Origin of the sequence: Photorhabdus sp. S10-54 (genome assembly GCF_963878145.1) — a bacterium.
GTDB classification, from domain to species: Bacteria; Pseudomonadota; Gammaproteobacteria; order Enterobacterales; family Enterobacteriaceae; genus Photorhabdus; species Photorhabdus kayaii.
Genome location: NZ_CAWNXG010000011.1, coordinates 57,672 through 142,806 on the forward strand (window position 1 = coordinate 57,672; position 85,135 = coordinate 142,806).

The following is an 85,135-nucleotide window of genomic DNA, read 5'->3' on the forward strand; positions in this document are numbered from 1 at the left end:
CCCTGCCGGACATGATGCTCAATAAGGTGGACAGCAGTCAGCGCAGCCCGCTGTTCAGCTTCACCCGCCAGATACAGGGGCTGCACAGCGCTCTGGCGCCGCTGCTGGAGGGGATCCTCTACAACGGCGGTCCGGCACAGCCCGGCCTGCGCGGGGTTTATCTCACCTCGTCTCAACAAATCGGCCAGATGGATGACCTGTTTACCCAGTCTGCCGCGGCGCAGTATCACCTCGGGCCGCAGGCTTTTCCCACCTGGCCGGTGGCGGACACCGTGCCCTACTTCACCCGCGCGCTGTTTGAAGAGGTCCTGCTGGCCGAGCCGAATCTGGCGGCTGAAAACCGCCTGTGGCTAAGCCGCCACCGCCACAAACTGCTGACCTTCTCCACCGCGGGTGCCGTGGTGGTGCTGGCCCTGTGGACCGGCTGGCACTACTACTATCAGAAGAACTACCGGGCCGGTGACGAGGTGCTGGCGCAGGCCAGAACCTTCCTGTCGGTGCCGCCCCCCAAAGGCGAAGACCGTCACGGCAATTTACAGCTGCCCCTGCTCAATCCTCTCCGTGAGGCCACGCTGGCCTACGGGGATTACCATCACAAAGGGCTGCTGGCGGATATGGGACTTTATCAGGGCGCGGAGGTCGGCCCGTATGTGGAAAACACCTACCTGCAACTGCTGTCTCAGCGCTTCCTGCCCGCCTTAATGAACGGCCTGCTGGATGACCTGAACCGCGCGCCTAAAGGCAGCGAAGAAAAACTGGCCGTCCTGCGCATCATGCGGATGCTGGAAGACGGCAGCGGCCGCAATAAATCGCTGGTAGAAAACTATATGCGGGCGCGCTGGAGTCAGGCCTTTAATGGCCGGCGGCCGTTACAGGATCAGTTACTGACCCACCTGGACTATGCCCTGGATCACACCGACTGGCGGGCCGCGCGGGAGGCGGGCGATCAGGCCGCGATCAGCCGCTTTGCGCCTTACCAACTGCCGATCATAAATGCCGAGAAAGAGCTGAGTCAGCTCTCTATTTATCAGCGGGTCTATCAGAACCTGCGCATTAAAGCCCGGGATTCACTGCCGCCGCCCCTCAACCTGCGCGACCAGATTGGCCCGGGCTTTGACAGCCTCTTTATTGCCAATAATGACAGGCAACTGATTATCCCGCAGTTCCTGACGATAAACGGCCTGAACAACTACTTCGTCAAACAGGACGACCAGCTGATCGACCTCACCGTCATGGACAGCTGGGTCCTGAACCTGTCGCATAACGTGCAGTACAGCGACACCGACCGCAAAGAAATCCAGCGACAAATCACCGAGCAGTACCTGGGGGACTACACCGCCACCTGGCGCGCGGCGATGAACAACCTGGACATTCGTGATTTTACCGATATCCCGCAGGCCATCAGCGCCATTGAACAGGTCATCAGCGGCGAGCAGCCCATCAGCCGCGCCCTGCAAATCCTCAGCGACAACACCCGCCTGCCGGTGATTGACGAGACGCTGCCGGCCAAAGCACAGCAGCCGTTACGTGATACCCCGGATTACCGCCTGCGGGTGCGTATTAACCGGGAATTCGCGCCGGAAACCGCGGTGCTGGTGGAGTACGGGGACAAAAACAGCACCCTGCAGGGGGTTTACCAGAAACTGGTGGAACTGCACCGTTACCTGCTGGCGATTCAGAACGCCCCGGTCCCGGGTAAAGCCGCCCTGAGCGCCGTTCAGCAGCGGCTGGAACAGCATAACGGCGACCCGATTTTCGAAGTCCGGCAGCTGGCGAAAAACCTGCCGGCACCGCTCAACCGCTGGGTCGGCGAACTGGCCGAACAGGCCTGGCGGGTGGTGATGCGGGAAGCGATAAGTTCGCTGGAAATCGAATGGCACGACACCGTGGTCAGACAGTACCAGACCTACCTGGCCGGCCGCTATCCGTTCAACCCGGACGCGACTGAGGATGTGCCGCTCAGTGAGTTCGAGCGCTTCTTCCGGCCCGGCGGCACGCTGGATGCCTTCTATCAGCAGAACCTGAAACCGTTTGTGGAAAACAACCTGACCCACAGCGCGGACGGCCAGCAGCTTATCCGTCAGGATGTGCTGGCACAGCTGAAACGGGCCGACCGTATCCGCGACACCTTCTTCTCGCCGCAAAACGGTCTGGGGGTCCAGTATGCCATTGAACCCCTCAGCCTGACCGGCAATAAACGTCGCAGCCTGCTCAATCTCGACGGCCAGCTGCTCGATTATGCCCACGGGCGCAGCAACATTGCGCGCCTAATCTGGCCCAACTCGATGCGGGCCGGAGTGGAAAGCCAGCTCACGCTGATACCGGATGCCCGCGGCAAATCCCCGCGCGCCATCAGCTTCACCGGCCCGTGGGCCCAGCTGCGCCTGATTAACAGCGGCAAACTGACCAGCGTGCGTCAGGACTCGTTTGATGTGCGGTTCACGGTGGACGGGGGCGACATGACCTACCGTATCTACGTGGATGAGTCCGACAACCCGTTTGCCGGCGGCCTGTTCAGTCAGTTCAGACTGCCTGACACGCTCTATTAACTGCAAAATAAACACAAACCCTGTTCTCCGCGCCGGCGGAGACAGGTGAAAGGATGAACGGCCATGAGTGAACACCCTGAAAACCTGATTATCCGTGCCGGCGGTAACCCGATGAATCTGCCGGCGTTTACGGCCATCCGCGAAGAAATCAACAAAATCAACCACCCGTCTCAGCCGGCCGTGAACTGGCCGCTGATTGAATCACTGGCCCTGACGCTGTTTCGCACCCACGGCGTCGATTTGCAGAGCGCGATTTACTACACCCTGGCCCGGATGCAGCTCAGCGGCCTGGCCGGGTTCACGGAAGGCTGTGAACTGCTGGCCGGGGTGATGGTCAGCCAGTGGGATGCACTGTGGCCCCCGCAGCCGGCGGTCCGCGCCGAGATGCTGGACTGGTTTAACACCCGCAGCGGCAACGCCTTACGCCAGCACGATTACACTCCCCGCGACCTGCGGATGATTTACCGGGCCGAGCGGGCCTTACAGCTCATCGTCGACCGGCTCCAGCAGTCCGACCTGAAACGCCTGCCGAAGGTCGAAAACCTGCTGTGGTTTTTCCAGAACACCGCCAAAAAACTGGAACAGGCCCGACTCCTGCCTAAACCGGCCGCTAAACCCGTACAGATGCCGCCGCTGGTTTATCTCGCCAGCACCGAGCCGGTGCCGCCGGAAACGGACGATGACGTGAGTGACGACCGCCGTCAGCCCAAAGTCCAGGTCCGTTTCCCTGCTCCCCCGCCGCGACCGATGAGCGCCTTACAGGGGTTCGGACTCGGCGTATTACTGGGGGGATTTGTCCTGACCGGGACCTGGCTGGGCCTTTACCGGCCCCTGCAACAGCAGTTAACTGCCCTGACTGACACGCCGGACGGAGCAAGACTGGCCTGGTTATATCATCCCGACCGGCAAACCTATGCGCAGCAGTTAACCCGGTTAGCCGACACCTCCCCGCTGGTCGTCCTGCAACAGGCTGAGCAGCTGACCGCCACGGCACAAAAAACCTGGCCGCAGGACAGCCAACAGCAGCGTGAGACCGGCCGCTGGCAGCAGCTACAGGCTATCCGGCTGGAGAATGCGCCGGCTCCCGGCCGCTGGCGCCAGACCCGGCATCAGCTCCAGCTGCTGGCGGACAAAATCCTGGAACAGGAGCGCAACCGGGGCAGTTTCACCCTCTCTTACCTGAAAACCGCGATTTATCAGATTCAGCACAGCCACAACCGTGACGTTCCGCTGGAAGAGCTGCTGCGCCAGCTTGCCGACACCGTCGAACAGGGGCAGGCCGTCTCACCGGCGCTGATAAAAAAGACCGACGACCGTTTTAACGCCCTGCTCAGCCGGTACTACGCGTTGCAGAACGCCGCCGGCCTGACCGCGGCCCCTGAACACCCCCGCCCGTCAATACAGCCAAGGAACCCTTAATATGTCATTCCAGAAAAAAACCGCCGGCCCGGCCGGCAACCTCGCACAGCAAATCGCCGGCCGCCTCCGTCCCCAAAGCGCCGGCGGCTTACAGTTCACCCTCACCGCCGGCGGACTGCCGCCGCGCACCTTTGTGGTGGCCGCCTTCACCCTGAACGAAGCGTTCTCCACCCCGTTCACCCTGGAGGTTAGTTTAGCCAGTGCCGACCCGGCCATCGATTTCGCGGCGGTGCTCGACAAAAGCGCCACCCTCTCCATCCTGCGCGAAGGGAAAACCGAGCGCACTGTTACCGGCATGGTCGCCCACTTTGAACAGGGTACTACCGGCAAACATCAGACCGGCTATAAGATGACGGTCCGGCCCGATATGTGGCGCACCACCCTGCGCCAGAATTCCCGCATTTTTCAGCAGCAGGATATCCAGACCATTATCACCACCCTGCTCAAAGAAAACGGCGTCCGGGATGTGGTATTCAGCCTGCGCAACCCGCACCCGGAACGGGAGTTCTGCGTCCAGTACCGCGAAACCGATTTTGACTTTCTGCAACGGCTGGCCGCCGAAGAGGGCCTCTTTTATTTCTTCGAATTCAGCGGGAACAAAAACACCCTGGTGTTTGCCGACGATGCCGGCTCCGTGGTTAAAGGCCCGGCGCTGCCCTATCACCCCGGCGACGCCGGGCAGGCTCAGCAGCTGTGCATTACCCGGCTGACCCGCCAGGCTCAGGTGCGGCCGGCGGTAGTGGAACTCAAAGATTACACCTTCAAAAACCCGGCCTGGGCGGCGGAGTTCCGTCATCAGATGCGGGAACAGGACCTCCAGCATACCGGCTATGAACACTTCGATTTTCCCGGCGGCTTCAAAGATGAACAGCACGGCGCCGATTTCACCCGCTACCGGCTGGAAGCCCTGCGCAATAATGCCCTGACCGGTGACGGCGAAAGTAATGCCGCCACCCTGCAGCCCGGAGTGCTGTTCACCCTGGTCAGCCATCCCCGGGATGACCTGAACCGGCTCTGGCAACTGGTCAGCGTCGCCCATCAGGGCAGCCAGCCGCAGGCGCTGGAACAGGCCGCCGGCGAGAGCGGCACGGTGATGAGCAACCGCTTCACCTTCATTCCCTATAACCAGCACTGGCGCCCGGCCCCGTTAGCCAAACCGGTGATGGAGGGGCCGCAGATAGCGAAAGTGGCCGGCCCGGCCGGGGAAGAAATCTACTGCGACCAGTACGGCCGTATCCGCCTGCAATTCCTGTGGGACCGCTACGGCCGGAGTAACGACAACAGCTCCTGCTGGATACGGGTGACCCAGCCCTGGGCCGGCCAGGGGTGGGGCATGCTGGCTATCCCGCGGATTGGGCAGGAAGTGGTGGTGGACTTTCTTAACGGCGACCCGGACCAGCCGATAGTCACCGGCCGCACCTATCATGCCAGCAATATTCCGCCGGGGACCCTGCCGGGCAGCAAAACCCAGATGGCCCTGCGTTCCAAAACCCATAAAGGGGAAGGCTACAACGAACTGCGCTTCGAGGATGCCAAAGGCAGTGAAGAGCTGGCTTTGCACGCGCAGCGGGACATGAACATCGTGGTGCTTAATAACCGCGAAACCCGGGTCATGAACGACCACACCGAAAGCATCGGCCATAATCAGGTGCTGTCGGTCAGAAATGACCGCCATAAAGAAGTGACAGGCAACGAAGTCAGTGCCATCACCGGCCTGCGTCAAATCACCGTCGAAAAAGACAGCCTGCTGAACGTAAAAAATAACATTCAGATACATTCTCAGGCGGGGGGTATCGAAATTGCGACTTCCGGGGGCAGCATCACCATCGACAATGCCGGCAATATCAGCATTCAGGGCGCCAATATCACTATCAATGGCAAACAGGTCAATGTGAACTGACCGGGACTGACTATCAACTTATTTCAATCAACAACGGAAAAAACATGGAAAACACAACATATCAGATGAATGAAGGCACACTGGCTATCCCAGGCAACTGGCGGGATGAATCCATGAACGTATTCGTGCTGCCGGACGACAGCGGCATTAATCTGGTGGTCAGCCGCACACCGGTTCCTGCCGGCATGGATAACAACGCTTACTATGAACAGACCCTGGAACAGTTCTGCACTCATCTGCCCGGTTACCAGGAGCATCAGCGCAGCGAAATCACCCTGAGCCAGCAACCTGCCCGCCGTCTGGATTACCAGTGGAAAAGCCCGGAAGGCGACATGTACCAGACCGTGGTGCTGCAAATCCGGGGCACGCTGCTGCTGACCTTCAACCTGACCTCCCCCGCGCCTTTTGAAGAACGTCAGCGTGATACATTGCTGGCGGTTATCAACAGTTTTCAGGCGGCCTGATGACCTGACAGGAGGAACACCATGTCATTTGGTGATGAAATCGTCACCCGGATAGCACGGGTTGGCGCACAACATGCCGTGCGCGTTTCCCCGCCACAAGGCAGCCCCGGTCCGGCCGCTGCCCGCGAAGGCGACCCGATAAAACATGCCAGCTTTCTGGGCGCACTGGCCGGGGCGATTGCCGGCGCCCTGATAGGGGCTGCCGTATTTGCTGCGGCATCGGCACTGGTGGGGCTGACGGTCCTCACCGGGGGACTGGCCACCGTCGCCGTCATTGCTCTGGGGGCAACCGCAACATTTGCACTGGGTGACGTCATCAGTGCCGCCAGCTCGGCGGTCACAAAAATGGTGAACAGCGTCGGCCCGCCGAGCGGCGCACTGGCCAGTGGCTCCCCCAATGTCTTTATCGAAGGCAAACCCGCTGCCAGGGCCACAGCCGATATCGCTGCCTGTAGCAAACACCCTGCGCCGCCCCTGATTGCCCAGGGCAGTGAAACCGTATTTATTAACGGTTCTCCCGCAGCCCGGGTGGATGACAAACTGGTGTGTGGCGCCACCATTAAATCCGGCGCCAAAACGGTATTTATCGGCTCCGGTCAGGGCACTTACCTGGAGGTCGCCGAAGAGTTCTCGGCCTGGGAACGGGCGATACTGATAGCCGTTGAATTTCTGGTGCCGCCCTCCCGGGGGGCGATTAAAGGGCTCGGTAAACTGTTCACCAGACAGGCCGGCGCAAAGGTGGTCAGCGGGGCCATTGCCGGTGTCCGGCATGCCGGAAAGATACTATCGGGTAAAACTCTCTGCTGTGCCAAAACCGCTTTCAGAGAAACCCGGGGGGCAAAACGTTACCGGGAAGCGACTAAAAAATTCTTTACCGGCGACCCGATTGACGTCACCACCGGCCAGCTGTTTGACCAGCGGACCGATATCGCTCTCGGTCAGACCCTGCCGCTGGTGTTTTTGCGCAGCTGGGCGCCGGGGGAACAGGGCTTACTGGGGCCGGGCTGGACGGACAGCTTCTCCGAATGCGCCCTGACGACCGGTGACCGGGTAGAAATCCGCACCACCGAAGGAGCATCGCTTTACTTTGCCTTACCCCCTGCCTATACACACAGCACCAACCCGGACCACCCGGACTTTACCCTGAGCCGGGGCGAGCAGGGTTACATCCTCCGCCACCGTGACTCACCGGTCAGCAAATACTTTGCCCGGCCCCATCCGTCATCCGCCTCAGAAGAGGCGTCCCGGCGCTGGCTGCTGACGGAACACCGGGATGTGTATGACAACCGGCTGCGCTTTATCTATAACGAGGGCGGTCAGCTGACGCAGGTTATCCACAGTGACGGACCGGTATTGATGCTGCGTTACAACCGGCGCGGACAACTGACAGAGATTCTCCGCGCCGATGAAGGGTTACAGGCAGTGATGGCCCGTTATCACTACCATGATGATGGCCGGCTGGCAGAAGCAGACAGCGCCCAGAATTTCCACCTGTACTATGAATATAACGCACAGGGCCTGATAAGCCGCTGGTCTGACGGCGACCAGACCTGGGTGGATTACCGCTACGACAGTGAAGGACGCTGTACTGACAGCATCGGCGCCGGCGGCTTCTATCCGGTCCGCCTGGACTATGCGCCCGGCATAACCCGTTCCACCACCCCGCAGGGGCATACCACCACCTGGCATTACAACGACCAGCAGTTAATAACAGAAATCCACACCCCGCGCGGCAGTGCGACCCGCTATGAATATGATCGCCGGGGCAATCTGGTCAGACAGATATTACCTATGGGGGAAACCCTGACGCTGACCTGGCTGGCCGATACCGGCCGGGTGACCTCACTGACCGACGCCACCGGCGCCGTGTGGCAATACAGCTATGATGCTGACAGCCTGCAACTGACCGGCATGACCGACCCGCTGCAACGTACCTGGCTGCCTTTATATGATGAGCAGGGCCAGCCCGCCGGATTTATTGCGCCGGACGGCCGGAAAACCACGCTCACCCGCAATGCTTTCGGGCTGGTAACGTCAGAAACCGACACCGACGGCAACTGCCGCACACAGGAATATGATAAGCATCAGCGGCTGGTGAGAGTGCTGGATGAGGAAAACCGGACTGTCAGGCTGGGTTATGACAGTCAGGACCGGTTACGAAGCCTGACGGCAGCGGGAGCGCTGTGGCGCTGGCGTTACGACCGCCATCACCGGGTTGCGGTCAGCGACCGGCCGGATAACCATCCGGAGCACTTCACCCACGACCGCCACGGGAACTTAACCTGCTGGACCGATGCCCGCGGCGTGAAATGGCAGGTGGAGTATGGCCCGTTTGACCTGCCGGTCGCCCGGCGGGATGGCGAGGGACATCGCTGGCAGTATCGTTACGACGCGGACACGCTGCAACTGACGCAGGTGATTAACCCGCAGGGGGAAACCTACAGCTACACACTGGATGCGGATGGCCGGGTTATCGCCGAGCAGGATTATGCCGGCACGCAGTGGCACTACCGTTATGACCTGTCGGGGAACTGCATTGAGAAACGGGATGGAGAAGAGAACCTCACCCGCTATGACTATGACGCGGCCCGCCGGCTGACAGCCCTGCACACCCCGGAAGGAGAGACCCGTTACCACTACGATATCCTGGGACGACTGTTAACGGTGGAATCGCCGGACAGCGCCCTGCATTTTGAATACGACGACCAGGACCGGATAGTGCGGGAAATCCAGCCGCACGGTGAAATTCAGCGTCACTACCCGGATAACCGCGCCGCAGAGCGGCAGTTGTTCACCGGAGAAACGGCACAGCCGACCGGCCCCGCCCGGTTTAGCGGGCAGACCCGCCTCAGCCACTGGCAGAGCCGGCTGGAAGTTAACCGGGTGGGCGAATTAATCAGGCTGACGCTGGACAATCAGACGCCCCTGACCATAGAGCGGGATGACGCCGGCAGGGATACGGGACGTTATGTGGAAGGGGGATTTATTCTGCGTCAGCAGTATAACCTGATGGGGCAACTGACCGCGCAGCGGGCGGGCCGCAACCCGCATTTCTTCCGGCCGGCTGAACTGGAAGAAATTACCGGGCCCGCTTATGCGGGGGTGGCGCGCCGGTATGAATATGATGCGACGCTGAACCTGACGGCAGCCAGTGATGACGGGCAGCAGCTGGACTATCTTCTCAACGGCAACGGCCAGGTGATGTCGGTGGGGGAAGGTCGGACACTGCGGGAGCATTATCAGTATGACGCCGCCGGTTACCCGTCGAGGCGGTTTGACGGGGCGCAGGAGATTATGGGGGAAACCCTCTATCAGGAGGGCCACCGCCTGAACTGGGTGGGCTCGCACCGGTTTGTCTACGACCGGGCCGGACGTGTGCGGGAGAAACAGTTTTTAGCCGAAGGTTACCGGCCGGCGCTGACGACATACCGGTGGAACAGCCAGAACCAGCTGACGGGGCTTGTCACGCCGGATGACATCCGGTGGGAATATCGCTATGATGCCTTCGGACGGCGGACGGAAAAGCGGTGTATCCAGACCGGTAAGCTGACCACGTATTTATGGGACGGCGATGTGCCGGCGGAAATCCGCGAGTATCAGCACGGCCGGCTGAAAATGATACGCCATCTGGTGTTTGACGGCTGGGAGCTGATAGCGCAGCAGACGCAGCAGTTTACGCTCAATCTGGACAACCGGGTCGAACTGGTGGCCGGGGCGGTACAGACCCGGTATGCGGTCAGCGCGCCGACCGGGGAACCGCTGGCGCTGTTTGACCCGGCAGGGAAACGGGTCTGGCGGCGGCCGAAGCAGTCCCTGTACGGGCTGCGGCTGAGCGGACCGGGCGAGAACCCGCAACTCGATCCGGGCCTCCGGTTTGCCGGGCAGTTATGGGATGAAGAGTCGGGGCTTTGTTACAATCGGTACCGCTTTTACTCACCGGAAGCCGCGTGTTATCTCAGTCCTGATCCAACGGGCCTCTGGGGTGGCGAGAATCCGTATGCATATGTCAAAAATCCCACAGGATGGGTTGATCCTCATGGATTGGCTGGATGTAGTGCATATTTGAGAAGTTGGGGAAGAGGTAAAAAAGGCTTTGAAAAGTTCTGGAATAACTCAACCCAAGAGCAATTTATGAAGGCTTGGGATAATCCTAAATTTAGAGACAATATAAAAGATCGCCTCCGCAAAAATGGAGGCTCTAAAGATGGCGGATTCCATGAGTGGTTACCAGTATCCCGAGCTGATAAATTCAAGGAAATGGGGGTAACATTTAATGAATATATGAAATGGAGAACTCCTACAGGTAAAGTTAAATTCTTGGATGATAAGGGCGTTATGGGAACGCATACGATCCCTCATACTGGTGGTGTGTCACCTCAATCTTCACTAGCTCACCGTGAACTGATAGCAATAGCCGATAATGCAAAAGACATCAATGGATATTTAGAAGCCGTAAGGAAATGGTCTAGCAAACGACTTCCTTTTGGCCAATTTGATTTGCCTTTTTACAGCAGGTGGATATAACTATGAAAGAGCAATACGCTGTTTGGTGTTCAACTTCAACTGACTATACATCCATTTTAAATAGTTTTGTTGATATGGATAAAGGATGCAAATTTGAGCATGATTTTAATTTGAAAAACAGTTTCATAGATTATGATCATGCAATTGTTATCTGGTATGGAAAAGAACAAGGTGAATTAGGCGAAATATCTAGAGAAGATAATTCTGCCCTAGATCCAAGTTTTGATTTTATAATCCAACCAGTTTCAATAAAATTGAAAGAAAACAAGATAGATAAAATAAGTTATCTTTTTGCCATCCCTAATTTTAAATATGATTTAGATATAAAAAACAATAATCTATTTTTCTTTGTCGGCAATATAAAGTGTGAAAGGAAAAATAGTAGTTGGCTAGATGAAATATTAAATGGTATGTAACAAATAAACTCGCTTACATATTACAAGCCTGAATTATTTGGCTTGTCCATTTTAAAAAGCCGGAAAGCTCCACGTGATCTTTCCGGCTTTGTTATTTTTATGCTTAAAATAAATATTTTACAGGTTAATGTTATATATTAAATATATAAATTAAAAACACAAAAATATAAAATAAATAAGAAGACAAACAAAGAAATAATACAGAAAAATATAAGACTCATAGCAAATAAATAAGGTTTCATAATTCCGCTACACGTGGTTTTCTTCAATCCATTGTTATACATAGGGTTGTTAGTAGATAAGGTGTAGCACCATTTTGGAAAGTTATTTATATACATAGGCTATATTTTAGCTATTTTACTCTGTTTTCTCCCTGAAACAGTAAAAAGCCGGGATCGCTTCCGGCTGGCTTCTTTCTTACCGTGGTGAATACCCGTGGCACGCCAGTGCCGACTGGAGCCGCCCTATCGCGGCCTTGATAACCCAGGCCTCCGTGTCATCAACCGCACAGGCGCGTATCTCAGACCAGTTCAGCCGCTTAGCCAGTTGGGCCAGGGCCAGTGCTTCAATGTGGGTTAACTGAATGTCCTGTAAATGTTCAATCGCTATCGTCATCTCATGCTCTCCCCTTACCCCACAAAACCGGTTATCAACGCCCGCATCTGCTGCTTAATCTCCCGCAGTTGGGCCTGTTGCCGCTGGTACTGCTGATGCTGTTGTTGCGTGGCCTCACTCTCTGGAATCAGCACCAGACAGCCATCCATCACCTTCACCGTAATCTGGCCGCCCGTATTAAACCCCGCCTGTCTCAGCCACTGCCCCTTCAGATGTATCGCCGGTATGGCGTTGTTGACCTTGTTCCCGTTCAGCACATAACCCACCGTGTAATAACGTTCTGTTTTCACGGCTTTATTTACAACCGTTTCTGCTTTAGAATGCGCCTTAGCCATAGTAACTACCCTTTTAGTTGCTTGTGGTGAGCGGCAGGCGTGAGGTGCAAACTCACTGTCTGCCGCGCTATCTCAACGCTTAGTGCCGTTAAATCCCATTACCTGTTCGACCATTGCTTTCTTGACAAAGCTGTCAAGTACCACGATCAACGCTTGTTGATCGGTATCTGGCAACAGGTCCGCTTTTTGCCACAAGGAATGTAATGTGTGGTTGCGGATCTTCACTTCATCCGATATAGCCTTGCGGCCAACCAGTTCATCTATCGTGACCTGGAGCACATCCGCGATCTTAATAACCGTCTCCAGATGCGGCGCACTCGCGCCTTTCTCCCAACGATTATAAGCACGCGGATCAACTCCCAACAGTTCAGCCAGCCGAACCTGACTTAAATTACGTGCCTCACGCAACAAACGAAGACGTTCTGCAAATGCTGACATATCCAACCCTGCACACAATGAATCAATAGGGTTCATTGTACCGTCTCCTTTTTTAGCTGCCTGTTGCAAACCCCATAATATATAGATAATATAATCTACATATATGTCTATTGACAAGGGTTTGAAAGGAACATTTTTATGGCCCGCATTCCCGAAGCCGAATTACAGCACCTGAAAGCTGCGGTCTCCTTAGTCGCCGTGGTGGAGCAACAGGGGCGACAGCTCTTTAAACGCGGCAAAGATTACGTGCTGCTGTGCCCGTTCCATCAGGAGAAAACCCCGTCAATGGTTATCTCACCGGCAAAAAACCTCTATCACTGTTTTGGCTGTGACGCCGGCGGCTCCGTGCTCGACTGGGTGATGAAAACGGAGGGCTTAAGTCTGCGCCGGGCCGTGGAACGGTTACGCGGGGAACTGGGGGATAACCCGTCGGTGGTGCCATTGGTGCAACCGGATGAACCCGCCATGCTGGCCGATAATGACGCCGGACGGCAGGCGCTGCTCAGTCGGGTCGTCGGGTTCTACCATCATACGCTGCTGAATGCCCCCGAAGCCCTGGCTTATCTGGAAAAACGGCGGCTCAACCACCCGGAATTAGTCGCCCAGTTTAAACTGGGCTTTGCCAACCGCACGTTAGCCTATCGCCTGCCCATCAAGGCCGTGCAGGCCGGCGCACAGATCCGCGCCCGTCTTCGGGCCGTGGGGATTATGCGCGACAGCGGGCACGAGCACTTTACCGGTTCGCTGGTGATACCGGTTATCGACCCGAACGATCAGATCCGCGAGATCTACGGGCGCAAAATCACCGACCGCTTACGCAGCGGAACGCCGCTGCATCTGTACCTTCCCGGCGCACATGGCGGGATATGGAATGAGCCGGCGCTGATCAGTTCAGGGGCGGTCATCCTCTGTGAATCCTTGATCGACGCCCTGTCGTTCTGGGTAGCCGGTCACCGCCATGTCACCGCCGCCTATGGGGTGAACGGCTTCACCGATGAGATGCGGCAGGCGTTTCAGCGGCATAACGTTAAACAGGTCTTGATCGCCTACGACAACGATCCGGCAGGCAATGAGGCCGCAGTGAAACTGGCGGCAGAACTGACCGCCGACGGCATTACCGTGTTCCGGGTGGTGTTCCCCGAGGGCATGGATGCCAACGGCTATCTGTGTCAGGTCGCCGAGCCGGAACGGGCCTTCGGGTTGTTGCTGGACAGTGCCGTGCCGATGCAGGCGGCGGCAGGGATACAGGCCACCACCGCAACAGAGCGGGCCGCACTGGCTGAACATCAGCCGGTTCCGGTGCCGGAAACGGTCAGCACCTTAGCCGCCGGTATAGCCGCGTTGCCGTCAATGCCGAATGTGGTCTGGGAAACCGGCGCTAACGGCGAGATATCCCTCACCCTCGGCACTCAACAGTGGGGTATCCGGGGCCTGTCACAGGTGAAAGCCGGAGCGGCAGTGATGAAGGTCAATGTTCAGGTCGTTGATACCGACAGCGGCGTGATGTTCGCGGACAGCGTGGACATGATGAGCGCCCGCAGCCGGGGCGGGTATGCGCGGCTGGCCGCCACCGAACTGGGGCTGGCCGAAGGCGACCTGCGCCGGGCGCTGGGGCAGGTGTTGCTGGTACTGGAACAGTGTCAACAGGCCGGTGTCGGTGAACAAACCGAAACCCAGCCGGTTCCCGAACTGAGCGAAGCCCAGCGGGCAGCGGCGCTGGCGCTGCTGCAAGACCCGAAACTGAGTGAACGCATCACCGCTGACTTAGCCGCCTGTGGCGTCGTGGGGGAAAGCACCAACCTGCTGGCCGGTTACTTAGCGGCGGTCAGTCGCAAGCTGGACCGTCCGCTGGCCGTGCTGATACAGAGCAGTAGCGCCGCCGGGAAAAGTTCACTGATGGATGCCGTACTCAATCTGATACCGGAAGAAGAACGGCTGCAATACAGCGCCATGACCGGCCAGAGCCTGTTCTATCTGGGCGAAACCAATCTCCAGCATAAAATCTTAGCCATTGCCGAAGAGGAAGGGGTACGGCAGGCCGCCTATGCGCTCAAACTGTTGCAAAGCGACGGCGAACTGACCATTGCCAGCACCGGTAAAGACGACGCCAGCGGGAATCTGGTGACCAAACAGTACACGGTGAAAGGGCCGGTGATGCTGATGCTCACCACCACGGCGATTGATGTCGATGAAGAGCTGTTAAACCGCTGTCTGGTGCTGACCGTGAACGAATCGCGGGAACAAACCGAAGCTATCCACGCGTTGCAGCGCCATAAGCAGACCCTCGAAGGCTTACTGGCGGAGAATGAAAAGACCTATATCACCGACCTGCATCAGAACGCCCAGCGGCTGTTACGTCCGCTGAATGTGGTGAATCCGTTCGCCAGTCAATTAACGTTCATGAGCGATAAAACCCGCACCCGACGCGACCACATGAAATATCTCACCCTGATACAAAGTATCGCCCTGCTGCATCAGTATCAGCGGGCAGTGAAAACCGTCGAGCACCGGGGAAAACGGCTGGACTATATCGAGGTGACCAAAGAAGATATTAGCTTAGCCAACCGGCTGGCCCACGAGATATTAGGCCGCACGCTGGATGAGATGCCGCCACAGACCCGTAAGCTGCTGTTGCTGATACAGGCAATGGTGAAAGAGACGGCGGCAATGCAGCAACGCCCGGTGAACGCAGTCCGTTTTACCCGCCGGGATATCCGCAGTTATACCCACTGGAGTGACAGCCAGCTTAAACTCCACTGTCAGCGCTTAAGCGACATGGAATATCTGTTGATACATGGCGGCAGCCGCGGCCATCTGTTGCAATATGAACTGTTATGGGATGGCGATAAAACGGAGGAAGCCCACCTGTGCGGTCTGATTGAACCGGAAAATCAGGATGCCAATAGTGTGTATGACTCGTGCAAGTCTGGCTCGGATGAAAGCAAGTCGGGGTCAAGTCTGCCCCAGGTCAGGGCCAAGTCTGGTTCGCCAAAACCGGCTGCAAGCCGCAGTGACAAAGGGCTGAATGGTTCACAAGTCGGGCGAGCCTGAAAAGGACTGTTCCGGCCTCCTAAAAATCAGGCCGTCGTACCGTACTCCCCCTTCATCAACGAACCCGAAAGCCGGATACAGGAAAGTGTGAATATGACTTGTGCAAGTCTGGCTCAAATGAAGGCAAGTCAGGGTCAAGTCTGCCCCAAGTCGGGGTCAAGTCTGGTTCGCCAAAACCGGCTGCAAGCCGCAGTAGCAAAGGGTTGAATAACTCGCAAGTCTGGGCAGACAGAAAAGGACTGTTTCGGCCACTTAAAAATCAAGCCATCGTACCGGAGTGACGTATCACACACCGATAACAATAACCGCTGTTCCCTACAGGAAATCCCATCATGTCATCACCCGTTAAACGTCAATCTGAACCTGCCCGGCTGACCCTGCGCCAGCATCTGGACGCGTATCTGGATAACCTGCTGTTGCAGGGAGCGAGTCAAAAGAGCCAGTCCGCCCGTCATGAACGGCTGTCACCGTTCGTCAACTGGTGTCAGGAACAGGGCGTAATATCTGCGGCTCAGGTAACCGAGCCGTTACTGCAAAACTGGCAGCAATATCTGACCCGGTACCGCAAAGCCAACGGTCAGTCCTATACGCCGGACAGTCAGCGCCGACGCCTGCGCGCCTTACGCCTGTGGTTCGACTGGTTGCAGCAACAGCACGCTATCCCGACCAGCCCGGCGGCAACACTGGCCGCGCCAGACAGAAAAAAACGCCCCTCGGTGACGGAGACCCACGGTCAACCCGACGCCATACCGGCCCGCTTCGCCACTTTACGCCAGCATCTGGCGGCCTGGCTGGAAGCCGTGCAGGGACAGGGCTTAAGCGAACGGACACAGGAAGCCTACGAAGAGCGGCTGTTGCCGTTCATCAGCTGGTGTGAAGCACGCGGGGTCATGACCGCACCGCAGGTCAGCCTGCCGTTGCTGGAAAGTTACCAGCGCTGGCTGAGAAGCCACCGTAAAGCGGACGGCCAGCCCTACAGCCCGGGCAGTCAGCGGGACCGCCTGAGTGTCTTACGTCAGTGGTTCCGCTGGCTGCTGCAACGTCACCATATCCTGTATAACCCGACGGATAACATGGTATTGCCAAGAGAAGAAAAACGGCTGCCGGCGCAGGTGATGAATGAAGACGAAACCCACACGGTATTAGCCGCCGCCAGTATCGACACACTCACGGGCCTGAGAAACCGGGCTATCCTTGAAGTGCTGTGGAGTACCGGTATCCGGCGGATGGAAGTGGCGAACCTGCTGTTAAGCGAAGTGGACTTCGGGCGCGGCGTGGTGATGGTCAGACAGGGTAAAGGCGGTAAAGACCGGGTGGTGCCCATCGGCGAACAGGCGCTGCACTGGTTAAGTCGCTGGCTCAGTGTCCGGCCCCAGTTAACGCGCCGGGGAGACAGCGGTCACCTGTTTATCACCAGGAAAGGCCGGGGGCTGGCCAGAGGCACATTAACCCAGATAGCCGCCGACAGCATCCGTAAACAGGCGCAGCTGACTAAACCGGGGGCCTGTCATCTGTTCCGGCACTCAATGGCGACGCAGATGTTAGAGAACGGCGCAGACACCCGACACATCCAGGCGATACTGGGGCATGAGAAGCTGGAAACCACCCAAATCTATACGCGGGTGGCTATCGGTCACTTAAAGAAAGTGCATGAGCAGACCCACCCGGCAGAACGGCAGTCAAAGCAGGCAACGCCGCCAGACGATAAGCAGGCAAATAGCGACCAGCCGGACAGCCCGAAGCCGGTCTGAAACCTCAGTGCGGCTGGACAGTCCGAAAGTTAGCAAGCTCTCTGTTAATCGAGTGGAAAAGGTGAAAGGCAGACTGTGCGCGTCCCTGCGCACAGACTGCCTCCCTACCTTCGGCGTGCCCGGCAGTAAATGCCGGCCGCCCGGCGCTGAACCCCGGCGTTCTCGGTGACAGTCGTTGCCGGTCAGCCGCCATTCAACATAATGTGGCATTAAGCGCAATGGGCCTGAACGGCCCGCCACGCTTAACGAAACATTATGTCGGCGCCGCCCACCCAAGGGCGCTGCGCGGTTACCTCAACAACGGTGCGCGGCTGGCCGCCGGGGTGAGCTTCTCAGCCCCAGAGGCGCACCGGGTTCGCTCGCTCACCCGCTGCTGTCAGTATCAGTGCTAAAATCCACCGCCGCAGTCGCCGCCGTCCGTGGCGGCTCCGGCACCCAAATCTACCTGAAACTGTTGCCGGTCAGCCTGTTAAGGTCAACAGCCCTGAAAGCAGGCCAGCGAGCTGGCCGCGGTTTATTGCCCCCGCCCCAACCCCGCTGCACTGGCTGCGCCCGGCTCGCAGTCGCAGGCTCCTTGCTCGTTCCCGTGCTCGCCATCTCCGCCCCGTGCAGCCCCCAGGGGCTTCCCCGCAGAAAAGCTTCACCTGCGGGCCTCGCCGGCCCGCACCCGGCCAACCCGCGTCAGCGGCGCAGACAAGCTGCCCCGCCGTCGCGGGTTCCCGATAAAACCCGGTTCCGGCAGGAAAACGGGGCCTCAACCCGGTGCTGACGTCGGGGAAAAAATGCGCTAACATCGGCAAAATGCCCGTCGGGGCGAGTTGGCATGCTCTTTAACAGGGTGGGAAAAAGCGGCGGAGAAAAAGGCTGCTAAATCAAAGGGAAAAGTGGCCTAAAGAGTATGATGGCGTCGGGATAGTGCCGAAGACCCGATTGGGCTGGCAGGGGGTCCGAATCCCTATGCGTATGTGCCTAACCCGGCAAACTGGATTGACCCTCTGGGGCTAAGTGGTTTCTTTACACCATCTATTTTTAACGCGCCTTCTGGAAGTACCCATACTGTTTACCAGCAAGCTATTGATTGGGATCTGCCTGTTAATACAAGAAATGGAATAAAAACAAATATTGATTTAGCATTAGAAGGTAAAAGTCCTTTTGTTGTTAAGAATGGTAAATATTCACAGATAAATTTACATCACTCCAAACAAAACGGATTAGGATCATTATTTGAACTTTCGGCTGATACTCATCAGAAATATTATGGAACTAAAGCGCTTCATCCACATTTGCCGAATGCACATCCAATTAACCCTGTTAATCGAGATCAATTTAATATAGATCGTGATGCATATTGGCGAAACAGAGCCGAAGCTGAATTGAAGATTAGAAAACCTAGAAAATGTGGGATATAAACATGTTATCTGACAAAGTAAGAGAGCATCTTAAGAATCAAGGATGGTGGTACGAAGAGGTTACCGAAGAATATCATAATACTTTGATTAACCTAGATATTAATCTGGAATCTGATTTTTCTCAGTTCTATTTACACGCCGAAGATGGACCAACATTTTACAGTAGAAATCGTGAAATTTATCAAATCTGTTGGTTCATAATTAACTCTAACTATATGTTAGATGTAAAAAGAATGCATAAGTCTCTTAATCTACCTGAGGAATATATTCCTTTAGATAGTTTCGAGGGAGAGTATGGTTTTTTTTATAATAGGAAAACAGGTGAAATATTAGAATTGAGTTTAGGACAAGCAATGAAAGATTTTTCTGATGGGAAATTAAAACCACAATGGAAAGACTTTAATTCTTTTATTGAATGGTTCTTTGAATTAACTAACTAATCACAACTATAAAAACAGGCCGGAAAGATCTTCCGGCCTTCTTTATGATCTAGCGGGGCGCATACCCACGGTAAGCCAGAGCGGATTGAAGCTTAACGATCGCATCCTTAATCTGATACGCTTCCTCGTCATTCACCGCGCAGGCGCGTATCTCAGACCAGCACAGCCGCTTAACCAGTTGGGCCAAGGCCAGTGCTTCAATGTGGGTTAACTGAATGTCCTGTAAATGTTCAATGGCTATCGTCATCTCATGCGCTCCCCTTAACCCACAAAACCGGTTATCAACGCCCGCATCTGCTGCTTAATTTCCCGCAGTTGAGCCTGTTGTCGCTGGTACTGCTGATGCTGTTGTTGGGTGGCTTCACTGTCAGGAATGAGCACCAGACAACCGTCCATCACCTTCACCGTAATCTGGCCGCCCGTATTAAACCCCGCCTGCCTAAGCCATTGCCCCTTAAGATGTATCGCCGGTGTGGCATTGTTGACCTTATTCCCGTTCGGCACATAACCCACCGTGTAATAACGTTCTGTTTTCACGGCTTTATTTACCGCCGCTTCTGCTTTAGAATGCGCCTTAGCCATAGTAACTACCCTTTTAGTTGCTTGTGGTGAGCGGCAGGCGTGAGGTGCGAACTCACCCTGCCGCGCTATCTCAACGCTTAGTACTGTTAAATCCCATTGCCTGTTCAACCATTGCTTTCTTGACAAAGCTGTCAAGTACCACGATCAACGCTTGTTGATCGGTATCTGGCAACAGGTCCGCTTTTTGCCACAAGGAATGTAATGTGTGGTTGCGGATCTTCACTTCATCCGATATAGCCTTGCGGCCAACCAGTTCATCTATCGTGACCTGGAGCACATCCGCGATCTTAATAACCGTCTCCAGATGCGGCGCACTCGCGCCTTTCTCCCAACGATTATAAGCGCGCGGATCAACTCTCAATAGTTCAGCCAGCCGAACCTGACTTAAATTACGTGCCTCACGCAACAAACGAAGACGCTCTGCAAATGCTGACATATCCAACCCTGCACACAATGAATCAATAGGGTTCATTGTACCGTCTCCTTTTTTAGCTGCCTGTTGCAAATCCCATAATATATAGATAATATAATCTACATATATGTCTATTGACAAGGATTTAAAAGGAACATTTTTATGGCCCGCATTCCCGAAGCCGAATTACAGCACCTGAAAGCTGCGGTCTCCTTAGTCGCCGTGGTGGAGCAACAGGGGCGACAGCTCTTTAAACGCGGCAAAGATTACGTGCTGCTGTGCCCGTTCCATCAGGAGAAAACCCCGTCAATGGTTATCTCACCGGCAAAAAACCTCTATCACTGTTTTGGCTGTGACGCCGGCGGCTCCGTGCTCGACTGGGTGATGAAAACGGAGGGCTTAAGTCTGCGCCGGGCCGTGGAACGGTTACGCGGGGAACTGGGGGATAACCCGTCGGTGGTGCCATTGGTGCAACCGGATGAACCCGCCATGCTGGCCGATAATGACGCCGGACGGCAGGCGCTGCTCAGTCGGGTCGTCGGGTTCTACCATCATACGCTGCTGAATGCCCCCGAAGCCCTGGCTTATCTGGAAAAACGGCGGCTCAACCACCCGGAATTAGTCGCCCAGTTTAAACTGGGCTTTGCCAACCGCACGTTAGCCTATCGCCTGCCCATCAAGGCCGTGCAGGCCGGCGCACAGATCCGCGCCCGTCTTCGGGCCGTGGGGATTATGCGCGACAGCGGGCACGAGCACTTTACCGGTTCGCTGGTGATACCGGTTATCGACCCGAACGATCAGATCCGCGAGATCTACGGGCGCAAAATCACCGACCGCTTACGCAGCGGAACGCCGCTGCATCTGTACCTTCCCGGCGCACATGGCGGGATATGGAATGAGCCGGCGCTGATCAGTTCAGGGGCGGTCATCCTCTGTGAATCCTTGATCGACGCCCTGTCGTTCTGGGTAGCCGGTCACCGCCATGTCACCGCCGCCTATGGGGTGAACGGCTTCACCGATGAGATGCGGCAGGCGTTTCAGCGGCATAACGTTAAACAGGTCTTGATCGCCTACGACAACGATCCGGCAGGCAATGAGGCCGCAGTGAAACTGGCGGCAGAACTGACCGCCGACGGCATTACCGTGTTCCGGGTGGTGTTCCCCGAGGGCATGGATGCCAACGGCTATCTGTGTCAGGTCGCCGAGCCGGAACGGGCCTTCGGGTTGTTGCTGGACAGTGCCGTGCCGATGCAGGCGGCGGCAGGGATACAGGCCACCACCGCAACAGAGCGGGCCGCACTGGCTGAACATCAGCCGGTTCCGGTGCCGGAAACGGTCAGCACCTTAGCCGCCGGTATAGCCGCGTTGCCGTCAATGCCGAATGTGGTCTGGGAAACCGGCGCTAACGGCGAGATATCCCTCACCCTCGGCACTCAACAGTGGGGTATCCGGGGCCTGTCACAGGTGAAAGCCGGAGCGGCAGTGATGAAGGTCAATGTTCAGGTCGTTGATACCGACAGCGGCGTGATGTTCGCGGACAGCGTGGACATGATGAGCGCCCGCAGCCGGGGCGGGTATGCGCGGCTGGCCGCCACCGAACTGGGGCTGGCCGAAGGCGACCTGCGCCGGGCGCTGGGGCAGGTGTTGCTGGTACTGGAACAGTGTCAACAGGCCGGTGTCGGTGAACAAACCGAAACCCAGCCGGTTCCCGAACTGAGCGAAGCCCAGCGGGCAGCGGCGCTGGCGCTGCTGCAAGACCCGAAACTGAGTGAACGCATCACCGCTGACTTAGCCGCCTGTGGCGTCGTGGGGGAAAGCACCAACCTGCTGGCCGGTTACTTAGCGGCGGTCAGTCGCAAGCTGGACCGTCCGCTGGCCGTGCTGATACAGAGCAGTAGCGCCGCCGGGAAAAGTTCACTGATGGATGCCGTACTCAATCTGATACCGGAAGAAGAACGGCTGCAATACAGCGCCATGACCGGCCAGAGCCTGTTCTATCTGGGCGAAACCAATCTCCAGCATAAAATCTTAGCCATTGCCGAAGAGGAAGGGGTACGGCAGGCCGCCTATGCGCTCAAACTGTTGCAAAGCGACGGCGAACTGACCATTGCCAGCACCGGTAAAGACGACGCCAGCGGGAATCTGGTGACCAAACAGTACACGGTGAAAGGGCCGGTGATGCTGATGCTCACCACCACGGCGATTGATGTCGATGAAGAGCTGTTAAACCGCTGTCTGGTGCTGACCGTGAACGAATCGCGGGAACAAACCGAAGCTATCCACGCGTTGCAGCGCCATAAGCAGACCCTCGAAGGCTTACTGGCGGAGAATGAAAAGACCTATATCACCGACCTGCATCAGAACGCCCAGCGGCTGTTACGTCCGCTGAATGTGGTGAATCCGTTCGCCAGTCAATTAACGTTCATGAGCGATAAAACCCGCACCCGACGCGACCACATGAAATATCTCACCCTGATACAAAGTATCGCCCTGCTGCATCAGTATCAGCGGGCAGTGAAAACCGTCGAGCACCGGGGAAAACGGCTGGACTATATCGAGGTGACCAAAGAAGATATTAGCTTAGCCAACCGGCTGGCCCACGAGATATTAGGCCGCACGCTGGATGAGATGCCGCCACAGACCCGTAAGCTGCTGTTGCTGATACAGGCAATGGTGAAAGAGACGGCGGCAATGCAGCAACGCCCGGTGAACGCAGTCCGTTTTACCCGCCGGGATATCCGCAGTTATACCCACTGGAGTGACAGCCAGCTTAAACTCCACTGTCAGCGCTTAAGCGACATGGAATATCTGTTGATACATGGCGGCAGCCGCGGCCATCTGTTGCAATATGAACTGTTATGGGATGGCGATAAAACGGAGGAAGCCCACCTGTGCGGTCTGATTGAACCGGAAAATCAGGATGCCAATAGTGTGTATGACTCGTGCAAGTCTGGCTCGGATGAAAGCAAGTCGGGGTCAAGTCTGCCCCAGGTCAGGGCCAAGTCTGGTTCGCCAAAACCGGCTGCAAGCCGCAGTGACAAAGGGCTGAATGGTTCACAAGTCGGGCGAGCCTGAAAAGGACTGTTCCGGCCTCCTAAAAATCAGGCCGTCGTACCGTACTCCCCCTTCATCAACGAACCCGAAAGCCGGATACAGGAAAGTGTGAATATGACTTGTGCAAGTCTGGCTCAAATGAAGGCAAGTCAGGGTCAAGTCTGCCCCAAGTCGGGGTCAAGTCTGGTTCGCCAAAACCGGCTGCAAGCCGCAGTAGCAAAGGGTTGAATAACTCGCAAGTCTGGGCAGACAGAAAAGGACTGTTTCGGCCACTTAAAAATCAAGCCATCGTACCGGAGTGACGTATCACACACCGATAACAATAACCGCTGTTCCCTACAGGAAATCCCATCATGTCATCACCCGTTAAACGTCAATCTGAACCTGCCCGGCTGACCCTGCGCCAGCATCTGGACGCGTATCTGGATAACCTGCTGTTGCAGGGAGCGAGTCAAAAGAGCCAGTCCGCCCGTCATGAACGGCTGTCACCGTTCGTCAACTGGTGTCAGGAACAGGGCGTAATATCTGCGGCTCAGGTAACCGAGCCGTTACTGCAAAACTGGCAGCAATATCTGACCCGGTACCGCAAAGCCAACGGTCAGTCCTATACGCCGGACAGTCAGCGCCGACGCCTGCGCGCCTTACGCCTGTGGTTCGACTGGTTGCAGCAACAGCACGCTATCCCGACCAGCCCGGCGGCAACACTGGCCGCGCCAGACAGAAAAAAACGCCCCTCGGTGACGGAGACCCACGGTCAACCCGACGCCATACCGGCCCGCTTCGCCACTTTACGCCAGCATCTGGCGGCCTGGCTGGAAGCCGTGCAGGGACAGGGCTTAAGCGAACGGACACAGGAAGCCTACGAAGAGCGGCTGTTGCCGTTCATCAGCTGGTGTGAAGCACGCGGGGTCATGACCGCACCGCAGGTCAGCCTGCCGTTGCTGGAAAGTTACCAGCGCTGGCTGAGAAGCCACCGTAAAGCGGACGGCCAGCCCTACAGCCCGGGCAGTCAGCGGGACCGCCTGAGTGTCTTACGTCAGTGGTTCCGCTGGCTGCTGCAACGTCACCATATCCTGTATAACCCGACGGATAACATGGTATTGCCAAGAGAAGAAAAACGGCTGCCGGCGCAGGTGATGAATGAAGACGAAACCCACACGGTATTAGCCGCCGCCAGTATCGACACACTCACGGGCCTGAGAAACCGGGCTATCCTTGAAGTGCTGTGGAGTACCGGTATCCGGCGGATGGAAGTGGCGAACCTGCTGTTAAGCGAAGTGGACTTCGGGCGCGGCGTGGTGATGGTCAGACAGGGTAAAGGCGGTAAAGACCGGGTGGTGCCCATCGGCGAACAGGCGCTGCACTGGTTAAGTCGCTGGCTCAGTGTCCGGCCCCAGTTAACGCGCCGGGGAGACAGCGGTCACCTGTTTATCACCAGGAAAGGCCGGGGGCTGGCCAGAGGCACATTAACCCAGATAGCCGCCGACAGCATCCGTAAACAGGCGCAGCTGACTAAACCGGGGGCCTGTCATCTGTTCCGGCACTCAATGGCGACGCAGATGTTAGAGAACGGCGCAGACACCCGACACATCCAGGCGATACTGGGGCATGAGAAGCTGGAAACCACCCAAATCTATACGCGGGTGGCTATCGGTCACTTAAAGAAAGTGCATGAGCAGACCCACCCGGCAGAACGGCAGTCAAAGCAGGCAACGCCGCCAGACGATAAGCAGGCAAATAGCGACCAGCCGGACAGCCCGAAGCCGGTCTGAAACCTCAGTGCGGCTGGACAGTCCGAAAGTTAGCAAGCTCTCTGTTAATCGAGTGGAAAAGGTGAAAGGCAGACTGTGCGCGTCCCTGCGCACAGACTGCCTCCCTACCTTCGGCGTGCCCGGCAGTAAATGCCGGCCGCCCGGCGCTGAACCCCGGCGTTCTCGGTGACAGTCGTTGCCGGTCAGCCGCCATTCAACATAATGTGGCATTAAGCGCAATGGGCCTGAACGGCCCGCCACGCTTAACGAAACATTATGTCGGCGCCGCCCACCCAAGGGCGCTGCGCGGTTACCTCAACAACGGTGCGCGGCTGGCCGCCGGGGTGAGCTTCTCAGCCCCAGAGGCGCACCGGGTTCGCTCGCTCACCCGCTGCTGTCAGTATCAGTGCTAAAATCCACCGCCGCAGTCGCCGCCGTCCGTGGCGGCTCCGGTGCCCAAACCCGCCTGAAACCGTGGCCGGTCAGCCCGTCAAGGTCAACAGCCCTGAAGGCAGGCCAGCAAGCTGGCGAGGTTTATGGCCCCCGCCCAACCCCGCTGCACTGGCTGCGTCCGGCTCGCAGTCGCAGGCTCCTCGCTCGTTCCCGTACTCGCCATCTCCGCCCCGTCCGCCCCCGCAGGCAGGGGCTCCCCGCTTAACGGCTTCACCTGCGGGCCTCGCCGGCCCGCACCCGGCCAACCCGCGTCAGCGGCGCAGACAAGCTGCCCCGCCGTCGCGGGTTCCCGATAACACCCGATTCCGGCAGGAAAAGGGAGCTGACACCCGAATATGACATCGGGGAAAAAGTGAGCTAAAATCGGCAAAATGCCCGTCGGGGCGAGTTGGCATGCTCTTTAACAGGGTGGGAAAAAACGGCGGAGAAAAAGGCTGTTAAATCAGGGGGAAAAGTCGGCTAAACCGTATGATGGCGTCGGGATAGTGCCGAAGATCCGCTCGGGCTGAACGGGGGCCTGAATCCCTATTCGTACGTCCATAATCCCACCGGATGGGTTGATCCTCTGGGGCTGGCAACATGCCCAGTAATCAAACAACGTGTTCTGGACAATATCGCAGCAAGTAAAGCCGCCAGAGAATCACCTAATTTCAGTAAACCTAATACAAAAACGGGTTTTGGTTATGGAGTGAATGATAAGCCCGTCAGAATATCTGGAGACTGGAGTAAACAAGACATATTTAATGGATTGCATGGAAGAACACCTAAAGGTTTAGGCTCGCCAGATCTACATCATGCTCATCAAATGCCAGGTTCTGCCATCCATGAAGTTTTACCAAACGTTCATAGAGGCAATACTGCATTACATCCAAATAAATTTAATCAGGGTGTCACACCGGCCATGCGAGATGCGGATAGGAAATTACATTGGTGGTATAGAGCAAGAGAACAAGGTGCAGAGCAAATATATCCTCATCTAATTTACGATTAATATTTTGGTACTAACATGAATACACATGAATTCTCACGAGTTGTTAATTATGTAAAAAGCATCAAACCAAATTGGTTTTTATCAGGAGATGAATATTTGGCAAGTAAGGAGGATATAGAACAAGTAGAGTTGCTTGTAGGAGGAACTTTACCAGATGAATATGTTTATTTTTCAAATAATTATAATGCCGGATATTTTGCATTCGTGAATATTTACTCTCTTAATCCTAATAGTGAGTGGTATTTACCTGTTAAGAATAAAGAATATGAAATGGTCTCAATGCCACAAGGTTTTATTGCTTTTAGTGATGATGAAACTGGTGGTTATTACGGTTTTTTAAAAGAGAAGACTCAATATAAAAATGAAGTATATTTTTTTGATTCATCAGGGGATGGAAGCATTGAATCAATAAAAGAGGATTTTTTTGAATTTGTTGTTAGCAGAGGTTTCCAACCAGAACATTTTGATTTAGATGTTTTAACTCAATAATGATTCGAATCAAAACCGGAAGACCCTTCGAGATCTTCCGGTCTTCTCATGATCTATCTTGGTGAATACCCACGGTAAGCCAATGCCGATTGGAGCTTAGAGATCGCATCCTTAATCTGATACGCTTCCTCTGATGATGCTAGTAATGGAATATTTTTGAGGCTGCCAGACCCCATCAAAGATAAAAAGGTTGCTACTACAGTTAGCACAATGGCAAGACATCGAGGTAGCCATAATGGATATTCCTCCGCAGTTGAAAAAGCTCTAAATAAAATTGATTTAAACCAGCCTACTAATGTCATAGCAAAACAAGTTGCTAACATACAAAATAAGGTGAAGAAAGCAATGATGAATGGCATGCCAATTAGGTCGAAAGATATTGCTAAGAATCCTGATATAGGCAAGCAAAGGGCTTTTGAATTGTGGGATAATATATTTAATAAATAGAGGTGATATATGATTGATACAAAAAAGAATTTATTATTGAACCAATGGCTTTTCTTTTGTCTGAAAAATTATTTTCAGGGGTTCTTAGCAATCAATCTGGTCGTTATTTAGAAATTCATGATCCTGAATTAGCACTGACTTTATCTTTTGAACAATTATTACCCGACGGGTATTTAGTATGGTTAGATCTCATTGAGAATTCTATAAGTAAATTTAGGTTAAGAAGTGAATTTCATGAAGCTGACGAATGCTTAAATGATATAAGTAAAGAGTTTTCTGTTCATTATGACAAAATTTCAATTGCCTATAGAAAGAAAAAAATAAAAAAAGAAAATTCTGACTATGATGATTTTTATTTTGAAGTCTTAGATAAAGTATATTCTCAATTAAACATGTTATCTATTCAAAGGTATATATTAGGTGAACAAAAAGAATCAATTTTGGAAAAAATCTTTGAGATATATAAAGAAGGTCTTTATCCATGCGGAATGACCAAGGATAAAAAGATAGTTGCTTTTAATCCAATGGTATTAAAAAACAGTTGATATAGAAGACATATCATCATGAAAAAGCCGGAAAGATCCCCGTGATCTTCCGGCTTTGTTATCCTTATCCTTATGCTTATGCTTAAAATAAATATTCCACAGGGTTGATGTTATATATTAAATATATAAATTAAAATCACAAAAATATAAAACTCATGGTAAATATATACATAAGCTATATTTTGGATATTTTATTCTGTTTTCTCCCTGAAACAGTAAAAAACCGGGATCGCTTCCGGCTGGAGTTACAATAAAAGCTGAAGGTTCAGGTAGTTTCTTTACACATGTAACTGTCCTTAATCCCCCAGGAATGTAAACTATGAGCATATTTAATTTAAAGACTATATTACCTCCTCCTGTATCTCCGAATGAAGCAGGTCAAAAGGAGAAATGGCCATTGACAGATAATAACTACCATTTTCCTAATGATTTCATTGAGTTCATAAATTGCTATGGGACAGGACGAATAGCTAACTTTATTAATATATTTAATCCATTTAGTGAAAATGATGATCTAAATTTCTTCAATCAGAAGGATTTAATTATTGAGGATGATAAAGATTATTATCGGTTTTCTCTTTATCCTAATAAAGATGGATTACTTCCAATAGGAGTGACTGATAATGGTGATTATATATTCTGGGTTATATCACCAACAGATAACAGTGATTCATGGAAAATAGCAATTATTGCCTCAAGATCTCCAGAAGTCGAATACAGGCAAGAAGATCTGACATCTTTTTTAGAAGGTGTTTTATCCAAGAAAATAAAATGCATGTCATTCCCTGATAATTTCCCACCTAATAATATAGCATTTAAAAAATAAGCCGGAAAGATCCCCGTGATCTTTCCGGCTTTGTTATTTTTATGCTTAAAATAAATATTCTACAGGATTGATGCTATATATTAACTATATAAATTAAAAACGAAAGAAGATAAACAAAGAAATAATACAGAAAAATATAAAATTCATGGCAAATATATACATAGGCTATATTTTAACTATTTTATTCTGTTTTCTCCCTGANGTTTTCTCTTTATCCTAATAAAGATGGATTACTTCCAATAGGAGTGACTGATAATGGTGATTCATGGAAAATAGCAATTATTGCCTCAAGATCTCCAGAAGTCGAATACAGGCAAGAAGATCTGACATCTTTTTTAGAAGGTGTTTTATCCAAGAAAATAAAATGCATGTCATTCCCTGATAATTTCCCACCTAATAATATAGCATTTAAAAAATAAGCCGGAAAGATCCCCGTGATCTTTCCGGCTTTGTTATTTTTATGCTTAAAATAAATATTCTACAGGATTGATGCTATATATTAACTATATAAATTAAAAACGAAAGAATATAAAATAAATAAGAAGATAAACAAAGAAATAATACAGAAAAATATAAGATTCATGGCAAATATATACATAGGCTATATTTTAACTATTTTATTCTGTTTTCTCCCTGAAACAAAGCCGGAATCGCTTCCGGCTGGAGTTACAATAAAAGCTGAAGGTTCAGGTGGTTTCTTTATACATGTAATTGTCCTTAATCCCCCAGGAATGCAAACTATGAGCATATTTAATTTAAAAACTATATTACCTCCTCCTGTATCTCCGAATGAAGCAGGTCAAAAGGAGAAATGGCCATTGATAGATAATAACTACCATTTTCCTAATGATTTCATTGAGTTCATAAATTGCTATGGAACAGGAAGAATAGCTAACTTTATTAATATATTTAATCCATTTAGTGAAAATGATAATCTAAATTTCTTCAATCAGAAGGATTTGATTATTGAGGATTTTAATTATTTAATTGAGGATGATAAAGATTATTATCAGTTTTCTCTTTATCCTAATAAAGATGGATTACTTCCAATAGGAGTGACTGATAATGGTGATTCATGGAAAATAGCAATTATTGCCTCAAGATCTCCAGAAGTCGAATACAGGCAAGAAAATCTAACATCTTTTTTAGAAGGTGTTTTATCCAAGAAAATAAAATGCATGTCATTCCCTGATAATTTCCCACCTAATAATATAGCATTTAAAAAATAAGCCGGAAAGATCCCCGTGATCTTTCCGGCTTTGTTATTTTTATGCTTAAAATAAATATTCTACAGGATTGATGCTATATATTAACTATATAAATTAAAAACGAAAGAAGATAAACAAAGAAATAATACAGAAAAATATAAAATTCATGGCAAATATATACATAGGCTATATTTTAACTATTTTATTCTGTTTTCTCCCTGAGTAAAAAGCCGGAATCGCTTCCGGCTGGCTTCTTTCTTACCGTGGTGAATACCCATGCCACGCCAACGCCGACTGATTAGTGCAATGGCAAGGCATCAAGGTAATCATCACGGGTATACTGATGCAATGCTCTGAATAAAATAAATTTAAATCAATCAATCGATACCATATCGAAACAAGTGACTCACACACAAAATATAGCTAAAAAAGATATGAAAAACGGCAATATTATTATATCCAAAGATATATATAATATTAATGTCCTGGAGAAAGACATACATTAAAAAGTAAGACAACGCATCTTTAATCTATGGAGTAAAACTTTAGGATAATTCAATATGGGTGAGATAATAAGTTTTTATATGTAATCCGTTGAATTTTTTAAAAGTTCGGATTTTTTATCCGGTTCTATTGAAGAATTTAATGAATATGAAATTATTGATAATAAATATATGGCATTAAAGCTTCTTTTCGATCAAGATATACCAGATAACTATATGGTTTGGAGTAATTTTTTTCTGATCTGGTATCTGAATTTTATCTTCATGAGGATTATAAAAAAGCAACAAAATATATCCTTGATAAGAGTAAAAATATCTACCCAGGATCAAATTAAAGAAAATATGAGAAAAAGAAAATAATATCTTATAAGAAAGAAACAAGGGTTGGTTGATAACATAGAATACGATAATTCTCCAAATGAAGTAAATGACGAATGTAATGACATGTTAAATATGATAAGCATTTATCGATATTTATTTTCTTTTAATCAAGATGCTAAATTAGAAGCAATATTTTCTATGTTTAAAAAAGGAGTTATGCAGTGTGGTATAAAGAAAGACAAAAAGGCATGAGTTATTTTCAACCCCAAATCCGCCGCCAGACCGGAGCCTTCACCACAACATTATAAGGCAGTGATATACCAGCTTTCAGAGCGCTTTCGAGTACCGTTTCAACTGTTGCCAAGGTAAACGTCTGCCCCTCTAACGTGCCGGTGAAGGTCGAGCGGCGGGAGAACTATTTTTTCAACATGCTAGTTTCCCCTACACATCAACAACCCATTATCAAAAACACTGCCCATCACCACTTGGCCAGCCAACGGTGCCGCGACGCTGATTGCCGCCAACATCTGGCCATGGCTTTGGTGAATCACCTGAGCGCGTTCTGCTTCCCCATTTGGGGCAATCGCCAACTGCCAGACCAGAGATGGTGAACGCACTTGCGCATCCTTTTGGTACGCCGCCAGTTTCAGCAGTTGTGGGTGTGCGGCCACCAATAACCTGTCCCTTTTTCCATCAGGCATAATATTGTCTACCCCGCGCAAGCCGGTTACCCGACTCAGTAATATAGGTACCGTCCCACCTGGTTGCCATGCCCAACTGCTTAGGGCACCGCTTGTGGTTTCCGCCACATATAGCCGTTCCCGTTGTCGGTCATAATAAATACCGTTCGCAAAGTGCAACCCATCGAGCAATGTGTGCACCCCAGAATCATCGATCAGTAATACGCGCGCGAGTGGCAAACGCAGGTAATCTTCAATGCGGCCGAGCAGACCGGAATACGCGTGATCCCGTGTGAGCAACCAGTGGGTTTTATCAATAATACTGATATCATTGATATTTTTTCCAACACTGCGTGACAACGCAGGTTGATAAATCAGCCGCATTGCTGCACGTTCAAAACGGAAAACGTCAATACGGTCCCCTTGATGACGATGGTTCACCACGTAAATCTAGGTGTTTCCCTCCTGTTGCCATACGTCTATACCATGCGGGAAAAATTCCGCTGGATAATCGCCTGACAGCAGCAAAGGAGCCTGTCCCAGTTGTAAGTAATAGAGGGCACCTGACGCATTACCATGGCGGTTAAGACTGCTAATTAACACACCGCCATCTTGCAACGGCACGATATCTTCAGCTCCGTTGACACCCTCTATTTTTCTACACTGCTGCATGTGAATATCTTGAACGCTGTAGAAAACGCCCGCATCAAACAGCAGATTGATCGTATACGCCAATGCAGCAATAACCAGTACAATACCCATCAGCTTTTTCATCAGGCTTCCACTTCAGCAGGTGAATAAAATTGCTGATTCACTGCGTCCACGCCCTGCTCTGCCAAGACATTGATCACAGCCAGGTAATGTTCCAGCAGCTCAGCAGCTATATGCGCAGAGAAGTAACGCTCCTGATAGTCCAGCTCGATTGACAACCCTTCAGCCATTTCCACTACGTTCACCATTAGCGGGAACTCAACTGCACTGACGGGCAGCATTGACAGGCTAGCTTGCCACTGGCGCATTTCGGTCAGCGGTGCATGAGGTTCAATATTGAACGTGGCCAGCACAGGGAATTGCGCGCCTTCGCCATGGAAACAATGAGCTGGTAATGCTGGCGCATCATGCTGAGCCAACACAGCTTGATGTATCGCAGCAACAAATTCAGACAGTGACGAGCTGGCGGCGCTGTCAAAACAAAACGGCATCAAACTGACACATTGCCCCACAAGCCCTTCACTCCGTTCAAAATCCCGACCGGAATTCGGTACGGCGACAGGCAGCAAAGAGTGGCCAATAAACCTCTCTAAGGCCAGCACAAACAAGGCGCTCAACATCACAAAACGAGTTACCCGTAGCTTTGCGGCAGCTTTCCGTAACTGAGACGGTAATCCTGGGTAATCCACTCCCCCTTTTAAGCGCTTACCTTGATATGGTGCTACTTGCTGAATAACCAGTAACGCACGCGCAGGATTCAAACGCTGTGCTGGTAGTTTAGCCAAGCACTGGGCAATGAGGGCAGTATTTGCCGTCTTTTCCGCATGTATAAAGCGCAAATAGCTTGGTGCTGCTGCCAGTTCAGGCAACTGCCCTGCCATGATGGAATTATATATATGGAGTAGTTCGCGTAGCATCACCATAAATGACCAACCATCTGCAACTGTATGGTGCGCAGCCAAAGCCAGCGTTGAGCCGCCGACATGCCGTAACAGTAATACACGAGCCAATGGAGCAGTTAACAAGGTGAACGATTGAGCCGCAAACGCCGCCAATCGGGCATTATTTTCTGCCTGTTCACTGCATTCTTCGGTAAAATCTACGCCACTTACGCAAGATGCCATGACCTGCAACTCGCCGGTGCCGTTGAACTGCATACGCAGTGCTTCATGGCGTTCACTCAATAAAGTCCAGGCTTGGCGCATCATGGAACTATCGATCTGACGAGCCGTTTCGATGACGCAACCAATGTTACCCGCACGTAGCCCCAACTCCCCCTCAGCGGCCAGCAGTGTAAAACGCTGTTGGCGGTCAGTGGCAGGGTAAGACGTATTAGGTTGCAAACCATCCTCACCGAAGAAGCCATCGGCACGCATGGCATTGAGGCTTTCTTTAACCGCAGTGATAAACAGCTTAATATCCTGTGTGGTGTGCGCAGTGGACACAAAGCAGTTACGGCCTTCCCAAATAAAGATGCCGCGCAACATGAGATGATAGAACAAGATGTCGTAGTTACCGCTAAATTTGAAACGGAACAAACTGCCAGCGGAAACAATTTCGATCGGAGTTCCCGTCGTCGCAAACCAAGTGTTGAGCGTTTGCGCGAGGTCGTTCGTTTTCTGGTTGATATCGTCATAGAGTCCAGGGTGGTTCTTGATATATTCGAGTACCGCTTTGCTCGCAGCCATGGTCAGCGGGTGTTTGGAGAACGTCCCCGCAAAGAAAATCAGCTCGGCCTGTGGCCAAGACTCATCGCCATATTGCCAGAAGCCACCATCGATACTGTCCATAAAGCGTGCAGAGCCAGCAATAACACCAATTGGCATACCGCCACCGACAATTTTCCCATAGGTAGCAATATCTGCTTTCACGCCGTAATACGCCTGTGCACCACCGGCAGCCAAACGGAAACCGGTAATCACCTCGTCGAACATCAAGGCGATATCGTGTTCAGCCGTCAACTTACGCAGCGTATGCAAATATTCGCGCGGTTGATGGTTGGGATACCGGCTTTGCACCGGCTCAACGATGACCGCTGCTAATTGATCGGCGTATTTAGCAATCAGTACCAGGCTCTCTTCACTGCCATACTCAAGTACTAGCAGATCCTCTACCAGTGACGCGGGTGTACCGGCAGCAATAGGTATCGCGTGCTCTGGTGTCACCCCTCCCTGTTGGCGCCCCAAAATGCCGTCAAACACACCGTGATAAGAACCGCTAAACAGCGCCACTTTATTTTTGCCTGTCACAGCGCGCGCCAAGCGTACGGCGCTCATTACCGCTTCAGAACCAGAATTACAGAAAGCCACGCGCTGCTGACCCGTCAGCTCTGCGATCAGCGTTGCCACCTCACCAGCAAGGGAGCTCTGTGGCCCAATTTGCATACCTTGGGACAACTGCGCGGCAACGGCTTGCTGCACGCATTCCGGCGCATGCCCTAACAGGTTGGCACCAAATCCCATAGTGAAGTCAATGTATTCATTGCCATCCGCATCCCAGATACGGGCGCCTTGCGAACGCACTCCGACCAAAGTATAGAGCATTTCTTTTGTGGATAAACGGAAGCCCGCAGATGCTCGGTTATCGGCCAAGACGGCGCGGAATTGTTGGGCATTATGTTTCGAACTTGCCGTTTTCCTGACAAATTGCTCAGTCAGTTGCTGAATATGTCTGTCACGTTCGGCCCCCAGCGAAGCCTTTTGGGTTTCCTTTTTAAACCAACTGTTGTGCGCACCGGCTTTAGTCGGTGTTGCATTGGTCTGTGCCTTATCCGTAACCGTAGGTTTAGCCACCAGTGGCTGCGGGAGTGCCGCCACTGGTGCACTGGCCTCTACAGCGGGCAGGGCTGGAGCGGGTTGAACTATGCCGCCATTGAGTAAGCGAAGCTGTTGTGACATGATCTCTAACTGCCGTGCAATCAAGCCTTGCAGTGCTTCAGGAGCCGCAACCGATACCGCCCCTCCGAGTTCGCCCGCATGAACCGATGCAGGTACTACCGTGGGTTCTGCACATGGCATAACGGGTATAGCACCGCGATTTTCATTGACCAGAGCAACGGGTTCCGTCACCTGGGCATGCTCCACGACATAGTGGAGCACCGCATCCAACGTATTTAACTCTTCAAACAGTGAGCGCATAGGGATCGCGACCCCGTAACGATCTTTAATGGTATTGATTGCATCCAACAGAACCAACGAATCCGCGCCCATTTCCAGAAAAGGCAGATCGTCATCCAAATCCTCAGGCAGTGCCCCAAGATACCCGGCTATAATCGCTTTTATTTCGCTCCGTAATTGGTGGTGTTGTGACATAACGTCCTCATGTGAAGATGATGGCTGCATTAACTTTTCATCCGCCAACCAGTAGGTTTTTTTACAAAATTGGATGGCTGGCAGCGTCAACGCCTCACGGCCCATTGCGAGGTACAGCTTGTACCACTCGATGTCATGCCCGTGTTGCCACAATGAGCCAAGCAGCGTCAGCAGTGATTGATATTCATGTCGATGGTCAGCCGCGACCAATACGTGTTGCCCACGGTCTGTCACAACAACAAATTTGCCCAGCGAACTGTCTGCACTCAGATCCACAAACGTATATTTCTCTTCTTCAAACAGTGCCCAAATTCCTTGCAAAAAGTGAACCGGTTGCCGAATTTGCTGGGCCCAGTAGTCAGCCGTCGTATATTGGCGTACCTTGCCGTCAAGGTTGCTGTAGAAAGGCAGATTCCCTTTTTTAAAATCAACGTGTTGCGTTAGCCAGAGTTGATACTCTGACAAGATGGGGTCCATCAGGTGAGAATGGAATGCGTTGGCGGTTTTAATGCGCCGGGCATGACCGCCCAGCCCAGAAATGTCTTTCAGACAGGCTTCAATCGCCGCAGTACTCCCTGTAATGGTTGTCAGCGTCGGCGTATTAAACGCAGCAATGGCAACCTCTCCTGCCCATGGGGCAATGTAGCGACGAACCTCATCTTCACCGCTGAACACCGCGGCCATCGCGCCATGTTGGGTCAGACTGGCCATCAAGTGGGCGCGTTGGTGAACCATTGCCAGCCCGTGCTCCAACGATATTTGACCGGCAACAACCGCGGCGCAATATTCACCCAGGCTATGACCAATCACGGCCGCTGGGCGTAACCCGAGCTGCATCAAACTCTCTGCTATGGCATAGCTGTACACAAACAGGGACAACTGACAAGTTTTAGCACAGCGCTGCCAGCTGTCGTCTTGGGCATGTAGCGCCTGGCGGATATCGATTTGATAACGTTGTAAAACCGTATCAGCCAGTTGGTCAAAGCACTTGCGGTAATATGGCAGATGCTGATACAAGGCTGCCCCCATGCCAATTTGTTGCGTTCCCTGCCCAGGGAATAACCAGACCTGAGGCTGCGCTTTGCCCGCTTTGCTACCGCTGATTTGCATCAGGTTCTCGGCCAATTGCTGGCGGTTGGCCCCAAAGGCAAACCCACGGTAGAGTGGGTGGTCATAACGGGTATTGACCAGACGGCACCACGCCGAGACGTCAGCATCACGTTGCAACTGCAAGCTGCGGTATACACCGTCACGCTGGGCGTTAAAACCCTGTTCTTCATGCGAGGCCACCAGCAGTAACGTTAACGGTAACGCTTCCTCTTCACCTTTTGCCGCCTGCGGACAGTCACGCAGGATCACGTGACCATTGGTTCCCCCAAAGCCAAAACTACTAACGCCTGCATAGCGTTGGCCCTCAGCCGACTCCCATGTACAACTGCGGTTCCCCGCTACCGAAACTCGGCGGCTAATGGCGGCAATATGAGGATTGATTTGTTTGAAATTTAAATGAGGTACACGCTGTTGGTAGTGCAGCATCAAGGCCACTTTTACAACCCCAAGCACGCCCGCGGCTACTTCCAGATGACCAATGTTCGTCTTGATCGACCCCACCTGTACCGCTGCGGGTTGATGGCGTTGCGCGAACACCGCCTCCAGCGCTTGAAATTCAATCAGGTCGCCCAATGCCGTACCGGTACCGTGTGCTTCCACATAATCGATATGGTTGCTATTGATGCCCGCCTCGGCCTGCGCCCGTGCGATAACCGCCTGTTGTGATAGGCCATTCGGTGCAGTGATCCCATTGCTACGACCATCCTGATTGATGGCACTCGCTACCAGAGTGGCATAAACCCGGTCACCATCGGTCAGTGCTTGTGCCAGTGGTTTTAAAATGACGATGCCACATCCTTCACCGCGCACATATCCGTCGGCCCGTGCGTCGAAGGTTTTACACTGACCATCTGGTGCCAACATATGCGCCTGCGTAAAGACGGTCTGTAAATGCGGTGTCAGAGCCAAGTTCACGCCGCCAGCGATAGCCAGCGTACTACGCCCCGAACGCAGGCTTTGTATCGCCGCGTCAATCGCGACCAGAGAAGAGGAACAGGCCGTATCAATTGCGACACTTGGCCCTTTGAAATCATAAATATAGGAAATGCGGTTAGCCGCAATGCTGTGCGCATTACCCAACCCACTATAGGCAGAAACCCGATCGCCCGAGAGCAAAGCATAATCACTGGCGCTGATACCGATAAACACCCCGGTATCACTTCCCCGCAAGGCGGAAGCCTTTAACCCCGCATCAGTTAATGCCTGCTGCACGGTTTCTAACAACAAGCGATGTTGCGGATCAATATACTCAGCCTCACGCGGCGAAATCCCAAAATAGCCAGCGTCAAACTCACTTACGGTGTCAAAGAAACTGCCTTTACAATTAAAACCGCTTAACGCCGAACCCTCCCAACGGTGAGCGGGAATATCTCCGGTCGTACTTTGTCCTTGTTGTAGCAACGACCATAACGCCTGAACGCCGCTGTGCCCCGGCAATTCAACCCCGATTCCTATCACCGCGATAGCATCGTCAGTGATAACCACCGTAGCCGCGGCTTTTTGCTCCGCAGGCTGCAACAGTGCCATGGCCAGTTTATTGATGGTCGGATAATCGTAAATCAACGATGGAGAAAGCTCACGGCCCAGATGCTGTTCCAATTCACCTATCACACCAACGGCCTGCAACGAGTTCAGCCCAAATGTCGTGAACGCATCATCCCAATGCTGTTGGTTAACGGTCCTGTTAACCGCAGTACTGATAATACCTGCAATAAATGACGCTAGCGCTGGCACACTGTGAAACATACCACCATCTGTACAGGCCGGTTGTGGTTGAACCGCTCGGCTGCTCCATTGCACAACTAATGCATCCTGTTGGTACATTGCCTTGGCACGAGTTCGTTGCAGTTTGCCACTGGTCGTGCGTGGAATCGCCCGTCGACCAACCCATACCCACTCACCCAGTGTTATGCCATGCCGGTCTGCCACTGCTGCATTCAGGCGGTCGTTTAACGCTGCTGTATCAACAGACTCTTTGGCGCGTTCCGGGATTTCCAGCAAGGCAACGGCCTGCTCTGTCTGCGCAATGTCACTGGCAAAAACACAGACAGTGGCATCGGTCAGCAGAGCATCAGCGTTCCGGATCGTTTCCTCAATATCCGTTGGGTAATGATTCTGACCATTGACAATCAAGAGTTCTTTCACACGCCCAGTAACGTACAGCGATCCTCGCTGTTGGAACCCCAAATCACCACTGCGCAACCAGTGTGCCGATTCATTCTCGATCTGAGCATGGAAAGTAGCTTCTGTCGCAGCAGCATTATTCCAGTAACCGCTCGCAATGCTGGGCCCACGCAACCAGATTTCTCCCGTTTGTCCAGCCTCAAGCGTACGCAGGCTAACGGGGTTGACAATGCGCACCTCGGTATTTGGCAACGCCTGACCACAGCTGACAACACCAGGATCTTTTTCATCTTCATTGGTCACGACCATTCCCTGGCCTTTATCCATGCCGGTAACGATCAACGTGGTTTCCGCCATGCCATAGCAGGGTAAAAATGCCTTAGCGCGAAAGCCAGTATGGGCAAAATGCTCACCAAACTGGCGCAATGTAGCAGGACGAATAGGCTCAGCCCCGCAAAACGCCACATCCCAGAGGGAGAGATCTAAACCTTCAGCCTGTTGCTGGCTAATTTTACGCACGCAAAGATCGTACGCGAAATTGGGACCCCCCGATGTAGTCGCACGATATTCTGAGATCTGTTTTAACCAGTTAAGCGGGTTTTTCATCAGCATCATCGGTGACATCACCCGGCATGGAAACGCCCCATACACGGGCTGTAACAGTCCACCGATAAGCCCCATGTCGTGGAAATGCGGCAGCCATATCATGCCGCGGCTTTCACTGTGATGACCAAAATAGTGGTGAATAGCCTGTGAGTTTGCCCACAGATTGCCGTGGGTAACCATCACTCCCTTTGGCGTACCCGTGGAGCCTGAGGTGTATTGTAAAAATGCCAGATCGGTGTCAGTCATCTGCGCAGGATTAAATACCCCAGCAAAATGGCGTTCAAGACAATGAAGGCGATATCCCGCAGGCAGTGATATCGCTTCCAGTTTATCAAAAGTAAAAATAAGTGGAGGTGACGGTAAAGTCAGTTGTATTAACGTTTCGGTTCCTTTCCCGGTTGTTACAATAAATTCTGTTTTCGCATTGCGTAAAACGCCAATAAAACGCTCCCACGCATTTCCTGAGGATTTCGCTGGCATAGGGACCGGGACAGCAATCATCCCTGCATAAAGGCAGCCAAAAAACGCCCCAATAAAATCTTCACCGTCCGGATAAAGTAAAATAACCCTATCACCGCGCTGACCATATTGCTGAAGTGCACTCGCTAATGATGCTGCGCACTGGTGCAATTGCCCATAGCTTTGATTTTGTATCTCCCTAGAACTTCGTAAAAACTCAAATGCCGTCTTGTCGGTATGTTGAACAGCAAGTTCTGGCAATAGTTGGTTGAAGGAGTTAAACCCCCTGTTAAACAACTGGTGGGACGGCATAATGATTAGCTCTTTATTCTTTATATATGAAAAGTTAAATTAGCCTGAAATTATTTTGCAGCACGACCCGCCAGCAGATCGTTGCAGAAGTCATTCCATACTTTCAGCCACAGGTCTACTCGCTGTTCCATTTCATCAAAGCGATCTTCGGTAATCGCCTGACAGAATAAGATCCAAGCATCCTCAGAATGACCGTCTTCAATTGATTCACCGGTTTCGGTCTCTACGTGAATACTGTGATAACCGGTAGACACATCAATATCTGTCGCTACACCCACGCTTTTCGCCCAAGGAGTAGCAAAGTCGTGGAACACTGTTTCAGCAACGGCTAATAGTGCCACCAACTGAGGGTAGTCACCGTAGGCATTTTCAAATGTCGCGCGGCATGCCACTGAACTGGACATCGGAAACCAGGTTTTCACCTCATTCTCACTCATCCCCAATTGCTCGATGGTGTTGAAGAACTGCACATAGTGAGCCAGTTCTGGTTGCCCGTTATAGCCACTGTCAGAGCCTGTTCCTGGGTGGAAACCTAACTCATCTAACAGGTTAATTTGCAGCAAAAAACGAGCTGCCATTTTTGCCCGCGCACCCAAACGCCCTTCCAGCTGTTTTGCTGAGCTCAACGCTTCGATCACCGCATCGGTAAATACTTGGGCGAAGGCGTGATAAAACTCCAGATGGAATATCCTCATCTGGCTGATGTCGAACTCACCTCTATTCATCTTTAACAAAATTGGGTTTCTCATCAACGGGTGCGCTTCAATGCGATCGATTAATCGCTTTGCAAACTGATGATTACGCTGATATTGGTTATTTTCGACGGTTGCAACAATAGCATCCCTGCCGAGTTGACGCGCACTCAGTAATTTTTCCATGATTAAAATCTCAATATAAAGACTACGATTAATAGATTACAAGGCTGACACCCTGCCCACAGCCATTACAACTAATGCAAACATCCCACAGCTAAAAGGAATAACCTGAACATACTTGAACGGTAAATAAAAACACGAGGCAATCAATAATACAGGGATCCCGATAGAAAGAATCATCATGCAGATTGTTGCATAATACTTGTAAATATAAGGAACCTGTAAATCGTCAATGTTCATACCGTATAACATAGAAATCAACGGCAACATGATAAAAGCAATATGAGCTAGCCTGAGCATCCTACGATTTAAGTCTGTATAGCTCTCATGACCTTTAGGTGCACGGAATGGCCCTTTAAAAGCATACATTCCTATTAACCCACCCATCATAATCCCGACAACAATACCACCCCAACCAAAGGCAATCAGTATTTCTCTGAGATTAGCCACTGTATTTCTCCTGATTATTATTAATACATAAAGAAGATACTTATGATATAATAAGCACCTTTATAAAAATCCGTCTTGAAAAAATAATTATATAATCTTGGAGATATATAATTAGAAATCTGCAAATTGTTTTAGAATAATGAATCGGTTGTTCGAATCGTGGCATAGTAATACCGTTCATGTCAATCTTAACCTCATTTACATCGTGTTACCCAATAAAGATATACCCTATGGATTTCAAGATGCATCGCGACGGCAAGGGAGTGAATCCCCGGGAGCATAGATAACGATGTGACCGGGGTGAGCGAGTGCAGCCAACAAAGAGGCAGCTTGAAAGATAACGGGTATAGATGACGTTCAATTCCCCGCGTGACGTTGCCGAATCATAGGCTGCGACCTTTCTTTAATTTGTTGGTTGCGCTGCTGGTAATCGGCAACGACTTGATCTCCAGGCCGAAACCCCTGCGGCAATTGCCCCGCAGCCTGCGCTTCCATATGTGACGTGGCGTCAATTTTGCAATCCATTTCCCTTGCACGGTAATACGCACCTGCATCTGCCGCCATCGATAATTTGGCATGGCTGGCCATTGCATCAACATCAAAATAGTCTTGGGTGATTTTTCTGATTAACGAACCTTCCAACACCGCCTCTTTTATCTCTGCGGCGGCCTGCGCGGCCGACAAGGAGTATCTCAGTCAGGAGCTCGCTGACGATTTAGCCAAACCGGTATCGCTTTCATCACGAAAAAGCGCCGAAACATGAAAGCGTGTATGCAAGCTGAGTGGAATAAGATAATGTTATCAAAGCGTTTTATCATCGAAACAATTAATGGACAATTAAAAACCATTTCTCAAATAGAGCATTCGCGCCACCGAAGTATAAAAGGATTTATGTTGACCATTTTAGGCGGTTTGATTGCTTACTGCCTTAAATGGAAGAAACCATCACTGAAAGTTTTCTACTCAGAAGACGATTTTTCAGTGACGGTTTAAACAGAATTCGGGTTATTTACAATGGTACCAATAAAGATACGAAGGTAAAAATTCAATTTTTTTTTAAATTCTCCTAATAATCCATTTGAGCAATAGAATTAATCATTGAGTTAATTTATAAGATAAAAAATATAATCATCTGATAATTGCAAATTTATATTAGTTATATATAGCCAAGCAATGCAGCTTTAGCTATTGCCTGGAATTTATTCTTACAATCCAGTTTTTTAACGATATTCATTAGGTGAAAATCAACTGTACTTTTAGTGACACAAATGGTTGATGCAATTTCAATTGATGTCATCCCATCTGCGGTATACCTTAATACTTCTAATTCTCTATGTGAAAATGAGGTATTATCGATATAGAACGATTGTAAATACTTTGTGTGTGATGTTAAGTATCTTATTATCCTAATATATACTCCTAAAATTTCTCCACTACATTTATACATTGTCTCGTTATCAATAGGCCCATCTTTTCCCGCAACAGAAAATATTCCATAACTTCCTGAAAATGCAGGAAGACCAAAGGTGATCCCAGAACGAAATCCATATTTCTGATTCACATACCAAAGCTCTTGCCCATTAGATTTGGAAAAAAAATCCAAGTCCCATATTTTTGAAAAAGAAGGCGGCACAGGTCGAAAATTTAGAACTGGATCAATCATCCAATACTTTTTTTCTATGTAAACGGCTCTCCAAGATTCATGATAATTATTAAAGAAATACACGTCTCGGTTAGAGATAGGAAAGCGCGCTTTTAATAAAAGGGAGAACAAACTAAACCCCGAAATTTTGTTAATAAGCTCACAAATTTCAGCCACAAAATGTGCATCTACGTCTAATTTATGAAAATTATAGGGTAAGGTATATGGTCGATAAATATTCATTCAACGTCCTCTTAAAAATTAAGAATATTGATAGTGAACCCTAATATTTATTATAGTATCAAAATTTACACTTAATAAAGAAAATAATTATTTACTGTTATACAGAAGCAAGATTTGATAAGCCACAATGTATTTTTCGTAAACAAAAGAAATTATATCAATAAGATTGAAATTTTAATAATCAGGTAAAGTAATATATATAAAAATATATTATAGCCACATTAAGAATTTTAAACTGCTCTCAATAAAATATAAATGATTATTTAATATCTTAATATAAAATTTTTATGTTTTGTTTTTTGACAAAATAAATTAACTAAAATATTGAACTATATGAAGCAATACCTAATAAATATATGAGTAATTTTCCCATATAAACTATGCTTTATACCAGTAGCTGTTTCAACTTTAATAGTTAATTATATAAAAAGAAAGTTATTATAATAATAATGAGCAAGCAAAATAACCTTTCGATTCCCAATAAATAATTTAAATATGTAAGAGGTGTTATGATGAGTGAAGTCATTCAGGGTAAAGATGATATTGCTATAACCAAGAACTCTATTACAGCTGATGTAACCTTTGTTATTGATATTGATTCAATTATTGAATATCTTCGTACTAATAATCTTAAAAGTTCTCTGGACCCTAAAGATCCAACAATTATCCGTCAGCATGTATATATAGCTAATTATACTCCAGAGTTCGGATTGAAAGTGGCGAGTTCATCTGGTGCCCGTGTCACTGTTCCCATTAATGCAAATATTAGATGGAGGGCTACAACGGTATCTAATAATTTCGACTATACGATTATATTGTATAAATTCAAAAAGCTTAGTATAGGAGACGATGTCATCTCTGTCCCATCACAAATATGGTCACAGAACCCTATGGGCAAAAAAGTTCCAATGGTCCCTTCAGGTATTAATGCAAATGAGGATGAACCTAAGATAATTTTTGTTGAATCTCAAGATAGTTATTTCCAAGCAACAGCTCATAAACCAGGTGTAGAACAATATACATGGTTCTTTGCCGCTTATGACGGTAAAAAGCTCCTAGGTTATTATCGATATGATCCATATGTTGAAGTAACTAATAGCTAAGCATTTGTATATTGTCATTTTCTACTGGGAAATTACCAAAATAATTTTCCAGTATTTTTATTTTTCAATTTATTTAAATGTCTGTAACAAACACTAATTTATATTATAATATTATTTCCTTATAAATAAAATCTTATAACACCCAAGTAAACTCTATTCCTCTCCATAAATTCAGCAATCCTCCGACAATTATTCTGTCATCAATTCAGAGGATATTCTTTCTATTATCTATTTCTTTAGCTAAAATAACTTACAGGAACTATTACATCTGACATTATCGTCTATCAAGCTAAATAACAGTGAATTAAAATTTAGCTTATTATTACTTACTTAGATTAAGCTTTAATTTCTTTAAAAATCTTCCTAGCACAGCCTTATCTATTATTAAAAAAACACCACCCGTTACTTATTCCACTTAAGTTAATTCATTAATAAGCCGTAAAATAAGTGCTCTTATTAACTAATTATTATCCTAATAACCGACTAATTAAAATTTCTGATAGAAAATCGAGATATAAAAGAAACGTCATCCACTAATCAGAGCAAGATATAACCCGGAGTGTGCTTTAATAACGAATAAGTTAGCCAATACGCATGCAATTACCTATCAGGCTAAAACCCCATATTTATGTTTTATGGAATAAAATATCGTCCTTATCGGTGAATGTATGATAAAAAGAATATCTATTCTCATATTAGGTTGTATTTCCTTTCAGATAATCGCCTCACCAGCAGAGATAAATGATGATCTGCCAATGACTGAAGCGAGAAGAACTCTGCAAGATAGTTCTAGGGAAATTAACCAACTGATAGAACAACGCCGCTATCAGCAATTAAAGCAGCAGGCTAATACCGTTCCTGAGTCAACGCCTGCGTCGGTATTGCCGGAATCTAAGCAATGTCTGCCGTTAACCGGCGTTTACCTTAAAGGGATATCTCTGCTCTCAATTCGGGATTTAAGTACGCTCAGCGCTTTGTCCCCGGCGTGTATCAGCAGTCATGATATCAATCGGCTCAGCCACGAACTGACTCAGCTTTATATCAGTAAAGGCTATATCACCGCCCGTATTCAGTTTATTGCGCCTAATACCGATGGAGAGTTAGGGCTAAACGTTATCGAAGGGTTTATTGAAAAAATCGAAGGCGGTAATCGCTGGGTGAATAGTAGGATGCTATTTCCCGGTCTGGAAAAACAACCACTCAATATCACACAACTCGATCAGGGTTTAGATCAGGCTAACCGGCTACAGTCCAATAAAACCACCCTGGATATTTTACCGGGAGCGGTGAATGGCGGTTCGGTGATTAAACTGCATAATCAGCGCAGTAAGCCTTGGTTATTGAATATCAAAACTGATAATTATGGGCAAAAGAGTACTGGGAAATGGTTGGTCCGCACCAATGCCAGTTTTGACAGTCCATTTGGTTTATCCGATTTCATCAGTCTGAATGCCAGTAGTACGTTAGATAGCCCATCAAACCGATATAGCCGTGCTTATACTCTGCTTTATTCAGTGCCCTATGGCGCAGCAACATTCAGTGGGTTCGGTAGTTATTCCCAATATGCCAGCCATCCCCATTTACAAATGAGAACGATAAAGATTTATGGTGATACTCAGCAAATCGGCATGCGTTCCGATTTTGCCTTCTATCGTAATCAATCTCAGATTAATAGTGTCAGCGGGCAATTAACTTACAAGAATTACAATAATTACATCAACGATGCCAAGATTGGTGTCAGTAGCCAAACATTGAGTGTCTTTGAACTCGGTGTTAATCATTTACATATCATTCCAACCGGATTAATCACGCTCAATCTGAGTGTTGAACAGGGTTTGTCTTGGTTTGGAGCACAAACCGGAACCGCTTATCTCGATAAGCAGTTCACCAAAGGCAAGTTGATGGTCAATCTACATCAGCGTTTTATGCTGTTCAACTCGCCTTATCAGCTCAATAACCTGTTTTATGGGCAATACAACCGCCGCGGTCTGCCCGGCGTCGAATGGCTGAATATCACTGATCGGAATGCAGTCCGGGGGTTTAGCAAAAATACGCTCTCCGGGGATAACGGCTGGTATCTGCAAAATACGCTGTCTCGGACGTTTCCCCTCACCAACAGCACATTATCACTGCGTATCGGTATTGATATTGGCCGGGTTCAAGGATATCGCAGCCCACAAGGCTGGCAAAGCAGCGCCGGAATCAGTTCTGGCGCCACGCTGAGATACCAGAGCATGGTATTCGATCTAGAAACCAGTCGAGGAAAGTTACTTTCCAATCGCCAAGCATCTGATGAGCCCATTCAGGTGCTAGTCCGTTTTTCTTACACCTTTTGATGGTCTTTAAGCAGTACCTAACGTTGTACACACAATAATATAACTAAATAGATAGAGATTAATGTATGAAAAATAAAAAATTCAGGTTATCCCCTACCGGCAAGCTCGCCGCTTCTATGGCAATCATTCTTGTCTCTTGTTCTACCAGTTTTGCCAGTGAAATCGTTGGTGGCGGCGACCCAGCACACCATCCCGATATTTTCGCTGCCGAAGGTAAAGCAACGGTTGTGAATATCGTGACGCCCTCCTCTTCCGGGTTATCACATAACCAATATCTGGATTACAACGTCGGTCAGATGGGCGTCGTTCTAAATAATGGGCTAGAGGAAGGTCAATCACAATTGGCGGGGCAGCTTACCGCTAACCCTAATTTAAATGGTCAAGCCGCTAGTCTGATTCTGAATGAAGTTATCAGCAGGAACCCTTCCCTATTATTAGGTCAACAGGAAGTGTTTGGTATAGCAGCAGATTATGTACTGGCAAACCCGAACGGCATCACCTGTAATGGATGTGGTTTTATCAATACTAACCGTGCTTCTCTGGTTGTGGGTAATCCATTGGTAGAACAAGGTAATTTGCAAGGTTTCAGTACGTTTAACAATCAGAATAGCCTGAAAATTAAATCGGATGGTTTAATCGCCAATGCGATCCTTGATCTTATCGCCCCGAAAATTGATAACCGGGGGCCAGTCACCGCTCAAAAAGAGATTAATGCAATCAGTGGTGAAAATAAAACCTCAGCCACAGGAGAAGTCATTGATTCTCAGCAAGCGTTAACCGGTGTGCTGGACAGCTATTATCTGGGGAGTATGCAAGCCGGGCGTATCCGTCTACTCAATACCGCAAAAGGCAGTGGAGTTAATTTACAAGGTACTCTTACTGCCAGTAATGAGATTATTGTTGATTCCCACGGCAATCTCAATTTAGAAGCAGCACATCTACGAGGTGGGAATGTTGATCTCTTGGGTAATGATATTGAGGTAAAAGGTAAAGTCAGCGAATCATCATATAGCCGTGATGGTAGCAATAATTACCAAAGCTATTTCAGCGGTTCTTATACCAATGATAGTAAAAGCAGTCAGTCACTCACTCGTACTAAGCTTGAAGGCAAAAATATTTCATTAGTCGCCAATAGTAATAACCGGATTACAGCCACGGATATCGTAGGTGATGATGTGAATCTGAGTGGTGCTAATCTCACTTTAGATGGGCAACAATTAAAGCAATCCACTAAAAATATTAATAACCAACAGGGTTATTCCTGGCACCATGAGGTCACTCAGGAAAGTGAAAAACTGCATCAGGCAGGAAACAATATCCAAACCAAAGGAAATGCGAGCTTAAATGCGACGAAAGGTGACGTTAAGATCCTTGGCAGCAAAATAGATGCTAAAGGTGAGCTAGCGGTTACAGCGAAAAAAGGTATTCAAATTGCCGGTCTGACTGAGACAGAAAAAAGCTCGGAAACAGGTCACAAAAAAAATCACACGGCTAAATTGCAGACCGGAAGTTGGGAAGAGAGTAAACAGACCGAGCGTTTGATTGCCAGTGAATTACAAGCAGGAACTAATCTTAATATTAAGGCAGGAACTCAAGCTGAAATTCTTGGGGCGAAAGTCCATGCAGGTCAAAATCTGACATTAGAAGCCGGTAAACAACTGCAAATCGATGTTCAGAAAACGGCTGATAACCGGGCTGTACGTGATGATAAAAAATACTGGGGAGGTGTCGGCGGCGGCGGGAATAAAGACAACAGTGAGTTGAAAGAAACCAACCATGCATCTGAATTGACAGCCAATGGGCGTTTATTGCTGTCAGGCTATGAGGGTATCGCCATTACCGGCAGCAAAGTGAAGGCGGTCCAAGGGGCTTTTGTAAATGCTAATAGTGGCGAATTAACCATCGATAATGCGGTCAGTCATATCAATCACAAAGTTGATGAGCGAACAGGCACTGTACTCAACATCACTAGCGGTTCAAAAAGAACCAATAGCCAGCAACAGAAATCTCACGGCAGCGAGTTGGTTTCTGAAGCAGATCTCAAATTACTCAGTGATGAAGATATCAAGATTATTGGCAGCCAGGTGCAAAGTACCGGCGCACTTAGCCTGAACACATCCGGTAATATCAAGGTGCTCTCTTATGGCGAACAGAAACAGGTTGATAGACAAAGCACCTATCTAGAGCCGCAAGTCCACTTCCAACCAAAGGGGGATAAACAGTATCGTGCCGGAATAGGTATTGAGCATACCAGTAACAGTCAAAAAAATCAGACGATAACACAGCAAGCTTCCACGTTGAGTGGAGATAGCATGACTATCGATGCTGATAAAGATGTCACCCTGCGTGGTTCCAATCTGGTGACGACTACAGGTGATACTAAGATCACCGGCGCGAATGTTCATCTGTTAGCTGCGGATAATAAAAAATCCGAAGAGAAATCTCAGAGTAAAACGTACGTTGGGGGTTACCTTACCGGAGGAGTTGATAAATTTGGTTCTGGTATTCATGGTAACTATGAAGGTAACAATAACAATCATACCAGCACGACTGCCGTTGTTTCTGGTTCTCAAATCGCAGGTAATTTGAACATTAAAACCAACGGCGAATTGGTTCAGGAAGGGGCGAACCATAAAGTCAATGGCACTTATACTGCTGAGGCAGGTAAGGTAAGCAATCTGGCCGTATCGAATACGGAATCAAATACCAATCGCAAACTACAGGCTGGCACAGATATTGGCGTCAATGTCGATTATAGCGCTGTTACTCGACCAATTGAGAAAGTGGTTAAAGAACCCGCTAAGTCTGCGCTGGATAGCACTTTAACCAAAAAAGGCACACCTAATTTCGGCGCGGATATTGCCGCCAACGGCAGTAGCATCCAGACCACAGATAAAAAGTCCGAAGCAGTTGTGACCTCTGTTCAGGCCAGCAATATTGTTATCAGAACCAATGGCGAACTGTATGATCAGGGTACTCAATATCGTGCTGATAAAGGTAACGTTACACTGACTGCCGGTAGCCATAACAGTAAAGCAGCACAGAATCACCACGAAAGCAGCCACAGTGAAACCCGCGGCAATGCTGACCTACGTGTTTATACCACCACCGGTGAAGATATCTCCGGTAATGGTAAAGGCAAAGGCGGCACACAAAGCAGCCATACCGCGACAACCGAAGCAGTAACCAGCCGGATTACCGCCGCGGATGACATTAATATCCGTGTCGAAAGGGACGCTGAATATCAAGGCACATCTCTGAATACTGGCGCTGGCAAAGCCAATATAGATGCTAAAGGTGATATCCGTTTTGATAATGCCACCAATAGCACGACGAAAACAGCAACCGGTTATAACGGAGAAGCATCTGCTAAAGGGGGAAACTCGCCAGAGGGCAAGAATGTTCATATCGGTCTTGGCGGCGGTTACAACACAGATAGCAAAAATAGTACCACAGCTCAGGTAAGTGAAATTGGCGGTAAGCGAGGTGTCAACCTGAGTGCGGGCAATAACTTGACGTTGCAAGGTGTTCAAGTGACCGGTAAGCAAATCGACTTGAACGCTAAACAAGGTAATGTTGAACTGGTATCTGCTCAGGACCGCGTTAACAACGATAGCTGGGAATTTAACCTGAAAGGCAATGGGGGGAATACAAGCTCGATCAAGAAAGCGGAAGATGACAGTACAACCACCACCACAAAACAGAGCCTTGGCGGGGAAGTCAAAGTAGGGATTGATCGCCTGCAAGCAACAACCCAACGTAATAGCCATATTAAAGGTGAAAATGTCGTGATCAACAGCGGCGGTGATACGACAGTTGCCGGAACACGAATAGAGGCGGATCAGGTAAAAGGCAGTATTGGTGGTGATCTACGAGTTGAAAGCCGTAAGGATACTGAACATGGGTTAAATGCCGGTGTTGATGTTGGAATGAATTACACCAAAGAATCCAAAGTAAAAAGTGACGATATCCCTAAAGACGAGTCAACTAAGGATGATTCGTCTAAAGACGATGTGTCGAAAGATGAGGTATTGAAAGATGATCCATCTAAAAACCCAACCGAAGAGCCACAACCGAAAGGATGGCAGGACAGATTAACCTCTGCATTTAATAGTCTTAATAATATTAAAGGGATTAATGGGGTTACAGGTAAACTCAAAGGTAATGTTGATATTAAAGATCGGGAAAATGTCGGCGAACAATCGGCTATTTCCGGTAATCAAGGGGTTAATTTAGATGTAAAAGGAAATACCCATCTGATTGGCGGGCAGATTGGTAGCGAGAAAGGCAATGTCATTCTTAATACCCAAAGTGTGGAACAACAATCTGTTACTAGTTATGACAATAGTAAAGGCGGTAACGTTGCATTACCTGATTCTGTGAGCGGAATTGTTAAGGCAGTTCAGGAAGGTGTATTGTCCGGTAAAATACCTTTGGTGAAAACTTATAGTAATGAAACCGAAAGTAGTACGATTAATGGCGAAATAATCAATCGTAAATCTGATTAATTTTTTCTTTTATAAAAGATCCTTCAAATGAGGGATCTTTTTATTTTCATTCATATCGAATATCTTAATAATTTTCATTGACCATATTAATGGTTTTTTATAATGTTAAAAAATCAACAAATGACTTGGGAATATAATGATGTTTAGAATTTACAAGCAAACTTTAGAACATAAGAACTACTATAAATGCCTATTCCAATAGGCGTAATTGTTGCAGGCAGTTTGAACACGGACAGCGCGGAAAAACCGGAGCGTACACGTAGTACGTGAGGATTTTGAGCACTGCCCAGGTTCAAAATGGCAAATAAAATAGCCTTATTGGGATAGGCAGTCAGTCACAGATTAGAATAAAAGGAGCATTTAGGAAAGAAATTATTTGTTCAAATATATTCATTGCATATATTATTTTATGACCGTATTTAATCTCAATAATCCATTATTTAGATATGTGGATTACGTTATGATAATAATTCTAGTTACTACGTTAATAAGCATATCTGTTAATATTAGCAGAGCATTTAATATATTGATAAGCGAATATAAACCAGAGGATATTAATTACTCTAACGAAAAGATAAAAACCTCACACAAAATATTAATTTCAATTATCTTAATAGCTATTTCAATGTTAATGTGGATATCAATCTCATATTTACCCAGCATTATTATATATAATTTTTCGTTAAAAGTGTTTTTATTTATGATTATCAGCATATCAATATACCTAATCATGAAAATGTTTAATCAGAGAGTACTCACTACGCATGAATAAGGAATAATGACCAAATTAATTATTTGTTGTAAAATAAAAACATAATAATTTCTTATTCAGAAAGAATTATTCCACCCAATATGGATATCAACTCAATACAAGTGCGCCTTATACTTTGAATTGTCAAATAATAAGCCGCCACAATGAAAGCGGCTTTTAAATAAATCCAGCATCAATATTTTTTTATTTCCTTTGAAATTTGATAAATATTTTCTATACCGATAGAACATTCATCATCTGAAGCTAAAGTCGTTGTTATGAAACTGAGTTTATCCCTAGATTTATTGGTAAATATTATATGATACATTTTCCTATAAATCGGCTGAAATAAGTATCATCAAACCCACGTTTATCATTTAATAATTTGTCTCTTTCATCTTTGGCTATTTCACGCTGTAGAATAATAGCCTCTTCAATTTTATTTAATTTCTCAGAAAGAATTAATGAAAGATTAAGTTTTATCCGTGACTATCGTCCGGAAAATCTCTCCTCGTTAGGCTGATGGCATATCACTGTGACAAGTGCCCCAGATTTGACAACGGAATCATCTCGTAGAAGTATGGCATGATGAGATGGCTCATATTCATACAAGGTAACTATTTGAGGCTATACATGCCAAAGCGTGCAAAAAAACAGGAAACAACCCAACATCAGCAGGAAAGGTTATCCAGAACACCTTTGGAGAAAGGCATTCACCACGGTAAAAAAGCGATTTCTCTGACGGTCAGAGTAGGAAATTATATCCGCAATATTCCTATTATCGCCCACTTTATCCGTGCAACGCTGCGTTTTAATGATCGGATGGGTAATCAGTTTGGCGCCGCAATAACGTATTTTTCCTTTTTATCACTTATTCCAATCCTGATGCTCTCTTTCGCCATTGCCGGTTTTATTCTGGCCTCTAATCCCGATTTGCTGGCAAAACTGATTAATGGTATCGCCAACAGTATTAGTGATCCGACTCTTGCCAATACACTGAAAAATAGTGTCGATACGGCAATTAAACAACGTACTACCGTGGGATTGACCGGTTTGGCAATTGCGCTGTATTCCGGTGTGAATTGGGTCAGTAATTTACGTCAGGCCATTCTTGCCCAATTCCACCCTGTCTGGATGCGAAATCAGGAAGATAACGAGAAGATCTATTTTAAATATCTTCGTGATGCTATTTCTCTAATTGGGCTATTATTAGCACTGGTAATCACGCTATCACTGACCTCTATCGCAGGCTCCGCCCAAGCAACCATTGTTAAGATGTTAGGATTAGATGGCATTGAATGGCTGCGTCCATCCTGGTTCCTGATTGGATTGGCCATTTCTATTTCAGCCAATTATCTGCTTTTCCTATGGCTATTCTGGGTATTGCCTCGCCACCAGCCAGAACGTAAAGCATTATTGAGAGGGACATTAATGGCAGCAATAGGCTTTGAAGTGATCAAATATATTATGACCATGACGTTACCACGTCTCGCCAATTCCCCTTCTGGCGCCGCATTTGGCTCTGTTATCGGCCTGATGACATTTTTTTATCTTTTTGCCCGCCTAACGCTGTTCTGCGCTGCCTGGATAGCCACTGCGGATAATAATTATAAAAATACCGAATAAATGTGCCCTGGCAGAGCGATCTGCTAATAATAACCCAATGAATAAGGAGCTATTTATGCCGTTTGTTAATATCAGAATTACCCGTGAAGGTGCTACAGCAGAACAAAAGAAACAATTAATTGAAGGTGCTACTCAGTTACTGGTCGATGTATTGGGAAAAAATCCGGCGACAACTTTTGTCATTATTGATGAAGTCGATACTGATAATTGGGGAATCGGCGGTAAGAATGTGACTGAAATTAGAGCTGAAGCTAAAAAGTAGTCTCCAATGATGAAGGGCGGTATTACCCGCCCTTTTACCTCTTTAAGACGCTTTTGCATCAGGCTTAGATATCGGTGGTTGTGCCGGAATGTCAACTTTATCCTTATGTGGCGTCAGCGACATAATCTGATTAAAGCTGTTTCTTAACTGGTCGACATCCATCTCCGCTTCCCCTTTCGGTTGAATCAGAATAAATGCAACCTCTTGCGAAAGGATCTGCTTCAACTCACGATTAAGCATTTCAGGAGTCAATGAAGCTAAAAATGCTTGTCTCAAACGCTGATATTGTTCAGGAGCGATATCCACCACATTGCTCTGTTGGGACAAAAGGCGCTGATTAATCAGAATATCCGTGCTGGTATGAGCATACATGGCAAACAACTGGCTGAGTTGTGCTTGTTTTTGCGCATATAGCTCATCAAACTGCCCCTTCGGCAATCCTTTATCGCGTAGTGTGACCAATTCAGCCGCCAGATACTCCATTGCGGGTTTTAAATTACCAGCTGCCGTGTTGAGATTCAGGGCACAACTCGCACGATGATACTGGACTTTACAATCCAGCCCCAATTTCAACGCCTTATCATTTTTTCTTTCCAACCCAAGTTGCAGATAGCGATAAATTGCCTCGCGGGCAATATCACTAATCCAATAGTGATTAAGCACATGTGAATCATTAATCGGCTGCCAATTGAGATCCCAAATCAAGGATAAAGTATCTTCTTTCTTTTTATCGCTGATAATCCCTATGGTCTCCGGTTTCATCGGCGATAACGCTGCAATGGTGGCCGGAGTATGACGTTTACCTTTCAATGATGAAAACGCTTGGCTGATATTCTCCGGCAAAGTACGGCTATCCACATGGCCCGCAACGTATAACGTCATCATGTCAGGGGTATACCATTGCCGGTAAAACTGCTTAAGCTTCTCCAAATCAATAGGCTGAGGCGCGTTTTGCGCCGGATCATGCCCTAACAGCGTTGAACCTTTCAAACGTCTACGCCACACAGGATCTTGTATATCTGGAGGATAGGTTGCAACGGATGTATCAGCCATTTTCATGGCATGTTGTAGAGTCTCAGGTGTAAATACCGCTTTGCCCGCTGCATCAGCCAACCAGTTCAATGCATCTTTTAGTAGTTCAGACCGATTATGTGGCAAGCTCAAGCTATAGAGTGTGAAATCATATGAAACAATAGCTGGAGGCAGCGGGTATTTTGGATCAATAGCACTGTCCCATAACTGCTCTAATTTGGTAGAAGATAAGCTTTTGCTACTAAAGAGCACGACTTTCGGAATCAACCAGGTATAACCCGTTTGTTGGGTTTTCTCCGCCAGTGACCCTGTTTTCACGACCAGGCGCAACTGTATTCTGTCGTTAGGACGTTGTGGCGTCTGCAAAATTTGCCAGTTAAAACCGTTTTCCAATTTACCTTGTTTCCAGGCAGGGTCAGGCTGCAAGGCTTCTGCCTGCGTCTGGCCCGCAACTGCCAGCATTATCCCACCAATAAAATAACGAATTTTCGTACCCTGCATGTGAACCCCTATAAATGTCTATCCTTGGTTTTAGCCTTCGAAGGTTTAACCATTGATGACAGAATATGTTCCCTTCGACCAATAATAACGGTAGAAAAAGCAAAAACCTGAATTTTAGCAGGCGAAATCCTGTCAGGATTATAACTGAGGATTAGACCTCAAACCGCCATGAATGGTTTCATGATGACGGAGGTTTATGCTTATTAAATTGACGATTATATCCCCTGATCAGCATACCCAGTTCATCATCCTGATGGTATTTAGGGCAAGCCATTGGCTCTGATGGTTGATCGTTATTAAGATCCCGCGCAATGTCTCGTAATGGGCGCACAACAATCCGGTTGATACACCAGCTTATCGACACCGTAAGGATAAGGGCCAGTAATAAATAAGTTGTCAGCATCAGCGCCAACGTATTAATGACAAAACGATATACTCGGTTGGAATCCACTTGCAAAATCAGATGCCCTAGCGGTTTAGCATCTGTCGATACTGAACCATAAACATGAAGAGGAATACTCACTTCCACAGGGATCCCAAAAACACGTTTAGCCAGTTCGGGGATCGAGCGATGGGTAGCAAAGCTCAATCGTATCACCCGGATATCCTCCGGTAACACCACATCCGCACGTCCTAAAATACCTACAGTGCGCAGCCCTATCAGCAACTCTTTTGCTTTACTGAGATCGGAATTAAGTAGTGCTTCCGTTAAAGGTGCCTGTACCTGAGCTGCCGCATTATTAAGCTGGCTGACATAATCATCTTTACGTTGCTGTATAAAATGACACAATTGGATCGTAATAAAAATAGCAATGGTCACCAGCGTGACGCCGGTCACTGCGGCCATCTGTTTAATGGTTAACGAACGTTTGACGCGCAATTTCATTTTTACTTAAACCAATGCCTGTGGATATCGCAGTTATAACACGTGATCAATGGAATTGAGTATACTTGATTTTATCGCTAGCGATCCTGTTTCACTTATCCAAGTCGTTATTTCTCTGAAATAATTGCCTTTGGTGGCTATCAGAAATATAAGTAAATATTTAAATGGTGATAATGGCTAACCCATTATCACCAAAGATGTTTTATTGAATAATTGCCAACCAATTATTCCACCGCAACATTTTCATCCTGATCAACCGCAAAACAGGCAATCAGTTGATCACTATATTGATTCAATTTTGGCTGAAACTGAGTACAAATGCTAAGTGCCCGGCGACAACGAGCGGCAAATGCACAACCGGGCGGTGGATTCATTGGGCTTGGTAATTCGCCGGTCAATTTTATCCGTTCACGGCGTAATTCAGGATTCAGCCTTGGCGTTGCTGATAATAATGCCTGTGTATAGGGGTGACGTGGATGACTGAAAATCATCTCCTTACGGCCTTTTTCCACACAACGACCGAGGTACATCACCATCACTTCATCAGCGATATGTTCAACCACAGACAAGTCATGGGAAATAAAGACATAAGAGAGTCCCAACTCTTGTTGTAAGTCCATCATCAGGTTCAACACCTGCGCCCGCACCGAGACATCCAACGCAGAAACCGGTTCATCCGCAATCACCACATCCGGGTCCAACATTAGGCCACGAGCAATCGCAATCCGTTGGCGTTGACCACCGGAGAACATGTGCGGATAACGGCTGTAGTGTTCGGTTTTTAGCCCCACTTTTTCCATCATCTGCAACACTTTCTCTTTACGTTCCTGTGCGTTCAACTTGGTATTGATCCGCAGAGGTTCTTCCAGGATCTGCCCAACTTTCTTACGCGGATTAAGTGAACCATAAGGATTCTGAAACACAATCTGGATTTTCTGACGACGTAGCTTTTCAGAATCTTTATTGGGTACCAGCAGATCTTGCCCCTGATAATAAAGCTCCCCGTCGGTTGGCTTTTCAATCATCGTCAGCAATCGCCCCAGCGTGGATTTACCACACCCCGATTCACCAACAACTGCCAGCGTTTTTCCCTTTTCCAATTCGAAAGAGACCCCATCCAACGCTTTTACCGTTCTAGCAGGTGAAAAGAGCCCCCCTTTAATCGGATAATATTTTTTCAGATCTGTCGCTTTTAATAACGGCACAGTGGATACTTGCTGCGCCGGATAAAGGTACTCACTCATACTGTCGGCCTCCCCGCATCATCCAACGGTATATGGCATTTCACCTGACGTTCTCCCACCGTTCTTAATTCCGGTTCCACCTGACGACAATGGTCATTTGCATATGGACAACGTGGATTCAGTAAACACCCGATAGGCCGGTCATATTTCCCCGGCACAACACCCGGTAAAGAAGCAAGACGGGATTTATCCGTAGCAAATTCAGGTAATGCCCGGAGCAACGCCTGAGTATACGGATGACGTGGTGCCCGGAAGATTTCCGATGCCTTGGCGGATTCCACCACCTGCCCGGCATACATCACGATAATATGATGAGCGGCTTCTGCAACCAATGCCAGGTCATGGGTGATTAATATTAGCGCCATATTTTCCCGTTGTTGCAACTCCAACAACAGTTCAATAACCTGCGCCTGAATGGTGACATCTAAAGCGGTTGTCGGTTCATCAGCAATCAGTAATTTTGGCCGGCAAGCAATCGCCATTGCGATCATGACCCGTTGGCTCATACCACCCGATAATTGGTGCGGATACACATCCAGACGCGATGCAGGATCCGGGATACCGACCAAAGTCAATAGATCAATCGCCCGCTGGCGGCGAGTACGACGATTGCCGCCTTGATGCACTTTCAGCGCTTCCATAATCTGAAACCCAACGGTATAACAGGGATTCAAACTGGTCATCGGATCTTGGAAGATCATTGCCACTTCCGCACCAACCAGTTGGCGACGTTCTTGTTCGGAAATTTTGGTCAGATCACGCTGGTTAAATTCCAGCTTGTCAGCCATCACTCTACCCGGATAATCAATCAATCCCATTACAGCCAATGAACTGACCGATTTACCTGAACCAGATTCTCCAACAATCCCGACAACCTGCCCTTGCTCCACCCGGTAACTGATGCGATCAACAGCGCGGAATGGTGCCTCTTCGTCTCCGAAGTGAACCGATAATTTTTCTACATTTAACAGTGCCATTTCGCCACCTCACTACTGCTTGAGTTTAGGATCAAGTGCATCACGCAAACCGTCGCCCATCAGGTTAAACGCCAACACTGTCAGCAGAATCGCCACCCCCGGGAACGTCACTACCCACCAGGCACTTTGTGCAAACTGCAATACATCAGACAGCATTGTTCCCCATTCCGGCGTGGGTGGCTGCGCCCCCATCCCCAGAAAACCCAAAGCAGCCATATCAAGAATGGCATTAGAAAAACCCAGAGAAGCCTGCACAATCAGCGGCGCCAGACAGTTAGGCAGAATATTGATAAACATCTGGCGCATGGAACCCGCTCCCGCCACCTGTGAAGCCGTCACATAGTCACGGTTAACTTCTACCAACACCGCAGCACGAGTTAAACGGATGTAATGTGGCAGAGACACAAAGGTCAACGCCAGTGAAGCATTGACAATGGATGGCCCAAATATCGCCACCAGCACCAAAGCCAGCAACAGGCTTGGCAATGCCAGCATAATATCAACGATACGCATGATGATGATATCCACCACACCACCGAAATAACCCGCCAGCACTCCCAGAACAACCCCCATCAACAGGGATAGCACCACCACCAGACAACCTACCAGCAATGAAAGCCGAGCGCCGTACATCAGACGTGAAAGTAAATCACGCCCAACATCATCAGTACCCAGAATAAACTGCCAACTTCCCCCTTCCTGCCATGCCGGCGGCGTCAGCAGAGAATCGCGGAACTGTTCAGCCGCACCGTGTGGGGCAAGCACCCCCGCCAACAGAGCAACCAACAACATCAGCACAATATAAACCAGACCGACAACAGCCCCTTTATTGCGCTTAAAGTAATACCAGAACTCCTGCATCGGCGTCATAATCTTCGGCGCACTGTTTGCAGGCTCAATCACTTGAGACATAATGTGCTCCCTATTTCTTATGTCGGATACGCGGGTTAACGATGCCATATAACAAGTCAACTATCAGGTTAACCAAGATGATCATGATCGCCACCAGTAATACGCCTCCCTGAACCACCGGATAATCCCGGCGTTGAAGGGCATCGATCAGCCAGCGTCCAAGCCCCGGCCAAGAGAAAATAGTTTCAGTCAGGATCGCCCCCGCCAGCATAATGCCCACCTGCAAGCCGATAACGGTTACAACCGGCAGCAATGCATTGCGAAGCGCATGGACCACAATCACACGAATACGACTCAAACCTTTAGCGCGTGCAGTACGGATATAATCTTCACCTAGTACTTCCAACATAGAAGATCGGGTCATACGGACAATCACCGCCAGTGGAATCGTCCCCAAGACAACGGCAGGCAAAATGATATGCATCACCGCATCTTTAAAATCACCGGTTTCACCCCAGAATAGTGTGTCGATTAGCATAAAACCTGTTAGTGGATAACTGTCATCAAGGAAAACACTGTCGCTTATCCGACCAGATACTGGTGTCAGATCCAACTGAACAGAAACCAGCATGATCAACATGATCCCCCACCAGAAGATCGGCATAGAGTATCCGGTTAGAGAAAGGCCTACCGAAGTATGATCAAAAACAGAACCCCGCTTTACTGCCGCCAGGACACCAACGGGAATACCGACAGCAATAGCGAACAACATAGCGCATATCCCCAGTTCAAGAGTTGCCTTGAAACGGGGAACAAACTCTTCCCACACAGAGATACGACTTTTCATGGAGATACCAAGATCACCATGTAACACATTACTTACATAATGAAAGTATTGCTGCCAAAGTGGTTTATCCAACCCCATTTCGGCCATTAGCTGGGCATAGCGCTCAGCCGATATTCCACGTTCCCCGGCCATAATGGTCACCGGATCGCCGGGGATCATATGGACAAAAGCAAAAGTCAGTAAAGTAATGCCAATAAACGTTGGGATTACCAACCCCAGACGTCGGAGTATGAACTGCAACATATCCCGAACTCTCTTTTTTAAATGCCGGTTACAGCTCTCAGGCCGTTTGGCTTGATAAGGGGGAGGACTTTCCCCCTTTGGCTCACAATTTAATAAACGCCTTAAGTAAGAACAGGATTATTCGAGAGACACGTTGCTGAAAATATGTCTGCCTAGAGGATCAACGACATAACCTTTAACTTCTTTACGAGTGGGTTCATACACCGTGGAATGAGCCACAATCAGGGCCGGAACCTGTTCGTGCATCACAACTTGAGCCTGTTTATAAAGCTCAACACGTTTAGCATGCTCAGCAACGATTCGGGCTGGCTGAATAACATCTTCAAACGGTTTGTAACACCATTTAGAGTAGTTGGAACCTAGTTCTTTGGCTGCGCAGCTAAACAAAGTTGCGAAGAAGTTATCTGGATCACCATTGTCTCCCGTCCAACCCATCATCACAATTTGATGCTCGCCATCTTTAGCTCGCTTCAAATATTCGCCCCATTCATAGCTGACAATTTTGGCCTTAACACCAATTTTTGCCCAGTCAGCCTGGACCATTTCAGCCATACGACGGGCATTCGGGTTGTATGCACGCTGTACGGGCATTGCCCACAGATCAATGGTGAAACCACTTCCCATCCCTGCTTCTTTTAGGAGCTGTTTCGCTTTTTCTGGATCGTACTGGTAATCTTTAAGATCATTGTAGTAACCCCACATGGTTGGTGGGATCAGATTTTTAGCTTTCTGACCCGCGCCCTGATAAACCGCTTCAACGATAGCGTCTTTATTGACTGCCATCGTCAACGCCTGACGAACTTTAACGTTATCCAATGGCTTTTTAGTGACGTTGAAAGCGACATAACCGACATTCAGACCAGGCTGTTCCAGCAAAACGATATCTTTATCCTGTTTCATGCGGGCAATATCTGCTGGATTTGGATATGGCATGATCTGACATTCGTTTTTCTGTAATTTTGCATAACGAACGGATGCATCAGGAGTAATAGAGAAAACTAGCCGGTCAATTTTGGCTTTATCTCCCCAGTATTGTTTGAAGGCTTTATACAGAATGCGAGAATCTTTCTGATATTGCACCAACTGGAACGGGCCTGTACCAATTGGATTCAGATCGACTTTCTCTGGCGTACCGGCTTTCATCATCTTATCTGCATATTCTGCTGACATAATAGAGGCGAAATCCATACCTAAATCAGCCAGGAATGGTGCTTCCGGGCGGCTCAGTTCAATCCGCACAGTATAATCATCTACTTTTTCAACCTTATTGATTATCTCACTCATACCCATGCCAATGAAATATTCATAGCTGCCGCCTGACACCTTGTGGTATGGATGGCTTGTATCTTTTTGCCGCATGAAAGTGTAGATCACATCATCAGCATTAAAATCACGGGTGGGTTTGAACTCTTTATTTTCATGCCATTTAACGCCTTTACGCAGATGAAAAGTGTAAACTTTACCGTCATCGCTAATATCCCATTTTTCAGCCAAGCTCGGGATAATTTCAGTTGTACCTGTTTTGAACTCAACCAAACGGTTATACAGTGGTCTGGAGCTGGCATCATAAGTTGTGCCAGCAGTGAACAATTGAGGATTAAAGCCTTCCGGTGAGCCTTCGGAACAATAAACCAATGTTTTTGCCTGAACGCTGGCGGTTACTGCCAATGCAACTAAGCTGACCCCTAGCTTCAATAACTTCGCCCCTTTAGAGAAAGTTGTCATTTTCTTGCACTCCATTTGTGGTGGTGTTGTGTACAGTCAGAATCTGCACTTTCTGTCAGAAACTGCGCTGTTTAGGTTTTGTTTATTATTTTCAGCTTATCAATTAAACAACTGTTGTCTCTTGCGTCAATAAGATCTCAACAGATGTCACAAACAACAGGAAAACACAAAGGAAACTAATAATTAACATAGTTAGCACAAAAACATGACAACTCGCACGTTTTATAGACAAAAAGACCATAAAAAGCTCATGGATGCAGGATTAATCACTATTAACCTGTGCGCAAAAATTGTGGTTGTTTGATTAATTAGTAAACGATTATTTCACTAGAAAAGATGATAACTGGCATAAAATGCTGTGTGCCGAATAAAATCGGCACCTGAAAAGTTAATCAAATAAGTATAACATTAATAATATAAATACATACAAAAACCTGTTACTAGTTTATCTACGTTTACATCACTTCTGGTTTCATTAATTACTCCAATTTCATCACATAAAAAACAACTTCATAGAAAGAAGGTAATTTTCTTAATTCCGCTATAAAATTATTATCGGTGAATAAACCAAGACGGTGATTAATTAGACATACATTATAGACGTGCTTAATGAGTTTATAAGCCTCTCTCTTTATAACTTTGTAAAAATTCCCCAGTTCAATAATAGACATAACAGTATCACTAATTTTCCCTAAATCTGTTGTTAACTTAGTTATTATCGGTCGTAATATTCCATCTATTTATACCTCATTATACCCTTTTGTCTTTTCTTATCTTACTTAAACCAAGAATAGTTAACAAAGAAACTATAACCGAGGCTGCAATCAAACTTTCAATAGAAAACGCTATGCGTGAATCAAGATATTGAAAAAGAATCGTAAATACAGGTATTAATAGAAATAACAAAGAGACATGAAGAGGGGTAATGGCATTAATTGCCTTCAGTACGAGATAGATTGGAAGTAAGTGCCCGACAGCAACAAGAATCAACATCGGAAGAATCATATCAATATTCAAACTAAGAGAAACATCGGATAGTGAAATATAACAAAATGAAAGTATCACCATTAAGATACTTCTAACAGACAATATCTCATATGTTTGCCATTTTTCCTTGAATAATTTCTTAGAAAAAATAGTGTATAATACCGTTCCTACAGCACCAATTATCACACTAACAATGCCAATAATCCTATCCTGAGTTGAGGTTGATGATAATCCACTATTTCCTAAAAATGTATTCACTAGCATCACACCTACCCCAATGAGAACTAACCAAGATATGACGACTTCTAATTTTTCTGTTTTTGCCTCGTCTTTATCGATAAAAGATGAAAGGAGGATTGTTATCGCAGGGCCACAAGCCACTGAAGCAACACCCACTATTGCAGGCTCAAGAAAACGTAGCGAAATGATTAATCCCCCCCAATTTAATAGAATTGAGATATTAACAATTAACACCAATAAGGTGTTCTTGCGGACCTTCACAATTAATTGATCAATCCCTTTGAAAATACTTATCATCATAAATAATAAAGTAGATGATATAAAGCAATAAAAGATAACAATAGCTGAATTTATCGATTGCGTTAAATACGCAACAAACACATCAAATGCTGCACTGATGAGGCAAAAAATAACCCCATATATTACGCCATTATATGAAGACATATATCACCTATTATTTTATTATTCCAAAAATTAAATTTCCGATATTGAACTGATTTTATTATTGCAAATTTATCTTTAATCTCCGCACTTCCTGTACTTAACGTATTATCAATAATAGAGACGCAATCACCCAACTTAATGCCATTGAGATCCATTTTTCCTTCAAAATGTTCAGAACTGATCTGTACAACAGTATTATTCATCTCATTCAAACAATAGGGATACCATCCAGCCATTGCTAATAGTATTCCTGTAAAGAGAGAGATAGCTGTTGCCAGTGACATTCACACTTCGAAAATACTCGACTACCGTTTATTCTAAACTTATTAATTTCGAGTAAAAGCGTGTTACCTATATCACTTAATTTCACAGTTATATTCCATTCAATGTTTATAGAAGATAATATTCATACACCATTCTTATCTTTTTTCAAACAAGTCATTCAATGAATGAGATATATTTCTCAGATGGATGAATTAAATGTCATTGATAGTAATTAAATGTTATTTTTTACTATGATATTATTAGTCGAATCCACCTTTTTTTAATTATTTGTTTTTTAAGTATTTAATTTATCTACCAAAGCCTATAAGTTTACGGACGAAAAATAGTTACACGCTCCTGACATTATTCTAGCCATATAAACAGAATATTTGTTAATATACTCAAATAAATTCGCCACGTGACTAATATGGCGAAGCATATTGACGTAAAGTTAAAAATACAGTATTAGGTGTTGTTATCTGAACAGCCTTCTTATTAGAAATCTCCAAGGATGACGATGCATTTTTATATCCGATTTTCTTCTCACTTTTTCAACAGTAGCCAGAATTGGTCAAGACTCATTTAGCATCAATTCGTTTATCGGCTCGAAATGTAGTTTATCTAACTCTGATTTTCGATAATCTTTGACATTTTTACGAGATTAAATTATATCAAATTTATGTATAAATATTTTAATGGAGATGTAATAAATCTATATAAAAATTAAACAATTTATACCAAGATTATGTGCGATTACATTAAAAAATGGAAAGTCAATGGAAATGTTATCTACTGAAAAAAAATACTTAAAAAAAACGAACAATCAAATATTACCAGTCCATTCAACATTGCTGCACGAGAATTCACCATCATTTACTGTCCAAGGTGAAACCTCTCGTTGTGACAAAATTATTCAAAAAGGTGATCACGCGCTAATAGGGATAAGCCCCTTTAACTCCCGTTTTTCAAAGGACTATGTAGTGGACCTTATTCAGTGGTCAAGTCATTATTTCCGACAAGTTGACATATTGTTACCTTGTGAACGTGAAGCTTCACGCCTTTTAGTCGCTGGTGGAGCTGAGAATGCTAAGGCTATCAAGAAAACACAGCGCGAAATTAGACGTCATTTATGTAACCTTGATTATGCTATTTCCACAGCAATGTTAAAAAGTAAGCAAATCAGAGTTATTCAATTTTGTGACTTTGCACTAAACCATGACTACCAATCTCTTAAAACACAAGTTGAAAACGCGTTTAATGAATCAGAATCTTTTAAAAAAATCTGCCTTAATATGGCCTTTCAAGCCATAAAAGGGAGACTAAAAGGTACCGGACAATACTTTGGTCCAATTGACCTAAAATTAGTATATAAAGCGTTACCATATATTTTCGCTGAAATTCCCTTTTACCTCGATACCCCTCGATTACTTGGGGTAAAGTATTCTACGTTACTTTATCACCGTCCTTGGCCAATCGGAAAAGGGTTGTTTAACTGTAGTTATCCTATACAAGTAGGAGATAGACAAAGTTACGGAATCGTCACTCAACCATAAAATACAAATAATCTGATGAAATAGTAATTGTATTTAAAGTTAATAAGCTCTTAGTACCAAATATCTTTAGAAAGGAAGCAAAATAATGGCTAAATTAAGTTCTTTTAGTATTCACGATCCCAAGTTCATAAAAAATCCTTATGATTTTTACGACATTTTGCATAAGCAAGATTTAGTTTATTTTGAACAATCCCAAAACAGCTATTTTATTGGCAAATATGAGGATGTTGACGCTATTTTAAAATCCTCAATTTTCAATACTAAGCCATTAACTGCACTTGCCGAACCGGTTATGGGGGATCGCGTTCTTGCTCAAATGGAAGGTGAAGAGCATGCGTGTAAACGCAAACTCATAATGCAAGGACTTTCAAGAGATTATTTTAATCGCTACTACGAACCCATGATTCGAAAGATTACTGAAGATCTCTTACAACCTTATATGGAAAAAGGAAATATAGATATTGTTAATGACTTTGGCCGCGATTATGCCGTATTAGTAACATTAGGTATTCTCGGACTGCCAAGTGATAACTATCGTGATATAGCTGAATGGCACAAGGGTATCGCTAGTTTTATTACCCAGTTTGACCAAACAGAACCAGAAAAAATGCACAGTCTTGAATGTAGTCAGAAATTAATTCGCTTACTAAAGCCTATAATAGATCAGAGACGGTGTAATCCCAGTGAGGACATTATATCTATATTTTGTCAAGATACAGCGATGTCCATGAGTGAAATTACAGCACTGTGTTTAAACATTCTATTAGCTGCTATAGAACCTGCTGACAAGATATTAGCAATGATGCTTAATCACTTAATATCTAATCCAAGTATGCTTGATACAGTGCTCAAAGATCGCAGTCTGGTTCGAGATGCATTTGAAGAAACTTTACGTCTGACATCACCGGTACAGCTAATTCCAAGAGAAACGGGTGAAGACGTCACTATTTCTGGTATCGATATACCTAAAGGCGCTGTAATATTTTGTATGATTGGCGCAGCTAATCGCGATCCATCGGTTTTTCACAAACCAAATGAATTTGATCTATATCGAAGAAAAAATACAACTTCTCAACAGAAAGCAAATCGAAAAAGACATTTAGCTTTTGGTGCAGGTACTCATGCCTGTGCTGCGGCTGCATTTTCACTCAATCAGTTGGAAGTTTCATCCAATATTATTTTGGATCGCCTGCACAATTTACGTTTTGCTAGTAATGATCATTATCAAGAAACAGGAGTGTATACACGAGGACCTTCTAAACTCCCTTTGAGTTTTGATCCAATAGCATCGTCTGCTGTCAAGGAATAGTCGCCCTTATCTGAAAATCACTATGGAAGCGATGGAATAGGAACATAAAGTTCATATTGTGGTGTAACGACGCCTATCAGCGGCATAATAGTGAATATGTGGAACTTCTGGAAAAACATCAGGCTTGTGTGAAATCGCTCAGAAGATCCATCTGGAATACTGTTAAGGGATGCCGGAAGTGAGTATCCCTTGAAACAATCAGGAGATACCTACATTTTATTATCGAAAAGAGGTGACTCATGAAGTCAATAATAAAGTAAATTAAACGGGCTACCTGATACATTGACACCTTGATGATCAAGGTATACGATGCCGTTATGAACAAGCCAAAGAAAACACTTAACACTGTTGGACGAACGACAGTGGACTACACTGATAGAATGTATTGGAATGGCATCATTAAGATGAGTTTATCCAAATTTTTCATTCTCAGTGTTCTACAACAACGGCCTATGCACGGTTACGAAATTGCCCGTGAGGTTGAACGTTCTACCCAAGGGTGTTGTTCACCTACCGAAGGTACAATTTATCCGGTGCTGCGTGAATTTGAGCAGGGAGAGTATGTAACGGTACACAATGAAACCGTTGCAGGTCGTGGACGTAAAGTATACACATTAACAGATAAAGGGCGGACAGCTTTTACTGTCGCTGTAGAAGCTTGGATGGAAGTCGCCGCACATATCAATCGTCAGCCATGACGATTTTTTTTGACTTAATACATTGTACATCTATGCATTGATCAGAAATATGAGGAATCTATTGTAAATCTGGCGCCAAATTACCGAAACGTAATATCAGCCTATTAATGATTTAATTTGGAGGAAATAAATATGAACGAACAATCGATTAAACAGCGAATCGAAGACATACAACACTATTATGGCAAAACCCTGTCTAGTAGAGAGGATCTTGCTATAAATGTATGCACTGTGGACAACACCACTTCAGACAGAATCAAAGAAATTCTTAAGCTTATTCATCCTGATGTACAGAAGCGTTTTTATGGTTGTGGTACGCCTTTTCCTCCCTTGCTAGAAGGAACGACAGTATTAGACTTGGGATGTGGGAGTGGGCGTGATTGTTTTATTCTGTCTCACCTTGTAGGTACCGAGGGTAAAGTTATTGGTATTGACGCAACAGCAGAACAAATCGAATTTGCCCAGCGTTTTGTGGATTACCATCGTCAAATCTTTGACTATTCATCCACCAATGTGCATTTTCAGCAAGGCTATATCGAGTCACTAGAACAACTTAATTTACCACCTGAAAGTATAGACGTTATCGTTTCAAACTGTGTCATCAATCTATCTGTATCTAAAGCAAGTGTGTTGGCTGGTATGGCCCGTTTACTCAAATCGGGTGGTGAAATCTATTTTTCTGACATTTTTTTAGATAGAAGACTGGACCAATCACTGAAAAATGACCAACAAATTGTTTGTGAGTGTATCGGTGACGCATTGTACTTTGAAGATTTCATACGGCTAGCAAGAACAGCCGGTTTTAATGATGTTCGTGTCATTAATAGCAGTTTGAAATCCATAAACAATAAGGAGATTGAGGAAAAACTAGGCGGTGCAAAACTGTATTCAATGACGCTGAGGCTGTTCAAATTAGATTTAGAAGACCGTTGTGAGGATTATGGTCAAGTTGCCATTTACAAAGGCAATTTACCAGATGCACCGGATCAGTTTGTGCTTGATCGAGAACATATTTTTGAGACAGGCAGAGCAGTCCCTGTATGCCGCAATACCGCCGATATGATCACCAAAAGCCGTTACCATACACTTTTTGATTTAATGGGTGACGGGAAGAAACATTATGGTCTTTTCAACGGTGGAAGGCCGCAGCATTTTGATGCTGATGGCAAAGTTATGCACCAAGTGGCTGTGGTTGTTAGAGTAAATGCTTCCAAATAGCAAAAAGCCTTGCAGCAAGGACTGTAAGGCTTCTCTATTTCTTTAAGTCTGCGGCTTATTTGACAGCCCCAAACTCTAAATTGGTCGGCGAGAGAGGATTCGAACCTCCGACCCACTGGTCCCAAACCAGTTGCGCTACCAAGCTGCGCTACTCGCCGAAAACGAGGCGAATCTTACTGCGCTCGCTACAGGCCGTCAATACCTTTTTGATAATCATAGGTTAGTTGCTGATAAAAACAACTGAACCTCAGTTATGTCGCACTTTCTCACAGATTTCACATCACGCTTAAATTGACTTGAATATCTTGGCTGACGCATCAGATACCAAGCTGATCGAATAAATCGTCAGCATCCTTTGCTTGATGAATGTCTTCACCACGATCACTCTTAGCCAAAGTTTCGGCAGTCAATTTATTAGAGGTATTAAGTTCCGGCTATCGCATTTCACAACAGCCGGAATTGACTATTTCAGGTCATTATTGCAGTAACGAAATATCCGCAACTCTCAGGAACAGGTCCCGCAATTCACTTAACAAAGTTAAGCGATTCACACGCACCTGCTGGTCTTCATCCATTACCATTACATTGTCGAAGAAAGCATCGACAACTTCACGCAGAGAAGCCAATTCAATCAGTGCTTCCTGATAGCGCCCTTCGGCAAACAAAGGCGTCAGCTTACCCTGTAAAACTATCAGATGCGTTGCCAGTTTCACCTCTTCTGGCGCTTTCAACGCAGAAACATCTACTTTCTCGTTCAATGTCTCTTCAGACTTAGCCAGAATGTTAGAAACGCGCTTATTCGCCGCGGCCAACGCTGCGGCTTCATCCAATGTACGGAAATGAGTGACCGCTTTAACACGGGCATCGAAATCAGCGGGTTGCGTTGGACGACGCGCCAATACAGCCTGAATGGTATCAATGCTGTAACCCTGCTCCTGATACCATGCACGGAAACGGCCAAGCATAAACTCAACCACGTCATCAGTGACTTTGGCATTCGTCAGCTTATCGCCGTACAAACGAACCGCTTCTTCTGTCAGTGTCTGCAAATCCAACGGCAGTTTTTTCTCAACGATAATACGCAAAGCCCCCAGCGCAGCACGACGCAGTGCAAACGGATCTTTATCGCCTTTCGGATGCTGACCAATGCCAAAAATACCCGCCAGAGTATCCATTTTGTCTGCAAGGGCTAATGCACAGGAAACACCCGTAGAAGGCAGCTCATCACCGGCAAAACGCGGCTGATACTGCTCATTCAGCGCCAGAGCGATATCTTCCGCTTCACCGTCATGACGAGCGTAATGCATTCCCATCACACCCTGAGTATCAGTGAACTCGAACACCATATTGGTCATCAGGTCACATTTGGACAACAGACCCGCACGGGTGGCGTAATTAACATCAGCCCCAATCTTCTCTGCAACCCAACCAGCCAAAGCCTGAATACGATCCGTCTTATCGCGCAAAGTACCAAGCTGTTTCTGGAACAGAACGGTTTCCAAACGTGGCAAGTTGTCTTCCAAACGCTGTTTACGATCCGTCTTAAAAAAGAATTCCGCATCAGCCAGACGAGGACGAACCACTTTTTCGTTACCAGAAATGATTTGTTGTGGATCAGAAGATTCAATGTTGGCAACAAAGATAAAGTTCGCCATCAACTTGCCCGCATTGTCGTAAACCGGGAAGTATTTCTGGTCACCTTTCATGGTGTAAACCAATGCTTCGGCTGGTACTTCGAGGAATTTCTCTTCAAATTTCGCCGTCAGCACAACCGGCCATTCAACCAATGAAGCGACTTCTTCCAACAAGCTGTCACTGATATCCGCAATGCCACCCAGTTTAACCGCCGCTTGTTCCACATCCTGTTTAATGAGCGCCTTACGGGTTTCATAATCCGCGATCACTTTACCGCGTTGCTGCAAAATTGCCGGATACTGTTCCGCATTGTCAATCGTGAATTCAGGCTCACCCATAAAACGATGACCACGAATGACACGCGCGGATTTGATACCCAGAATGTCACCTTCAATCAGTTCATCACCAAACAACATGGTAACGGTATGCACCGGGCGAACAAACTGAGTCTCTTTATCGCTCCAACGCATTAATTTAGGTATCGGCAACTTACTCAGCGCGTGATTGACCATACCCGACAATAGCTCTGTTGCACGGCGGCCTTTTACCAGCGCGCGATACAGTAACCATTCGCCTTTATCTGTCACCAAACGTTCAGCCTGAGAAGCCGCAATACCACAGCCACGAGCCCAACCTTCAGCCGCTTTTGTCGGTTTACCCTCCGCATCAAATGCCTGAGCAATCGCCGGGCCACGTTTTTCTACTTCACGGTCAGCCTGCGCTTCATCCAGATTGGCGATTTTCAGTGCCAGACGACGCGGCGTTGCAAACCAGCTCACTTCACCATACGCTAAATTCGCGTTATCCAACTCCACCGCAAAATTAGCAGCAAATGCTTCAGCCAGTGAACGAAGAGCCTTCGGCGGCAACTCTTCTGTGCCGATTTCCACCAGGAAAGTCTGTTGAGTCATGACAGCCTCTTAGTTCTGATTCTTTTTACACATAGGGAAGCCCAGTGCCTCGCGGGAGGCATAATAAGCTTCAGCAACAGCTTTGGTCAGGGTGCGGATACGCAGGATATAGCGCTGACGTTCAGTCACCGAGATAGCTTTACGGGCATCCAATAAGTTGAATGTATGACCCGCTTTGAGAATACGTTCATAAGCTGGCAATGGTAGCGGCGTTTCCAGCGCCAGCAGCTCCTGAGCTTCTTTTTCATATTGCTCGAAGCAGCTAAACAGGAAATCAACATCCGCATACTCAAAGTTATAAGTAGATTGTTCTACTTCATTCTGATGATAAATATCACCATAAGTGGTTTTACCCAACGGACCATCGGACCAAACTAGGTCGTAAACACTGTCCACGCCCTGGATATACATCGCCAGACGCTCAAGACCGTAAGTAATCTCGCCGGTTACTGGCTTACACTCAAGGCCGCCTACCTGTTGGAAGTAAGTAAACTGAGTCACTTCCATCCCGTTAAGCCACACTTCCCAGCCCAATCCCCAAGCACCTAACGTTGGGTTTTCCCAGTTATCTTCAACAAAACGGATATCGTGAACTGTCGGGTCCAACCCCAATTCTTTCAGCGAACCCAGATATAATTCCTGAATATTGTCTGGTGACGGCTTAATAATGACCTGAAACTGATAGTAATGTTGTAAGCGATTCGGGTTTTCACCATAACGGCCATCTGTCGGACGACGGGAAGGTTGCACATAAGCCGCCGCAATTGGCTCTGGGCCAAGTGCACGCAGGCAAGTGATTGGATGAGAAGTGCCCGCGCCGACTTCCATGTCCAGTGGTTGGACAATGGTGCAGCCCTGGCGCGCCCAATAATCCTGTAAGGTCAGGATCAGCCCCTGAAAGGTCTTGGTATCAAACTTTTGCATGTTGGATCCGCACGCGATACATATGAATTTGAAAGGAAGTCGGTCAGTATACCCTTTGACCTTAAGATATACAGCCCTGAATTCGCTCTCAATTCCGCCCTGAAATAAAAAAATCTTAATCTGGCTATTTTGCTTGTATATATATACAGTTAAAGTACAGTCAATTATTAACCATCAACATCGGGAATAATCATCATGGAACTAACACGCTGTAATTGGGTGACCTCTGATCCTGAATATCTGGCTTACCATGACAATGAATGGGGAAAACCACAAGAAAATAGCCAAAAGCTGTTTGAAATGATTTGTCTGGAAGGCCAGCAATCCGGGCTATCATGGCTGACTATCCTGAAAAAACGTGAGGGCTATCGCCAATGTTTTCATCAGTTTGATCCGGTAAAAATTGCCGTCATGGATGAAAATGATGTGGCACGGCTGATGCTTGATCCTGCTATTGTCCGCAATCGCGCCAAAATTAACGCTATTATCAACAATGCGCGGGCATATCTTAAAATGCAACAACAGGGTGAAGAATTCAGCATCTTTATCTGGCGTTTTGTTGATAACAAACCGATTATTAATCAGTGGAAAACCATCACAGAGGTGCCGGTAAAAACAGATCTTTCAGATGAGTTATCACAAGCACTGAAAAAAAGGGGGTTCAAATTTATCGGCAGTACCACTTGCTATGCATTTATGCAGGCAACAGGCTTGGTCAATGACCATATAACTGACTGTTTATGTAGAAAATAAATTCAGTGAATTACAATAGCCCCAAGATTAACACCAATAATAAAACTGGATATTAACCAAACATTTAGCTCTTTATTTTAAATGTTAAATTAAATGCCATATTAAATAATTAATAGTCATAATTTTCCAGATTGCACCTCGATAATGCGAAGGGTATGGTGTTATTTCTTCTAATTTAAATAACACACCGACAACGAACACGGCTATGATTTTTTCTCAATTCGGTAACAAGTTTACACAAGACGCAGGTATAACCCGCCTGATGAATGACCTTAATCAAGGGTTGCGGACACCTGGTGCAATTATGCTGGGCGGTGGTAATCCTGCACATATCCCGGAAATGGATGACTATTTTCAGCAATTACTGACTGAAATGGTCGCAAGCGGCCAACTCACGGAAACACTATGCAACTATGATGGCCCTCAGGGTAAAGATACGCTAATTCGAGCATTGGCAGAGATGCTACGCGAAAAACTTGGCTGGGAAATTGGTACACAAAATATTGCCCTGACCAATGGCAGCCAGAGCGCATTTTTCTATCTGTTTAACCTGCTGGCCGGGCGCAGTGAAGATGGCTCTACCCGTAAGGTACTATTTCCACTGGCACCGGAATATATTGGTTATTCTGACTCAGGGCTGGATGAAGGCTTATTTGTTGCCAATAAACCCAATATTGAATTATTGCCAGAAGGCCAATTCAAATACCGTGTTGATTTTGACCATCTCAATATTACCGAAGATATTGGCCTGATCTGTGTTTCTCGCCCAACCAACCCAACGGGTAACGTCATCACTGACGAAGAATTGCAACGGCTGGATTATCTGGCTCAACAACACCAGATTCCATTACTCATTGATAATGCTTATGGCGTGCCATTCCCAGGTATTATTTTTAGCGAAGCTACACCATTGTGGAACCCTAATACTATTCTGTGCATGAGTCTATCCAAATTAGGGCTGCCCGGTTCACGCTGCGGAATCATTATCGCTAACGATAAAATCATCAATGCCGTCAGTAATATGAATGGTATCATCAGCCTTGCGCCGGGCGGTGTCGGCCCCGCAATGGCATTGGAAATGATCCGTCGCAATGACCTGCTTCGTTTGTCACAGAACATTATCCGCCCGTTCTATCAACAACGGGTTCAGGACGTGATTCAGATTATCCGTCGTTATCTGCCGGTAGAACTTTGCCTTATCCATAAACCAGAAGGCGCCATTTTTTTGTGGCTGTGGTTTAAAAATCTGCCGATAACCACAGAAACACTTTATCAAAGACTGAAAAAACGTGGTGTGTTAATGGTTCCAGGTCACTATTTCTTCCCCGGACTGGAACAAGACTGGCCGCATGCTCATGAATGCATGCGTATGAATTATGTTCCTGATCCGGAAAATATTGCAAAAGGGATTGCGATTCTGGCAGAAGAAATTGAGCAGGCACATCAGCAAGCAGCCTGAAATCAATGTAATCAAATCAATAATGTAATTAAATCAATATAGTAAAAAAGCTCCTGCCCGGAAATGCAGGAGCAAAATGATAACGAGGACTTTACATAATTATTTTCAGAATTTGTAGAATGCTTTGTGCATAAAGAAGAGAAAGAAACACTCCTTGTTTGCCCACTCTCCTTAAGCAGCCTCTATTCAATCAGAAATTTCTAAATCCAATGCCTCGAATAGGCGTGTTTTTGTGCGTTTACTGATGGCTAATGCAAGAGTACATTACGCATTAATGAGACTTTCAGCCGATATGCCAAACTGCTTATTCAGTTTCCAAATTATTTATGTCTTTTACTATAAAGCCCAAAAAAGCACCGCCAATAATTGTGGCGACATAATCCTCAAAAACATTGCCAGCGGATAAACCGTCGCATAAGAAAGCGCCGCAGCCCCATTAGTACTGTGAATAGCATTAGCAAAAGCCAACGCGGGGGGATCAGTCATTGACCCGGCAAGTACCCCACATAAGCTAAGATAATTCATTTTAGCGACTATACGGGCCAGAATACCGACTGTGAGTAACGGAATAATCGTAATTAAAACGCCATAACCTACCCAAATCAGACCATCCCCATATATAAGAGTGTTAATAAAATCACCACCAGATTTCAGCCCAACAACAGCAAGAAACATCACAATACCCAATTCACGCAATGCAAGATTAGCACTGGGAGGCATGAACCAATATAGCTTACCAATGGTCCCTATTCGCCCCAAAATCAAAGCGATCACCAATGGTCCACCTGCTAGTCCAAGGCGCAAAGCAACGGGGAAACCCGGAATAAACAACGGAATTGATCCCAGTAATACCCCAAGACCAATCCCGATAAATACAGGCAACATCTGTACTTGCTGGAGTTTATGTTTTGCATTGCCTAACAGAGAAGCTACCGCTTCAATAGATTCAGGGCGACCAACAATATTTAAAATATCACCAAACTGTAAGCTAGCATTATTACTGGCAACCAATTCAACTCCCGCACGGTTTAATCGGGTAACAACCACATCATATTTTTGCTTAAGATTCAGTTCACGTATCCGTTTACTCAACACTGCGTCATTAGTCACAACCACTTTGGCAGATTGCAACGTATTACTTGATGTAGACAGAGAAATATCCACTTCCTCACCCAACACCAATCTAACTTTATCCAAATCTTCCCGATGACCCACCAAATATAGGAGATCCCCACTCTGAATCACTGTGGTGTATGAAGGCACCATAAGCAAATCGTCACGTTTCAAGCGAGAACAAACCACATTATCACGGTTAAGTAGGGGAATATCCTGCATACATAACCCATTCAAGTTTGGGTTACGAACTGCAATATTCATGGTTTGCAAAATTTCGCGACTACAACCATTTTGGCTATCAAATTCTTTAGCTTCACGTTCAATATTCACTTTGAAAAATAGCCGTACCAACCACATCACCAGTAAAATACCGCAAATCCCCATTGGGTACGCCATTGCGTATCCCATGCCCATTTGGCTGACAAGGGCAGAATCTGAACCAAGATCCGTCAGAATTTGTTGACCGGCGCCGAGAGAGGGAGTATTCGTCACCGCACCAGAGAAAATACCCAGAATAATTGGCAAAGGAACATGAAACAGTTTATGAATAATCGCCGTTACCAACCCACCGATAATCACAATGAATACCGCCAGGCCATTCAGTTTCAGTCCCGATCGTCGTAATGAAGAGAAAAAACCCGGCCCTACTTGGATACCAATAGTGTAAACAAACAGAATCAAACCGAATTCCTGAATAAAATGCAGCATATCGCTGCTCAATGTCAGTTCATAAGTTTGAGCAAAATGACCGACGATAATGCCACCAAACAGCACACCACCAATACCTAATCCAACTTCATATATTTTCCAGTTTCCAATCCACAATCCAAATGCAGCAGCTAATGCCAACATACTCACTGTAAGAGCAATATCACTCATAACCCGTTTCCTTTACCAAAAGTTAAAAAACCGGGAGATTAGTTCTGTTTACTCTCTGATTCTGTCAGAAATTAAATAGCCGTTATGTGGTTAATCACACAAATTATAAGGATTTATCACCCCCCAAAGGAGCACAACACTCATTAGAACGTTATTATTAACAGACAAAAGCCAAATCGTTTTAGCCTTAAAATTATTTAAGTTATATACCCTATGGATTTCAAGATGCATCGCGACGGCAAAGGAGCGAATCCCCGGGAGCATAGCGAACGATGTGACCGGGGTGAGTGCAGCCAACAAAGAGGCAACTTGAAAGATAACGGGTATAAGCTATTCAAATCATTATGATGACTTACATTATTTTTTATTAATTAAAAAACAGAAAAAAATCCTGTTACATAAAAAATTCACGACTTTTTGATATCAGTGCTATGGTCAATGTTGCATGACGTGATTATAGTGATTGATGTCAAAGCTCTTCATTAAGAGATTTGGGAAAATAAAAATCACCCAACAAACTTATGCAAGAGCAAACTATTTCAGCGGCTTAGCCATACGAGATCGATAGAACCGATGAAGAGTAATAAATTAATTCTATTTTGCGTCACATTAGGATGGTTGTTAATCAGCGGGTGTACCAGCATCATGACACATTCAGGGCCTAGCCGCGGTTATTATCCCGGAGCTAAAGCTAACATTGAAATGTTAAAAGACAAAGATACGGGTTGGGTAATGAAACCATTACTCGCGATTGATCTGCCTTTTTCTGCGCTATTAGATACTCTCTTATTACCTTATGACTATATAAAATCTGACGAAGATCAATCAACAAGTTCACCAAAAGAGCGAATTGAAAAAATAGAAAAAGCACAACGTCAAACCAAAACCAATTAATTGATAATCCGTTCCGGTTTATTTATTGCCACCAGCGGAGAGTGAGCTGACGGCAAATATATTTATTTCAATCCGGTTTCCACCAGGAAAATTTGCATATAGCCATCGACTTCACGCATAAATGCAATATGATGACTATCCGGTGAAATCACCACCGCTTCCGCAGCAGGCGCTTTTTCTGTACGCTTCGTCAAACGTTGCATCTGACCATTTTGTACATTGCATAGCATCACGCTGTTATCACAAATAAAAGCAACAAACTGACCACTAGCTTCCCAACTAAAAGCAGATTGAATACCACAGTAACTCTGCGTTATTTGACGAGGCTCTCCACCATTTGGCGATATTGTCCACAATTGCACAATACCATTATCATCTTTCATCAGAAAACCAATCTGTTCACCATTCGGTGAAGCACGCAACCAGTGACGCGGGTTATTCACAACTCCCGGCCAACGTTTGTGGCTGGTCAATGTCAAACGACGCTGCATTACACTGGCAGGCGGCGCGGGTAACGTTGTTTCCGTACCTTCCAGCGGTTTTCCCCCTGCTACCGCATAATCAGCGTCCTGTTCAGGTAGATCAACGATATAAACTTCCGGTACTTTTTCCCCTGTTGCAGAAATGGTATCGCCAATAAATGCCAACGCCCAACGCTGCCAATTACCATCCGCTTTACGATATCCTGCTTGACCTACCCAACATTCTTCATAGGCGCGGTTAATATCATCACTGCCCGGCTCCGGCTGAAAAGCAGCAGTACTAACCACAACGGAGAAATAGCTACCATCATATTCACGGGGATGGTGTTTAGGTGGTTCAACTGGTTTCAGGGGCACAGCAACAGCGATATTGCGCAAATCCAGCACTGGATCAAGCTCATGCATAACATGGTCGTTATAAGTAAAGCTCAGGCGGCTACCATCTGGGCTGAATACATGAACGTGACTGCCTCCACGCAGCGCTCCCGGAGTATAAGGGGCAGTAATATCCATTGCATCCAGCGTAACCGCTTTTCCCGGAGAATCCTCACTGACAATTACGCCCCGACGGTGATGAAAGTCATAGTGCCATTGCTCATCTGGGAATTCTGGCCCATGAATAAACGCATATCGGACAGGTTCTGTTGGGCTGACTGTCACTACGCCAACATGAGCGCCCTCCTTTGCCTGATAGATAATGTCTGTTTTTCCACTCTGTACATGAATTTTTTCTATCGTTAAACCAGTAAAAGAAGCACCATGAGGACGCACATCATAAACTAACCACTGACTGTCTGGTGTCCAGACATTAATATTAGTAAGCTGGTGGCTACGGTTATCTAACGTGATTTGCCGTTCCTGAAAGGCCATTTTATTATCCTTGCATCAGGTTTTTTCGGATAAATAATATTAATCCGAAATGGATGGAACTAAAAAATTTCAGTCGAGACTTTACCACTTCGACATTACTCTTACTTTTTTATGCTACGTACATTTCATTTCTATGTTACTAAGTGTTCTTTATATCATTGGTATTACAGCTGAAGCGATGACCGGGGCTTTAGCCGCCGGCCGCCGTAAAATGGATATGTTCGGCGTGATTATTATTGCTTCCGTAACGGCGATTGGCGGTGGCTCCGTTCGAGATATACTACTAGGGCATTATCCCCTCGGTTGGGTTAAGCACCCTGAATATATCGTCACCGTTGCCTGTGCCGCCGTAATCACCACTTGGGTTGCGCCGATGATGAAACATTTACGCCGCCTGTTTCTGATCCTTGATGCCATTGGCTTGATTGTCTTCTCCATTATTGGCGCACAGATTGCGTTGGATATGAACTATGGCCCAATCATTGCTTCCATTGCGGCAGTTATCACCGGTGTTTTCGGTGGCGTGTTACGCGATATGTTGTGTAACACCATTCCGTTGGTTTTCCAGAAAGAGATCTATGCGGGTGTCTCCTTTACCGCCGCCTGGTTATATATTGGCTTACAGCACACACCGTTACCGCAAAACGGCATTGTTCTGATTACCCTGATCGCCGGTCTGACAGCAAGATTGGTTGCTATTCGCTACCGTCTTGGATTACCGGTCTTTAATTACGAACACTCCGATCACTGAGCCATATCAGCGGGGTTAACCACCACCCCGTTTTCCCGGTCAAAACCTGTTATCCTTGCCACTGACAGTTTTTCCGCGATTGCTTTAATCTGCGTGTCATTGACAAAATCAGACAACTTTTTAAATTGCCCGGTAGTAAGTTGCTGTTTTAACTGTGTTCCGGCTAATTTCTGCTCCAGTTGCAGCCAGTGAACAACATCGTCAGGCAACTTATCCATATAAGGCACTCCAATCCCTTTCATCCAATAGGAAAAAGGCTGATTTTTTGCCTTGCTGAATTGTGAATAAATAGCCTGTGCTCGTTTATCTCCAATTCCCGGTAAGGCAGCAATTTGTTGAACTGAAAGTGCTAACCAACCGGTTAAATCAGTGACTAACTTCTGTTCGGTCAACATTGCCCAACTACCGCTACTGACACCTGTCATTTGCAGATTTTCACCCAGCCATTTCAGTCGTGCATTAAATTGTTGTTCACAACCCACCGTTAACGTCAAACAACTCAGCGCATGATAACGCTGCTTATCCGGTGGCTGAATATCCTGACGCTCTTTGATCCGCCATACCACCTGAGCTAATTTCGGGATACCATGACCTGCCAATGTAAGCGTCACCCGATCCCCCGGTAATACATCCAACTGTCGCCAACGACGAACAGAACCAATATTGACTCTACTTATCTGCCGATCATCCAGTTTCACCTTATCCAGCCCAAGCACCACTGAGATTTTGCCCGTTCTGCCAATAGTAAAATTAACTTCCCTGACTTGTGTGACCTGATGGCGTAAAGGGTGTTTCCATGCCACAGCCCAACTGTTAGATCCAGACCGCCACTGGTTTCCTTTAGGTTCAATTTCCTGTTTCAGCACGATACCGTCTGTAGCAAAAGGCATGGGTTGTTCAAAATAGTGCATCCGCAGTTTCTGCACCTGCTCTGGTTCCTCTATTTTATGACTGTAGCGAAGCGCCAATGGAAACCCCATATCTGCCAGTTTGCGCAATTTACTTTCCATCTCCGCAGGGCCATCCGGCCAACTCCAGATAAATACACCGACTTGCTTTAATTCTGACGAATGGTCCTTACGCATCATCAAACCCGCAACCCGATTACGAGAGCCATCACTCCCCAATAATTGCTGTCTATGCCCCTCTTTATGCAGAAAGAGTTCTCCTTGCAACACCAAATCAGGTGGAGCATTTTCTATATTCTGCGGAATATCGGGAATATGTCGGCTTTTTGCTGTCCAATTTACCCCTTCGGCACCATTGCCCCGGCTGATTAATGAAACAAGTTTCCCGTTCTGATAAACCAATGTTACCGCTACACCATCAATCTTTGGCTGTAACCAGACAGGTAATCTACCGTGCAACCATCGGTTAATTTCCTGCTTGTCTTTCAGTTTACTTAATCCGGTATGAGCAACCGGATGAACAAGCTTATTATCAGGAAAAACTTCCACAGGAAAATCTGAATGGGGTGCTTGTTTCAGACAGAATTGCCAATGAGTCAGCTCCGCCATTAATTGATCATAAACCTCATCATCGATCTCGCTGATCCCTTTCTGACGATAGAGCTGATCCCAGTGAGCCATCTGTTGCATCAAGCTTTTAGTTTCACGTTGTAATTTGTCCTGCGACCATTCGGGGCAATTCTTTTCTGTATTCGAAACAAAAATTTCAGCCGCAACTATCGGTGAACTGAAAACAATGAACAGAATCAATATCAATAAATTAAGCATCCGTGCTCCCTGGCTATCCATGCATAACGGCAAAATAGAGGATAAAGAGATAGTGTCCAAGGCAGAGATAATAACTTTGCGAAGCGGTTCGAAGAATAAATGCCTAAAATCCCCAAATAACGAATTATCTCTATTCAACTACCAGATAACCCTCAGCAATTCGAAATACAATGTTAACCTCTATGATTGCTTGTTATTTATCAATTACGATTTTTTTAATTTCTGTGCAGAGCTGAGGCCGATGCATCATGCTTCCAGAACCTCAACTACCTGCTCTGTACCACTCATAAAACTAACCAGTTCCCTACGGCCACCTGGGTATTCCTTAATAACCATTCCTGCTGGAGTGTCAAACTCTGCATAATAAATTGGTTCACCCGCATTGAGGTGAGCACGCGCCTCTGAACCATCGTCATTTGCCAGTTGAGCATCAAAGATAGCCATAAAAGTGCGCTCTTGCGCCGGTGACATTTCATCTAAAATCCAAAGCATTAGCTAACTCAGATGTAAAAGCTGAGTATGATGCGCTAGAGCCAAAATTCGAGCTAATTAATACTCTATTACGAATACGGCACGCTGCTGGTTTAACGCAAAATCAAGTTGCACAGCGTATGGGAACGAAAGAAGCGAATATCTCCAGGCTTGAAAAAGGAAATGGAAGCCCAACACTTAAAACACTATTGAACTACGCCAAAGCGTGTAATTGTGAACTACGTTTTAGCTTCAAAACAACTTAATCCAAACAGTTAATCAATCTATTAAGTATTGTTTTGTTATTGTAAACCATTAACCAATGGCTGAAACAAAGATAATAACTCAGCCTGTCATGTATTAATTTAAAATACCAACTTACCCGCCCTCGGTTATCACCAAAATCGACTTTCAAATAAAGATTAAAAAACAACAATTTAACCAAGCAGCTTGGGAAATAAATATTAAAAACCACATAGAACGGGTATTACGACAAAAACTTAATAACGCCTTATTTCCTGCCTTCCTATTAATTATTACTAAATTAAGTTATTCGTTCACATAGTAATAGTCATAGTCATAGTCATAGTCATAGTCATAGTCATAGTCATAGTCATAGTCATAGTCATAGTCATAGTCATAAAGATGTATATCCTCACTAAATTTCTCTGCCTAAATCTCATTATTATCACTCTTGTAATTTATCTGTGAAAAACAACCTAAAAACCACTACCAACAATCAGATTTAACATTAACCTGAGGTTATCAGCCGATAACTATTTCCTATTATCTTTTTTTTAAAAATAATTGCTAATCTTATTTATGTCTTCGTAGCAATAGAAATTCAGCTTAACCCGCAAGGGATAGATTTTATGGCATAGGTTCCCTGTAGGTAAAGGTAAATCCGATATAACCTTAAGTTAGGAGAGTAATATGAATCAAGACGATTTCTCCTCAAACATGAGTTCCAGCAATACTCTTACATGAACGAAACCGTGTAATAACGACCTGCACGGGTGACCCGATGCAGAGAATAATCATCTGAAAAAGGAGGGCCCTTAAAAGGCCAATACAATCTGGCCGGGACAGGGTTATCACAGAGAATGAAAATTTTTAATATGGCAACCGGGGAACTATCCCCATCAGAGTATTATCAACCTAATCCTGCTACACCCCCTTGGAACCTAACGTGGGCAATCAAAGCTCTCGGGCATCCGGTGATATATGGGAAAGACAACAGGGGTAAGCCAATTCGTTACCCAGAAGTAGGTACCAGTACCTTATTGAATGTCTTTCCGACAGTAATAGATCATAATTTTCCAAAGCCGAGAGTAGACGATATGACGCTGGAACAAGGCAAGTTCTGGATAAATGCACAAAACAGCATCTTCAAGATCCCACGTGTGGTCACAGGTAAGTATATCTGTCAGATGGTTGCCAAACGTAAAGATGGACGTCCAGGGAAAGCCACAGTAATCCTCAAGATGGATGCTACCGTTGTAAATTATATACTCTACAGGTTCAAGGGAGACAAAAACGTTATGGAATCTAGCGTGAACGACCTGATTTACACAGCAAGCTGCCGAGGGACCGGATTTTCATGGGAGCGTAAACCCGAAGAGAAATTTGAGTGGGAAAGTAAGTGGGAAAACGCGGTACTGTCAATTAAAATGCAAGACACTTGCGATTGGATTTATGATGTTGCTTTCTGGACGCCACCAAACAACAATCCAAATGGTCAGTTTAAAGACCCAGCCATCCTGAGGCCTAATAGCTAACCTGGAGAAGCCAGATCCCTGTAATAACTCAGATAACCTATCCGGAATGAGAAGGCAGGTAGCAGCAATAAATAAAAATCTTTAACAGAACAACCGGGGAGTCATCCCCGGTTGAGCACTCAATGAATACGGATAAATATACTGAGCTATCATTTACCCTGTTTCTTATTAATATGAAATATATTAAAATAGATAATCCGTTTCCGTAACGGTCAGTTTTTACATAAATCATTTAAATATCACTATTCGGAAATTAATTCCTCCTGACTTGCCTCATTCACACTTATCCATATTATCGACTTACTTATTCATGCCACTCTTACAATATTTTTATTTCAATTGCTATATATTGCAAAATGGTGGTGTGATCACCTTGGGAAATAATGCTGATTGTCAATCAGTGACTGCTCCCCGCCGTAAAAAACGGTGAGGCTTCTCACTTCTCAGGCCGCCACCGTCTTTATGACGGATTTAGCTGGCCTCCATGGGCAGAAACGACGAGTCCCGCCGCTGCGGCTTTGTATTCCAGTTTCATGAGGAAGCTATTCCAGCCCGCATCCCCGATAACGCGGGCAAGCTGGTGATCCTTCATTATATTAGCCGATTTCAGCGTCTCATTAATTTGAAATATTAGCTTACCTGCCCTCTGTTATTACCAAATTAAGTTACTCGTTCACGTAATAATAGTCATAAAGATGTATATCCCCGCTAAATTCCTCTGCCTAAATCTCATTATTACCACTCTTGTGATCTATCTGTAGAAAATAATCTAAAAACCACTACCAACAATCAGGTGTAGCATTAACCTAAGGTTATCAGCCGATAACTTTTTTCTATTAGATTTTTACTTAAATAATGTCTAATATTATTCATGTCAGTAGAAATTCAGTTTAACCCGCAAGGGATAGGTTTTATGGCATAGGTTCCCCTGTGGGTAAAAGGTAAATCCAATATAACCTTAATTAGGAGAGCAATATGAAGGATATTGTCTGCCTAAACTCAACAAGTTTTGCTTTCACAGCCCTACGAGCAGACCGTAGTGTAGTCGCTTGGGGAGGCAGAAATGACGAGGATACTAAAGCATACGGTGAATACGATTAATTGCCCTATTAAGTATTTTTTAGTATGAACCACTAAAAATATACTAAAGACTGACACAACAGTAGATTTAGCAGCACATCGCTATTCTACACGCTACCCTCTGAGTTTTTGGGATACAAATACCCAAGGTTACATTGGCCGAGATAGTTTTCCATTCCGGCCTCAACTCAATAAACAATAGTCATATTGAATTATCCCATGTGTATCAGCCAGCAATTGCTAATAAACCTGAACTCTGGATAAGGAAGAAAAGAAAAAAGGAACTAAGTGCCTGAGGCACGATCAAAGTTTTTGCTTAGAAAACAAAATCGTGGGGATCCTCAGGCTATGACTACTTTAGAAGAACTTTACTG

The 85,135-nt window shown here is 46.8% G+C and carries 64 protein-coding genes, 1 tRNA gene and 6 pseudogenes (1 of these 71 running past the window's edge); 38 read left to right on the forward strand and 33 right to left on the reverse strand.

All coding sequences use genetic code 11. The features are described from left to right. The 4 genes from tssM to AACQ83_RS08430 form a co-directional block, all read left to right on the forward strand. Positions 1-2,549 carry the 3' portion of a type VI secretion system membrane subunit TssM gene (gene tssM / locus AACQ83_RS08415; protein WP_112878164.1) on the forward strand. Its footprint begins 991 nt before the window's first position, so only the last 2,549 of its 3,540 coding nucleotides appear in the window; the start codon falls outside the window, past its left edge; its stop codon occupies positions 2,547-2,549. Between the two features lie 63 nt (positions 2,550-2,612). Next, entirely contained in the window at positions 2,613-3,968 is a 1,356-nt protein-coding gene (locus AACQ83_RS08420; RefSeq protein WP_112878165.1) for a VasL domain-containing protein, read from the forward strand. Between the two features lies 1 nt (position 3,969). Next, positions 3,970-5,868, forward strand: coding sequence for a type VI secretion system Vgr family protein (locus tag AACQ83_RS08425; RefSeq protein WP_112878166.1), 1,899 nt, complete (start codon positions 3,970-3,972; stop codon positions 5,866-5,868). Between the two features lie 44 nt (positions 5,869-5,912). Next, complete coding sequence (locus AACQ83_RS08430; protein WP_112878167.1) at positions 5,913-6,332, forward strand: DUF1795 domain-containing protein; 420 nt, start codon at positions 5,913-5,915, stop codon at positions 6,330-6,332. Here AACQ83_RS08430 and AACQ83_RS08435 read toward each other — a convergent pair. Next, positions 6,320-6,649, reverse strand: coding sequence for a hypothetical protein (locus tag AACQ83_RS08435; protein WP_240000743.1), 330 nt, complete (start codon positions 6,647-6,649; stop codon positions 6,320-6,322). The two genes, AACQ83_RS08430 and AACQ83_RS08435, sit on opposite strands and share 13 nt — an antisense overlap. 28 nt (positions 6,650-6,677) lie before the next feature. Between AACQ83_RS08435 and AACQ83_RS08440 the strand changes: the two genes are divergently transcribed. Continuing rightward, positions 6,678-10,856, forward strand: coding sequence for an RHS repeat-associated core domain-containing protein (locus AACQ83_RS08440; protein WP_240000744.1), 4,179 nt, complete (start codon positions 6,678-6,680; stop codon positions 10,854-10,856). 2 nt (positions 10,857-10,858) lie between these two features. Next, on the forward strand, positions 10,859-11,272 hold the full coding sequence (locus tag AACQ83_RS08445; protein ID WP_112878168.1) for a hypothetical protein: 414 nt from the start codon (positions 10,859-10,861) through the stop codon (positions 11,270-11,272). A gap of 417 nt (positions 11,273-11,689) precedes the next feature. Here AACQ83_RS08445 and AACQ83_RS08450 read toward each other — a convergent pair whose 3' ends face one another. From AACQ83_RS08450 to AACQ83_RS08460, 3 genes are all read right to left on the reverse strand, one after another. Continuing rightward, a complete protein-coding gene (locus tag AACQ83_RS08450) occupies positions 11,690-11,887 on the reverse strand; it encodes a DUF7706 family protein (protein ID WP_112878169.1) in 198 nt (65 codons plus the stop codon). 14 nt (positions 11,888-11,901) lie between these two features. Next, positions 11,902-12,222 (reverse strand): SymE family type I addiction module toxin, encoded by a 321-nt coding sequence (locus AACQ83_RS08455; RefSeq protein WP_112878170.1) that lies wholly within the window; start codon positions 12,220-12,222, stop codon positions 11,902-11,904. Positions 12,223-12,294: 72 nt separating this feature from the next. Then, entirely contained in the window at positions 12,295-12,696 is a 402-nt protein-coding gene (locus AACQ83_RS08460) for a helix-turn-helix domain-containing protein (protein ID WP_112878171.1), read from the reverse strand. Positions 12,697-12,798: 102 nt separating this feature from the next. On the opposite strand from AACQ83_RS08460, the gene AACQ83_RS08465 reads away from it, so the two are divergent. The 3 genes and pseudogenes from AACQ83_RS08465 to xerC (AACQ83_RS08475) all read left to right on the forward strand — a co-directional run bounded on the left by AACQ83_RS08465 (position 12,799) and on the right by xerC (AACQ83_RS08475) (position 17,462). Further along, positions 12,799-15,711 carry a CHC2 zinc finger domain-containing protein gene (locus AACQ83_RS08465; RefSeq protein WP_112878172.1) on the forward strand — a complete coding sequence of 971 codons (2,913 nt, stop codon included), beginning with the start codon at positions 12,799-12,801 and terminating at the stop codon, positions 15,709-15,711. A gap of 332 nt (positions 15,712-16,043) precedes the next feature. After that, positions 16,044-16,352, forward strand: a pseudogene (locus AACQ83_RS08470) (site-specific integrase); the annotation flags it as partial. A gap of 105 nt (positions 16,353-16,457) precedes the next feature. After that, positions 16,458-17,462: a site-specific tyrosine recombinase XerC gene (xerC, locus tag AACQ83_RS08475; protein ID WP_240000754.1), complete on the forward strand. Its 1,005-nt coding sequence runs from the start codon at positions 16,458-16,460 to the stop codon at positions 17,460-17,462. A gap of 681 nt (positions 17,463-18,143) precedes the next feature. Here the strand turns inward: xerC (AACQ83_RS08475) and AACQ83_RS08480 are convergent. Then, positions 18,144-18,287 carry a hypothetical protein gene (locus AACQ83_RS08480; RefSeq protein ID WP_155416485.1) on the reverse strand — a complete coding sequence of 48 codons (144 nt, stop codon included), beginning with the start codon at positions 18,285-18,287 and terminating at the stop codon, positions 18,144-18,146. Between the two features lie 140 nt (positions 18,288-18,427). Between AACQ83_RS08480 and AACQ83_RS08485 the strand changes: the two genes are divergently transcribed. Both AACQ83_RS08485 and AACQ83_RS08490 read left to right on the forward strand, forming a co-directional pair. Next, a complete protein-coding gene (locus tag AACQ83_RS08485) occupies positions 18,428-18,871 on the forward strand; it encodes an HNH/ENDO VII family nuclease (RefSeq protein ID WP_240000745.1) in 444 nt (147 codons plus the stop codon). 2 nt (positions 18,872-18,873) lie between these two features. Further along, on the forward strand, positions 18,874-19,311 hold the full coding sequence (locus AACQ83_RS08490) for a hypothetical protein (RefSeq protein WP_112879879.1): 438 nt from the start codon (positions 18,874-18,876) through the stop codon (positions 19,309-19,311). A gap of 49 nt (positions 19,312-19,360) precedes the next feature. Here the strand turns inward: AACQ83_RS08490 and AACQ83_RS08495 are convergent, their stop codons facing one another. The 3 genes from AACQ83_RS08495 to AACQ83_RS08505 form a co-directional block, all read right to left on the reverse strand. Then, positions 19,361-19,558 carry a DUF7706 family protein gene (locus tag AACQ83_RS08495; RefSeq protein ID WP_112879880.1) on the reverse strand — a complete coding sequence of 66 codons (198 nt, stop codon included), beginning with the start codon at positions 19,556-19,558 and terminating at the stop codon, positions 19,361-19,363. 14 nt (positions 19,559-19,572) lie between these two features. Beyond that, on the reverse strand, positions 19,573-19,893 hold the full coding sequence (locus AACQ83_RS08500; protein ID WP_036846042.1) for a SymE family type I addiction module toxin: 321 nt from the start codon (positions 19,891-19,893) through the stop codon (positions 19,573-19,575). A gap of 70 nt (positions 19,894-19,963) precedes the next feature. Next, the gene (locus AACQ83_RS08505) at positions 19,964-20,365 is read right to left on the reverse strand and encodes a helix-turn-helix domain-containing protein (protein WP_036846045.1); all 402 of its coding nucleotides are present in this window, start codon (positions 20,363-20,365) and stop codon (positions 19,964-19,966) included. A gap of 102 nt (positions 20,366-20,467) precedes the next feature. Here AACQ83_RS08505 and AACQ83_RS08510 point away from each other — a divergent pair, with 102 nt between their 5' ends. The 6 genes and pseudogenes from AACQ83_RS08510 to AACQ83_RS08535 all read left to right on the forward strand — a co-directional run bounded on the left by AACQ83_RS08510 (position 20,468) and on the right by AACQ83_RS08535 (position 27,043). Then, entirely contained in the window at positions 20,468-23,380 is a 2,913-nt protein-coding gene (locus AACQ83_RS08510) for a CHC2 zinc finger domain-containing protein (protein WP_112878172.1), read from the forward strand. 332 nt (positions 23,381-23,712) lie between these two features. Beyond that, a pseudogene (locus AACQ83_RS08515) lies at positions 23,713-24,021 on the forward strand (site-specific integrase); the annotation flags it as partial. Between the two features lie 105 nt (positions 24,022-24,126). Further along, positions 24,127-25,131: a site-specific tyrosine recombinase XerC gene (xerC, locus tag AACQ83_RS08520; RefSeq protein WP_240000754.1), complete on the forward strand. Its 1,005-nt coding sequence runs from the start codon at positions 24,127-24,129 to the stop codon at positions 25,129-25,131. Between the two features lie 925 nt (positions 25,132-26,056). Next, positions 26,057-26,152 (forward strand): annotated as a pseudogene (locus AACQ83_RS08525) (RHS repeat-associated core domain-containing protein); the annotation flags it as partial. Positions 26,153-26,251: 99 nt separating this feature from the next. Beyond that, entirely contained in the window at positions 26,252-26,554 is a 303-nt protein-coding gene (locus AACQ83_RS08530; protein WP_046973707.1) for a hypothetical protein, read from the forward strand. 15 nt (positions 26,555-26,569) lie between these two features. Further along, positions 26,570-27,043 carry an SMI1/KNR4 family protein gene (locus AACQ83_RS08535; RefSeq protein WP_112878580.1) on the forward strand — a complete coding sequence of 158 codons (474 nt, stop codon included), beginning with the start codon at positions 26,570-26,572 and terminating at the stop codon, positions 27,041-27,043. Positions 27,044-27,096: 53 nt separating this feature from the next. On the opposite strand, the gene AACQ83_RS24600 is transcribed toward AACQ83_RS08535, so the two are convergent. Further along, a complete protein-coding gene (locus AACQ83_RS24600) occupies positions 27,097-27,219 on the reverse strand; it encodes a DUF7706 family protein (protein ID WP_445260526.1) in 123 nt (40 codons plus the stop codon). Here AACQ83_RS24600 and AACQ83_RS08540 point away from each other — a divergent pair. The 5 genes from AACQ83_RS08540 (at position 27,200) to AACQ83_RS08560 (ending at position 31,145) form a co-directional block, all read left to right on the forward strand. Further along, positions 27,200-27,490 carry an AHH domain-containing protein gene (locus tag AACQ83_RS08540; RefSeq protein ID WP_205068648.1) on the forward strand — a complete coding sequence of 97 codons (291 nt, stop codon included), beginning with the start codon at positions 27,200-27,202 and terminating at the stop codon, positions 27,488-27,490. The two genes, AACQ83_RS24600 and AACQ83_RS08540, sit on opposite strands and share 20 nt — an antisense overlap. Positions 27,491-27,546: 56 nt before the next feature. Further along, positions 27,547-28,035, forward strand: a complete 489-nt coding sequence (locus AACQ83_RS08545; RefSeq protein ID WP_146747908.1) for a hypothetical protein — start codon at positions 27,547-27,549, stop codon at positions 28,033-28,035. A gap of 319 nt (positions 28,036-28,354) precedes the next feature. Next, positions 28,355-28,861, forward strand: a complete 507-nt coding sequence (locus tag AACQ83_RS08550) for an SMI1/KNR4 family protein (protein WP_112878583.1) — start codon at positions 28,355-28,357, stop codon at positions 28,859-28,861. A gap of 581 nt (positions 28,862-29,442) precedes the next feature. Beyond that, entirely contained in the window at positions 29,443-30,090 is a 648-nt protein-coding gene (locus tag AACQ83_RS08555) for an SMI1/KNR4 family protein (protein WP_240000746.1), read from the forward strand. Between the two features lie 866 nt (positions 30,091-30,956). Continuing rightward, entirely contained in the window at positions 30,957-31,145 is a 189-nt protein-coding gene (locus AACQ83_RS08560; RefSeq protein WP_240000747.1) for a hypothetical protein, read from the forward strand. Positions 31,146-31,324: 179 nt separating this feature from the next. Here the strand turns inward: AACQ83_RS08560 and AACQ83_RS08565 are convergent, their stop codons facing one another. The 6 genes from AACQ83_RS08565 to AACQ83_RS08590 all read right to left on the reverse strand — a co-directional run bounded on the left by AACQ83_RS08565 (position 31,325) and on the right by AACQ83_RS08590 (position 42,215). After that, positions 31,325-32,014, reverse strand: coding sequence for a hypothetical protein (locus AACQ83_RS08565; protein WP_240000748.1), 690 nt, complete (start codon positions 32,012-32,014; stop codon positions 31,325-31,327). A 9-nt stretch (positions 32,015-32,023) separates the two neighbouring features. Then, a complete protein-coding gene (locus AACQ83_RS08570; RefSeq protein WP_240000749.1) occupies positions 32,024-32,347 on the reverse strand; it encodes a hypothetical protein in 324 nt (107 codons plus the stop codon). Further along, a complete protein-coding gene (locus AACQ83_RS08575; protein ID WP_112878585.1) occupies positions 32,347-40,206 on the reverse strand; it encodes a type I polyketide synthase in 7,860 nt (2,619 codons plus the stop codon). The genes AACQ83_RS08570 and AACQ83_RS08575 overlap by 1 nt, the downstream gene beginning before the upstream one ends. Positions 40,207-40,256: 50 nt before the next feature. Next, positions 40,257-41,084 (reverse strand): hypothetical protein, encoded by an 828-nt coding sequence (locus tag AACQ83_RS08580; RefSeq protein ID WP_112878586.1) that lies wholly within the window; start codon positions 41,082-41,084, stop codon positions 40,257-40,259. 36 nt (positions 41,085-41,120) lie between these two features. Next, positions 41,121-41,531 (reverse strand): CorA family divalent cation transporter, encoded by a 411-nt coding sequence (locus AACQ83_RS08585; protein WP_112878587.1) that lies wholly within the window; start codon positions 41,529-41,531, stop codon positions 41,121-41,123. A 357-nt stretch (positions 41,532-41,888) separates the two neighbouring features. Next, complete coding sequence (locus tag AACQ83_RS08590; protein ID WP_370446065.1) at positions 41,889-42,215, reverse strand: hypothetical protein; 327 nt, start codon at positions 42,213-42,215, stop codon at positions 41,889-41,891. Here AACQ83_RS08590 and AACQ83_RS08595 point away from each other — a divergent pair. After that, positions 42,211-42,524, forward strand: a pseudogene (locus AACQ83_RS08595) (transposase); the annotation flags it as partial. The gene AACQ83_RS08590 and the pseudogene AACQ83_RS08595 overlap by 5 nt on opposite strands. Before the next feature lie 163 nt (positions 42,525-42,687). On the opposite strand, the gene AACQ83_RS08600 reads toward AACQ83_RS08595, so the two are convergent. Beyond that, positions 42,688-43,416, reverse strand: a complete 729-nt coding sequence (locus AACQ83_RS08600) for a LuxR family transcriptional regulator (RefSeq protein ID WP_112878589.1) — start codon at positions 43,414-43,416, stop codon at positions 42,688-42,690. Positions 43,417-43,928: 512 nt separating this feature from the next. On the opposite strand from AACQ83_RS08600, the gene AACQ83_RS08605 reads away from it, so the two are divergent. From AACQ83_RS08605 to AACQ83_RS08625, 5 genes are all read left to right on the forward strand, one after another. Beyond that, entirely contained in the window at positions 43,929-44,519 is a 591-nt protein-coding gene (locus AACQ83_RS08605; RefSeq protein WP_112878590.1) for an inclusion body family protein, read from the forward strand. Positions 44,520-45,187: 668 nt separating this feature from the next. Further along, the gene (locus AACQ83_RS08610) at positions 45,188-46,855 is read left to right on the forward strand and encodes a ShlB/FhaC/HecB family hemolysin secretion/activation protein (protein WP_112878591.1); all 1,668 of its coding nucleotides are present in this window, start codon (positions 45,188-45,190) and stop codon (positions 46,853-46,855) included. 65 nt (positions 46,856-46,920) lie between these two features. Continuing rightward, entirely contained in the window at positions 46,921-51,363 is a 4,443-nt protein-coding gene (locus tag AACQ83_RS08615; protein ID WP_112878592.1) for a hemagglutinin repeat-containing protein, read from the forward strand. A 1,384-nt stretch (positions 51,364-52,747) separates the two neighbouring features. Next, the gene (gene yhjD, locus AACQ83_RS08620) at positions 52,748-53,740 is read left to right on the forward strand and encodes an inner membrane protein YhjD (RefSeq protein WP_112878593.1); all 993 of its coding nucleotides are present in this window, start codon (positions 52,748-52,750) and stop codon (positions 53,738-53,740) included. Between the two features lie 55 nt (positions 53,741-53,795). After that, complete coding sequence (locus AACQ83_RS08625) at positions 53,796-54,002, forward strand: 2-hydroxymuconate tautomerase family protein (RefSeq protein WP_049584069.1); 207 nt, start codon at positions 53,796-53,798, stop codon at positions 54,000-54,002. A gap of 42 nt (positions 54,003-54,044) precedes the next feature. Here the strand turns inward: AACQ83_RS08625 and AACQ83_RS08630 are convergent, their stop codons facing one another. The 9 genes and pseudogenes from AACQ83_RS08630 to AACQ83_RS08670 form a co-directional block, all read right to left on the reverse strand. Continuing rightward, the gene (locus AACQ83_RS08630) at positions 54,045-55,535 is read right to left on the reverse strand and encodes an insulinase family protein (RefSeq protein WP_112878594.1); all 1,491 of its coding nucleotides are present in this window, start codon (positions 55,533-55,535) and stop codon (positions 54,045-54,047) included. Positions 55,536-55,713: 178 nt separating this feature from the next. Then, positions 55,714-56,421, reverse strand: coding sequence for a HAMP domain-containing protein (locus AACQ83_RS08635; protein WP_112878595.1), 708 nt, complete (start codon positions 56,419-56,421; stop codon positions 55,714-55,716). Positions 56,422-56,645: 224 nt separating this feature from the next. After that, positions 56,646-57,665 carry a dipeptide ABC transporter ATP-binding subunit DppF gene (dppF, locus tag AACQ83_RS08640; protein WP_112878596.1) on the reverse strand — a complete coding sequence of 340 codons (1,020 nt, stop codon included), beginning with the start codon at positions 57,663-57,665 and terminating at the stop codon, positions 56,646-56,648. After that, entirely contained in the window at positions 57,662-58,642 is a 981-nt protein-coding gene (dppD, locus tag AACQ83_RS08645) for a dipeptide ABC transporter ATP-binding protein (protein WP_011144700.1), read from the reverse strand. Before dppD ends, dppF begins: the two co-directional genes overlap by 4 nt. Positions 58,643-58,654: 12 nt before the next feature. Further along, the gene (gene dppC, locus AACQ83_RS08650; RefSeq protein ID WP_112878597.1) at positions 58,655-59,554 is read right to left on the reverse strand and encodes a dipeptide ABC transporter permease DppC; all 900 of its coding nucleotides are present in this window, start codon (positions 59,552-59,554) and stop codon (positions 58,655-58,657) included. A 10-nt stretch (positions 59,555-59,564) separates the two neighbouring features. Next, positions 59,565-60,584, reverse strand: a complete 1,020-nt coding sequence (gene dppB / locus AACQ83_RS08655; RefSeq protein WP_112878598.1) for a dipeptide ABC transporter permease DppB — start codon at positions 60,582-60,584, stop codon at positions 59,565-59,567. Positions 60,585-60,701: 117 nt separating this feature from the next. After that, on the reverse strand, positions 60,702-62,309 hold the full coding sequence (dppA, locus tag AACQ83_RS08660) for a dipeptide ABC transporter periplasmic-binding protein DppA (RefSeq protein ID WP_112878599.1): 1,608 nt from the start codon (positions 62,307-62,309) through the stop codon (positions 60,702-60,704). 750 nt (positions 62,310-63,059) lie between these two features. Continuing rightward, a complete protein-coding gene (locus AACQ83_RS08665; protein WP_112878601.1) occupies positions 63,060-63,980 on the reverse strand; it encodes an EamA family transporter in 921 nt (306 codons plus the stop codon). A 44-nt stretch (positions 63,981-64,024) separates the two neighbouring features. Beyond that, a pseudogene (locus AACQ83_RS08670) lies at positions 64,025-64,258 on the reverse strand (adenine phosphoribosyltransferase); the annotation flags it as partial. 762 nt (positions 64,259-65,020) lie between these two features. Here AACQ83_RS08670 and AACQ83_RS08675 point away from each other — a divergent pair. The 4 genes from AACQ83_RS08675 to AACQ83_RS08690 all read left to right on the forward strand — a co-directional run bounded on the left by AACQ83_RS08675 (position 65,021) and on the right by AACQ83_RS08690 (position 69,022). Beyond that, complete coding sequence (locus AACQ83_RS08675) at positions 65,021-65,797, forward strand: tRNA-dependent cyclodipeptide synthase (RefSeq protein ID WP_240000750.1); 777 nt, start codon at positions 65,021-65,023, stop codon at positions 65,795-65,797. 85 nt (positions 65,798-65,882) lie between these two features. After that, on the forward strand, positions 65,883-67,106 hold the full coding sequence (locus AACQ83_RS08680) for a cytochrome P450, cyclodipeptide synthase-associated (RefSeq protein WP_112878603.1): 1,224 nt from the start codon (positions 65,883-65,885) through the stop codon (positions 67,104-67,106). A 317-nt stretch (positions 67,107-67,423) separates the two neighbouring features. After that, positions 67,424-67,804: a PadR family transcriptional regulator gene (locus AACQ83_RS08685; protein WP_205068649.1), complete on the forward strand. Its 381-nt coding sequence runs from the start codon at positions 67,424-67,426 to the stop codon at positions 67,802-67,804. A 132-nt stretch (positions 67,805-67,936) separates the two neighbouring features. Continuing rightward, positions 67,937-69,022 (forward strand): methyltransferase domain-containing protein, encoded by a 1,086-nt coding sequence (locus AACQ83_RS08690; protein WP_240000751.1) that lies wholly within the window; start codon positions 67,937-67,939, stop codon positions 69,020-69,022. Positions 69,023-69,103: 81 nt separating this feature from the next. Here the strand turns inward: AACQ83_RS08690 and AACQ83_RS08695 are convergent. The 3 genes from AACQ83_RS08695 to glyQ all read right to left on the reverse strand — a co-directional run bounded on the left by AACQ83_RS08695 (position 69,104) and on the right by glyQ (position 72,492). Further along, positions 69,104-69,180 (reverse strand) — tRNA-Pro (locus tag AACQ83_RS08695). Positions 69,181-69,498: 318 nt separating this feature from the next. Next, on the reverse strand, positions 69,499-71,568 hold the full coding sequence (glyS, locus tag AACQ83_RS08705; RefSeq protein WP_112878605.1) for a glycine--tRNA ligase subunit beta: 2,070 nt from the start codon (positions 71,566-71,568) through the stop codon (positions 69,499-69,501). Positions 71,569-71,577: 9 nt separating this feature from the next. Continuing rightward, positions 71,578-72,492 (reverse strand): glycine--tRNA ligase subunit alpha, encoded by a 915-nt coding sequence (gene glyQ, locus AACQ83_RS08710; protein ID WP_112878606.1) that lies wholly within the window; start codon positions 72,490-72,492, stop codon positions 71,578-71,580. A gap of 195 nt (positions 72,493-72,687) precedes the next feature. Here glyQ and AACQ83_RS08715 point away from each other — a divergent pair, with 195 nt between their 5' ends. Next, complete coding sequence (locus AACQ83_RS08715) at positions 72,688-73,245, forward strand: DNA-3-methyladenine glycosylase I (protein WP_112878607.1); 558 nt, start codon at positions 72,688-72,690, stop codon at positions 73,243-73,245. A 205-nt stretch (positions 73,246-73,450) separates the two neighbouring features. After that, positions 73,451-74,704 carry a valine--pyruvate transaminase gene (locus AACQ83_RS08720; RefSeq protein WP_112878608.1) on the forward strand — a complete coding sequence of 418 codons (1,254 nt, stop codon included), beginning with the start codon at positions 73,451-73,453 and terminating at the stop codon, positions 74,702-74,704. Between the two features lie 336 nt (positions 74,705-75,040). Here AACQ83_RS08720 and AACQ83_RS08725 read toward each other — a convergent pair whose 3' ends face one another. Continuing rightward, complete coding sequence (locus AACQ83_RS08725; RefSeq protein WP_112878609.1) at positions 75,041-76,699, reverse strand: putative transporter; 1,659 nt, start codon at positions 76,697-76,699, stop codon at positions 75,041-75,043. 573 nt (positions 76,700-77,272) lie between these two features. On the opposite strand from AACQ83_RS08725, the gene AACQ83_RS08730 reads away from it, so the two are divergent. Continuing rightward, positions 77,273-77,593, forward strand: a complete 321-nt coding sequence (locus AACQ83_RS08730; RefSeq protein ID WP_112878610.1) for a YceK/YidQ family lipoprotein — start codon at positions 77,273-77,275, stop codon at positions 77,591-77,593. Between the two features lie 62 nt (positions 77,594-77,655). Here the strand turns inward: AACQ83_RS08730 and AACQ83_RS08735 are convergent, their stop codons facing one another. Beyond that, entirely contained in the window at positions 77,656-78,945 is a 1,290-nt protein-coding gene (locus tag AACQ83_RS08735) for a DUF3748 domain-containing protein (protein WP_112878611.1), read from the reverse strand. A gap of 133 nt (positions 78,946-79,078) precedes the next feature. Here AACQ83_RS08735 and AACQ83_RS08740 point away from each other — a divergent pair, with 133 nt between their 5' ends. Beyond that, positions 79,079-79,696: a trimeric intracellular cation channel family protein gene (locus AACQ83_RS08740; protein WP_112878612.1), complete on the forward strand. Its 618-nt coding sequence runs from the start codon at positions 79,079-79,081 to the stop codon at positions 79,694-79,696. Here the strand turns inward: AACQ83_RS08740 and ligB are convergent. Continuing rightward, positions 79,690-81,432, reverse strand: a complete 1,743-nt coding sequence (ligB, locus tag AACQ83_RS08745; protein ID WP_112878613.1) for an NAD-dependent DNA ligase LigB — start codon at positions 81,430-81,432, stop codon at positions 79,690-79,692. The genes AACQ83_RS08740 and ligB overlap by 7 nt on opposite strands. A gap of 246 nt (positions 81,433-81,678) precedes the next feature. Continuing rightward, a complete protein-coding gene (locus AACQ83_RS08750; protein WP_036846160.1) occupies positions 81,679-81,903 on the reverse strand; it encodes a hypothetical protein in 225 nt (74 codons plus the stop codon). On the opposite strand from AACQ83_RS08750, the gene AACQ83_RS08755 reads away from it, so the two are divergent. Then, complete coding sequence (locus AACQ83_RS08755; protein WP_036846162.1) at positions 81,897-82,169, forward strand: helix-turn-helix domain-containing protein; 273 nt, start codon at positions 81,897-81,899, stop codon at positions 82,167-82,169. The genes AACQ83_RS08750 and AACQ83_RS08755 overlap by 7 nt on opposite strands. Before the next feature lie 837 nt (positions 82,170-83,006). Continuing rightward, complete coding sequence (locus AACQ83_RS08760; RefSeq protein WP_112878614.1) at positions 83,007-83,681, forward strand: hypothetical protein; 675 nt, start codon at positions 83,007-83,009, stop codon at positions 83,679-83,681. 499 nt (positions 83,682-84,180) lie between these two features. Here the strand turns inward: AACQ83_RS08760 and AACQ83_RS08765 are convergent. Beyond that, a pseudogene (locus tag AACQ83_RS08765) lies at positions 84,181-84,303 on the reverse strand (RNA-guided endonuclease TnpB family protein); the annotation flags it as partial. Between the last annotated feature and the right edge of the window lie 832 nt (positions 84,304-85,135).

Bases quoted from the DNA above. Each gene is read 5' to 3' on its own strand.
- AACQ83_RS08575 (WP_112878585.1), bottom strand. From the start codon at position 40,206: ATGCCGTCCCACCAGTTGTTTAACAGGGGGTTTAACTCCTTCAACCAA.
- AACQ83_RS08610 (WP_112878591.1), top strand. From the start codon at position 45,188: ATGATAAAAAGAATATCTATTCTCATATTAGGTTGTATTTCCTTTCAG.
- AACQ83_RS08675 (WP_240000750.1), top strand. From the start codon at position 65,021: ATGGAAATGTTATCTACTGAAAAAAAATACTTAAAAAAAACGAACAAT.
- AACQ83_RS08690 (WP_240000751.1), top strand. From the start codon at position 67,937: ATGAACGAACAATCGATTAAACAGCGAATCGAAGACATACAACACTAT.
- AACQ83_RS08735 (WP_112878611.1), bottom strand. From the start codon at position 78,945: ATGGCCTTTCAGGAACGGCAAATCACGTTAGATAACCGTAGCCACCAG.
- AACQ83_RS08435 (WP_240000743.1), bottom strand. From the start codon at position 6,649: ATGACGTCACCCAGTGCAAATGTTGCGGTTGCCCCCAGAGCAATGACG.
- AACQ83_RS08490 (WP_112879879.1), top strand. From the start codon at position 18,874: ATGTTATCTGACAAAGTAAGAGAGCATCTTAAGAATCAAGGATGGTGG.
- AACQ83_RS08730 (WP_112878610.1), top strand. From the start codon at position 77,273: ATGAAGAGTAATAAATTAATTCTATTTTGCGTCACATTAGGATGGTTG.
- AACQ83_RS08720 (WP_112878608.1), top strand. From the start codon at position 73,451: ATGATTTTTTCTCAATTCGGTAACAAGTTTACACAAGACGCAGGTATA.
- AACQ83_RS08500 (WP_036846042.1), bottom strand. From the start codon at position 19,893: ATGGCTAAGGCGCATTCTAAAGCAGAAGCGGCGGTAAATAAAGCCGTG.
- AACQ83_RS08635 (WP_112878595.1), bottom strand. From the start codon at position 56,421: ATGAAATTGCGCGTCAAACGTTCGTTAACCATTAAACAGATGGCCGCA.
- glyS (WP_112878605.1), bottom strand. From the start codon at position 71,568: ATGACTCAACAGACTTTCCTGGTGGAAATCGGCACAGAAGAGTTGCCG.
- dppF (WP_112878596.1), bottom strand. From the start codon at position 57,665: ATGAGTGAGTACCTTTATCCGGCGCAGCAAGTATCCACTGTGCCGTTA.
- glyQ (WP_112878606.1), bottom strand. From the start codon at position 72,492: ATGCAAAAGTTTGATACCAAGACCTTTCAGGGGCTGATCCTGACCTTA.
- AACQ83_RS24600 (WP_445260526.1), bottom strand. From the start codon at position 27,219: ATGGGGTCTGGCAGCCTCAAAAATATTCCATTACTAGCATCATCAGAG.
- AACQ83_RS08570 (WP_240000749.1), bottom strand. From the start codon at position 32,347: ATGAAAAAGCTGATGGGTATTGTACTGGTTATTGCTGCATTGGCGTAT.
- AACQ83_RS08550 (WP_112878583.1), top strand. From the start codon at position 28,355: ATGAGCATATTTAATTTAAAGACTATATTACCTCCTCCTGTATCTCCG.
- AACQ83_RS08480 (WP_155416485.1), bottom strand. From the start codon at position 18,287: ATGCCAACTCGCCCCGACGGGCATTTTGCCGATGTTAGCGCATTTTTT.
- AACQ83_RS08425 (WP_112878166.1), top strand. From the start codon at position 3,970: ATGTCATTCCAGAAAAAAACCGCCGGCCCGGCCGGCAACCTCGCACAG.
- AACQ83_RS08535 (WP_112878580.1), top strand. From the start codon at position 26,570: ATGAATACACATGAATTCTCACGAGTTGTTAATTATGTAAAAAGCATC.
- AACQ83_RS08505 (WP_036846045.1), bottom strand. From the start codon at position 20,365: ATGAACCCTATTGATTCATTGTGTGCAGGGTTGGATATGTCAGCATTT.
- AACQ83_RS08685 (WP_205068649.1), top strand. From the start codon at position 67,424: ATGAACAAGCCAAAGAAAACACTTAACACTGTTGGACGAACGACAGTG.
- AACQ83_RS08510 (WP_112878172.1), top strand. From the start codon at position 20,468: ATGGCCCGCATTCCCGAAGCCGAATTACAGCACCTGAAAGCTGCGGTC.
- AACQ83_RS08455 (WP_112878170.1), bottom strand. From the start codon at position 12,222: ATGGCTAAGGCGCATTCTAAAGCAGAAACGGTTGTAAATAAAGCCGTG.
- yhjD (WP_112878593.1), top strand. From the start codon at position 52,748: ATGCCAAAGCGTGCAAAAAAACAGGAAACAACCCAACATCAGCAGGAA.
- AACQ83_RS08665 (WP_112878601.1), bottom strand. From the start codon at position 63,980: ATGTCTTCATATAATGGCGTAATATATGGGGTTATTTTTTGCCTCATC.
- AACQ83_RS08465 (WP_112878172.1), top strand. From the start codon at position 12,799: ATGGCCCGCATTCCCGAAGCCGAATTACAGCACCTGAAAGCTGCGGTC.
- dppD (WP_011144700.1), bottom strand. From the start codon at position 58,642: ATGGCACTGTTAAATGTAGAAAAATTATCGGTTCACTTCGGAGACGAA.
- dppC (WP_112878597.1), bottom strand. From the start codon at position 59,554: ATGTCTCAAGTGATTGAGCCTGCAAACAGTGCGCCGAAGATTATGACG.
- dppA (WP_112878599.1), bottom strand. From the start codon at position 62,309: ATGACAACTTTCTCTAAAGGGGCGAAGTTATTGAAGCTAGGGGTCAGC.
- AACQ83_RS08605 (WP_112878590.1), top strand. From the start codon at position 43,929: ATGAGTGAAGTCATTCAGGGTAAAGATGATATTGCTATAACCAAGAAC.
- AACQ83_RS08445 (WP_112878168.1), top strand. From the start codon at position 10,859: ATGAAAGAGCAATACGCTGTTTGGTGTTCAACTTCAACTGACTATACA.
- AACQ83_RS08495 (WP_112879880.1), bottom strand. From the start codon at position 19,558: ATGACGATAGCCATTGAACATTTACAGGACATTCAGTTAACCCACATT.
- AACQ83_RS08630 (WP_112878594.1), bottom strand. From the start codon at position 55,535: ATGCAGGGTACGAAAATTCGTTATTTTATTGGTGGGATAATGCTGGCA.
- AACQ83_RS08580 (WP_112878586.1), bottom strand. From the start codon at position 41,084: ATGGAAAAATTACTGAGTGCGCGTCAACTCGGCAGGGATGCTATTGTT.
- AACQ83_RS08430 (WP_112878167.1), top strand. From the start codon at position 5,913: ATGGAAAACACAACATATCAGATGAATGAAGGCACACTGGCTATCCCA.
- AACQ83_RS08715 (WP_112878607.1), top strand. From the start codon at position 72,688: ATGGAACTAACACGCTGTAATTGGGTGACCTCTGATCCTGAATATCTG.
- AACQ83_RS08625 (WP_049584069.1), top strand. From the start codon at position 53,796: ATGCCGTTTGTTAATATCAGAATTACCCGTGAAGGTGCTACAGCAGAA.
- AACQ83_RS08680 (WP_112878603.1), top strand. From the start codon at position 65,883: ATGGCTAAATTAAGTTCTTTTAGTATTCACGATCCCAAGTTCATAAAA.
- ligB (WP_112878613.1), bottom strand. From the start codon at position 81,432: ATGCTTAATTTATTGATATTGATTCTGTTCATTGTTTTCAGTTCACCG.
- AACQ83_RS08440 (WP_240000744.1), top strand. From the start codon at position 6,678: ATGGTGAACAGCGTCGGCCCGCCGAGCGGCGCACTGGCCAGTGGCTCC.
- AACQ83_RS08450 (WP_112878169.1), bottom strand. From the start codon at position 11,887: ATGACGATAGCGATTGAACATTTACAGGACATTCAGTTAACCCACATT.
- dppB (WP_112878598.1), bottom strand. From the start codon at position 60,584: ATGTTGCAGTTCATACTCCGACGTCTGGGGTTGGTAATCCCAACGTTT.
- AACQ83_RS08460 (WP_112878171.1), bottom strand. From the start codon at position 12,696: ATGAACCCTATTGATTCATTGTGTGCAGGGTTGGATATGTCAGCATTT.
- AACQ83_RS08615 (WP_112878592.1), top strand. From the start codon at position 46,921: ATGAAAAATAAAAAATTCAGGTTATCCCCTACCGGCAAGCTCGCCGCT.
- AACQ83_RS08740 (WP_112878612.1), top strand. From the start codon at position 79,079: ATGTTACTAAGTGTTCTTTATATCATTGGTATTACAGCTGAAGCGATG.
- AACQ83_RS08750 (WP_036846160.1), bottom strand. From the start codon at position 81,903: ATGTCACCGGCGCAAGAGCGCACTTTTATGGCTATCTTTGATGCTCAA.
- AACQ83_RS08760 (WP_112878614.1), top strand. From the start codon at position 83,007: ATGAAAATTTTTAATATGGCAACCGGGGAACTATCCCCATCAGAGTAT.
- AACQ83_RS08555 (WP_240000746.1), top strand. From the start codon at position 29,443: ATGGCAAATATATACATAGGCTATATTTTAACTATTTTATTCTGTTTT.
- AACQ83_RS08600 (WP_112878589.1), bottom strand. From the start codon at position 43,416: ATGAATATTTATCGACCATATACCTTACCCTATAATTTTCATAAATTA.
- AACQ83_RS08725 (WP_112878609.1), bottom strand. From the start codon at position 76,699: ATGAGTGATATTGCTCTTACAGTGAGTATGTTGGCATTAGCTGCTGCA.
- AACQ83_RS08420 (WP_112878165.1), top strand. From the start codon at position 2,613: ATGAGTGAACACCCTGAAAACCTGATTATCCGTGCCGGCGGTAACCCG.